82 protein-coding genes, 1 tRNA gene and 1 pseudogene (2 of these 84 only partly in view) are annotated in these 115,343 nt (G+C 56.0%); 47 read left to right on the top strand and 37 right to left on the bottom strand.

Annotated features, from left to right (window positions below):
- From nuoM to Q3V30_RS06755, 3 genes are all read left to right on the top strand, one after another.
- Window positions 1-956: the 3' portion of an NADH-quinone oxidoreductase subunit M gene (gene nuoM / locus Q3V30_RS06745; protein WP_306211602.1), read on the top strand. It extends 565 nt beyond the left edge of the window; only the last 956 of its 1,521 coding nucleotides appear in the window; the start codon falls outside the window, past its left edge; the stop codon is at window positions 954-956.
- 6 nt (window positions 957-962) lie between these two features.
- Window positions 963-2,420, top strand: a complete 1,458-nt coding sequence (nuoN, locus tag Q3V30_RS06750) for an NADH-quinone oxidoreductase subunit NuoN (RefSeq protein WP_306211604.1) — start codon at window positions 963-965, stop codon at window positions 2,418-2,420.
- Between the two features lie 81 nt (window positions 2,421-2,501).
- Window positions 2,502-2,951, top strand: coding sequence for a GNAT family N-acetyltransferase (locus Q3V30_RS06755; RefSeq protein WP_306211606.1), 450 nt, complete (start codon window positions 2,502-2,504; stop codon window positions 2,949-2,951).
- Window positions 2,952-3,043: 92 nt separating this feature from the next.
- Here the strand turns inward: Q3V30_RS06755 and Q3V30_RS06760 are convergent, their stop codons facing one another.
- Window positions 3,044-4,702, bottom strand: coding sequence for a glucan biosynthesis protein D (locus tag Q3V30_RS06760; RefSeq protein WP_306211608.1), 1,659 nt, complete (start codon window positions 4,700-4,702; stop codon window positions 3,044-3,046).
- Window positions 4,703-4,889: 187 nt separating this feature from the next.
- A complete protein-coding gene (locus Q3V30_RS06765) occupies window positions 4,890-5,783 on the bottom strand; it encodes a LysR family transcriptional regulator (protein ID WP_306211610.1) in 894 nt (297 codons plus the stop codon).
- Window positions 5,784-5,901: 118 nt separating this feature from the next.
- Here Q3V30_RS06765 and Q3V30_RS06770 point away from each other — a divergent pair, with 118 nt between their 5' ends.
- From Q3V30_RS06770 to menE, 8 genes are all read left to right on the top strand, one after another.
- Entirely contained in the window at window positions 5,902-6,327 is a 426-nt protein-coding gene (locus tag Q3V30_RS06770) for a VOC family protein (protein WP_306211612.1), read from the top strand.
- 193 nt (window positions 6,328-6,520) lie between these two features.
- Complete coding sequence (gene elaB, locus Q3V30_RS06775) at window positions 6,521-6,832, top strand: stress response protein ElaB (RefSeq protein ID WP_306211615.1); 312 nt, start codon at window positions 6,521-6,523, stop codon at window positions 6,830-6,832.
- Between the two features lie 129 nt (window positions 6,833-6,961).
- Window positions 6,962-8,254, top strand: coding sequence for an isochorismate synthase (locus Q3V30_RS06780; protein ID WP_306211617.1), 1,293 nt, complete (start codon window positions 6,962-6,964; stop codon window positions 8,252-8,254).
- A 50-nt stretch (window positions 8,255-8,304) separates the two neighbouring features.
- Complete coding sequence (gene menD, locus Q3V30_RS06785) at window positions 8,305-10,029, top strand: 2-succinyl-5-enolpyruvyl-6-hydroxy-3-cyclohexene-1-carboxylic-acid synthase (RefSeq protein ID WP_306211619.1); 1,725 nt, start codon at window positions 8,305-8,307, stop codon at window positions 10,027-10,029.
- Window positions 10,026-10,802 carry a 2-succinyl-6-hydroxy-2,4-cyclohexadiene-1-carboxylate synthase gene (menH, locus tag Q3V30_RS06790; protein WP_306211620.1) on the top strand — a complete coding sequence of 259 codons (777 nt, stop codon included), beginning with the start codon at window positions 10,026-10,028 and terminating at the stop codon, window positions 10,800-10,802. The genes menD and menH overlap by 4 nt, the downstream gene beginning before the upstream one ends.
- Window positions 10,799-11,656 (top strand): 1,4-dihydroxy-2-naphthoyl-CoA synthase, encoded by an 858-nt coding sequence (gene menB, locus Q3V30_RS06795; protein ID WP_306211622.1) that lies wholly within the window; start codon window positions 10,799-10,801, stop codon window positions 11,654-11,656. Before menH ends, menB begins: the two co-directional genes overlap by 4 nt.
- Complete coding sequence (menC, locus tag Q3V30_RS06800) at window positions 11,656-12,624, top strand: o-succinylbenzoate synthase (RefSeq protein WP_306211624.1); 969 nt, start codon at window positions 11,656-11,658, stop codon at window positions 12,622-12,624. The genes menB and menC overlap by 1 nt, the downstream gene beginning before the upstream one ends.
- Before the next feature lie 46 nt (window positions 12,625-12,670).
- Window positions 12,671-14,044: an o-succinylbenzoate--CoA ligase gene (gene menE, locus Q3V30_RS06805; protein WP_306211626.1), complete on the top strand. Its 1,374-nt coding sequence runs from the start codon at window positions 12,671-12,673 to the stop codon at window positions 14,042-14,044.
- Window positions 14,045-14,125: 81 nt separating this feature from the next.
- Here the strand turns inward: menE and Q3V30_RS06810 are convergent.
- Window positions 14,126-14,284, bottom strand: a pseudogene (locus tag Q3V30_RS06810) (catalase); the annotation flags it as partial.
- 78 nt (window positions 14,285-14,362) lie between these two features.
- On the opposite strand from Q3V30_RS06810, the gene Q3V30_RS06815 reads away from it, so the two are divergent.
- On the top strand, window positions 14,363-15,559 hold the full coding sequence (locus Q3V30_RS06815; RefSeq protein ID WP_306211628.1) for a nicotinamide mononucleotide deamidase-related protein YfaY: 1,197 nt from the start codon (window positions 14,363-14,365) through the stop codon (window positions 15,557-15,559).
- A gap of 78 nt (window positions 15,560-15,637) precedes the next feature.
- Here Q3V30_RS06815 and yfaE read toward each other — a convergent pair whose 3' ends face one another.
- The 4 genes from yfaE to ubiG all read right to left on the bottom strand — a co-directional run bounded on the left by yfaE (window position 15,638) and on the right by ubiG (window position 20,660).
- Entirely contained in the window at window positions 15,638-15,898 is a 261-nt protein-coding gene (gene yfaE, locus Q3V30_RS06820) for a class I ribonucleotide reductase maintenance protein YfaE (RefSeq protein ID WP_306211630.1), read from the bottom strand.
- A gap of 1 nt (window position 15,899) precedes the next feature.
- On the bottom strand, window positions 15,900-17,030 hold the full coding sequence (gene nrdB, locus Q3V30_RS06825) for a class Ia ribonucleoside-diphosphate reductase subunit beta (RefSeq protein WP_306211632.1): 1,131 nt from the start codon (window positions 17,028-17,030) through the stop codon (window positions 15,900-15,902).
- An 85-nt stretch (window positions 17,031-17,115) separates the two neighbouring features.
- Window positions 17,116-19,401 carry a class 1a ribonucleoside-diphosphate reductase subunit alpha gene (nrdA, locus tag Q3V30_RS06830; protein ID WP_306211634.1) on the bottom strand — a complete coding sequence of 762 codons (2,286 nt, stop codon included), beginning with the start codon at window positions 19,399-19,401 and terminating at the stop codon, window positions 17,116-17,118.
- A 530-nt stretch (window positions 19,402-19,931) separates the two neighbouring features.
- A complete protein-coding gene (gene ubiG / locus Q3V30_RS06835) occupies window positions 19,932-20,660 on the bottom strand; it encodes a bifunctional 2-polyprenyl-6-hydroxyphenol methylase/3-demethylubiquinol 3-O-methyltransferase UbiG (RefSeq protein ID WP_306211636.1) in 729 nt (242 codons plus the stop codon).
- A 191-nt stretch (window positions 20,661-20,851) separates the two neighbouring features.
- Between ubiG and gyrA the strand changes: the two genes are divergently transcribed.
- Both gyrA and rcsC read left to right on the top strand, forming a co-directional pair.
- Window positions 20,852-23,491, top strand: coding sequence for a DNA topoisomerase (ATP-hydrolyzing) subunit A (gene gyrA / locus Q3V30_RS06840; protein ID WP_306211638.1), 2,640 nt, complete (start codon window positions 20,852-20,854; stop codon window positions 23,489-23,491).
- Between the two features lie 141 nt (window positions 23,492-23,632).
- The gene (rcsC, locus tag Q3V30_RS06845; protein ID WP_306211640.1) at window positions 23,633-26,482 is read left to right on the top strand and encodes a two-component system sensor histidine kinase RcsC; all 2,850 of its coding nucleotides are present in this window, start codon (window positions 23,633-23,635) and stop codon (window positions 26,480-26,482) included.
- A 58-nt stretch (window positions 26,483-26,540) separates the two neighbouring features.
- Here rcsC and rcsB read toward each other — a convergent pair whose 3' ends face one another.
- From rcsB to Q3V30_RS06860, 3 genes are read right to left on the bottom strand one after another with little or no spacing between them, the layout of a single operon-like run.
- Window positions 26,541-27,191, bottom strand: a complete 651-nt coding sequence (rcsB, locus tag Q3V30_RS06850; RefSeq protein WP_306211643.1) for a response regulator transcription factor RcsB — start codon at window positions 27,189-27,191, stop codon at window positions 26,541-26,543.
- Window position 27,192: 1 nt separating this feature from the next.
- A complete protein-coding gene (rcsD, locus tag Q3V30_RS06855) occupies window positions 27,193-29,853 on the bottom strand; it encodes a phosphotransferase RcsD (protein ID WP_306211645.1) in 2,661 nt (886 codons plus the stop codon).
- Between the two features lie 20 nt (window positions 29,854-29,873).
- A complete protein-coding gene (locus tag Q3V30_RS06860; RefSeq protein WP_306211647.1) occupies window positions 29,874-31,028 on the bottom strand; it encodes an MFS transporter in 1,155 nt (384 codons plus the stop codon).
- Window positions 31,029-31,832: 804 nt separating this feature from the next.
- Between Q3V30_RS06860 and Q3V30_RS06865 the strand changes: the two genes are divergently transcribed.
- From Q3V30_RS06865 to ompC, 5 genes are all read left to right on the top strand, one after another.
- Window positions 31,833-50,081 (top strand): Ig-like domain-containing protein, encoded by an 18,249-nt coding sequence (locus tag Q3V30_RS06865; protein ID WP_306211649.1) that lies wholly within the window; start codon window positions 31,833-31,835, stop codon window positions 50,079-50,081.
- Window positions 50,082-50,502: 421 nt separating this feature from the next.
- Window positions 50,503-51,855, top strand: a complete 1,353-nt coding sequence (locus tag Q3V30_RS06870; RefSeq protein ID WP_306211651.1) for a TolC family outer membrane protein — start codon at window positions 50,503-50,505, stop codon at window positions 51,853-51,855.
- Window positions 51,856-51,890: 35 nt separating this feature from the next.
- Window positions 51,891-54,044 (top strand): type I secretion system permease/ATPase, encoded by a 2,154-nt coding sequence (locus Q3V30_RS06875; protein WP_306211653.1) that lies wholly within the window; start codon window positions 51,891-51,893, stop codon window positions 54,042-54,044.
- Window positions 54,041-55,210, top strand: coding sequence for a beta-barrel domain-containing protein (locus Q3V30_RS06880; protein ID WP_306211654.1), 1,170 nt, complete (start codon window positions 54,041-54,043; stop codon window positions 55,208-55,210). The genes Q3V30_RS06875 and Q3V30_RS06880 overlap by 4 nt, the downstream gene beginning before the upstream one ends.
- A gap of 594 nt (window positions 55,211-55,804) precedes the next feature.
- On the top strand, window positions 55,805-56,920 hold the full coding sequence (gene ompC, locus Q3V30_RS06885) for a porin OmpC (RefSeq protein WP_306211656.1): 1,116 nt from the start codon (window positions 55,805-55,807) through the stop codon (window positions 56,918-56,920).
- A gap of 75 nt (window positions 56,921-56,995) precedes the next feature.
- Here ompC and Q3V30_RS06890 read toward each other — a convergent pair whose 3' ends face one another.
- A complete protein-coding gene (locus Q3V30_RS06890) occupies window positions 56,996-57,124 on the bottom strand; it encodes a hypothetical protein (protein WP_306211658.1) in 129 nt (42 codons plus the stop codon).
- Window positions 57,125-57,282: 158 nt separating this feature from the next.
- Between Q3V30_RS06890 and apbE the strand changes: the two genes are divergently transcribed.
- The 3 genes from apbE (at window position 57,283) to Q3V30_RS06905 (ending at window position 60,732) form a co-directional block, all read left to right on the top strand.
- Window positions 57,283-58,326, top strand: coding sequence for an FAD:protein FMN transferase ApbE (gene apbE / locus Q3V30_RS06895; protein ID WP_306211660.1), 1,044 nt, complete (start codon window positions 57,283-57,285; stop codon window positions 58,324-58,326).
- Window positions 58,327-58,346: 20 nt separating this feature from the next.
- The gene (gene alkB / locus Q3V30_RS06900) at window positions 58,347-58,991 is read left to right on the top strand and encodes a DNA oxidative demethylase AlkB (protein ID WP_306211662.1); all 645 of its coding nucleotides are present in this window, start codon (window positions 58,347-58,349) and stop codon (window positions 58,989-58,991) included.
- Between the two features lie 88 nt (window positions 58,992-59,079).
- Window positions 59,080-60,732, top strand: a complete 1,653-nt coding sequence (locus Q3V30_RS06905; protein WP_306211664.1) for a multidrug ABC transporter permease/ATP-binding protein — start codon at window positions 59,080-59,082, stop codon at window positions 60,730-60,732.
- A gap of 181 nt (window positions 60,733-60,913) precedes the next feature.
- On the opposite strand, the gene Q3V30_RS06910 is transcribed toward Q3V30_RS06905, so the two are convergent.
- The 6 genes from Q3V30_RS06910 to Q3V30_RS06935 form a co-directional block, all read right to left on the bottom strand.
- The gene (locus Q3V30_RS06910) at window positions 60,914-61,675 is read right to left on the bottom strand and encodes a 4'-phosphopantetheinyl transferase family protein (protein ID WP_306211666.1); all 762 of its coding nucleotides are present in this window, start codon (window positions 61,673-61,675) and stop codon (window positions 60,914-60,916) included.
- A gap of 86 nt (window positions 61,676-61,761) precedes the next feature.
- Window positions 61,762-61,968 carry a hypothetical protein gene (locus Q3V30_RS06915; protein WP_306211668.1) on the bottom strand — a complete coding sequence of 69 codons (207 nt, stop codon included), beginning with the start codon at window positions 61,966-61,968 and terminating at the stop codon, window positions 61,762-61,764.
- Window positions 61,969-62,114: 146 nt separating this feature from the next.
- A complete protein-coding gene (locus Q3V30_RS06920; RefSeq protein WP_306213116.1) occupies window positions 62,115-62,942 on the bottom strand; it encodes a glycosyltransferase family 17 protein in 828 nt (275 codons plus the stop codon).
- 152 nt (window positions 62,943-63,094) lie between these two features.
- A tRNA-Pro gene (locus Q3V30_RS06925) sits at window positions 63,095-63,171 on the bottom strand.
- An 82-nt stretch (window positions 63,172-63,253) separates the two neighbouring features.
- Window positions 63,254-65,005: an LPS biosynthesis-modulating metalloenzyme YejM gene (yejM, locus tag Q3V30_RS06930; protein WP_306211669.1), complete on the bottom strand. Its 1,752-nt coding sequence runs from the start codon at window positions 65,003-65,005 to the stop codon at window positions 63,254-63,256.
- A gap of 21 nt (window positions 65,006-65,026) precedes the next feature.
- Window positions 65,027-65,254: a YejL family protein gene (locus Q3V30_RS06935; protein ID WP_306211671.1), complete on the bottom strand. Its 228-nt coding sequence runs from the start codon at window positions 65,252-65,254 to the stop codon at window positions 65,027-65,029.
- A gap of 156 nt (window positions 65,255-65,410) precedes the next feature.
- On the opposite strand from Q3V30_RS06935, the gene yejK reads away from it, so the two are divergent.
- Window positions 65,411-66,415: a nucleoid-associated protein YejK gene (yejK, locus tag Q3V30_RS06940; RefSeq protein ID WP_306211673.1), complete on the top strand. Its 1,005-nt coding sequence runs from the start codon at window positions 65,411-65,413 to the stop codon at window positions 66,413-66,415.
- A 94-nt stretch (window positions 66,416-66,509) separates the two neighbouring features.
- On the opposite strand, the gene rplY is transcribed toward yejK, so the two are convergent.
- Window positions 66,510-66,794 carry a 50S ribosomal protein L25 gene (rplY, locus tag Q3V30_RS06945; protein WP_306211675.1) on the bottom strand — a complete coding sequence of 95 codons (285 nt, stop codon included), beginning with the start codon at window positions 66,792-66,794 and terminating at the stop codon, window positions 66,510-66,512.
- A 162-nt stretch (window positions 66,795-66,956) separates the two neighbouring features.
- On the opposite strand from rplY, the gene Q3V30_RS06950 reads away from it, so the two are divergent.
- Window positions 66,957-67,331 carry a type II toxin-antitoxin system RelE/ParE family toxin gene (locus tag Q3V30_RS06950; protein ID WP_306211676.1) on the top strand — a complete coding sequence of 125 codons (375 nt, stop codon included), beginning with the start codon at window positions 66,957-66,959 and terminating at the stop codon, window positions 67,329-67,331.
- Complete coding sequence (nadS, locus tag Q3V30_RS06955) at window positions 67,328-67,618, top strand: NadS family protein (RefSeq protein WP_306211678.1); 291 nt, start codon at window positions 67,328-67,330, stop codon at window positions 67,616-67,618. Before Q3V30_RS06950 ends, nadS begins: the two co-directional genes overlap by 4 nt.
- A 58-nt stretch (window positions 67,619-67,676) precedes the next feature.
- Here nadS and radD read toward each other — a convergent pair whose 3' ends face one another.
- Window positions 67,677-69,431, bottom strand: a complete 1,755-nt coding sequence (gene radD, locus Q3V30_RS06960; RefSeq protein WP_306211680.1) for a DNA repair helicase RadD — start codon at window positions 69,429-69,431, stop codon at window positions 67,677-67,679.
- Window positions 69,432-69,616: 185 nt separating this feature from the next.
- Between radD and rsuA the strand changes: the two genes are divergently transcribed.
- The 3 genes from rsuA (at window position 69,617) to Q3V30_RS06975 (ending at window position 72,305) form a co-directional block, all read left to right on the top strand.
- A complete protein-coding gene (gene rsuA, locus Q3V30_RS06965; protein ID WP_306211682.1) occupies window positions 69,617-70,321 on the top strand; it encodes a 16S rRNA pseudouridine(516) synthase RsuA in 705 nt (234 codons plus the stop codon).
- 37 nt (window positions 70,322-70,358) lie between these two features.
- Window positions 70,359-71,558 carry a Bcr/CflA family multidrug efflux MFS transporter gene (locus Q3V30_RS06970; RefSeq protein WP_306211684.1) on the top strand — a complete coding sequence of 400 codons (1,200 nt, stop codon included), beginning with the start codon at window positions 70,359-70,361 and terminating at the stop codon, window positions 71,556-71,558.
- A 405-nt stretch (window positions 71,559-71,963) separates the two neighbouring features.
- Window positions 71,964-72,305: a YejG family protein gene (locus tag Q3V30_RS06975; protein WP_306211686.1), complete on the top strand. Its 342-nt coding sequence runs from the start codon at window positions 71,964-71,966 to the stop codon at window positions 72,303-72,305.
- A 10-nt stretch (window positions 72,306-72,315) separates the two neighbouring features.
- On the opposite strand, the gene yejF is transcribed toward Q3V30_RS06975, so the two are convergent.
- From yejF to Q3V30_RS07010, 7 genes are all read right to left on the bottom strand, one after another.
- Window positions 72,316-73,899, bottom strand: a complete 1,584-nt coding sequence (yejF, locus tag Q3V30_RS06980; protein WP_306211688.1) for a microcin C ABC transporter ATP-binding protein YejF — start codon at window positions 73,897-73,899, stop codon at window positions 72,316-72,318.
- Window positions 73,899-74,924 carry a microcin C ABC transporter permease gene (locus tag Q3V30_RS06985; RefSeq protein WP_306211690.1) on the bottom strand — a complete coding sequence of 342 codons (1,026 nt, stop codon included), beginning with the start codon at window positions 74,922-74,924 and terminating at the stop codon, window positions 73,899-73,901. Before Q3V30_RS06985 ends, yejF begins: the two co-directional genes overlap by 1 nt.
- Window positions 74,924-76,015: a microcin C ABC transporter permease YejB gene (locus tag Q3V30_RS06990; RefSeq protein ID WP_306211692.1), complete on the bottom strand. Its 1,092-nt coding sequence runs from the start codon at window positions 76,013-76,015 to the stop codon at window positions 74,924-74,926. Before Q3V30_RS06990 ends, Q3V30_RS06985 begins: the two co-directional genes overlap by 1 nt.
- Before the next feature lie 10 nt (window positions 76,016-76,025).
- Window positions 76,026-77,834: an extracellular solute-binding protein gene (locus Q3V30_RS06995; RefSeq protein ID WP_306211694.1), complete on the bottom strand. Its 1,809-nt coding sequence runs from the start codon at window positions 77,832-77,834 to the stop codon at window positions 76,026-76,028.
- A 264-nt stretch (window positions 77,835-78,098) separates the two neighbouring features.
- Window positions 78,099-78,674, bottom strand: a complete 576-nt coding sequence (mepS, locus tag Q3V30_RS07000) for a bifunctional murein DD-endopeptidase/murein LD-carboxypeptidase (protein ID WP_306211696.1) — start codon at window positions 78,672-78,674, stop codon at window positions 78,099-78,101.
- A 506-nt stretch (window positions 78,675-79,180) separates the two neighbouring features.
- Window positions 79,181-79,888, bottom strand: a complete 708-nt coding sequence (locus Q3V30_RS07005) for a phosphatase PAP2 family protein (RefSeq protein ID WP_306211698.1) — start codon at window positions 79,886-79,888, stop codon at window positions 79,181-79,183.
- A 40-nt stretch (window positions 79,889-79,928) separates the two neighbouring features.
- A complete protein-coding gene (locus tag Q3V30_RS07010) occupies window positions 79,929-80,915 on the bottom strand; it encodes a CobW family GTP-binding protein (protein ID WP_306211700.1) in 987 nt (328 codons plus the stop codon).
- 154 nt (window positions 80,916-81,069) lie between these two features.
- On the opposite strand from Q3V30_RS07010, the gene Q3V30_RS07015 reads away from it, so the two are divergent.
- Window positions 81,070-81,384, top strand: coding sequence for a hypothetical protein (locus tag Q3V30_RS07015; RefSeq protein ID WP_306211702.1), 315 nt, complete (start codon window positions 81,070-81,072; stop codon window positions 81,382-81,384).
- A gap of 50 nt (window positions 81,385-81,434) precedes the next feature.
- On the opposite strand, the gene yeiP is transcribed toward Q3V30_RS07015, so the two are convergent.
- The gene (gene yeiP / locus Q3V30_RS07020) at window positions 81,435-82,007 is read right to left on the bottom strand and encodes an elongation factor P-like protein YeiP (protein ID WP_306211704.1); all 573 of its coding nucleotides are present in this window, start codon (window positions 82,005-82,007) and stop codon (window positions 81,435-81,437) included.
- A 172-nt stretch (window positions 82,008-82,179) separates the two neighbouring features.
- On the opposite strand from yeiP, the gene Q3V30_RS07025 reads away from it, so the two are divergent.
- The 4 genes from Q3V30_RS07025 to fruA all read left to right on the top strand — a co-directional run bounded on the left by Q3V30_RS07025 (window position 82,180) and on the right by fruA (window position 86,529).
- On the top strand, window positions 82,180-82,434 hold the full coding sequence (locus Q3V30_RS07025) for a YkgJ family cysteine cluster protein (RefSeq protein ID WP_306211706.1): 255 nt from the start codon (window positions 82,180-82,182) through the stop codon (window positions 82,432-82,434).
- 316 nt (window positions 82,435-82,750) lie between these two features.
- Window positions 82,751-83,884, top strand: a complete 1,134-nt coding sequence (gene fruB / locus Q3V30_RS07030; protein ID WP_306211708.1) for a fused PTS fructose transporter subunit IIA/HPr protein — start codon at window positions 82,751-82,753, stop codon at window positions 83,882-83,884.
- On the top strand, window positions 83,881-84,819 hold the full coding sequence (fruK, locus tag Q3V30_RS07035) for a 1-phosphofructokinase (protein WP_306211710.1): 939 nt from the start codon (window positions 83,881-83,883) through the stop codon (window positions 84,817-84,819). Before fruB ends, fruK begins: the two co-directional genes overlap by 4 nt.
- A gap of 15 nt (window positions 84,820-84,834) precedes the next feature.
- Window positions 84,835-86,529, top strand: a complete 1,695-nt coding sequence (gene fruA / locus Q3V30_RS07040) for a PTS fructose transporter subunit IIBC (protein ID WP_306211712.1) — start codon at window positions 84,835-84,837, stop codon at window positions 86,527-86,529.
- A 60-nt stretch (window positions 86,530-86,589) separates the two neighbouring features.
- On the opposite strand, the gene nfo is transcribed toward fruA, so the two are convergent.
- Window positions 86,590-87,432, bottom strand: coding sequence for a deoxyribonuclease IV (gene nfo / locus Q3V30_RS07045; protein WP_306211714.1), 843 nt, complete (start codon window positions 87,430-87,432; stop codon window positions 86,590-86,592).
- Window positions 87,433-87,502: 70 nt separating this feature from the next.
- Window positions 87,503-88,561, bottom strand: coding sequence for a YeiH family putative sulfate export transporter (locus tag Q3V30_RS07050; RefSeq protein WP_306211716.1), 1,059 nt, complete (start codon window positions 88,559-88,561; stop codon window positions 87,503-87,505).
- A 102-nt stretch (window positions 88,562-88,663) separates the two neighbouring features.
- Between Q3V30_RS07050 and Q3V30_RS07055 the strand changes: the two genes are divergently transcribed.
- The 6 genes from Q3V30_RS07055 (at window position 88,664) to cirA (ending at window position 95,840) form a co-directional block, all read left to right on the top strand.
- Window positions 88,664-89,041, top strand: a complete 378-nt coding sequence (locus Q3V30_RS07055) for a YkvA family protein (RefSeq protein WP_306211718.1) — start codon at window positions 88,664-88,666, stop codon at window positions 89,039-89,041.
- A 9-nt stretch (window positions 89,042-89,050) separates the two neighbouring features.
- Window positions 89,051-89,917: a DNA-binding transcriptional regulator YeiE gene (yieE, locus tag Q3V30_RS07060; RefSeq protein ID WP_306211720.1), complete on the top strand. Its 867-nt coding sequence runs from the start codon at window positions 89,051-89,053 to the stop codon at window positions 89,915-89,917.
- A gap of 180 nt (window positions 89,918-90,097) precedes the next feature.
- Window positions 90,098-91,564 carry an amino acid permease gene (locus Q3V30_RS07065; RefSeq protein ID WP_306211722.1) on the top strand — a complete coding sequence of 489 codons (1,467 nt, stop codon included), beginning with the start codon at window positions 90,098-90,100 and terminating at the stop codon, window positions 91,562-91,564.
- 272 nt (window positions 91,565-91,836) lie between these two features.
- Complete coding sequence (locus Q3V30_RS07070) at window positions 91,837-92,919, top strand: FecCD family ABC transporter permease (protein ID WP_306211724.1); 1,083 nt, start codon at window positions 91,837-91,839, stop codon at window positions 92,917-92,919.
- Window positions 92,916-93,704, top strand: coding sequence for an ABC transporter ATP-binding protein (locus Q3V30_RS07075; RefSeq protein WP_306211726.1), 789 nt, complete (start codon window positions 92,916-92,918; stop codon window positions 93,702-93,704). The genes Q3V30_RS07070 and Q3V30_RS07075 overlap by 4 nt, the downstream gene beginning before the upstream one ends.
- A gap of 168 nt (window positions 93,705-93,872) precedes the next feature.
- The gene (cirA, locus tag Q3V30_RS07080) at window positions 93,873-95,840 is read left to right on the top strand and encodes a catecholate siderophore receptor CirA (protein WP_306211728.1); all 1,968 of its coding nucleotides are present in this window, start codon (window positions 93,873-93,875) and stop codon (window positions 95,838-95,840) included.
- A gap of 148 nt (window positions 95,841-95,988) precedes the next feature.
- On the opposite strand, the gene fghA is transcribed toward cirA, so the two are convergent.
- The 3 genes from fghA to ptrR all read right to left on the bottom strand — a co-directional run bounded on the left by fghA (window position 95,989) and on the right by ptrR (window position 98,944).
- Window positions 95,989-96,831, bottom strand: a complete 843-nt coding sequence (fghA, locus tag Q3V30_RS07085) for an S-formylglutathione hydrolase (RefSeq protein WP_306211730.1) — start codon at window positions 96,829-96,831, stop codon at window positions 95,989-95,991.
- Between the two features lie 13 nt (window positions 96,832-96,844).
- Entirely contained in the window at window positions 96,845-97,969 is a 1,125-nt protein-coding gene (locus Q3V30_RS07090) for an S-(hydroxymethyl)glutathione dehydrogenase/class III alcohol dehydrogenase (RefSeq protein ID WP_306211734.1), read from the bottom strand.
- A 99-nt stretch (window positions 97,970-98,068) separates the two neighbouring features.
- A complete protein-coding gene (gene ptrR / locus Q3V30_RS07095; protein ID WP_306211736.1) occupies window positions 98,069-98,944 on the bottom strand; it encodes a putrescine utilization regulator PtrR in 876 nt (291 codons plus the stop codon).
- Window positions 98,945-99,073: 129 nt separating this feature from the next.
- Between ptrR and Q3V30_RS07100 the strand changes: the two genes are divergently transcribed.
- The 7 genes from Q3V30_RS07100 (at window position 99,074) to mglC (ending at window position 107,305) form a co-directional block, all read left to right on the top strand.
- Entirely contained in the window at window positions 99,074-100,210 is a 1,137-nt protein-coding gene (locus tag Q3V30_RS07100; protein WP_306211738.1) for a YbfB/YjiJ family MFS transporter, read from the top strand.
- Window positions 100,211-100,335: 125 nt separating this feature from the next.
- On the top strand, window positions 100,336-101,001 hold the full coding sequence (gene folE, locus Q3V30_RS07105) for a GTP cyclohydrolase I FolE (protein WP_306211739.1): 666 nt from the start codon (window positions 100,336-100,338) through the stop codon (window positions 100,999-101,001).
- Between the two features lie 22 nt (window positions 101,002-101,023).
- On the top strand, window positions 101,024-102,190 hold the full coding sequence (yeiB, locus tag Q3V30_RS07110; protein WP_306211742.1) for a DUF418 domain-containing protein YeiB: 1,167 nt from the start codon (window positions 101,024-101,026) through the stop codon (window positions 102,188-102,190).
- A 151-nt stretch (window positions 102,191-102,341) separates the two neighbouring features.
- Window positions 102,342-103,382 carry an HTH-type transcriptional regulator GalS gene (gene galS / locus Q3V30_RS07115; RefSeq protein ID WP_306211745.1) on the top strand — a complete coding sequence of 347 codons (1,041 nt, stop codon included), beginning with the start codon at window positions 102,342-102,344 and terminating at the stop codon, window positions 103,380-103,382.
- Window positions 103,383-103,691: 309 nt separating this feature from the next.
- On the top strand, window positions 103,692-104,687 hold the full coding sequence (gene mglB, locus Q3V30_RS07120) for a galactose/glucose ABC transporter substrate-binding protein MglB (protein WP_306211748.1): 996 nt from the start codon (window positions 103,692-103,694) through the stop codon (window positions 104,685-104,687).
- Window positions 104,688-104,754: 67 nt separating this feature from the next.
- Entirely contained in the window at window positions 104,755-106,275 is a 1,521-nt protein-coding gene (gene mglA / locus Q3V30_RS07125; protein WP_306211751.1) for a galactose/methyl galactoside ABC transporter ATP-binding protein MglA, read from the top strand.
- 19 nt (window positions 106,276-106,294) lie between these two features.
- Window positions 106,295-107,305 (top strand): galactose/methyl galactoside ABC transporter permease MglC, encoded by a 1,011-nt coding sequence (gene mglC / locus Q3V30_RS07130; protein WP_306211754.1) that lies wholly within the window; start codon window positions 106,295-106,297, stop codon window positions 107,303-107,305.
- A gap of 68 nt (window positions 107,306-107,373) precedes the next feature.
- On the opposite strand, the gene Q3V30_RS07135 is transcribed toward mglC, so the two are convergent.
- Entirely contained in the window at window positions 107,374-109,350 is a 1,977-nt protein-coding gene (locus Q3V30_RS07135) for a glycoside hydrolase family 127 protein (RefSeq protein ID WP_306211756.1), read from the bottom strand.
- 27 nt (window positions 109,351-109,377) lie between these two features.
- The gene (locus Q3V30_RS07140; protein ID WP_306211758.1) at window positions 109,378-110,769 is read right to left on the bottom strand and encodes an MFS transporter; all 1,392 of its coding nucleotides are present in this window, start codon (window positions 110,767-110,769) and stop codon (window positions 109,378-109,380) included.
- 277 nt (window positions 110,770-111,046) lie between these two features.
- Between Q3V30_RS07140 and Q3V30_RS07145 the strand changes: the two genes are divergently transcribed.
- The gene (locus Q3V30_RS07145; protein ID WP_306211760.1) at window positions 111,047-111,862 is read left to right on the top strand and encodes an AraC family transcriptional regulator; all 816 of its coding nucleotides are present in this window, start codon (window positions 111,047-111,049) and stop codon (window positions 111,860-111,862) included.
- Here the strand turns inward: Q3V30_RS07145 and sanA are convergent.
- The 3 genes from sanA to cdd all read right to left on the bottom strand — a co-directional run.
- Window positions 111,859-112,611, bottom strand: a complete 753-nt coding sequence (gene sanA, locus Q3V30_RS07150) for an outer membrane permeability protein SanA (protein WP_306211762.1) — start codon at window positions 112,609-112,611, stop codon at window positions 111,859-111,861. The genes Q3V30_RS07145 and sanA overlap by 4 nt on opposite strands.
- Window positions 112,612-112,772: 161 nt before the next feature.
- The gene (locus tag Q3V30_RS07155; RefSeq protein ID WP_306211764.1) at window positions 112,773-114,470 is read right to left on the bottom strand and encodes an NAD-dependent malic enzyme; all 1,698 of its coding nucleotides are present in this window, start codon (window positions 114,468-114,470) and stop codon (window positions 112,773-112,775) included.
- Between the two features lie 169 nt (window positions 114,471-114,639).
- Window positions 114,640-115,343, bottom strand: partial view of a cytidine deaminase gene (gene cdd / locus Q3V30_RS07160; protein ID WP_306211766.1) — the 3' portion only. The gene runs 181 nt beyond the window's last position; only the last 704 of its 885 coding nucleotides appear in the window; its start codon lies off the right edge, out of view; its stop codon occupies window positions 114,640-114,642.

The raw sequence follows: 115,343 nt of genomic DNA on the forward strand, positions 1-115,343 counted from the left end.
TTCTGGCACTGGTGTTTGTGCACTACAACGCGACGGGCGTCTGGACCTTCAACTATGAAGATCTGTTGAAAACGCCAATGTCGCACACCGTAGAGTACCTGCTGATGCTGGGCTTCTTTATCGCCTTCGCGGTAAAAATGCCTGTGGTGCCGCTGCACGGCTGGCTGCCGGATGCGCACAGCCAGGCGCCAACCGCAGGTTCCGTTGACCTGGCAGGGATCCTGCTGAAGACGGCAGCTTACGGTCTGCTGCGTTTTGCGCTGCCGCTGTTCCCGAACGCCTCTGCGGAGTTTGCGCCCATCGCCATGTGGTTAGGTATCATCGGTATCTTCTACGGCGCGTGGATGGCCTTCTCTCAGTACGATATTAAACGTCTGATCGCCTATACCTCTATCTCACACATGGGCTTTGTGCTGATTGCTATCTACACCGGCAGCCAGCTGGCGTTCCAGGGTGCGGTAGTGCAGATGATTGCACACGGCCTCTCCGCGGCTGCGCTCTTTATCCTGTGTGGTCAGCTTTATGAACGTCTCCATACCCGTGATATGCGTCAGATGGGTGGCCTGTGGTCACGCATCAAATGGTTGCCAGGGCTGTCGCTGTTCTTTGCGGTGGCTAACCTGGGGATGCCGGGAACCGGTAACTTTGTTGGCGAATTCATGATCCTCACCGGCAGTTTCCAGACGGTGCCGGTGATCATTGTTATCGCCACCTTCGGTCTGGTGTTTGCCTCCGTTTACTCGCTGGTCATGATGCAACGCGCTTATTATGGCGCACCAAAATCTGAAACGCCTCTGCGCGGCATGTCCGCTCGTGAGTTCCTGATGATTATGGTGCTGGTGGTTCTGCTGGTGCTGTTGGGGATCTATCCACAGCCGATTCTGGACACCTCACATGCTGCGATGAGTAACATTCAGCAGTGGTATACCGCTTCAATCTCAACTACAAGGCCGTAATTCGCCATGACAATAACTCCTCAACAATTGATCGCGCTTCTGCCGCTGCTGATCGTCGGATTGACGGTGGTAGTTGTGATGCTGTCCATTGCGTGGCGACGCAACCACTTCGTCAATGCCACGCTGGCGGTGATTGGCCTGAACATTGCGCTGGTTTCGCTGTTCTTTGTCGGCCAGGCTGGCCCGATGGACGTCACGCCGCTGCTGCGGGTAGACGGGTACTCTATGCTCTATACCGGGCTGGTGATCCTTGCCAGTCTCGCCACCTGTACGTTTGCCTATCCCTGGCTGGCGGGCTATCCCGATAACCGTGAAGAGTTCTACCTGCTGGTGCTGATTGCCGCAATGGGCGGCATTGTGCTGGCCAGCGCCAACCATCTGGCTTCGCTGTTTATCGGTATTGAGCTGATCTCCCTGCCGCTGTTTGGCCTGGTAGGCTACGCCTTCCAGCAAAAGCGTTCGCTGGAAGCAGCCATCAAATACACCATTATGTCTGCGGTGGCCTCCTCTTTCCTGCTGTTCGGGATGGCGATGGTCTATGCAGATTCCGGTAACCTGAGCTTTGTGGCGCTGGGCAAGAGCCTGAATGATGGGCTTATCCATCAACCGCTGCTGCTGGCCGGTCTAGGTATGATGATTGTGGGTCTGGGCTTCAAGCTGTCGCTGGTGCCTTTCCACCTCTGGACGCCGGATGTCTATCAGGGTGCGCCAGCGCCGGTATCGACCTTCCTGGCGACCGCCAGCAAGATCGCTATCTTCGGCGTGGTGATGCGTCTGTTCCTGTATGCACCGGTAGCAGACAGCGAAGCGGTACGCCTGGTGCTGGCAATCATCGCCGTTGCTTCTATTCTGTTCGGTAACCTGATGGCTATCTCGCAGAGCAACATCAAGCGTCTGCTGGGCTACTCTTCCATTGCTCACCTGGGGTATCTGCTGGTAGCGCTGATTGCTATCCAGACGCATCAGCTGTCGCTGGAAACCGTGGGCGTCTATCTGGCGGGTTACCTGTTCAGCAGCCTCGGTGCGTTCGGCGTGGTCAGCCTGATGTCCAGTCCGTATCGCGGTCCGGATGCAGATTCGCTCTACTCCTACCGTGGCCTCTTCTGGCACCGTCCTATCCTGTCAGCTGTTATGACGGTGATGATGCTGTCGCTGGCCGGTATTCCCATGACGCTGGGCTTTATTGGTAAGTTCTACGTGATTGCCGTCGGTGTGGGTGCGCAGTTGTGGTGGCTGACCGGTGCTGTGGTAGTCGGCAGTGCGATTGGCCTCTATTACTATCTGCGCGTGACGGTGAGTCTCTACCTGAACCCGCCAGAGCTGCTGCAACGTGATACGCCAGCCAACTGGGCATTCACCGCAGGCGGTGTGGTAGTGCTGATCTCCGCAATTCTGGTGCTGCTGCTGGGTATCTATCCTCAGCCGCTGATTTCACTGGTGCAGATGGCTCAGCCGCTGATGTAAGCTACAGAGTATGTGAGAAACGGGCTCACTGGAGCCCGTTTTTTTTGGCTTAAATAAACAGCGACCAGCGGAGCAACGTAAATGGAAGTGTACTGGCAGGATCTGCATCACAGTGACCTCAGCGTCGCGCAGCTTTATCAGATTATGGCCTTGCGCAATGCGGTATTTATTGTCGAGCAAAATTGCCCATATCAGGATCTGGATGGGGCCGATCTGCTGGGTGAAAACCGTCATCTGCTGGCAATTTTTGATCATCAGCTGTTGGCCTATGCGCGGATACTTGCGCCGGAATCGGCGGAGAAACCGGTGAAGATTGGCCGGGTGATTGTTGCAAGCGAAGCGCGAGGATTAAGCCTGGGAAACCGGCTGATGGAACAGGCGATCGCCTGCTGTGAACACTACTGGCCGCAGCACAAAATTTTCCTTTCCGCGCAGGCTCATCTTCAGGAATTCTACGATCGCTTTGGCTTCAGGGTAACCAGCGACATCTACCTTGAGGATAATATTCCCCATGTTGATATGGAAAAATAAAGGTATGCCGCATCGTTTTGCGCTAACAGCCAGCCAGTCTCTGAAAATTTTTGCCATAAAAAAGGCCGCTCATGCGGCCTTTATGTTGTGATTTACCCGGCGGTCATCTGCCGGTCATCAACGTATTTACGTTTGTCTGGCGGCGGCGGGAAGTACTGATAGAGCCACGTTTCGCTCAGCGTTTCATCCCTGGTGCGCAGGAACAGACGCAGATTGACGGGCTCGGTCGAGTCGCTATTTGGATACCAGTCAAACAGGATACGGTAGCCATCAATCGGCTCTACGTAGAGGATCTCAACCTGTTTGATGGTGCCGGAGGTGGTAGTGATCACCGGCTCAATGCCTTTCGGCGCGGCGGCTTTCAGATCGCCGCCCACAAAGTCCACCGCAAAACGGCGCGCCCAGACATCGGGATAGTGTTCACCCGGCGCCCAGCCTTCCGGGAAGCCGCCCATGCCGGTACGGGTGGCATTCACGCGGGATAAGCCGCTGCGAACCGGTGGCAAGCCGCTCCAGTAGAGTTTGTAGCTGAAGCTGTGCTCGCTACCTGCTTTGATCGCCTCTGCCGGACGCCAGAAGCAGACAATATTATCCAGCGTTTCACCGGTGGTTGGGATCTCCATCAGATTGATGGCACCTTTACCCCATTTGCCAACGGGTTCCACCCACAAGCTTGGACGCTTGTTATACCAGCCAATCACATCCTGATAATCCTGGAAGTCATGGTTCAGCTGTAGCATGCCGAAACCGCGAGGATTCTCATCCTGGTAGGCGTTGTAGGTCAGACGCTGAGGATTGTTCAGCGGACGGCAGATCCATTCGCCCACCCCGGTCCACATCGCCAGACGATCGGAGTCGTGAATTTGCGGGTGGATGGTGTCGCACATGCGGCGTTCATTGTTGCCGCAGCTGAACATGGTAGTCATCGGCGCGATGCCGAGCTGATCGATATCTTTGCGGGCATACAGATGGTTTTCCACCTCCATCACCACGCGCTTATCTTCACAATGAATGATGAATTTGAAGGCACCCGTGCAGCTTGCGCCATCCAGCAGCGTATAAACGGTAAAGGTGGTGTCATCAGCCTTGGGCGTTTCGAACCAGAAGGCGGTAAAGTCCGGGAACTCTTCTTTGCCGTTACTGAAGGTATCGATAGCCACGCCGCGTGCAGAGAGGCCGTATTGATAGGTTTCATCCACCGCGCGGAAGTAGCTTGCGCCGAGGAAAGAGACGATATCCCGGCTGGCCAGTTCAGGCTTTTTAAAGGCGCGGAAACCCGCAAAGCCTAAATCCGTTTTGCCTTCCAGCTGTTTGGTGTCCACGTTGGCGTTGTGATAGTTAAACAACTCGGGACGGAAGTGAATTTCACGCGCTTCGCGGCTTGAGGCATCCACGGAGAACATGCGCAGACGACGCTTGAAGCCCATGCCGACGTGGAAGAACTGCACGTCAAGCTCACGGTCAGGAATAGCGTTCCAGAGTGAGTGACTGGCGTCGTACTGAATTTCGTTATACGCCTGCGGCGTCAGGGTGGCCAAAGTTTCTGGCAGCGGAGCTGGCGCGCCACCGTAAGGTTTTTTGGCTAAGTCGGCCGCCATCTGCTTCAGTACGTTAAAATCAAAACGCTTAGCAGAGCCGTCGGCGATATCGGTATCAGCCCAGGCTGCCTGTGCAAACAGCGTTGATAAACCGGACATCCCGCTTACCGTAGCGAAAGCCATTGACGCTTTCATAAACATTCTTCGATTCATGCCAGAAGTCATTCCCTTTGCTGAACGGAGTTCGTAGAGACTATCGTGTAATTACACTCTGCTTTACCCGGATGTGACACAGGTCACAGGGAGTTACGACAGCTTGTGGGTGTGAAAATTCAGTTCAGCAAAAATTTATCAGATAAATCCAACAAAAGCAGTGTATTCCTCTGAAACCGCAGCCATTTCACTCCGCTGCTGGCAGGTGAGGGGAGGGAGCGGCGTGATGACGGAGCCTGTCGGTAATAAACTTATGCAAAGGGGCCTGGCGGTTTGCATGCCGCATCACCACTATCAGTTCGCGATAAAAAGTCAGCCCGGCCAGCGGGATGATGCGTACGTCAGCCGGACGGTCCCGCCAGAGGCCCGCTAACGGCACAAGGGCAACGCCAAGGCGCATCTCGACCATTTTAACGATGGCATCAATTTCATCAATCTCCAGCGCCAGCCGCGGATCCAGCCGCTGCTCACGCAGAAACTGGCTGACCATTCTGCCGCCAAATGACGAGCGGTCATAACGAATAAAGGGAAGCTGGCGGATCAGCTCTACCGCATTATCGCCGTTCACGTCTGGCGGCGTAATCAGCACGTAAGGCTCTTTCTGCAGCGTCTCGGCATAGAGATCTTTCGTCAGAGCGAAACTGGGTTTGATGATCACCGCTAAATCGATATTTCCGGCATCCACCTGCGTCAGCAGGTTAGAGGAGACGCCGGGAATGAGCTTGGTTTCCAGTGCTGGCGCCTGCTGATGCACGCTAACCAGCACAGCAGGCAGTAAGCCGGTTTGTACCGAGGAGATGGCCCCTATCTTTATCGCTCCACGATAGTCCACCAGATTCTCTGGCTGCGCCATGCGTGCAAAAAGCGCCAGCATCTCCTCCGCCATCGGCAGGATACGGGCGCCCTCGGCGTTCAGCGCCACGGCGCGGCCCGAGCGGTCAAACAGCCTGATGCCGAGCGCGTTCTCCAGCGTTCGCATCTGTGCGCTAACGGCAGACTGGGTCAGGCCAGTCTGCTGCCCGGCGGCGGCAAAAGTGCCAAACTGGCTGACGGCAATAAAGGTTCTGATTTCACGCAGCATGGCGACCGATCCCGTAAAAAAATTGTTGATTCATTGTAAAGATATTCGCTTTTCATAAAAAATATTATCGATAAGAATAGAGCAACACCACACTCTTTATCCGCTACCGGAGCACCCAATGGCCCTTAGTCCGTTTCATCTGGCAATACCCGTGCATGACCTCGCCGCTGCGCGCCATTTCTACGGCACCGTATTTAATCTTCCGGAAGGCCGCTCCAGTGAGCAGTGGGTAGATTTCGACTTTTATGGTCATCAGCTGGTGATCCATCAGGCGCCAAAAACCGCCGCCCAGGATGCCGTACATACTAACCATGTTGATGGCCACGGCGTCCCCGTTCCCCATTTCGGGCTGGTGCTGAACTGGGAAGAGTGGGAGCAACTGGCGGCGCGCCTGCGTGATTTCCAGGTCAAATTTGAGATTGAGCCCTATATCCGCTTTAAAGGGCAGGTGGGCGAACAGGCAACGATGTTTTTCTTCGATCCCTGTGGCAACGCGCTGGAGTTTAAGGCCTTTAAGGATATCAGCCGGATGTTTGCGAAATAGCCTAACGCCACTCCCTGTTTCCCCGGGCATCTTTTTTCAAAGACCGCTTCACGGTCGCCGGTCGCCGTGACCGGTTTTTTTTGTTTTAAGGGTTAATGGCTGCATTATCAGGCAATTCCTGGAGAGGTTCGCGGGCAGGCTGGCAAATAGTGTCTATAGTTAAGGGAGAATTTTATTCGCACAAGGAGATGTTATGGCTACAACAAATGCACCTGAAGAGAACCGCCTGGACGACGACCTGGCGCTGCTGACGAAAACACTGGAAGATGTTCTGAAATCCTCCGGCGATCCGGCAGATCAAAAATATCTCGACCTGAAAGCCAAAGCAGAAGCCTCGTTGAACGACGTGAAGTCTCGCGTCAGCAACGCGACCGACACTTATTATGTTCGTGCGAAACAAGTTGCTTACCGGGCCGATGAATACGTACACGAAAAGCCGTGGCAGGGAATTGGCGTTGGCGCCACTCTGGGGCTGGTCGTGGGACTGTTGCTGGCGCGCCGTTAAGGCTCCAGCTAACAGCAACGGGCGTCCTTCGGGGCGCCCGTTGTGCTTGTGGGCGAGTTAGCCCAGATCAAAACAGCGCGTCTGCTCCCCCGGTAAACTGGAAAAACTCTGATCTCTCCGGACGCCGCAATGCCGCTCTCTTCCGCTCTGCTCCAGCTGCAAAGGCAGCTTCAGGCCGTCTCCCCACATCAGCAGGGTTTCCTGCATTTCTCTGCTTCCGCAGTAGCCTTTCCCGAAGGGTTAGCCTGGCTGGCTGCTCAGCGCGTCTGGCCACAATTTTACTGGCAGGCCAGAGAAGGCGACGAAACGCTGATTGCTCTTGGCGAGGTGGTGCGCGCTGAGACGCTGGCTCAGGCTGCCCGGCTGCTTAAAACCCTGCCCGCGGAAGGGTGTCTGGTTGGCGTCAATGAATTTGCCCTGCAACGATGCTGCCTGTTTTTACCCCGCCTGCTGTGGCGCAGAGGCAGGCTGAACCTGTTCCTCGTGGGCGATCTCTATCAGCAGGCGCAGGCGACACTGCATATGCTCTCCATCCTTCAGCCCGCCGTGCCGCTGCCAGCGCTGCCCGCTTGCCCCTCTGCCTGCCACCATTCTCCTGACCAGCAAGGCTGGCATAACAGCGTGGCGCTTGCGCTACAGGCTATCAGCGCAGGCGAGCTGGAAAAAGTGGTGCTGGCCCGCGCCACCGACGTCAGCTTCCCACAGCCCCTTTCCGCCGCTTCTCTGCTTGCAGCCAGCCGTGAGGTCAACCATCACTGTTATCACTTTCTGTTAGCGCTGAGTCCCCGTCAGGCGTTTCTTGGCTCCAGTCCGGAGCGGCTTTATCACCGTCAGGGGCTGGCGCTGAGAACAGAGGCGCTGGCCGGAACCTGCGAAAACAGCGAGGATGCGCTACAGGCGCGTGAGTGGGCCGAAGCGCTGCTTGCCGATGAGAAAAACAGACGTGAGAATGGCCTCGTTGTGGAGGATATCTGCCAGCGATTGCACCCGGTGACCCAGGGGCTGGATGTTGCTCCTGCGCAAATTGTCCGTCTGCGTAAGGTTCAGCATCTTCGTCGTGAAATCCAGGCCAGGTTGCACCAGCCGGATGATGAGCAGATCCTGCAACGGCTGCAGCCCACCGCAGCGGTCGCCGGGCTTCCCCGCCAGGCAGCTTTACGCTTCATTCATCACCATGAACCTTTTCCCCGTAACTGGTATGCCGGTTCTGTGGGCTGGCTGTCAGCCGGAGAAAGTGAATTCTCGGTGGCTTTACGCTCCGCCTGGGTGGAGGAGAACAGCGTGCGTTTCTATGCGGGAGCAGGAATTGTCGCCGGTTCTGAAGCACACCTGGAGTGGCAGGAGATCAACCAGAAAGTTTCCGGGCTGGCAGGCCTTGCCGGAGTGGAAATTGCAAACGGATCCTGCCTCAAATCAAATTGAGCTGTTTGCAGCTCTTTTATACTGGTGCCTGCTTTGATCAGGAGTGGGCTATGTCACACAGTACCTTTAACCGCCGCTGGGCGGAGGTGATACTTGAAGCAGTGACGCGTCATCAGGTGCGCCATGTTTGTATCGCTCCGGGTTCGCGCTCTGCGCCGCTAACGCTTGCCGCTGCCGGTCATGCCCGGCTGGTTTGCCATACCCACTTCGACGAACGCGGGCTGGGCCATCTGGCGCTGGGGCTGGCAAAATCTACCGCAGAGCCGGTGGCCATTATCGTCACCTCTGGCACGGCCGTTGCCAATCTCTATCCCGCGGTCATTGAAGCCCGGCTCACCGGCGAGCGGCTGATTGTACTCAGCGCAGACCGCCCGCCAGAATTGATCGACTGCGGAGCCAATCAGGCCATTGAGCAGGTGGGACTATTTGCCAGCCATGCCGCTACGCTTAATCTCCCGCGCCCGACTGCTGATATTCCTGCCCGCTGGCTGGTCTCAGCCATTGATTCACTGCTAAGCCAGCAGAGATCTGGTGCAGTGCAAATCAATTGTCCCTTTGCCGAACCGCTATATGGCGGCGATCCTGCTGCATATAAGAGCTGGCACGACGAACTGGGGAAATGGTGGCAGGAGGAGCGGCCGTGGCTTGAACACACTTCCGCAACGCAAACGCCGGTCAACAGCGCCTGGCCGGGCTGGCGGCAAAAGCGCGGCGTGGTGATTGCCGGAAAAATGCGGGCGGAAGAGGGGGTGGCGGTGGCCGCGTGGGCAAGCCGTCTGGGCTGGCCGTTGCTTGCCGACGTACAGTCGCAAACCGGCCAGCCGCTGCCTTACGCCTCACGATGGCTCTCCGACTCCCGGGCGGTTAAATGGCTCTCCGCAGCGGAAATTGTGGTGCAGTTTGGCAGCCATCTGGTCGGGAAAGCGATCCTGAACTGGCTGTCGCACTGTCAGCCGGATGAGTACTGGCTGGTGGAGGCGATGCCGGGCAGACGGGATCCCGCGCATCTTCGCGCTCACCGTATCCAGGCTGAGATCTTGCCCTGGCTGGCGGCGCATCCTGCGCTGGATCGGCCTGAGTGGTGTTCTGAACTGCGTTCGCTGGCGGCGGAGTGCGCAGCACCTTGCCAGCCTGCGCTAAGCGAAGTCGGCCTGGCGCAGCGCTTGCCCTCTTTGCTTCCCGAAGGGGGCGTACTGTTTCTCGGTAACAGCCTCACTATCCGGCTGGTGGAGACTTATGCTCAGCTTCCCGCAGGCTATCCGGTGTTTGCCAACCGGGGCGCCAGCGGTATTGATGGACTGATCGCAACCGCAGCGGGCGTGCAGCGCGGCGGCAACAGACCTTTACTGGCGATCGTAGGTGATATATCTGCGCTTTACGATCTCAACAGCCTGGCGCTGCTGCGGCAATGTCCCGGCCCGATAGTGCTGATCGTGGTCAATAACCACGGCGGCCAGATTTTTTCAATGTTACCCACCCCGGAAACGGAGCGGGAACGCTACTTTTCCATGCCGCAGCAGGCCGATTTTTCCGCCGCGGCACAGCTCTTTGGGCTGGATTATTACCGGCCTGATGAGTGGCAGTCGCTGGATAATGCACTGACGCAGGGGTGGCAGGGTGGCGCAACACTGATCGAGTTGCAGGTAGCAGAGGGCGAGGGCGCCCGGAGCCTGGCGCAGGGCTGGCAGGGTGAGGCGCCGTCTGATGAACCGCAGAGAAAGCCTGCTGACGTGACCGGGCCCCCGGCAGCAGCCGGGAAGGCGGAACGGAAATGATTCTGCACGCGCATTGGCAGGGCAGAGATAGCGGAGCCGGGCCGGTGCTGGTCTGGCTGCATGGGCTGCTTGGCGATGCTGAAGAGTGGCGGCAGGTGCAATCCCTGATGGGCAAAAGGCCACAGCTGAGCATCAATTTGCCGGGGCACGGCGGCTCTCAGGCGCAGCTTACAACCGGCTTCGGGGAGCTCTCGTCCGCGCTAAGCAATACGCTCCAGTATCATCGCATCCAGCGCTACTGGCTGATTGGCTATTCGCTTGGCGGACGCCTGGCGATCTACCACGCCTGCCGTCATGCAGGGGCGGGGCTTGCCGGGGTGGTAGTTGAAGGCAGCCACCCCGGTCTTGACTGCCCTGAACAGAGAGCGCTCAGGCTTGAACAGGACAGCCGCTGGGCCAGGCGCTTTTGCGAGCAGCCTCTGCTCCAGACGCTTGAGGCCTGGTATCAGCAGCCGGTCTTCGCCAGCCTCACCACGCATCAGCGCGCCGCGCTTATCCAAAGGCGCCTGCATAATCATCCTGCAGCGGTAGCCGCAATGCTGTTAGCAACCTCTCTGGCAAAGCAGCCTTACCTGGTCCCTGAACTGCACCAACTGACGGTGCCGTTTCACTACTTTTGCGGTGAGCAGGACCGCAAATTTCAACAGCTGGCGGCCCGGGCTTCGCTCCCCTGCGAGCTGATACCCGGCGCAGGCCATAACGCCCACCGCGCCAATCCCTCCGCTTTTGCCCACCAACTGGCGCAGCGGCTTACTTCTGAGGAATCCCGATGATTTATCCCGATCAACAGCTGCTCTTCGCCCCCATTGAATGGCAGGATCCCGGCCAGGTTTTCAGCGATATTCACTACCATAAATCCGCAGACGGCATCGCAAAAATCACCATTAACCGGCCTGAGGTGCGCAACGCTTTCCGGCCGCAGACGGTGAAAGAGATGCTGATTGCGCTGCAGGATGCCCGTCTTGATGAGCAGATTGGGGTGATTATTTTAACCGGGAAGGGCAATGAGGCCTTTTGTGCAGGCGGCGACCAGAAGGTGCGGGGCGACTACGGCGGTTATCAGGATGACTCGGGCGTCCATCACCTGAACGTGCTGGATTTTCAGCGGCAGATCCGCACCTGCCCGAAACCGGTGGTGGCGATGGTAGCGGGCTACGCCGTGGGCGGTGGCCATGTGCTGCATATGCTGTGTGACTTGACCATTGCTGCTGATAATGCGCAGTTTGGTCAGACAGGCCCGAAAGTGGGATCCTTTGACGGTGGATGGGGTGCGGCCTATATGGCGCGCATTGTCGGGCAGAAAAAGGCCCGGGAGATCTGGTTTTTATGCCGGATGTATAGCGCCCCGCAGGCGCTGGAGATGGGGCTGGTCAACGCGGTGGTGCCGCTGGCTGAGCTGGAGCGCGAAACGGTGCGCTGGTGCCGTGAGATGTTGCAGAACAGCCCGATGGCGCTTCGCTGCCTGAAGGCGGCGCTGAACGCGGACTGTGACGGTCAGGCAGGGCTACAGGAGCTGGCGGGCAACGCCACGATGCTGTTCTATATGACCGAAGAGGGGCAGGAAGGCCGCAACGCGTTTAACCAGAAGCGCCCGCCAGACTTCAGCAAATTCAAGCGGAATCCCTGATGCGCGGCGCAGAGGTATTTGCCTGGGAAATCCCCCTTGAAGCAGGTGTGGTTTTACGTGACAGGCGGCTTAAAACCCGTAGCGGCCTGTTGGTCAGGCTGAGCTGCGGAGCCCGGGAAGGGTGGGGGGAAATTGCACCGCTGCCCGGTTTCAGTCAGGAAACAGTGGCAGAAGCCCGGCGGGAAACGGTGACCTGGCTGGCGTCCTGGTGCGCAGGCGGACAGCCGGTTGAGAGTCTTCTGCCCTCGGTAGCCTTTGGCCTGAGCTGCGCGCTGGCAGAGCTTTCAGCCACGTTGCCAGCAGAGGGCAATTACCGCAGCGCGATACTTTGCACGGGCGATCCCGATGAACTGCTCCTGCGCCTGCAACAGCAGGATAACCCGCTGGCGAAACTCAAGGTTGGCCTGTATGAGCCGGTGCGGGATGGCGTGATGGTCAATCTGCTGCTGGAAGCGCTGCCCACTTTAACTCTGCGGCTGGACGCCAACCGCAGCTGGACGCTGGAGAAGGCGCTGAATTTTGCCCGTTTTGTTGCTGTCGATCTGCTTCCCCGCATCGCTTTCCTTGAGGAGCCTTGCCGCAGCCGGGAGGACTCTCTGCGTTTCTCAGCAGAAACAGGGATTGCGCTGGGTTGGGATGAGAGTAGCAGGGAGACGGGGTTCAGGCCGGTGGCCGAAGCGGGCGTCAGGGCTATTATCATCAAGCCGACGCTGACCGGGAGCCTGGCCAGAGTGTGTCAGCTGATCGCTCAGGCGCATGAAGCAGGGCTGCAAGCGGTGATCAGCTCGTCGCTGGAGTCGAGCCTCGGGTTGTCACAGCTGGCGCGGATTGCGCACTGGCTCACGCCGGAGGTGACGCCAGGGCTGGATACGCTTGAGATGATGCAGCATCAGCTGGTGCGCGGCTGGCCAGATTGCCCGCTTCCCGTGCTGGCACCCGACCACCTGGAATGCATATGGCGACAGTGACGCAGCGCCCGGGCCTGCTGCTTCCAGCACGCTGGGTGGGATTTTTATGACAGCGATAACGGAGTGGCCCTGGCGCTACTGGGCAGAGCGCCAGCCTCAGCAGGTTGCCCTGCGCAATGAGCAGGGGGTGCTGAGCTGGGCTGAGCTGGCTGGGCAGGTTGAAGAGCTGGCAGCGGGATTTATGCGGCAGGGCGTTTATCTGGGGTGTGGCGTGGCGCTGAAGGCAAGGAGCAGCCAGCAGGCGCTGCTGGCCTATCTTGCCCTGTTACAATGTGGGGCGCGCGTTTTACCGCTCAACCCTCAACTCCCGGCAGGACAACTCACGGCGCTGCTGCCCGCGCTGAACTGTGAGTTTGCTCTGGCGCTGGAGGGCGAACCCTTGCCGTCGCTGACAGCGCTGACCTTCCGTTCGCTCACATTTCGCGCCAGCTATAGCTGGGATGCGCGCCAGATTGCCACGCTTACGCTGACCTCTGGTTCCAGCGGCCTGCCGAAAGCCGCTGCCCATACTTTCAGCGCACATCTTGCCAGCGCCGCAGGCGTGATAAGCGCGCTGAATTTCACCTCCGCGGAGAGCTGGCTGCTTTCGCTTCCGCTATACCATGTCTCCGGGCAGGGGATCGTCTGGCGCTGGTTGCTGAGTGGTGCCGGGCTGGGGATAGTGGGGCAGAGGCCCCTGCATCAGGCACTGGAAACCTGCACCTTCGCCTCGCTGGTTCCCGCACAGTTATGGCGTCTGCTGCAACGTCCATCGCTGCCCGCCACGCTGCATAGCGTCCTGCTGGGGGGAGCGGCAATTCCGACAGCGTTAACGCAGCAGGCTGAGGTTCGCGGGATCGCCTGCTGGTGCGGTTACGGCATGACGGAAACGGCCTCTACCGTGGCCGCTAAGCGTGCTGACGGGCTTCCGGGAGTGGGGCGGGTGCTGCCGGGGCACAGCATACAGGTAGTGGCAGGTGAGGTTCAGCTGCGTTCCCCCGCGCTGGCCTGCGGCTACTGGCAGCATGGCAATCTGACGGCGTTAAGCGATGCGCAGGGCTGGTTTGCCACCAGGGACAGCGGCGAGATCAAAGAGGGTGAGCTGGTACTGCACGGCCGCCTGGATAACCAGTTTTTCTCAGCAGGTGAGGGGGTACAGCCAGAGTTTGTGGAATCCGTTCTGCTACAGCATCCTGCGGTAACACAGGCTTTTATTGTCCCGCTGGAGGATGTGGAATATGGGCACCGGCCGGTTGCGCTGGTGACAACGCGTGGGGCTCTGACGCTCCCGGCTCTGGCGGAATGGGCCGCGACCCGGCTGACAGGCTTTCAGCGCCCTCAACGCTGGTACACTTTGCCCGATCTGCAGAGCGGCGGTATCAAAATCTCCCGTCAGGCATTAATTAACTGGGTGGCTGAACAGGAAAAAAGACGGCATTAAGCCGCCTTCAGGTATTGCCGCTTCAGCTCAGCGGCAGCCTGCATTATGAAGCTAATTTCCCGTTTTTACTTCAGCTCAGCAAGCGCCCGAGCCTTTAGCGTGCATGCGGCGCTCCAGGATCACTTTCCGATCAAAATGCGCTAACTTTTCCAGAAACCAGACATCCCGCAACAGCATCGGGCCACGGCGGATCGATCTCTGGCAATCTGGCTCTGGCTGTCGCTGCCATCTCTGAAACACTACAGAACGAAAAATGACGTTGTGTTTATCCGGGTCTGTTCATACAGTTAACCGACGCTGCCCGAACCGGAGAACAACATGATAAGAGTGGAAATGCTCGCAACTGGCGATGAAGTCCTGCACGGTCAGATTGTGGATACCAACGCGGCCTGGCTTGCCGGGGTGCTGTTTGAAAATGGTCTGCCGATGACCAGCCGCCAGACCACCGGAGACAATCTTGACGAGCTGGTCACCGTGCTGACCGAGCGCAGTAAAGTGGCCGACGTGCTGATTGTAAACGGGGGGCTGGGGCCGACCAGCGACGATCTCAGCGCGCTGGCGGCAGCTAAAGCGGCAGGCGTAAAACTGGTGATGCATCAGGAATGGCTGGCGAAGATGGAGGCCTTTTTTGCTGAACGGGGCCGGAAAATGGCCGACAGCAACCGCAAGCAGGCTGAAATCCCGGAAGGAGCAGAAATGCTGGATAATCCGGTTGGTACCGCCTGCGGCTTTGCGATGCAGCTGAACCGCTGCTGGATTTTCTTCACTCCCGGCGTACCCTCTGAATATAAAGTGATGGTTGAACAGCAAATTTTGCCGCGCCTGAAAGCGCGTTTTGACCTGCCTGAACCTCCGGTTTGCCTACGGCTGACCACCTTTGGGCGCGGGGAGAGCGATCTTGCCGCCGAGATTGAGCCGCTGCCGCTGCCGGAAGGGGTGGTGATGGGCTATCGCGCCTCGATGCCGATTATCGAACTCAAGCTGAACGGGCCCGCCTCTAAGCTGGTCGAGATGGAGCAGTTCTGGCAGCGGGTGCGCGAAATTGCCGGCGAGAGCACTATTTTTGAAGGGATGGAAGGGCTGCCGACTCAGCTTGCACGCCGCCTGGGCGAAAAACGTTACACGCTTGCGGTAAGCGAGCAGTTTACCGCCGGATTAGTGCAGTGGCAGCTTGCTTCGGCACAGGCGCCGCTGGCGGCGGGTAACGTGCTGCCTGCACAGCAGGAGTCCCTGCAGGCGCTGATCGAGCGCAGCAGGCAGCTTGCCGCCACCTCCGGCGCATCGCTGGCGCTGATGGTGGGCGGTATCTATGATGAGCACCTGAGCTTTGCGTTACATACGCCAGAAGGGAGCTGGGGGCAGCGCGTGAAGTTTAACGTCAACCGTCATGACCTGAAGTCCCGCCAGGATATGGTGGCAATGATGGCGCTGAATATGCTGCGCCGCTGGCTCAACGGTATGGAGGTTTCAACCGGGCACGGCTGGATTGAGGTGGTGGAAACGCTGAAAGACTGAGCCAGAGCTAGCTGAATAAAAAAGCCCCCGTCAGGATCTGACGGGGGCTTTTTTATAGCGATGGGGAGGCAGACAGCGCTACATCTCCAGTTCAATATCACCGTTGGCTTTGCAGCAGCAGGGAAGAATTTCATCATCCTGCACAAAGGCGAGCGGTTTGGCGGCGTAGCTGACTTTACCCTTCAGCAGCCGGGTGCGGCACGAGCCGCAGAAACCTTCCCGACACTGATACTCAACGCAAATCTGATGAGCTTCCAGCGCCTCCAGCAGCGAAAGGTGCTCTTTATCACATTGCAGCTGCGTGCCGGAAGCGCGCAGCAGGATGAGTGACCCGGCCATCTTACAGCTGGAAATCGTCGAAGTCGTTTTCACCCACTTCAGAGTCGATCTGACCCACCAGATAGGAGCTGACCTCAACTTCCTGTGGCGCAACCTGGACGTTGTCAGAAACCAGCCAGGAGTTGATCCACGGGATCGGGTTAGAGCGCGTTTTGAACGGCAGATCCAGCCCCACCGCGTGCATACGAATATTGGTGATGTACTCAATATACTGGCACAGAATATCTTTGTTCAGGCCGATCATCGAGCCGTCGCGGAACAGATATTCTGCCCACTCTTTCTCCTGCTGGGCAGCGAGTACAAACAGGTCATAACACTCCTGACGGCATTCACGGGCAATCTCAGCCATCTCCGGATCGTCTTCACCGCTGCGCAGCAGGTTCAGCATATGCTGAGTCCCGGTCAAATGCAGCGCTTCGTCACGGGCGATCAGCTTGATGATTTTGGCGTTGCCCTCCATCAGCTCGCGCTCGGCGAACGCAAACGAGCAGGCAAAACTGACGTAGAAGCGGATCGCTTCCAGCGCGTTTACGCTCATCAGGCAGACATAGAGCTGCTTTTTCAGGGCACGCAGGCTGACGGTAATGCTTTTGCCGTTTACCTGATGCGTGCCTTCGCCCAGCAGATGCCAGTAGTTGGTCATCTCAATCAGATCGTCGTAGTAGGCAGAGATATCTTTCGCGCGCGACAGGATCTGCTCATTGGTCACGATATCATCGAACACAATCGCCGGATCGTTAACGATGTTACGGATAATGTGGGTATAAGAGCGTGAGTGAATGGTTTCAGAGAAGGCCCAGGTTTCAATCCAGGTTTCCAGCTCCGGGATGGAGATCAGCGGCAGCAGCGCCACGTTCGGGCTACGGCCCTGAATGGAGTCGAGCAGCGTCTGATACTTCAGGTTGCTGATGAAGATGTGCTTTTCATGCTCCGGCAGGCCCTGATAGTCGATGCGATCGCGTGAGACGTCCACCTCTTCCGGGCGCCAGAAGAAGGAGAGCTGCTTTTCAATCAGCTTTTCAAAGATGTCATATTTCTGCTGATCGAAGCGGGCGACGTTGACCGGCTGGCCGAAGAACATCGGTTCATCCAGCTGATTGTTTTTATTTTGCGAAAACGTTGTGTAAGCCATGAATAGTGATCCGTAGAGCGGGCCGCGCAGAGCAGCCCTGACAGATGATTGATGGAGGCGACAGGCGTCGCCCCGCAGTTAACGCTTAAATCTTGCAGGCGCCGCTTTCGCAGCCGTCGTCCTGAATGGACGGCACCATATCTTCCTGCGTATCTTCTGCACCGTCGCGGGTGTTCTGATAGTAGAGCGTTTTAACGCCGAATTTGTAGGCGGTGAGCAGATCTTTCAACAGCTGTTTCATCGGCACGCGACCGTTGGCGAAACGCGTCGGGTCATAGTTGGTGTTCGACGAGATCGCCTGATCGATAAACTTCTGCATCAGGCCAACCAGCTGCAGGTAACCGTCATTATTCGGCATATCCCACAGCAGCTCGTAGCTCTCTTTCAGGCGCTCATATTCCGGCACAACCTGACGCAGAATGCCATCTTTCGACGCTTTGATGCTGATATGGCCGCGTGGCGGCTCGATACCGTTGGTGGCGTTGGAGATCTGCGAAGAGGTCTCAGACGGCATCAGGGCAGAGAGCGTGGAGTTACGCAGACCATGAGTTTTGATCTCTTCGCGCAGCGCTTCCCAGTCCAGGTGCAGCGGCTCGTTGCTGATTGCATCGAGATCTTTCTTATAGGTGTCGATTGGCAGAATGCCCTGCGCATAGGTGGTTTCGTTAAACCACGGGCAGGCACCTTGCTCTTTCGCCAGCTCGTTAGAGGCTTTCAGCAGATAGAACTGAATAGCTTCGAACGTTTTGTGGGTCAGGTTGTTAGCGCTGCCGTCGGAGTAACGAACGCCGTGCTTCGCCAGATAGTAAGCAAAGTTGATCACGCCTATGCCCAGCGTACGACGGCCCATCGCGCCGCGTTTTGCCGCCGGGATTGGGTAATCCTGATAATCCAGCAGCGCATCCAGCGCGCGCACTGCCAGCGTCGCCAGCTCTTCCAGATCGTCCAGGCTCTCAATCGCGCCCAGGTTAAACGCCGACAGCGTACAGAGGGCGATTTCGCCATTCTCGTCGTTGACGTCCATCATCGGCTTGGTTGGCAGCGCAATCTCCAGGCAGAGGTTACTTTGCCGGACCGGCGCGATGGCGGGATCGAACGGGCTGTGGGTATTGCAGTGGTCAACGTTCTGGATATAGATACGGCCGGTAGAGGCGCGCTCCTGCATCATCAGCGAGAAGAGATCCACGGCCTTGACGCGCTGCTTACGGATGCTGTCGTCAGCTTCATATTTGGTGTAGAGACGCTCGAACTCATCCTGATCGGCAAAGAAGGCGTCATACAGGCCCGGGACGTCAGAAGGGCTGAACAGGGTGATCTCCTGACCTTTCAGCAGGCGCTGATACATCAGCTTGTTGATCTGGACGCCGTAGTCCATATGACGAACACGGTTTCCTTCCACGCCACGGTTGTTTTTCAGAACCAGCAGGCTTTCCACTTCCAGGTGCCACATCGGGTAGAACAGCGTAGCTGCACCGCCACGAACGCCGCCCTGCGAGCAGGACTTCACCGCGGTCTGGAAGTGCTTGTAGAAAGGAATACAGCCGGTGTGGAACGCTTCACCGCCACGGATCGGGCTGCCCAACGCACGGATGCGGCCAGCGTTGATGCCGATACCTGCACGCTGTGAAACATACTTCACGATAGCGCTGGAGGTGGCGTTAATGGAATCCAGGCTGTCGCCGCACTCGATCAGCACGCAGGAGCTGAACTGGCGGGTAGGGGTGCGCACGCCGGACATGATTGGCGTAGGCAGCGAGATTTTAAAGGTAGAGATCGCATCATAGAACCGCTTTACGTAGTCCAGACGCGTTTCGCGCGGGTAGCCAGAGAAGAGGCAGGCGGCCACCAGGATATAGAGGAACTGCGCGCTTTCGTAAATATCACCGGTCACGCGGTTCTGCGCCAGGTATTTACCTTCGAGCTGCTTCACCGCAGCGTAAGAGAAGTTCATATCGCGCCAGTGGTCGATATAGCTGTCCATCTCTTCGAACTCTTCCGCGCTGTAATCTTCCAGCAGATGGCTGTCGTACTTGCCCATATCAACCATACGCTTCACCTGATCGTACAGCTTAGGCGGTTCAAACTGACCGTAAGCTTTTTTACGCAGGTGGAAGATTGCCAGGCGTGCCGCCATGTACTGATAGTCAGGCGCATCGCGTGAGATCAGGTCAGCGGCGGACTTGATGATGGTTTCATGGATATCAGAGGTTTTCATCCCTTCGTAGAACTGGATATGAGAGCGCAGCTCTACCTGGGAGACAGAGACGTTGTGCAGCCCTTCTGCAGCCCAGTCCAGCACGCGGTGGATTTTATCGAGGTTGATGCGTTCGGTGCGGCCATCGCGTTTGGTGACAAGCAGACTCTGATTCATGCCGTGTAATATCCTGTCCGTGAGGGTGAAAACAAAAATATCCCCCGCTTATACACAGAATGCCCGGATGTGCGTAACTCTGTGGATAAACACTACATATAGGGGGTAAGGGAATTTTGAATAACAATATGGTGAGTATTCTAGTAATTTCTGCCGGGTTAACAAGGCTTGATTTTCACAAGAAATTGCTGTTCAGGCAGTGGCATTTTTCCTAAGTCCGCGTTTCTCAAGGGCCAGGGGCCATGTCAATAGTTTGATTATTTTTTTAGAAATTTGATCAAGCGCGGGTTTCTTGTTCAGCCCTGGAAAATCGCCCAATTTTTTGCCTGGAAAAAGGGCTGATGGGAAGAGTATTCCTCTGGCTGTAGCGCTGGGGCGTGCTGATTTTCTCCGGCGAGTCTATCCTGGCGCGCTCATGGCTATCTGTCTAAGAGGAAAACGATCTGACATCGGCGGTAGCCCGATGCAGGTTTATGGGAGTAACAGGCAAGCTCCGGCGCAATCCGGGCCTGCCTGATTTGAAGGCAGGATTACGCTTTCAGTGCGTGGGTATGCACCATGTAATTGACGTCCACGCCAGGGGCGAGCTTAAAGCTGTTGGTCAGCGGATTATAGTGCAGGCCAATAATATGACGTTCGCGCAGGGGAGTTTCATCCACCCAGTTCAGCAGTTCAGCCGGACGGATAAACTTTTTGATATCATGCGTGCCACGAGGCACCATGCGCAGCAGATATTCCGCGCCTACAATCGCCATCAGCCAGGCTTTACTGTTGCGGTTAAGGGTTGAGAAAAAGACTTCGCCGCCCGGTTTGACCAGTTTTGCACAGGCATGCACCACTGAACGTGGGTCCGGCACGTGCTCCAGCATCTCCATACAGGTGACGACGTCATACTGACCGGCAAACTGTTCGGCGTGCTCTTCCACGGTTTGCTGTACGTAATCCACCTTCACGCCGCTTTCCAGCGCGTGCAGACGGGCCACTTCTAAAGGCTCCGCGCCCATATCCAGCCCTGTCACCTCAGCACCTTCACGCGCCATGCTTTCGGCAAGAATGCCGCCGCCGCAGCCAACGTCCAGCACTTTTTTACCAAACAGGCCGTTGCTGTGCTGGGCAATATAGCCAAGACGAAGGGGGTTGATACGGTGCAGAGGTTTAAACTCGCCTTCCAGATCCCACCAGCGGGAGGCGACGGCTTCAAACTTGGCAATTTCGTTATGATCCACGTTAGCCGTGGCGGCGGTTTTTTCAGCCTTCATAGGTCTCTCGCTCACTAAAAGTTTACGGGCAGTATACCTGTTTCCTGAGGGGAATGTGCAGCGCCCGGCGTTCCGGTTGTTTAGCGTGCATTAAAGCGCCTAAAAAGACGCTTTCCGTTCACCGCAACAGCTAAAGGTGATATACTTTCGCACCTTTGAATCCGGGTATAATGTAGAGGGATAGCGGCTCCATGAGCGATCTAGCCAGAGAAATCACACCGGTTAATATCGAAGAAGAGTTAAAAAACTCTTACCTCGACTATGCCATGTCGGTCATCGTTGGCCGTGCATTGCCAGATGTTCGCGATGGGCTGAAACCAGTTCACCGTCGAGTGCTTTTTGCCATGAACGTACTGGGCAATGACTGGAACAAACCCTATAAAAAGTCTGCCCGTGTTGTCGGCGACGTTATCGGTAAATACCACCCTCACGGCGATACGGCCGTGTACGACACCATTGTTCGTATGGCGCAGCCGTTCTCGCTGCGCTATATGCTGGTAGACGGTCAGGGTAACTTCGGTTCTGTCGACGGCGACTCCGCCGCCGCCATGCGTTATACCGAAGTGCGCATGTCGAAAATCGCCCATGAACTGCTGGCGGATCTGGAAAAAGAGACCGTCGACTTTGTGCCGAACTATGACGGCACCGAGCAGATCCCGGAAGTGATGCCGACCAAAATCCCTAACCTGCTGATCAACGGCGCTTCGGGGATTGCCGTAGGCATGGCGACCAATATCCCGCCGCATAACCTGACGGAAGTGATCAACGGCTGCCTGGCCTACATTGAAGATGAGAACATCAGCATCGAAGGGCTGATGGAGCACATCCCCGGGCCGGACTTCCCGACAGCGGCGATCATTAACGGTCGTCGTGGGATTGAAGAAGCTTACCGTACCGGTCGCGGAAAGATTTATATCCGCGCCCGCGGCGAAGTAGAAGTCGATGCCAAAACCGGCCGCGAAACGATCATCATTCATGAAATTCCTTATCAGGTGAACAAAGCTCGCCTGATTGAGAAAATGGCTGAACTGGTGAAAGAGAAGCGTCTGGAAGGGATCAGCGCGCTGCGCGATGAGTCCGATAAAGACGGCATGCGCATTGTGATTGAGATCAAGCGTGATGCGGTAGGCGAAGTGGTTCTCAACAACCTCTACTCCCTGACGCAGCTGCAGACCTCTTTCGGCATCAACATGGTTGCCCTGCATCAGGGACAGCCAAAGATCATGCCGCTGAAGGATATTCTGGAAGCGTTTGTGCGTCACCGCCGCGAAGTGGTGACCCGCCGTACCATTTTCGAGCTGCGTAAAGCACGCGATCGCGCCCATATCCTGGAAGCGCTGGCCATTGCACTGGCCAATATCGACCCGATTATCGAGCTGATCCGCCATGCGGCTAACCCAGCCGAAGCGAAAGCGGGCCTGGTAGCGCGCTCGTGGGCATTGGGCAACGTCTCCGAAATGCTGGAGCGTGCCGGTGACAACGCCGCGCGTCCGGAGTGGCTGGAAGATGAGTTCGGTATCCGTGATGGCGAATACTACCTGACCGAGCAGCAGGCACAGGCGATTCTGGATCTGCGCCTGCAGAAACTGACCGGCCTTGAGCATGAAAAGCTGCTGGATGAGTACAAAGAGCTGCTGGAGCAGATCGCTGAGCTGCTGCGCATTCTGGAAAGCTCCGATCGCCTGATGGAAGTGATCCGTGAAGAGCTGGAACTGATCCGCGATCAGTTCGGCGACCAGCGCCGCACCGAAATCACCGCCAACAGCGCGGATATCAACATCGAAGACCTGATCAATCAGGAAGATGTGGTAGTGACCCTCTCTCATCAGGGTTACGTGAAGTATCAGCCTCTGACCGATTACGAAGCACAGCGTCGTGGCGGTAAAGGCAAATCTGCGGCACGTATTAAAGAAGAAGACTTTATTGACCGCCTGCTGGTGGCCAATACCCACGACACCATCCTCTGCTTCTCCAGCCGGGGCCGTCTCTACTGGATGAAGGTCTATCAGCTGCCTGAAGCGAGCCGTGGCGCGCGGGGACGTCCAATCGTCAACCTGCTGCCGCTGGAGGCGAATGAGCGTATTACTGCCATTCTGCCGGTACGTGAGTACGCCGAAGGGTGGAACATCTTTATGGCGACCGCCTGCGGCACCGTGAAGAAAACCGCGCTGACTGAGTTCAGCCGTCCGCGTAGTGCCGGTATCATTGCCGTCAACCTGCGTGATGACGATGAGCTGATCGGCGTGTCGCTGACCAACGGTGGCGACGAGGCGATGCTCTTCTCTGCGGTGGGTAAAGTTGTGCGCTTCGCAGAGACCGCCGTGCGTGCCATGGGCCGTACCGCTTCCGGCGTACGCGGCATCAAGCTGGCAGAAGGGGACCGCGTGGTGTCGCTGATTGTGCCGCGTGATGATGGCGCCATCCTTACCGTGACCCAGAACGGCTACGGTAAACGCACCAGCAACGCCGAGTACCCGACCAAGTCCCGTGCTACTCAGGGCGTTATCTCGATCAAAGTGACCGAGCGTAATGGTCCGGTGATTGGTGCGGTACAGGTTGTCGACAGCGATCAGATTATGATGATCACCGATGCCGGCACGCTGGTTCGTACCCGCGTTTCTGAAGTGAGTGTGGTAGGGCGTAACACCCAGGGTGTTATTCTGATCCGCACCGCAGAAGATGAAAACGTGGTTGGCCTGCAGCGCGTGGCGGAGCCGGTTGCTGAAGAGGAGCTGGATGCTATCGACGGCAGCGTAGCGGAAGGGGATGAGGATATCGCCCCGGAAGTTGAGAATGAAGATGAAGCACCGGAAGGCGATGAAGAGGAATAATCTTCACTGCGTTTAGTGCCTGAGGCCGGTTCGAAAGAACCGGCCTTTTTATTAGCTACGGCTGCGGCCATAACTGGCTTTTTTTACCTGCTGACGGTACTGTATCGGGATCGCCGTCAGCCCCACCGCTAAAGGATTCGCTTGAAATATCTTGTCTCGTTCAGAACCACGTTAAGGATTTCCCGTTACCTTTTCCGGGCGCTGGCACTTATGCTCTGGACGCTCGGCGCGCTGCTGACCACGTTTTATATTATTAATGTGCTGCATGAGAAAGAGTCGCAGGTTCGTCAGGAACTTGGCGCCAACTTCGAGCAGGCGCAGTGGTATGTGCGCCACTCCGCCGATGTCACCCGTGAGCTGAAATATATCGCAGAAAACCGCCTGAATTCGTCAGCTAACGGCCTTGACGTGCTGAACGGCGTTTTTCCCGGCAAGACGGCTTTGCCGCAGTTTTATCCGCTCTATTCAGATTCTGACTGCAGTTCCATGAGTAACACCTGGCGTAGCTCGCTGGAGTCGCTGAGTTATTTCCTGCATTACTGGAAAGAGAACTTTGCCTCCGCCTATGAGCTTAACAGGGTCTTCTTTGTCGGGGGAGAAAGCCTCTGCCTGGCCGATTTCGGCGTGGGCAACGCCTCCGCCAACCGTGAGCGGGCGCTGAAATCGCTGCATGAACGCATTCTGAAATACCGTAACGGTAATGAAGAGGAGCGCAAAAGCAGCCTGGTGTGGATCGCCCCTTCCGGGCAGCCGGGCGTGGGCTATTATTATCTGCTGACGCCGATTTATGTCGCCAGTAAAATGGCGGCGCTGCTGGGTATTGAACAGACCATCCGGCTGGAAGATTTTGTCACGCCGGGCAGTTTCCCCGTTACCGCAACGATTATTGATGCCAACAACCAGCGGCTGATGTCCACCTCCCGTACCGGCGGTGGCATTTCGCTCGACGATCTGCCGGACGATCGCAGCTGGTTCGGCTACGTTAACGGCTACAAGAAGCTGGTGCTGAAGAAAACGCTGATGCCTTCAGAGCTGACGGTAGTCTACTCGGTGGAGACCGATGAGCTGATAGCCAAGCTGAAAGTGCTGATCATCAACGCCATTCTGCTTAACGTGATCAGCGCGATTATTCTGTTTACGCTCGCCTGGCTGTTTGAACGCCGTATGTTTCTGCCTGCAGAGGATAATGCCCACCGGCTGGAAGAGCACGAGCAGTTCAACCGTAAAATCGTCGCTTCCGCCCCGGTAGGGATCTGCATCCTGCGCACCAGCGACGGCACCAATATCCTCAGCAACGAGCTGGCCCACAACTATCTCAGCATGCTGACTCAGGAAGACCGGCAGCGGCTGACCGAGATCATCTGTGGTCAGCAGGTCAATTTTGTCGATGTGCTGACCGGCAGCAACACTAACCTGCAAATCAGCTTTGTGCATTCGCGCTACCGCAACGAGAACGTGGCTATCTGCGTGCTGGTGGATGTCAGCGCCCGCGTGAAGATGGAAGAGTCGTTGCAGGAGATGGCGCACGCCGCCGAACAGGCCAGCCAGTCCAAATCGATGTTCCTGGCCACGGTCAGCCATGAGCTGCGCACGCCTCTCTACGGCATCATCGGTAATCTGGATCTTCTGCAGACCAAATCCCTGCCGCAGGGCGTGGAGTCGCTGGTCACCGCCATGAACAACTCCTCCAGCCTGCTGTTAAAAATCATCAGCGATATTCTCGACTTCTCTAAAATTGAGTCGGAACAGCTGCGCATTGAGCCGCGTGAATTCTCCCCGCGTGAAGTGATCACCCATATTGCTACCAACTATCTGGCGATGGTGGTGAAGAAACGCCTGACGCTGTGGTGCTTTATCGACAGCGAGGTGCCCGTTACCCTGGATGGTGACCCGCTTCGTTTACAGCAGGTCATCTCAAACCTGCTGAACAATGCCATCAAATTCACCCATACCGGCGGCATTATCCTGCAGGTGTACGTGAAGGATGGTTATCTTGCCTTCCGCGTGCGTGATACTGGCGTCGGCATTCCGGCTAAAGAGATCACCCGCCTGTTCGATCCTTTCTTCCAGGTCGGCACTGGCGTTCAGCGTAATTTCCAGGGGACCGGACTGGGTCTGGCGATCTGTGAAAAGCTGATCAATATGATGGATGGCGACATTGAGGTCGATTCCGAACCCGGCATGGGCAGCCAGTTCATCGTTCGTATCCCGCTCTATAACAGTAAAGTCATGACCCCCACGCTGCACGACGGTCTGCAGGGGAAAAAATGCTGGCTGGAATTACGCAACGACGGTCTGGCGAGCTTCCTGGAAAAACTGCTGCAAGAGCATGGCATTAGCGTGCAGCGTTTACAGGAGGGGCAGTGCGGTCCGGAAGATGTGCTGGTGACCGATTACGATTATCCGCTGCAGCAGGCTCTGCGTGCGGTGATCCGCTTTGATGGCAGCCATAACGACGGCCCGCTGGAGCTTTCGGCCGGACGCTGGGTTTACGGCACCACCACGCCTCACGAGCTGCCAGCGCTGCTGGGCAGGATCTTCCGGGTGGAGGTGGCGATGCCGGACGCGTTACCGGGGCTGCCGGAAGCGGAAGAGAAGCGTGCCAGCAATGAAGATATTTTGATTCTGGTGGTGGACGATCATCCTATCAACCGTATGCTGCTTTCCGATCAGTTAGGATCGCTGGGGTATCGGGTGAAGACAGCACAGGATGGGGTTGATGCGCTGAACGTGCTGAGCCGCAACGAGATCGATATCGTGCTGACCGACGTCAACATGCCAAATATGGATGGCTACCGCCTGACTCAGCGCCTGCGTCAGTTAGGGCTGACCTTCCCGGTGGTGGGCGTAACGGCTAACGCGCTGGCCGAAGAGAAGCAGCGCTGCATGGAGGCTGGCATGGATAACTGTCTGTCGAAACCGGTCACTATGGATACGCTGCGGCAGGCGCTGGCGTTTTATGCAGAGCGCGTCAGAAAGGGCAGGGAGTAGCGATTCCGGCATAAAAAAAGGGCGGAACAGAGTCCGCCCTGATGCTGTTTAGTGCTGCTTAGTCTTTATCAACCGGCATACTGCTGACGGAAGAGAGATAGTTCAGCAGCGCAATATCGTTATCCACGCCCAGTTTCATCATTGCTGATTTCTTCTGGCTACTGATGGTTTTGATACTGCGGTTCAGCTTCTTGGCGATCTCCGTTACCAGGAACCCTTCGGCAAACAGACGCAGAACTTCACTCTCTTTTGGAGAAAGACGTTTGTCGCCGTAGCCACCCGCGCTGATTTTCTCCAGCAGTTTTGCCACGCTGTCCGGGGTATATTTTTTGCCTTTCTGCAGAGCAGCCAGCGCTTTTGGCAGATCGGTTGGCGCGCCCTGTTTCAGAACAATCCCTTCAATATCCAGGTCCAGAACCGCGCTCAGGATGGCTGGATTACTGTTCATGGTCAGAACAATGATCGATAAATCGGGATAATGACGCTTGATGTACTTAATCAGCGTAATGCCATCGCCATATTTTTCACCTGGCATCGACAGATCGGTGATTAATACATTGGCATCCAGTTTTGACAGGCTGTTGATTAATGCTGTGGAATCTTCGAACTCACCAACTACGTTGACCCACTCAATTTGTTCGAGAGACTTACGAATACCGAACAAAACAATCGGATGGTCATCGGCAATAATTACGTTCAAGTTGTTCATTTTATTGGTTACCTTGCTGCAGCAGTTTACTGACATAGTGGTCAATATCACTGGTGGTATTTTTAATGTTTGAATCGTCACACTCGGTAATGTGTTGTTCTAACGTTTCACAAAGCTGCTTGCCGGGTGTCAGGTTGAGCATGGCAAACACGCCTTTCAGGCGATGCGCAGTCTGAGCAAGAGAACTCAAGTCCCCTTCCGCCGCCTCATTATACAGTCTCTTTACATCATCTGGTACTGTATCAACAAAGAGCTGATAGTAACCAGGGGCAAAAAGCTTAGCCGTATCCTGATCTTCGAGTGCTTCTTCTTCGTTTTCATCCTGGGCCAGCTGTTGTTCAATAAGCTGCAGCAGAGCATCCTGCATCGCGCTGCTGATATTGAAGTTGACCCGATAGCTGTCGCGGGAAAGCGCGGTAAAGCCCGTTTCGTCATCCGTAAGCAGTAACGACCACGGCGTAAGACGTGTGGGATCGTCGGTGACCAGCACATCATGGTCCTGACCAGAGAAACGTTCATCAGGAGTAATACAGCTCGCTCCCCAGTTTTCCAGCTGGTGCACAACGATTTTTCTCACTTCATCAACGGTGATATCAATCAGTGTGGTCAGGCCTTCCAGCAGCTTCTCTTCCTGCGCATGCTGCTCCTCCTGCGGGGCATGGATCTGAATGCTGTAACGGGTACCGATATCGGGACGCGCCACAATTTCCAGATGACCGCCCAGCTGTTTACAGAGCTGTTTGCAGAGGAAAAAGGCGAGCCCGGAAGCCTGACCAAAGCGATCGTGGCTGGTTTCGCCAAGGAACGGGAAGTCGGTATTGCCCATTTCATCCACCATCAGCCCCGCGCCGGTATCGACAATCTCGATCGCCAGACGATCGGGGCGATCTGCCGGATGGTTTACCTCAATGCTGATCCGTCCCCAGCTGGTGCTGGTGATGGAGTAGTGCAGCAGGGTGGTCAGGATTTTGTAGAGTGCCCGGCGGTCGCCGTAACGGCTTTCGTCGCTGTTCAGCCGGTTACAGACCACCAGCTTCAACCCTTTGCGGCACATCGAAGGCAGCGCTTCTATCACCAGTTCATCCAGCACGCTTTGCAGCATAAAGGAGCCTGACTCCGGTGCCCAGTCATGAGTTTCAAGGCGGTTGAGCAGCACAATATCATCCACCAGCCGGCTCAGCGCCTGGGATTCCTCCAGCGTATCGCTGAGATCGTCTGCCGGATGCGCTTCGCTGAGGGTCTGCAGATGAGCGATCACCTTATCCAGCGGCCTGTTCAGCGCATGACCCAGATTTTGCAACAGCTGCTGACGCGTCTGATGGTTCTTATCCAGCACCTGCTGCGCTTTTTGCAGTTTTTTGTTTACCAGCAGTTCACGATCCTGGTCGCGCATCATAAAGATCTGCGTATTGGGCGAAAGAACGCTGCGGGCGTGGCGGATTTCGTAAACTTCATTATTCACCGTGGCCTGCAGCACGCCCTGATGCTGGTCGGACATATTGATAATTTTTTGCAAATTAAGGTGGGGAAGCAGGTGTTCAGCGATCTTGTTGCTGATAATGGTACGATTATTCGCAAAGTCGTAGACCAGCAGCCCGACCGGCAGACTGCCGACAATCTCTTCATTCAGCACGCGTAACGAGTCCAGCTCGGCACTCTGGTTCTCGCTGGGGCGCAGCGATTGCTGGCGCAGCAGGAACAGTCCGGCCAGCGAGAGCAGCAGCAGTCCCAGGTTCGCCAGCAGCGGCCACATCAGATTGTGCAGCGTATCCATAAACAGCCCGACCAACGGCACGCGGTAAACCAGTTGCAATGGCGTGCTGGTCAGCGAGGCAGCAATTTCAATATTAGGGTTAGCCAGCGTGACCTTTGTACTGTGAGTCTGATCGTCAGGATCGCTCCTCACCGGCGCGCTGTTAGCATCCTGCTTGAGCTGGAAATACTCCAGCGGCATGTTCAGCGGGATCAGATCGTTAATAGGTAAATCAAAGGCCACGACGGTCGCCAGATGGCCAGGCTGGTTAAACGTGGTGCGGACGGTGAAGTAGTGATCGTTCTGCCAGGTGAAACGGCGCAAAGGAGAGAAGCTTTCACGCTCGTCCAGCGCATTTGCCTGCTGCAACATTTCGGCACGGCGCGCCTCAACAATATTGCTGATGGCGCTCTCTTTATAGCGTGTCGCCATATCTTTCAGCGGCAGGGTAGAGACCAGGATCAGGCTGTTATCCTGTCCGTTAAGAAAATACATCGACCAGGTGCTGTTTTCCGCCCCCCAAAGCGTATCCAGATAGTTGGACATCCGCAGCGTCATATCAAGCGTGCTGCTGTCGTGGGAACCAAAAATCAGCGATTCTGTTTTACGCCGTGTCTTCTCAAGATAGTAAACATCCGGACGCAGGCGGGTTTCCTGCAGGCTGTTGGGTGGCGATCCGGCGGCGTTAGCGGCCAGGTTTTCATAAATCTGCCAGGTTGCAAAGCGATAGGTATCGATGCGTTTTTGCATAGCGTGGGCGATATCCGCCAGCGCATAGCGCTTGTCGGTCAGCCAGGCGTTCACCGCATTGTGGATCATAAATCCTGACGCCAGTAGCAGCACCAGAATAAACATCACAAAAAAGCGTGTGACATTGCCTGATGTCAGAGGAAATTTGTATGGCAACATAGCGTAGCGTGGGACCCCAGTTAACGTGTAATCAGCCGGGCGCTTGCGGCCACGGCTAACAGCAGTACGGCAATGGCCGAAAAGGCCGTCGCAAGGCTGTACCACTGAGAGATAAATCCGATGAGAGCCGGACCTGCCAGAATACCCGCATAACCAATCGTTGTCATGGAAGAAATTGCCAGATTTACCGGCATGGTTTTCTGATTTCCTGCTGCGCTGAACATAATAGGGACGGCGTTAGAGGCGCCGAAGCCTACCAGCACAAAACCCGCCAGCGTAACCACAACGTTTGGCACAAATACGGCCAGTAAAAGTCCGAGTGAGGCGCAGAGCGTGCCGCAGAAAAGCGTCAGAAAACGGCCAAAGTAATTGACGATGCGATCGCCAGTCAGCCTGCCCACCGTCATCGCCACGGAGAAGAGCGCATAGCCCAGACCCGCGTGAGAATGCGCTAAGTCGCGTGTCTGGGTCAGGAACAGGGCGCCCCAGTCCAGCACTGCTCCTTCTGTCAGGAAGAGGATAAAGCACAAAACGCCGAGAAACAGCACCCATCCGCGCGGCATCACAAAGAGCGGCGCATCAGGCTGATGCACCCGGTCGCTCAGCAAATGGCGCTGACAGGAGAGATAGATAGCAATAATGAGCAGGCCGATCGCGCTAACCGCCTGCAGCGGAGAGAGCCCGAAAGCGAGTCCGGCGCTGACTGCGCCTGCGCCTGCAATGCCGCCAACGCTAAAGAAACCGTGAAAGCCGGACATCATCGCCCGTTCAGAGGCCTTTTCCACCTCCACCGCCTGAATATTCATCGCCACATCGACGAGACCGATCGAGGCACCAAAAACCATCAGCGCCAGAGCCAGGGTAACGGGCGTGGAGAGGGTCGCCAGCAACGGCAAAGCGACCAGAATAAAGAGGCTGCCCAACGTCATGACGCGCTTACAGCCAAAGCGACCTGCCAGCATACCGGTTAGCGGCATCGCTACCAGCGAGCCCAGCCCAAGAAACAGCAGCAGCGTACCCAGCGCGCCATCGCTTAGCTGGGCACGATCTTTAGCGTAAGGAACCAGCGGCGCCCAGGCGGCCATGCCGATTCCGGCAATAAAGAAGATGGCACGCGTAGCGTGTTGCGTGGCTACCGCGCTGGCCTTTGCGGGTCGAGCATCCAGTGTCGTCATGATATCCGTTTAAAATCTTCCGTAAGGAGCGCTTCTTTTTACCACAAGAACTTTGTTTAAAGAAGATTGCTCATGCTTGTGAGGTTGTGGCTCACGGCTCACGCCAGTGAGGCCATGGCCTGACAATTGTTAACCCATAAAAATAGCACTGTTAACAGGATTTGTCGCTTCAGGGCTACTTTCCAGATAACTCCGGAAAAAACGGTGAAATAGCTCGCCTTAACTCAAATCATTGGTATAGGGTGAAAAATCGTCATTCTTTCCCTTTCAGGGCCATCCGCGCTGAATGAAAAATAACCAAAGTGAGGTTGAACAACTTGTGCTGTTTATCACGAATTTACAGCAAATTCTGGCCCGGCAGCGCTGCCTTTTTAGCCATAAATGGTCAGTTCAGGAGGTATAAAAAGAGAAAGCTTGCAAAATGCATAAGAAATTTCCTCGCTTTAAATCAAATCCTTATCTTCGATACTCAATCATTATTTAGCTTTTATAACTATCGGAACTTATTAAAGAGTTGCATGTTTGATTAAATATTTTTATCTTTCAGATAAGTATTCATCAAGTGAGGCTGCTGGTTCTTTCTTACTATGGGTAAGGAAAAGCTAGAAAAAATAGCGAGTCAGCAGATCCGATTGCCCTGAGCAATCTCTTTCGCTCCCCGTGGGGGCGGTTATGCACCAGGTAAAAATCAGCCCGCTCTCGGTGGCTGGTTATCCCTTGCTTTGCGTCTGAATGTAAAGGTTTTCTTTATCTTCGTGCGCGAAACACATAATGATAATTTTTTGGTGCATATAGAGGTTACCCATGGCACAGCTCAATGATGGACGCGTTGAAATTGTTTCGCGCGATGATGGAACAATCCTGTCACAGGCTAATGCGGGCACGTCTCATAACGTCCTGCTGAACCAGCCCAGCGTAGTAAAAATGCATGGCACGCGTGACATGGTGACCGGCTTTGAACGCCAGGGTAATGACCTGATCCTGCACATGCGCGACGGCAACGTCGTTCGCTACCAGCAATTCTTCTTTGATGATGTTGACGGTGACCACAGTGAGCTGGTGTTTGACGATGGGGTCAACCCGCCTGAACATGCCCTGTTCCCGGTAACCACTGAGTTTGCCGATGCGCAGACGGCAATGGTCATTACTCCCGAATATGAATCACTTGGCTCGATTGAACCCTTATTGCTGGCAGATACCGGCGCTTCCACCGGCGTTATTACCGCAGCAGGTATCGGTGCGCTTGGTCTTGCGGGCCTTGCCGTAGGAGCGGTAGCTGGCGGAGGAGGTGGCGGCGGCGGCGGGGGTAATGATGGGGGCAACGCTGGCGGTGGGGATGGTACCCCAGGCGGCGGCGATGGGGACGGCGGCGACGGGGATGGCGGAGGAACTACGCCCTTAACCCCAACTATCAGCGTTAATGCGTTCACCGGGGATAATCTCCTGACGCAGGCGGAAAAGGGCAGTAACCAGACGCTGAACGGCACGACCACCAATGCTGAAGTCGGCAGCACCGTGACCATTGTTTTGAACGGCAAAACCTACACCACAACCGTCGGGGCTAACGGCAGCTGGAGCGTCTCTGTTCCGGCGGCCGATCTGGCTACCTTGCCTGCCGGTAATAATACCATTCGCGTGAGCGTGACAAACGGGGACGGCAACACTGCAACCTCAAACGAAGTGATCAACGTTCAGGCTGACATTACTCAACCTGGTACGCCTGCGATTACTATCGGGACTTTTGCGGGTGATGACATCCTGGACGGTGCTGAGAAACAAACTTCCCTGACGCTCAGCGGCACCACCACCAACGTTCAGCAGGGACAAGTCGTTACCGTGACGCTGGGCGGCCAGAGCTATAGTGCGACGGTAGCCGCTAACGGCAGCTGGAGCATTACCGTACCGGCAACGGCTTTGCAGGGGCTTGAGGATGGCACCAACACCATTACCGCACGGGTAAGCAATACCGCCGGAACGGCCGCCACAGCCACGCACACTTTCGATGTCCAGCCTGTTTCAGTCGGCAGTATCAGTATCAGCCCCCTCAGCGGCGACGGTCAGCTTAATGCTACCGAATCACAGTCTCCGCTGACCATCTCTGGCTTTGCCACGGGTGTGCCTGCCGGAACCCTGCTTAGCGTGACGCTGGGTGGCAAGGTCTACAGCGCCACGGTCGGCGCAAACGGCAGCTGGACCGCAACCGTGCCTGCCGCCGATCTGCAACAGCTGCCTCAGGGGTCAAATCTGGTAACAGCCACCGTTACGCTTGCTGATGGCACCGTGATCCAAAACAGCTCTGCCGTTGCGCTTAACGTACAGACTACGGCACCCAACGCTACCATTGACGTACCGTTTGGTGACGGCGTACTCAGCGGCAATGAAGCTAACAGCGGACAGACGCTGACCGGTAACACCGGGACAACGGGCGCAGGGCAAACCGTTAGGGTTACCGTAGGTGGAACGGAATATACCGGAACGGTTAACACAGACGGCAGCTGGAGCGTGAGCCTGCCACCTGCCGGACTACAGAATTTGCCGCAGGGCAGTAATAATATCACCGTGGTGGTAACGGATTCGGCAGGTAACGCTGCCACCTCTACCACTCCAGTGAACGTTATTACTGCACCGCCTGCTCTGACCGTGTCGCTCTCTGACAGCCTGTTAAATCAGAATGATGTTAATGAGCCTCTGACCATTAATGGCACCAGCAACGGCAGCCAAAGCATCACCGTCACCTTAAACGGCGTCACTTACACCACTGCCGTTAATGCTAACGGCACCTGGAGCGTTAATGTTCCAGCCTCTGACCTGCAGAGCATTACCGATGGCAATTACACCGTTACGGTAACCTCGACCGATGCCCTGGGTAACAGCACCACCTCTTCAGCGGCACAACTGGCTGTGGATACCACCGCTCCGGTAGTCTCCGTTGAAACCGTCTCCGGTAATGGCTATGTAGATGCCAGTGAGAAAGGCTCTCCTGTTGTGTTCACCGGCCAGACCGAGGCGGGAAGTACCGTTATCGTCCGGCTGGATACGCTGGATCCCATGCAGAGTATCAACCTGCCTGCGACCGTGGACCCGGTTACCGGCCGTTGGACCGCCACCCTGAGCGGCGATCAGCTGGCCGCAATCACCGATGGCAGCTATACCGTGACGGTCGTTGCGACTGATGCGGCGGGCAACAGTTCACAGGATTACACCAACGTTACCTTCATCACCGAACCTGCCAATCTGCCAGCCATCACGGTTAACCCGCTGACCGGCGACAATGTGCTGAACGGCGCGGAAGTGGCGCAGACGCAGTTCCTGACCGGCACCACACTACGCGTGCAGGTTGGCAGTGAAGTGACGCTGACGCTGGCGGATGGCACGACCTACAGTGGCCTGGTTCAGCCTGGCGGGGAGTGGCGTATTGAACTGCCCGCTGAGGTACTGGGCGGGTTGGCTAACGGTGCACAAAACTACACCGTGGTGGTGCAGGACATCACGGGCAACAGCGGTCAGGCCACGGGCACCTTTACGGTCGATGTGGTAGCCAATACCGGTTCGCTCAATATTAATCCTGTCAGCGGTGATAACGCCCTGAACGCCACTGAGGCGCAGTCCGATCTGCTGATCAACGGAACCAGCCTGGGCGTGACGGCAGCAACGCCGCTGACGGTCACTTTCAACGGCGTGACCTATAACACTACCGTTGGCCCGGACGGAACCTGGAGCGTAACCGTTCCTTCCTCCGCGCTCACTGGCCTCGGGAATAACAGCTACGCCGTAACCGTTTCTACCACGGGAACGGACGGGGCCACGGTGACCTCTTCCAGCGATCTGCAGGTGCGAACCACCTTCCCGGACAACATTGTTGTTAATGCGCCCTTTGGCGACAACATCCTCAGCGCAGAGGAAACAGCCGCGCCGCAGACCCTGTCAGGTTCCTCTGGCGTTGCCTATGCCGATCAGGTGGTGACGGTGACGATTGGCGGCGTGGATTATAACGCTACCGTGAACACCTCTTCAGGGGCATGGACGCTGACGCTGCTGCCTGAACAGCTGCAGGCCCTGCAGGAAGGCACCTCCAACGTAACCGTGACGGTAAGCGATTCGCTGGGGAACAGCGTAAGCTCCACTTCACCGTTCGTGGTGGACACCACGCCTCCCGTCCTTGCCGTCGCTGGGGTGGGGGATAACAGCGGCGCGGTTAATAATGATACCCAGAATCAGCCGCTGATTGTCAGCGGGACAGCAGAAGCGAACAGCTTAATCAGGCTGGAACTGGATGGCGTGACGGTGCTGACCGCCGCTGATGCTGACGGCAACTGGAGCGCTGCCGTTTCACCTGCCGTGCTGCAGGCGCTGCCGGATGGAAAATATGATTTGAGCGTGACCGCCACGGATGCAGGCGGCAACCAGACCACCACGTTCACGCCGATCCGCAAAGATACGATTGCGCCTGATGTTACCTTATCGCCGGTTTCCGGCGACGGCTATCTTAACGCGGTTGAGCATGGCGCAGCCCTGACGCTGACCGGTACGGCGGAGCAGGGATCGTCCGTGGTAGTCACGCTGAATGGCGCAGGTTATCCCACTACCGTAGATGCTGACGGCAACTGGAGCGTAACGGTACCTGCAGGAGCAGTAACGGCGCTGGCCGACGGCACCTATAACGTCAGCGTGCAGGCGACCGATGCAGCGGGTAACAGCGGCACCACCACGCTTCCGCTGGTGGTGGTCGCCAGTGCAGCAGACCTGCCAACGATTAGCGTTGCGCCGTTTACCGGTGACAACATCCTGGATGGCGCAGAGAAAGGGCTTTCACAGCTGCTGACCGGCACCACCACTAACGTGCAGGCTGGTCAACTGGTTACTGTCACGATGAATGGTGCCCAGTACTCCGGAGCGGTACAGGCTGACGGTAGCTGGAGCGCAGTGATCCCGGCTACAGCATTTTATCAGCTGGCAAACGGCACGCAGAGCTACACCGTGAACGTCAGTGATGTGGCGGGCAACCCGGCTTCCGCCACCGGCAGCTATACCGTTAACAGCGATTTCAGCGCTATTGCCATCGGTATCATCAGTGACGACAACATGCTTAATGCCGTTGAAGCGCAAAATGACCTGGTGATCCAGGGGAACAGCCGATTTGTGGCGTTCGGCGCCAGGATCCTGGTCCGCTTTAACAACGCTAATTATGAAACAACCACCAATTCTGACGGGAGCTGGAGCGTAACTGTGCCAGCCGCAGCGCTCAGTAACGTGCAGAACGGCGACATTACGGTGACGGCAACCGCCACGGATCGGGATGGTAATGTCATCACTACCACCCACAGCCTTACCGCTAACATTGATCCAAACTTTACCGTCACGGTGAATACGCCATTTAACGACGGCACGCTTAACGGGACAGAATCTCTTACCGATCAGACCCTGACCGGTAGCACTGGCGTGGAGGGCGTGGGGCAGAGCGTGAGCCTGGTACTGGGTGGCATTACTTACACCGGCACGGTGGATGCCAACGGCAACTGGTCCGTGGCGATACCGAATGCGGTGCTGCAAGCCCTGCCACAGGGAAGTAACGCTTATAACGTCACCGTAACGGATGGCTCCGGGAACAGCACTTCTCTTGGCAGCACCTTTACCGTGGACACGGTGGCACCAACCTTGACTGTGGATGCCATTTCCGAGGATAACCGGCTTAACATTACCGAACATGGCGAGGCTCTGACGCTTTCAGGAAGCGGCGCGGAAGGGGATCGGATCAGCCTGACTCTGAATAATGTCACCTATATGGCGACAACAGGAGCAGGTGGCAGCTGGAGTATTGAGGTCCCTGCGCAAGCCGTACAGGCTTTGAGTGAAGGGCTTAATCAGGTGCAGGTTGTCTCTACAGACGTAGCAGGCAACGTGAGCAGCACCATCAGAACGCTGGAGGTGGATCTCACTCCTCCGCCAGTCACTATTGATCCTGTCTCTGGCGATGGCTACCTCAATCTGGCAGAAAGTACCCAGCCGCTGGTGCTGACCGGCACGGGAGAGATCGGCAACACCATTACCGTGGAGCTGAATGACCGCACTTACACCACTACGGTAGGGGCAGATGGTCAGTGGATGCTTACTCTGCCTGCTACCGTGGTGGAAGCGTTTGTCAACGGCGTGCAGCCTTTCACCGTCACCGCCAGTGATGCTGCAGGAAATCTCACTCCCCTTAGCTCGCAGGTGGTGGTCGATAAAGCGCCGCCGTCCATCGTGGTTTCCAACGTCACCAGCAACAACATCGTGGATGCGTCAGAGCAGCAGTCAGAGCAGATCATCAGCGGCACCTCGACCAATGTGGAAGCCGGGCAGACGCTGACGCTGACAATTGGCGGTACTGAGTACACCACGACCATTCTCTCCGGCGGCAGCTGGCAGGTCACCGTGCCTGCGGGCGCACTGGGCAGCCTCGGTGACGGACCACAATCGCTGACGGCAACCACCACCGATCTGGCAGGAAACAGCAGTACCACTACCAAAACCTTCACTGTAGACAGCACCGCGAGCAGCATCTCTGTTGAACCTCTCAGCACCGATGGCTATCTCAATGCTGCGGAAGCGGGGCAGGATTTGGTGGTCAATGGTTTTACTACTAACGTGGCAGAAAACAGTACGGTCACCTTCACCCTTAACGGCATCGCCTATACCGGTTTAGTGCAGGCCAACGGAAGCTGGTCAGTCACCATTCCGGCTGTAAACCTGGGCGATCTCGGCGATGGCCGGCAGACAGCCACGGTCAGCGTAACGGCTGAAAGCGGTCTCACCGTGACCAACCAGGCCTCGCTGACGGTTCTGGCCGATCCCACGCTGAGTCCTACCCTGACACAGCCATTTACCGACGGCATCCTGACCAATGCCGAAGCAGGCGTACAGCAGACGCTAACCGGTACAACGGGTCAAACCGGCAACGGTCAGACCGTTACGGTTAACATTGGCGGAACGGATTATAGCGCAACGGTAAACAGCTCTGGCATCTGGTCGCTGCCGCTTTCCCCAGACGTTCTTCAGGCGCTGCCGCAGGGCAGCTCAACGGTAACGGTTAACGTCACCGACATTGCAGGCAATACCGCCGCCCTTACGCCGCCAACCAGCATCACCGTGGCGTCAACGCTACCGACATTGACGCTGGGCGATGTGGCGGGGGGCGACAATATTATCAATGCGGATGAGCAGGGCGGCGGACTGGCACTAAGCGGTACCGTTACCCCTGGCGATACGGTAAGCGTAACGCTTAACGGCACCCGTTATGAGGCCAGCGTAGCCGGGGATGGTAGCTGGAGCCTGCTGATTCCGGCAGAGATTGTCGGTCAACTGGCGGAGGGTGCACAGGCACTGAGCATCACCGCGACCGATGCTTTTGGCAATACTACGGCGCAAACCGTGCCGTTGAGCGTGGATACCGCTGCACCGCTCTTCACCGTAAATCCGATTGCCGGTGATGACATTATTGACCGGATTGAGCAGAGCCAGCCGCTGCAAATCACCGGGACAGGTACGCTTGGCGACAGCGTATCGGTCACGCTGGGCGGGCAAACTTACACCACCACAGTTGGCAACAACGGACAGTGGAGCGTTACCGTTCCGGCAACCACGCTGGGTAATCTCACAGAAGGTGATAACACCGTTTCCGTGGTGGTCACCAACCCGGCAGGTAACAGCGATACCAGCGATACCACGGTCGCACTTCAGACATTCGTTGACCCTACCGTTATTGTGAACACTGTAGCGGGTGACGATCTAATCAATGCTGCGGAGGCGCAGCAGGGTCTTACCGTGACCGGAAGCGTAGGGGATGCGACTACCATAGTCACGGTGACCTTAAATGGCGTTGATTATCCGGCAACCGTAGGGGCTGATGGTCTCTGGAGCGCCACTATTCCTGCCAACGTGGTGACTGCGCTGGCGGATGGCAATTATACGCTCTCGGTAACCGGCACGCCTGTCGCAGGCCCTGCCGTTACCGTTCAGCACCCTGTCACTCTGGATACCACCGCACCAGCGCTGACTATTGCCGTCATTGCCGGCGACGGCCAGTTGAATGGTACGGAACAGGGAGAGCCTTTGGCTATCTCTGGCACTGGTGAGGCGGGCGATAGCGTGCGTGTCTCACTGAACGGCACGACTTATCAGGCTACCGTTGACGGTAACGGCAACTGGACGGTTAACGTGCCAGCCGCTGCCGTAGGTGACCTGACTAATGGCACCTATCCTGTCACCGTAACGGTGGCGGATGCCGCAGGTAATACCACCACTCGCGACAGCAGCCTGATTGTCGATCTTTCGGCACCAGCGCTTAGCGTGGATCCGATTGCCGGGGAGGGCGTGCTCAACGCGGCTGAGCAGCAGCTGCCTCTGACCGTTAGCGGCACAGGGGAAAATGGCGCTGCGATCGCCGTGACTTTCCAGGGCACAGAGTACACCACCACCGTGGGGGCGAATGGGCAGTGGACGCTGGCTATTCCGGCGGACGCGCTGACCGGGCTGACCAACGGCAATTACACCCTGAACGTAGTGGCAACCGATCTGGCGGGCAACAGCACCACGCAATCGGCACCGCTTACCGTAGTGGTGACCTCGCCAACGCTGACGTTAAATGATTTTGCCGGCAATAATGTGCTGGATGGCGCAGAACAGCAGGTCGATCAGCTGCTTAGTGGCACCACCACCAATGTGCAGGCGGGACAATTTGTCACCGTAACGTTAAATGACGTTAACTATAGCGGCGTGGTTCTGGCGAGCGGTGCCTGGAGCGTCAGCATTCCTGCAGCGGCACTGGCTGAGCTGGCGGATGGCGGCCAGAGTTACAGCGTAACGGTCGGCGATACCGCCGGAAATCCTGTTACCGTTAACGGCAATTTTACGGTCAATACAACGCTGAGCGCGCTGGCGGTTGATCCCGTCAGCGGCGACGGCTATCTGAACCTGACGGAAGCGGGCTCCGACCTTACCTTAAGCGGCTCTTCGTTCAACGTGCCGGAAAACAGCGAACTTACGGTGACGCTGAATCAGGTTAATTACCCCGCCATCGTAGGGGCTGATGGGCGCTGGAGCGTCAGCGTGCCTTCAGCCGCTCTGCTGGCTCTGCCCGATGGCCCGTTAACAGTTACGGTAACCGGCAGCGATGCTGCGGGCAATGCAGTAACCAGCAGTGCCAGCCTGATTGTTGCCGTTACCGATCTGCCCGCTTTGACCACCGATCAACCCTTCGCTGACGGCACCTTAAATGCGGCGGAAGCGGGCGTGGCGCAGACCTTAACCGGTACCACGGGCGTTACCGGCGACGGACAGATCGTCAGCGTAGTGATCAATGGCACCACCTATACCGGCAGCGTGGACGGCGACGGCAACTGGAGCGTTAGCGTGCCGGCCAGCGTCCTGCAGGCGCTGCCACAGGGAGACACCATCGCCACGGTTAACATCAGCGATGCGGCAGGAAACAGTACCACAGGCGACCTCACGCTGAACGTGGATACGCTACCGCCTGCGGTAGATGTGGCTGCGCTGGCGGGTGACAACATCCTGAATGCGGCGGAACAGGGCGCGGCGCTGCCGGTTACCGGAACGGGTGACGCCAATGCCACAGTAGTGGTGACGCTGAATGGAAGGGATTACACCACCACCGTTGGCGATAACGGCCAGTGGAGCGTGACGGTTCCCCAGACCGATCTCGCCACGCTGACCAACGGCACTTACACAGTGAGTATCACCGCTACCGATGCGGCAGGAAACAGTACGTCAATCGATCGCCCACTGGCGGTCAAAGTTGATGCGGCGTCGCTGCCAACGCTGACGATTAATAGCTTCGCCGGAAATGACATCCTTGATGGCGCAGAGCAGCAAACCGCGCAGACGCTCAGCGGCTCAACCACCAATGTGGAAGCAGGGCAGACAATCACCCTGACGCTAAATGGTGAGGTCTACACCACGCTGGTTCCGGCCAGCGGAGCCTGGAGCATCAGCCTGCCTGCAGCCGATTTAGCCGCGCTGAATGATGGCACCGCCACGCTTAACGTGGCGGTGAGTGATGTGGCGGGCAATCCGACCTCGGCCAGTCGCGAGATCACCGTGAACAGCGCAGCATCCGGCATCAGCCTCGATCCGCTGAGCGGTGACGGTTATCTCAACGCCACCGAGGCGCTTGACGATCTGATTGTCTCCGGCACCACGCTCAACGTTGCGCAGGGCAGTACGGTCACCGTGGCCTTTAATGGCCAGACGTTTACCGCTCTGGTGGGCGCTACCGGCCTCTGGAACGCCATCATTCCCGCCTCAGCACTGGCAGGCATCCCGGATGGCACCGTCACGCTGAGCGCCAGCGTGGTGGATAATACCGGTACGACTCTTACCGGCCGGGGAGCGCTTAGCGTTCACGTCAGCGCTCTGCCGCTGGCAACGGCGGATATACCTTTTGCGGATGGCGTGCTGAACGGTACGGAAGCTCAGGCGACGCAAACGTTAAGCGGCACCACTGGCGTAACGGGCGATGGTCAGACGGTGGCGATCGTCTTAGGCGGCATAACCTATAACGGCACCGTCGATGCCAACGGCAACTGGAGTGTGGATCTGCCAGCCGCCGCGCTTCAGGCGCTGCCGCAGAACGATTCAACGCTGCCTGTCACCGTGACCGATGCAGCCGGAAACAGTAATACGCTCGCTATTCCTCTCTTTGTGGATACCGTTGCGCCAACGCTGACGCTGAACCCGATCGCCGGGAATGATGTGGTCAATACCGGGGAAGCCGCCGGGGAGATCACCGTCAGCGGCAGCAGCACCGGTGCTCAGCAAGGGCAGCTCGTTACTGTGGCCGTTAACGGGCAGAGCTATACCACGGCTGTGGATGCTGACGGCAACTGGACGCTGCAGCTGCCGGCTGGTCTGCTTGCACAGGCTGTGGATGGCACTTATCCGCTCACCGTCAGCCTGAGTGATGCCGCAGGCAACAGCGCGACCGAAACGGTCCAGTTGACGGTAGCGACCGAACAGTTGCAGCCGACTATCACCACGCCGTTCGGTGATGGTTATCTGAACGGTAATGAAGCAGCAGCCACGCAAACCCTCAGCGGCACCACGGGCGCCACCGGGGCGGGTCAGAGCGTAGTGGTGAATATTGGCGGGCAGGATTATCCCGCCACCGTCGATGCTAACGGCAACTGGTCGCTACCGGTCGCCAGTACAGCTCTGCAGGCTCTGGGACAGGGCGCACAAACGCTGGTGGTTACCGCTACGGATGCGCAGGGGAATACGGGCGAAATCAGCACCACAGTCACCGTGGATACAGTTTCGCCAACGCTGACGCTGACGCCAGTTGCCGGGGACAACATCATTAACGCTGCCGAAATTCTGCAGCCTGTTTCCATCAGCGGTACGGCGTCAGTCAGCGAAGCGGGTCAGCAGATAAGCATCAGCTTTAACGGCCAGACATATCAGCAGACCGTGCAGAGCGATGGCAGCTGGCGGCTGGATCTGCCTTCCAGCGTGACGCAAACGCTGGCAGATGGCAGTTATCCGGTCACCGTCACGCTGACGGACAGCGCGGGCAACATTACTACGGATACGCTGACCGTAACGGTAAATGCTTCACTGGCAAACCTGCCCACTATCACCGTGGCTGCGGTAGCCGGGGATGACTACATCAACGCGCTGGAAAGTCGTGCCGATGTGACCGTGTCGGGGAGCACCACTAACGTCGCTGCAGGGCAGACGGTAACCCTTACCCTGAACGATGTTACCTACACCGCCGTTGTTCAGGCGGACGGCAGCTGGAGCGCCGTGGTGCCTGCCGCCAACGTTGGCGCGCTTGCCGACGGGGCGCAAACCCTGACGGCATCTGTAGCGGATACCGCCGGCAATCCTGCCAGCACCACGCATCAGGTTACCGTGATTGCTCAGGCGGCCGATCTGCCTGTCATCACTGTTGATCCGGTGACCAGCGATGGTGCAGTTAATTTTCAGGAGTCGCGTAGCGACCTGCAGATCACCGGAACCAGCCAGAATATCGCGGCGGGTGATAACATCACGGTCAGCCTCAACGGGGCTGACTATACCGCGACGGTAGACGCCAACGGCAACTGGACAGCCACCGTTCCGGCGGCGGCTGTCCAGGCACTGGATCAGGGAGCCAACAGCCTCACGGCCAGCGGCAGCGACGTTGCGGGCAACCCCGCTTCCGCTACTGAAAGCTTCAGCGTGGACACCACTTCGCCACTCCTCACGGTGGCGTTAGGTGCGGGCGCAGATGGCATTCTGAACCTGGCGGAAGCGTTGAACGGGCTGCTGGTTAGCGGTACTTCTGAAGCCAATACCACCGTCAACGTCACGCTCAACGACAAAACCTATACCGCAACTGTTGGCACTGGCGGAACGTGGAGCCTGACTGTCCCCTCTGGCGACCTGCTGCTGTTGCCTGACGGTCAGGCGCAGGTGGGCGTCTCTGTCACCGATACCGCGGGCAATATTAACTCTGAGGTGGTGAATTTAGGCGTGGCTGTCAACACGCTTCCTGTTCTTACGCTGGCCACGCCTTTTGTCGATGGGCTGCTGAATGCGGCAGAATCCGCGGCGGAGCAGGTTGTTAGCGGAACGGCGACCAATCTCACCGCAGGCACTGCGGTGCAGGTTACGGTGGGTACGGTCAGCGTCACCGGCACCGTACTGGCCGATGGTACCTGGAGCGCCACCTTCCCGGCAGGCGCGCTTGCCGCTCTGGCTGACGGCGCGTTGCAGGTTTCTGTCACTGCGGCTGATGCGGCAGGAAACCCGGCCAGCGTGAGCGGCAGCGTGGAGATCCTGCAAAATATAACCCCTGATGCGGCCATCGCCACGCCGTTTGTGGATGGCGCGCTTAATGCCGCTGAAGCAGGGGTGGATCAGATCATTCGTGGCACCACCGGTATCACCGGAGCGGGCCAGATCGTGACGGTGACTATTGATGGTGAGCCTGTCACGGCAACCGTGGGCACCAACGGTAACTGGAGCGCCACGCTGACGCCAGCGTTGGCAGCAACGCTTGGTAACGGCACCCACACGATTGATGTGACGGTAACGGATCGGGCGGGCAACAGCAGTTCAGATTCGCTTGATTTCAACGCTATTGTTACCGGGCTGCCTGCACCGACGCTGGTCACGCCATTTACGGATGGCACGCTGAACGCTGCGGAAGCGGCTGTAGATGGCGCGCTGACTGGCGTCACCGGTATTATCGGGGCGCAGACCGTCAGCGTTAACGTCAACGGCACGGTTTATCAGGCCGCGGTAAATGAGACGACCGGAAGCTGGAGTCTGGCCCTGCCATCCTCTCTATTGGTCACCCTGCCGGATGGCAACTGGCCGATTACGGTCACGGCCACAGACAGCGTGGGCAACGCTGGCACCGCCAGCGGCAGCCTGCTGGTAGTGGTACAGAATGTGCCAGACGTCAGTATCAACCTGCCGTTTGCTGATGGACTGCTGAGTATTGCTGAAGCCGCTGCTGCTGCGGGACAGGCGCTCAGCGGAACAACCGGCAAAATTGGCGCAGGCCAGCTTGTTAACGTCACCATCAGCGGCTTTAACGGTGACGCGGCGGTGCCGGCAACGGTTGATGCCAGCGGCAACTGGTCGCTGAACCTGACGCCAGCCCAGCTTCAGGCGCTGGCAAACGGCAGCCATACGGTTTCCGTTACGGCCACAGACAGCGCAGGCAACAGCGATACGGTGACTTCCGGCTTTACCGCCTTGCTCACTGCCCCGGATCCCACCATTAATACGTTGTTTGGCGACGGCTTCCTGAATATTGCCGAAGCTGCCGGCGCGTTAACGCTGACCGGAACCACGGGCGCTGTAGGGGCGAATCAGGGCGTACAGCTGAGGATCGACCTGGCCGGGGTGACCTATACCGGCACGGTCGATGCAACGGGTAGCTGGTCAGTGACGCTGCCGGCGGGCGCGCTTTCGGGTCTGGCTTCCGGTACGCACAGCGTCAACGTGACGGTGACGGATCCGGCAGGCAATACCACCACGGAAGGGCTGAACTTTACCGCCGCGCTGAGCGCACCGGTACCCACCCTGAACACGCCGTTTGTTGACAGCTTCCTGAACGGCACAGAACTTGCGGCAGGCGCAGCGCTCACCGGGAGCACCGGCGTGACCGGCGCGGGACAAACCGTTCAGGTGACGATTGGGGGTAACAATTTCAATGCTACCGTCGCCACCAACGGAAGCTGGACGCTTGATCTTACCCCCGCTCAGTTGACTGGTTTGGGAGAGGGGGTAAAAGCCGTCTCTGTGGTCGCTTCCGATGTGGCTGGCAACAGTGCCACCATAGCTGGCAGCTTTACTGTGGACACGGTTGCGCCAACCATTACCCTGCAGCCGTTTACCGGCGACAATACGTTGACCTACGTAGAAAGCCTCACGGCCCAGACGTTGAGCGGCACCACAACTGGTGCCAGCGCAGGCCAGTTGGTTACCGTGACCTTAGGCACCTCAACGCTGACCGGCGTGGTGCAGGCGGACGGTAGCTGGACGGTAAACGTTACGCCAGCGGCGATGACGGCGCTGGCAGCTGGCAGCAACGCGGCAACCATCAGCGTCTCCGTAGCGGACGTGGCGGGGAACATCGGCACGGCCAGTGCTAACGTCGCTATTGATCTGACGCCTCCGGAAACGCCGCTGCTTACGCTTGCTCCGGTGTCCGATGACAACATTGTCAACAGCACGGACGGGACGACGCTGACGGTGGGCGGAACCTTTGCCAACCTGCCAGGCGCGGCGGGGGCAGTAACGGGTGATATTACTGTACGTGTTGACGGCGTGGTTGTGGGCACTTATTCCATTACCACCGCGAGTGGCAACTGGACAGTGACGATCCCTGATACCGCGGCGACGCTGGCGGATGGAACGCACACTGTAACCGCAACGCTGGTCAGTAACGGGACGGCCGACCTCACCTCCAGTGAGCTGGTTGTGGTCGACCGCGTGGTGCCTGTGCTGACAATCAACGCCTTTGCTGGCGACAATATCCTGAACGGCAGCGAAATCACCCTGGCGCAGATCCTCACCGGTACCGCTTCAGAAAGTGAAGTTGGCAGGGCGGTTACGGTGACGCTGGATGGTAAAACCTATACCGGCATCGTACAGGCCGGTGGGACCTGGACTGTTACCGTACCGTCGGGAGATTTGCAGGCTTTAACCAATGAAGGACACACTATTACTGCCAGCCTCAGCGATGCGGCAGGCAACGTGACCACGGTAACACTCCCGATAACGGTAGATACTGGCGCGCCGCTGCTGCAGGTTAATGCGCTGGTAGAAGATAATGTGCTGAATGCCACCGACATTCTCACCACCAGGCTGGTGACCGGGACCGCCTCGGGAGCAGAGGGCCAGACCATCGGCCTCTACCTGGGAGACAGTTCGCCAATCGCCACTGCGGTAGTGCAGGCCGACGGTACCTTCTCTATTGCTCTGTCGCCAGAGGTGCTGGGCAGCCTGACCGACGGTACGCTGGTCTTTGGCCTGCGCGTCAGCGATCCTTCCGGCAACCAGACCGATGCCACGCTGACGGTCAATAAAGTGGTGAACGCGGCGCTGAATTTTGTCACTGATTCCCTCACCATCTTTGGCGATGGCTTCCTGAATGCGGCAGATACCGCCGTTGCGCAGACGATTTCCGGGGTAGTGAACTCAGCGGGGATCGGAGCGACTGTTGCTCTGACTCTGGGCCAGACAACCCTGACCGCGAATGTGAATCAGGATGGGACATTTGCGCTGGTAGTCCCGCCAAGCCTGTTGGGAGCATTACAGCCTGGCGACACCACGCTTAACCTCGTCCTGACTGATGCGGCCGGAAATAGCCGTACCCTGGGTGAAACCGTCACCACCATTCTTGATAACCCAGTCATCGGCGCGCTGACTAATCTCTTTGGCGACAACAATCTGCTGAACATCGCAGAATCCACCGTCGCGCAGACCATTGGCGGCACCATCGATGGCGTCACCGGTTCCCGGGTCACCGTGACGCTGGGGTCGAAATCGTACCAGACCACCCTGCGGGCAGGGGGAGAGTGGAATGTCACCATTCCTGCGCTGGATTTGGCCGCCCTGACCCAGGGTAACCTTTCACTTGGCGTCACGGTAGTCGATCCGGCGGGCAATACCGCCTCCACCTCAACCACGGTAGGCATCTTTACTGCCCAGCCAACCATCAGTCTGAGCTCCATCTTTGGCGACGGCATTCTGAATATTGCCGATGCGTTAACTAACCAGACCATCAGCGGCGTAGTAAACAACGTCGCAGCAGGCACGATTATCCGGCTGACCGTAGGGACATCAGAAGTGAATGCCGCCGTAGGGGCAAACGGCGCCTTCACCGCTACTCTGACCCCGGATATTCTCGGGACGCTGAGCAGCGGTAATCTCACCGTGGGTGCCAGCCTGACCGACGCGGCTGGGAACACCGCCAGCACTTCGCTGGGCGCCGTGGTCAAACTTACCGCCCCCACGGTTTCTGTCAGCCCGCTGTTTGGCGATGGCTTACTGAACCTGGCGGATGCAGTGCTGGGCCAGACCATCGGGGGCACGGTTACCAATGCGGGTGCCGGTGCTCGCGTGGTGGTGACCATTGGCACCACGCAGTTTGTCACCACTACTCTGGCGGACGGCACCTTCAGCCTGGCGCTTTCTCCGGCCATTCTTCAGGGGCTGAGCGACGGTAATCTCAACGTGGGCGTCAGCGTAACGGACAGCGCCGGCAACACTACCAGCACCTCGGCAACCGCGCTGGTGGGCCTGCAGCTACCAACCATCACCCTGAACCCGCTGTTTGGTGATGGCGTGCTGAGTCTGGTGGAGTCGCTGGTTACTCAGACCATCAGCGGTACGGTGGGCGGAAACGCAGCCGTTGGCTCGACGGTGGCTATCAATATCGGTAACACCACAGTGACCGCAACGGTAGGGCAAAACGGTACCTTCAGTGCCCAGGTAGCACCAGATATTCTGGGCACGCTGCTGGACGGCAATCTTACCGTCGGCGTGCGGGTAACGGATGCCGTAGGTAACGTCTCCAGCACCAGCGCAGGGCTGAGAGTAGGTATCCATACCACGCCAACGCTGACGCTGAACACCGTCTTTGGCGATGGAGTGCTTAGCGCAGCCGACCTGACCACCGCGCAAACCATCAGCGGCAGCTCGGCCAATCTGCCAGCGGGGAGCACGGTAACCGTCAGCCTGAGCGGCAGGAGCTATACCACTACCGTCGGCAGTACGGGGGCCTGGAGCCTGAGCGTGCCGAGAGCGGATCTTGCCGCGCTGGCGAACGGTACGCTGGCAGTCAACGTCTCCGCAACCGATGCCTATGGCAATGCCGCCACCAGCAGCGGCTCGGTAAGCGTTATTGCCCAGACGCCGCCAACGGTGACTATCTCCAGCGTGTTTGGCGATGGCCTGCTCAGCGCATCGGATGCGCTGAGTGCGCAAACCATTACCGGTACCTCTACCAATGCCGAAGGATCAACCATCACCGTTCGCGTTGGTACCGCCACGCTGACCACGACCGTCGCTGCCAACGGGACCTGGACAGTGTCGGTTCCGGCCGCCACGCTGGCTGCATTGCCGGATGGCACGGATGCCGTTACCGCCACGCTGACCAATGCGGCGGGCAACAGCGGCACGGCCAATACCACGGTACTGGTCGGTACGCATACTCTGCCGACGGTGACGGTGACCAACTCAACTGTGTTTGGCGGTGACCACTATCTTAACCTTAGCGAAGCCAACGTAGCGGAAACAATTAGCGGCACCGCAACCAATGCGGCAGGCAGAGCGGTGACGGTTAACGTGGCGGGCAACATCTACACCACCACGGTGGGCGCGAACGGCGCATGGAGCGTTACCGTCCCTTCTGCCGCGTTGAAAGGCATCGCCGATGGCAGTCACACCGTGACGGTCTCCGTGACGGATGCGGTAGGAAACGTCTCTACCGCCAGCAATACTTTTACGGCGGTGACGCATAATCTGCCTGCGATCGGCGTGGATCCGGTGCTGAGTCTGGTCAGCGTGCTGGTGACCGGGCTGACCATCTCCGGGGGAACGCTCAATCTGGCGCAGGGAACCCGGATGAACGTTACGCTGGGCGGCCAGACGCAGCAGGCCACCACGGATGCGCTGGGTCGTTACAGCGTGAAGTTCACCGGAGGACTGCTGACCGCACTCAGCCTGAACAGCATCGTAACGGTAACGGCGGTGGATGCGGCGGGTAACCCGGCATCAACCAGCAACACGCTGCTGCTTGGTTCGGTGCTGCCTGTTGCCAGCTCTTCCGTTGCCGCAGCTTCAGTGCTGATGGCAGTAGCGGCGGATGATTCCGCCACCGTGGCAGCGGCTTCTACGAACACAACTAACAGTGAGGAGAGCACTACCCCTGTTGTGCACGCCTTAACTGTTGATTCAACGCTGGTAACAGGCAACGATATCAGCAGCACCGATACCGGCACCACTGCTGTTTCAGCCAGCGACACTACAACTGTCACTGCAGCGACTGCCGTGGCAGACGACAGCGCCTATACCATTGGCGGCGTGGTTATCACCCTGGCGGATGGGCATACAGTGGAAGGTTCGTCGGTGACAGGCAGCAGCGGCAACGACACGGTAACGGTGAATTCGCTGGACTTTACCCACATCGATGGCGGTGCAGGTACGGATACGCTGGTGCTGAATGGTGAGCACATGACTCTGGATCTTACCTCGCTGGGGCTGAAAGTTGAGCACATCGAAATCATCGACCTGGGTAAAGCCGGTACCAACAGCGTGAAGCTGGATCTCAACGAAGCGCTGAACATTACCGACAGTCAGGCCAGCGATCTGATGATTAAAGGGGTGCTGGGCGACCAGGTCATGCTGGCTAACGGCGATGGTGGGATCTGGGCAACAGCAGGGCAGCGTACAGTGGATGGACAGACATTTGACGTTTACCACAACTCGGCGCTCTCTTCCGGCAATACGCTGGGCGACGTGCTGGTGCAGCATAATCTGCAGGTTCACGTGGTGTAACAAAGACTTTCCCTGCACGGGAGGTGAAATTCTCGTGCAGGCAGTATAAAGTTAAGAGGAGATTAACTGTTTGAGCAGTAGAGCAGGCGTTTACAATAATCAGACAAGACGCCTGGCACGTAAGCGTTGCGTAAAGAATGACCACTATAACTAATATATGAAAGGTGCCTCACGGGGCACCTTTCCCTGTATGAGGGGGTCTCCCCTCGTTTTTATGCCAGTCGACAGGGCAGAAATATTAACCCTTTCGTCTGTTGCGGATTACGCTGTAATCCCTTGAACACCGGGTCTGGCTCAGTTCCCTCTTCGGCGCTGGCTTATCCGTGCCTGTGGAAAATAAGATGATCTTATCTTTATCGGCATGACTTTACCTTTTTCTCCGGTGTACAAGGGAATTTCGATGGTCTATTCAGGCAGTAAGATGAAGAAAGTGTGGCTCTCATGCTGTATAGGGGGGCTTTGCTTCTCTCTGACACAGCCCGCAATGGCGGCGAAAGAGCCAAAAGCGGAGTTTAACTGGCGAGCGGCACCAGGCGAAGAGCAGGTCTCCACCCTTACCCTGCGCGATGCCATTCTTCGCGCCTTTGCACGTAACCCCAAAATTTCCCAGGCTGCCGCGCAGATTCATGTCGGTGAAGCCGATCTGGATGCCGCTGAAAGCGCCTGGTATCCGCAAATCTCCCTGCAGGCTTCCGGCGGGCGTTCGCACCAGACCGACTCGTCGGGAAGTCTGAACAATAATGGTTCTGGCGGTATCACCTTAAGCCAGCTTCTGTATGACTTTGGCCGCACCGGCGGCGCAATCGATGAGCAGCATAAGCTCTCGGACGCCTATCGCTATGCGCTCTACGACACCATGACTACCGTGGCGCAGGATACCTTACGGGCCTATCTGGAGGTAAAGCGCTATCGGGCGCTGGTGGAGGCCGCAGGCAATAACGTGGCCTCGCTGCAGCGCGTGCGTGATATTGCAAAACTGCGTGCGGACGCCGGTTTAAGCTCGCAGTCTGACGTGCTGCAGGCAGAAACCCGCATCGCGGGGATGCACGCCACGCTGGAGCAGTATCGCGCCCAGGCCCGCTCTGCTCAGGCGCAGCTTACCGTGCTCACCGGCGTGGTCTCCAGCGAGTTGCCGGAGCTGCCGCAGTCCCTGCTGAACCAGCAGATTACCCTGGACAAAATCGCCTACGAAAAAAGCGCCGCCGTGCGCAGTGCGCAGGCCAAACAGGAAGCGGCGCTGGAGCGGGTCCGCCAGGCGCAGTCTAATCACTGGCCCACCATCAGAGTCCAGGCTGGCCGGACCCGCTATGAAAACGACAGCCGCTCCTACTGGGATGATGAACTGCAGCTGCAGGTAGAAGCGCCGCTCTATCAGGGCGGGCTGGTCAATGCCAAAACCCGGGCAGCGGAGGGGGACCGGGAAGCCGCGGAAGCCGCCATTCAGCAGTCGAAACTCGATATTAATCAGCATGCTTCTACTGCCTATGCCGATATGATTGGCGCGCAGCAGCGCCAGACGGCGGGAGAGGCGCAGCTTGGCAGTGCCGACCACACCCGTTCGGTCTATGCCGATGAATACAAACTGAACAAGCGTAGCCTCAACGACCTGTTGAGCGTGGAACAGGATGTGTTTCAGGCTGACAGCAGCCGCCTGATGGCGCTCTATGATGGCTGGGACGCCACGGTCCGTTATGCCGCAGCGGTGGATAACCTGCTGGATATCATGGGAATCGATCGCGAAGCCACCAGTGGGCAAACCCTCCCGTCACTGTGACGCCAGGCGCACACGCAACTATTTAAGGCAGTACTATGAACAAACAGACCGCAACCACCGACAACTGGATCGACGCCATGCTGCGCGTAGCGGCGCGCTTTGGCAAGCCGGCGGATGGCTCCACCTTGCGCCAGCAGATGCGCTGGTTTGAGCATCTTGCACCCGAGCAGCAGCTTGAAAGGCTGGCTGGCCTGCTGGGGCTGCATATGACCATGATGCCGCGCGGCAAGATCCGCTGGCGGCAGGAGGTTACGCCGGTGATCCTGATCATGGAGAATGGCAATGTGGTAGTGGTGGAGAACATCGATGCTGAAGGAAAAGCGCGTTACTGGCTTAGCGACGGCGGCGATGTGGTCCGTGAAAGCGAGCTGGCGCTGCTGCTGGCGCAATGTCAGGAGCAGGTCGGCATTGTTGGCGTGGCGGCGCGTGGGCGTGATGCGCGTATTGACGAGTTCGTTAAGCCATACAAAAAGCACTGGTTCTGGGAGAACTTCCGCGGCATGGGAAGGAAGATCATGGAGATCTCTCTCGCCTCGGTGGTGGGGAACGTGCTGGCGCTGGCGGGAATTTTATTCTCCATGCAGATCTATGACCGGGTGATCCCGGCGCAGTCTGAACCCACGCTCTGGGTGCTCTTCTCCGGGGTATTGATCGCTGCGGTAATGGAATATCTTATCCGGTTGATGCGCACCCAGGTTTCCGACCTGATGGGAAAACGCATCGACCTCAAAGTCTCATCCATGCTTTTCGCCCGTGCGATGAATATTCGTAACGAGGCGCGGCCAAAATCAACCGGTTCTTTTATCTCACAGCTGCGTGAAATCGATCAGGTGCGTGAACTGCTGACTTCGACCACCGTCGGTGCCGCAGCCGATATGCCTTTTGTGATCCTGTTCCTGTTTATCATGGCTTTTATTGGCGGCCCGCTGGTGATTATACCGCTGCTGGCGATCCCACTGATCGTCATTCCCGGCCTGCTGGTGCAGATCCCGATGGCTAAGCTGGCGAAAGAGGGATTGCGTGAGGGGGCGCTGCGTAACGCGGTGCTGGTGGAAACGATTGAGGGCATTGAAGATATTAAATCGCTGCAGGCGGAACCCTATTTCCAGCGTCAGTGGGAACAGACTCATGAAGTGAGTGCAGCAGTGGGCATGCAGCAGCGTCTGTGGGGAGCACGTCTCACCGGCTGGGCTTCCACGGTTCAGCAGTTGACCTACGCCAGCATGCTGGTGTTTGGGGTCTATCTGGTGCTGGGCGGGGATATCACCACCGGTACGCTGGTGGCGAGCAGTATGCTCTCTTCCCGCACTATTGCACCACTGATGCAGCTGACCATGGTGTTCTCCCGCTGGCAGCATGCCAAAAGCGCTATGACCGGGCTGGATGAGCTGTTGAAAAAGCCGCTGGATCAGGTTGAAGAGGGTGAGATGGCGCACTGCCCGACGCTGACCGGACATTATGATCTGAAAGGCGTGCAGTACAGCTATGACGAAGAGAACGTGAAAAATGTGATCACCATCGGCCAGTTGCAGATCAAGCCGGGCGAACGCATCGCTATTCTTGGCAAAGTGGGGGCCGGGAAATCGACATTGTTGCGGCTGCTGGCCGGACAGGCGATGGCGACCCAGGGCAAAGTGATTGTGGATGGCGTGGATATTCGCCGCATTGACCCGGTAGATCTCCGGCGCCAGCTGGGCTGGTTATCGCAGGACTCGCGGCTCTTTTTCGGCACGCTGCGGCAAAATCTGATGCTGGGTAATCCCCATGCCAGCGAACAGGAGATGCTGCACGCGCTGCGTATCAGCGGCGCGCTCAGTCTGGTGCAGCAGGATGCTGCCAGCCTGGACCGCATTATCAATGAAGGGGGGCGTGGCCTCTCCGGCGGCCAGCGTCAGATGGTGATGCTCAGCCGGATGATCCTGCGTCAGCCGCAGGTGGTGCTGATGGATGAGCCTACCGCCTCAATGGATGAGCAGCTGGAGGAGCACGTCATCCGCCAGATGCAGGGATGGCTTTCCGGACGCACGCTGGTGCTGGTGACGCATCGTCCCGCGCTGCTGAAGCTGGTGGAGAGGATCGTGGTAATGGATAACGGCCGCATTATTGCCGATGGCCCGAGAGATGAGATCATCCGCAGCGCCACGGCGCAGACAGCGAAACAAGGCGTCGCGCGGGGGGATGCAGCATGAGCCTGATTATGGTGGACCGCAACCTTAAACGGAGCGAAAAAAAGACCTCGGCGATCATCTGGCTCTGTACGGCCGCGCTGGTGATTTTCTTTGTCTGGGCACATTTCGCCATTCTGGATGAGGTCACGGTCGGCACCGGTAAGGTTACCCCCTCCAGCCGTGCGCAGGTGATTGAAAGCCTGGATGGCGGAATTGTCGATCAGCTTAACGTGCATGAAGGGAATATTGTCGAGAAAGGGCAGGTGCTGGCCAGGCTCGATCCTACGCGGTTTCAGTCGAACTTTGGTGAAGCCGCTTCCAAAGCCCGCACGCTTCGCGCCTCTGCTGAGCGGCTGCGGGCCGAGCTGACGGGCGCCCCGTTGGCCTTCAGCGCCGAGACCCTTAAGGAGCCGGAGCTGGTGGCACGGGAAACGCAGCTTTATCAGTCCCGTCGTCGCAACCTTTCAGAGACGGTCAGCAACCTGGAGCAGTCAAAGAAACTGGTGCAGGACGAATTACGCATGACCGCACCGCTGGTAGCCAAAGGGGCGGCAGGGGAGGTGGAGGTGATCCGCCTTCGCCGTCAGGTCAGCGATCTGCAGGGAAAAATTGACGAAGCAAAAAATGATTATGCGGTGCGCGCGCGTGAAGAGCAGGTGAAGAACAATGCCGATCTGGATGCACAGCTGCAGGTAGTGACCGGTAAAGAGGATCAGCTGACCCGCGCCACTATCTACTCGCCGGTGCGCGGCATCGTAAAGGATATTCAGGTTACAACCGTGGGCGGCGTGTTACAGCCCGGCGGCAAACTGATGGAGATCGTGCCGCTGGAAGATCAGCTACTGATTGAAACACGCCTTAACCCACGAGATATCGCCTATATCAGGCCGGGGCTGCCCGCCACGGTGAAGGTCACCGCTTACGACTCCTCCATCTATGGCGACTTGCCAGGCGAAGTGGAAACCGTCTCGCCGGATACGCTTCAGGATGAGGTAAAACGCGATCAGTACTACTACCGTGTTTACGTCCGTACACAAAAAGCGGAGTTGACCAACAAAGCGGGGAGGACATTCCCTATCGTGCCGGGAATGGTGGCCAATGTGGAGATTAAAACGGGTCAAAAATCGGTGATGGATTATCTGATTAAGCCGCTGAATAAAGTTAAAGAATCGATGAGAGAACGCTAGAAATATAACGCCACTGAATAGTCCAGTAATGTTACTTTCTGATATTAATTAACATGACTTTGAGTGGCGTTATTCATTATTAATTTGTGCTGAAAGAGGGAGGAAAAACGCTGCGAGGAAGGGTTATTATGTGGGGGTGATTATCTTTACTTTAATTGACGTTAAGCGGGAAAAAAGGATAAAAAAATGCCGAACACAAGGTTCGGCGGGAAATAGGGTAAAACATCACATTCGGGGTGAATGAAGGTAATACTTAAACAAAATGATGATAGCGGGATCATTGTATAACCTGATGACCATATTTTTTTATCATTCAGTGCTCAGCAGCACTCTTATGCCTAACCCTATGAATTACAGGAACAAGGTATTTTTATGACGTTAAGTGCTATATTTTTTATCAATACGTGCTGATGAAAAGTTCCCCAAAAGTTACATTTGGCAATATATATTTTACACTCTGAAACCCATTCGGAAATTTAGTATCATTTTCTTTATAGATTATTACTCCTGCCGCACTAACATGGCTCTGCCGGCTGAATTTTCGACGTTCAGCACGCAGTGGCAAAATAAGGCACATAACTAGAGGGTAATAAAATGAAACTTCGAGTTCTCTCCCTGATGGTCCCAGCGATGCTGATCGCCGGTTCAGCAGGTGCGGCAGAGATCTATAACAAAGATGGCAACAAGCTTGACCTCTTTGGCAAAGTAGACGGCCTGCACTATTTTTCCGATAACGACGGTTCTGACGGCGATCAGTCCTATGTTCGCTTTGGTTTTAAAGGCGAAACCCAGATCAGCAACGAGCTGACCGGCTACGGTCAGTGGGAATACCAGGCCGCACTGAATAACGCTGAGACTCAAGGCACCGCTAACAGCTATACCCGCGTAGGTTTTGCCGGTCTGAAATTTGGCGATGCCGGATCGCTGGATTATGGTCGTAACTATGGCGTGGCGTATGACATCGGCGCATGGACTGACGTCCTGCCTGAATTCGGTGGTGATACCTATGGCGCAGACAACTTTATGTTCCAGCGCTCTAATGGTGTGGCAACCTACCGTAACAATAACTTCTTTGGTCTGGTCGATGGCCTGAACTTTGCGATTCAGTATCAGGGCAAAAACGACAGTGCAACCGAACTGGGCGGACGTGATGTTCTGGCTGGCAACGGCGATGGATGGGGTCTCTCCACCACTTACGATCTGGGCGAAGGATTCGGTATCGGTGCGGCAATGTTCAGCTCCGATCGTACCAACGAACAGAACGGCGGCGCAGCGGGTACCGACACCATTCTGGGTCGCGGCGATAAAGCTACCGCTTATACCGGCGGTCTGAAATATGACGCTAACAACATCTACCTGGCTGCCATGTACACCCGCTCGCAAAACGCTACCCGTTTTGGTGCCAGCAATGCGACTACCTACGGCTATGCTAACACCGCAGATAACTGGGAACTGGTTGCTCAGTATCAGTTCGACTTCGGTCTGCGTCCATCCCTGGCCTTCGTCAGCTCTCGCGGCAGCGACATTGAAGGTTACGGCTCGCAGAACCTGAAAAAATATGTTGATGTGGGGGCGACCTACTACTTCAACAAAAACATGTCCACCTATGTTGATTACCAAATCAACCTGCTGGATGACAACAACTTTACCGACGCTACCGGCATCAACACTGATGACGTTGTGGCGCTGGGTCTGGTTTACCAGTTCTGAGTTGTCAGGGAGCGCAGGCCGCTGCGCTCCCTTGTTTTACTGCCGTTCCCTTCTGACTTCCTGTCGTTTTTTTCGCTAGTTATTTGTCCGATGATGCCGGTAACGTGGACGAAAGAGCTGTTTGGTATGCGTCTGCTTGTAATGCTTATAGCCTGAAAAGATAATCAGCCCCAGGCTCACGGCAAGGAGGAGGTAATAGATCATAGGATCTCCTTTGAAATCACTTATTGGCAGCCTTTCCGGCATGCGTTCACCACGTATCCTGATGAGCAACCGGGATAAGATCAAGCGGGTTTTTCCGCGGATAACTGCCTGAAATAGCTCCTTTCGGACCAAAATTTACTACAGGTTGATTGCGTTTAATGAAGAAGATTTGGCTGTATTCTATTGCTACGGCAGCATTTATTATGCTTTCAGGGTGTGACGATCATAACCAGAGTCGCGACCATTCCGCGCTGGTTTTAGAAGGACGCACAATGGGAACATTCTGGCGGATTAGCCTGGCAAACGTCGCCCCGGAGCGCAAAGTTAGCCTGCAAAAAGCGGTACAGCAGCAGTTAGATGAAGACGATCGTCAGCTCTCGACGTGGAAAAAAGAGTCCGTGCTGTCACGCTTTAATCAGTATCGCGGCAGTGAACCTCAGCCGGTCAGCGATAACATGGCTGATATCGTTACCCTCTCTCTGCGCATTGGCAAGATGACCGACGGGGCGATGAACATTACCGTGGGTCCGCTGGTGAATTTATGGGGGTTCGGCCCTGAAAAGCAGCCGGTCAGAACGCCGGACCAGGCAGAGATCGACGCCGCTAAGGCGCTGACAGGGCTACAGCATCTCCGCGTTATTCAGCGTGCCGATGGAGCCTACCTGCAGAAGGACTTGCCCGATCTCTATGTTGACCTCTCTACGATGGGAGAAGGGTTCGCCACTGACCACCTTGCCAGACTGATGGAGGAGGAGGGGATTACTGATTACCTCGTCTCCGTGGGCGGTGCGGTGCTGACGCGCGGCAAAAACGCGCAGGGTCAGCCCTGGAAGGTAGCGATTCAAAAGCCCACGGATAAAGAGAACGCCGTGCAGGCAGTGGTCGATCTGCAGGGGCACGGCATCAGTACCTCCGGCAGCTATCGCAACTATTATGAACTGGATGGTAAACGCCTTTCGCATGTGATCGATCCGGCGACGGGGCGCCCCATTCAGCATAAACTGGTTTCTGCCACGGTGATCGCCACCACGGCGCTGGAAGCGGATGGCTGGGATACCGGACTGATGGTGCTGGGCGAAGAGAAAGCCAAAGCGCTGGCGCTGCGTGAACATCTGGCGGTCTATCTGATTCAGAAGCAGGAGGACGGCTTTACCACATGGATGTCGCCGCAGTTTAAAGCCTTTATTCTGCCGCAACAGTAAGCAACAGCGGAGGAGTTATCATGCTGGATTTGTTTAGTGAAGAAGCACCGTGGGCCGAGCCTCTGGCGGATGGCGCAGTGATCCTGCGGCGGCGTGCCCGGGATGAAGCCGAAGCGCTGATGAAGCTGGTGGAAGAGGTTTCCGCTCAGAACCCGTTTCATCACCGCATCACCCCCGGTGGCCACCGCATGTCGGTGGCGATGACCAACTGCGGCGATTTCGGCTGGTCCACGGACTCAAGAGGCTACCAGTACAGCGAACGCGACAACCTCAGCGGCCGCCGCTGGCCTGAGATGCCGGACCCTTTTCGTCTTCTTGCCAGAGCCTGTGCGGAAGCGGCGGGCTTCCCGCAATTTTCGCCCGATGCCTGCCTGATCAATCGCTATGAGCCAGGCGCCAGACTCACGCTGCATCAGGATAAAGATGAACAGGATCTGAAGCAGCCGATCGTTTCCGTCTCGCTCGGGCTGCCGGCGGTTTTCCAGTTTGGCGGTTTTGACCGCAGCGATGCCACCCAGCGGGTGCTGCTGGAGCATGGCGATGTGGTGGTCTGGGGCGGCCCCTCGCGGCTCAGGTTCCACGGCATTCTGCCGCTTAAGCCCGGTATTCATCCTGTGACCGGCGCTTTCCGCTTTAACCTGACCTTCCGGCGCGCTTTTCGCTAGCGGAAAAGGGAGCAGATGAGAATTATAATTGATATCGTCTGGCGACTCATTAAACTGCACACTGCCTTGTTCTTACCTGGATGGTGTCATGGAGTTGCTTCGCGTGGTTTACCGGCAATATCGCTGGCCTTTTGTTTTCGTTATTGTTCTCAGCCTGCTTAGTGCGGCGCTTGGCATCGGGCTGATCGCTTTTATCAACCGCGAGCTGATTGTGGCCCTGAACTCCTCAGTCTGGGTACTGCCTGAATTCCTGGGACTGCTGCTGCTGTTGATGGCCGTGACGCTTGCTTCTCAGCTTGCCCTGACGCTGCTTGGACACCATTTTGTTTATCGTCTGCGCGGTGAATTTATCAAACGTATTCTCGATACCCAGGTCGAGCGTATCGAGCAAATTGGCAGCGCACAGCTGCTGGCCGGACTGACCAGCGACGTGCGCAACATCACCATCGCTTTTGTCCGTCTGCCCGAGCTGATTCAGGGAATTATCCTTACCCTGGGCGCAGCGGCCTACCTCGCCTGGCTATCGCCGGAAATGCTGTTTATCACCGCCGTCTGGGTGGCGATTACCATTACTGGCGGCTGGCTGCTGGTGGCAAAGGTCTACCGTCATATGGCCAGGCTGCGTGAAATCGAGGACCACCTCTATACGGACTACCAGACCATTATTGAAGGGCGGAAAGAGCTGGCCCTTAACCGCCAGCGCGCTCATCTCATCTATGAAACGGTTTATCAGGAAGATGCCCGCAGCTACCGGCACCATATTGTGCGCGCCGATACTTTCCATCTCAGCGCGGTAAACTGGTCAAATATCATGATGCTGGGCGCAATTGGCCTGGTGTTCTATATGGCCAACGGCCTCGGCTGGGCGAATACCGCCGTCGCGGCGACCTATTCACTGACGCTGCTGTTCCTGCGTACACCCCTGCTCTCAGCCGTGGGAGCACTGCCTACGCTGCTCACTGCTCAGGTAGCGTTTGATAAGCTAAACACCTTCCAGCTGACGGCGTACCAGCCACAGTTCAGCGTTCCTCCCGTCAGCAAAAACTGGCAGACGCTGGAGCTACGCAATCTTGTTTTTCATTATGGCGATCGCGGTTTTGCCGTCGGGCCGGTCAACATGACGCTGAAGCGCGGAGAGCTGGTTTTCCTGATTGGTGGCAACGGTAGCGGAAAATCGACGCTGGCGATGCTGCTCACCGGGCTTTACCAGCCGGTATCCGGGCAGATCCTGCTGGATGGCGAAGTAATAGAAGCCGCAAATCTTGAGAGCTACCGCAGCCTGTTTTCAGCCGTGTTTACTGATGTGCATCTTTTCGACCGGTTAATCGACAACAAAGGGGAAGCCGCCGATCCGGCTAAAGTGCAACTCTGGCTTGAACGCCTGAAAATGCAGGACAAAATCAAGCTGGAAGGCAACAAGGTGCTTAATCTTAAGCTGTCGAAAGGGCAGAGCAAGCGGCTGGCCCTGCTGCTGGCTACCGCTGAACAGCGCGACATTTTGCTGCTGGATGAGTGGGCGGCTGACCAGGATCCTCACTTCCGCCGTATCTTCTATCGTGAACTGCTGCCGTGGCTGCAGGAGATGGGGAAAACGGTCTTTGCCATCAGCCATGACGATCACTATTTCCTGCATGCTGACCGCCTGCTGGAGATGCGTGAAGGGAAGCTGAGCGAACTGACCGGGGAAGAGCGGGAGCTGGCTACCCTGGATGCGGTGAAACGCACAGACGTTGTAATGTAACCGCGGCATCAACAAGGGTTAGTGCCGTAATCTTGTGCTGAAGCAGGATAATAACCGCCTTGCGATGCCGCAGGGCGAAGGATATCGCCGCTGAGACGCAGCCTGGCGTATGCCTTTCTCAGAGTATCTCAACGATCCACCAGCGTATCGCCGCTGGGGTACAGACTGGCGTTTCTCTGCCTCAGAGTACCTCAACGATCCAGGTGAGAATGCGGGTGGAGGTTCTCTCAACCCGCCCGGTAAATTCTCTGCCTGCCGGAAAGTCGCTGGAGTGCGAAGTTGTTAACCGCAGCACCACTTTCTCTGCCTGCGGCGAGCAGAACACGATTTCTGCCTCGCTGAAGCTCATGAATTTTCTGAGCCTGGGATAGAGCGCTTTATAAAGACTCTCTTTCAGCGAAAAGGCCAGGGTCAGCGCATCGGGGAAGGGCAGACCGCACTCAAGCAATCTCTGTTTTTCCCTCTGCGTGATAATATTCTCCTGCATCGCTTCTGCCGTCTCTGCCCGCATCACCTCTTCACTGTCTACCCCTAACAGTTTGCCGCTCTCCGTTTCAGCCAGCAGCAGCGCTATTTTCTGCGTGCTGTGTGAGAGCGAGCCGGAGAAGCCCGCTGGCCAGACCGGCGCTCTCTCCGCATCGTTGGTGAGAATCCAGGGATCGGCTCCCAGGCGGCAGAGCGCGTGACGTACCAGCGCTCTGCTGGCAAGATATTCTGCACGGCGTTTCCTGACCGCCTTATTCAAATGCAGCGGGAGAGGCAACCGCAGAGTAGTAAAGAGCCGTTCATCAAAACAGGTGAGATCGTAGTCGGCCTGAATAAGGCAGACATCAGGATGATCGGCGGGGGAGAGAAAGGTCACGTTAGTGAGGAAACCGCCAGAATCTTCGAGCGCTAAGGGTTTCAGCGACAGAACACAAGGGACACTCTGGGAATGCAGCAAACTCTGGATGGGCACCGGACACCTAACCTGCTTATCGTAGTAAAACGTAATTTAAGCAGGTTAGATTGATGAGAGCAAAAATGAGATCAGTCGTTAGAGGGGATGGCAAAGTTTTTCAGTGAAACCACGAAATGTTCGTTACCGCGAGAAATTTTAGCGCCACGATCGCACCAGTGGCTGGCCAGCCGGAAAAAATCGTCGCTGTCGATGTCATACGCCAGTTCTACTTTACTGATACCGGAGTGCAGCATTTCATCCGCATCCTTGAAATTCTTTGCTTTAATTATCGCCATTTTCAGTCACCGGGTAGGTTGGTGTAGTGTTGCCAGAAAAGTGTAGCGACAGCGTATGTTAGTTTCGTGACAGTTTTGTTGCAGCAGGGAAGAATGAGACTTTCGCCACGTTTTAATAGGGTAAGGATCACATTTTTATACCAGATTCAGGCCCTTATGAACGGTTTGAAGAGAGCCTGATGCTCTACTAAATAGCGTGGAAAGGAGTAGATATCCAGGATTTGGACCTGCAATTTTCGCTCCCGACCCCAAATATCTTCAGCCTGCTCGATCACTTTTGTTATGTGTTCAGGATTATTAAATTCAGGTAAGTCATATTCAGTGTGTGAAATGGATGACATTTTCTCGGCAATGCGTTGTGGCGTCATGATCCACGAGAAGTGCCATCCACCCTCAGCAATGATGGCCGTATTCCATTTTAACCATTGCCATTTCAACCAGTTGCGCTTAATTGATGAGCGTTTCGTATTCCGAAGTTCCTCCGGCTTACCACCAAAAAACCCCACTAAATTTCTGTAAGTGATAGCCTTGGGTAACGTACATTTACGAGGTGAACCATCGGTATTAAAGACCTGAAGGTTAAACTGATAGTTATAGAAATTTTGATGAATGATAGTGCAGAGCTTGTTCTTCTGGATGGTGGCAATGATCACAGGATCAAAAATCTCATCCACATCAGAGACGAGAATAATGTCGTCCTGCTCTGCGGAAACGAGGCCATTCATAATCGCATTTCGCGTATCAGCTTCGTTTTGCCAGGCATCCTGGTGAGGGGGGTGATCGAAGACCACATAGATGATCTTATCTTCGAATTGCCTGAATTTCTCCAGATCAAAATTCAATCGCTTCGGTTTACCTGTAAAGGTGTGGGTTGACTCAACGATAACGAACTTGTCTACCACGTCAGACAAGGTGTGTAAACGAAGGTCCAGAAGCATCTCTTCGTCGTAATATAAAAAACAGTCGTAAATCAACTTAAGCCCCATCTGTCACATTTAAGTTACTGATGGTTATTATTGTGAATATGAGAATAGAAATAATGATCCTGATGCTAAATATCATAAAAAACAAAAAAACCGCAATTCGAGAGAATGTGCGGGTTTAATGAAAACATCATAAAATTAATTGGTCGGCACGAGAGGATTTGAACCTCCGACCCCTGACACCCCATGACAGTGCGCTACCAGGCTGCGCTACGTGCCGACGCGTGAGCTAATAGTACGCAAAACGCGGTCGATTGCAAGAGGCTAACACGTTGACTGCTATGAATTTAAGCAATTGCCAGTCAGTCAGCGATAAAGCGCTTCTCTTCTGTCAGCACCTGCAGCAGCAATGCAAGCTGCGGCTTGTGATCCTTCAGGCGGTTGCCATTTTCATCCCAGGCGGTATAGCTGCCGCTGTTATCCAGCACCAGCGTGACCGTTGGCGTGGTGATCACCAACTGATGATCGGTACTGCTGGCGACCCAGTTATGACGTCGCTGGGCGGCGAAGAGATCTTCACCCTGTGAATAGTCCGCCGCAGGTGTGCTGACGTGCAGCAGGCGCTGCATCAGCGTGGTCATAATGTCCTGATGATCGGTCAGCTTACGCACCTGCTGTGCTGGCGTATCAGGCCAGTGCACAATCAGCGGCACCTGCAGATTTGCCCGGTTGCCCAGGCTGCTGTCGCCATCCAGCGCAACACCATGCTCTGCGGTGATAACCACCACCGTTTTTTCCATCAGCCCTTTTTCCTGCAGCGTGGTCAGCACATCCTGAATCTGCTTATCCACATCTGCGGCGGTGCGGGCGTAACGGCGGGAGATATTTTTACCAGCCCCTTCTTTGATCTCATTCCCACCGAGTGAAAGGTAGGAGAACCAGGGTGAGCTTTGCGACTTCTGACTCTCCAGCCAGCGTTGCCACTGGGCTGTGGTCTGGGCGTTGCTCTGCGTCTGGGATGGCGGCAGTGAGAAGTCCGCTAACAGTGCCTGACGATAGAGCGGTGAGGCAAAACCATCAGAGGCAAAGAGGCCAAACTGATAGCCCTGCTTGCCAAGAGAGTCAATCAGCGCAGAAGGAACTCTGGAGGAGAGTACGCCATCCATATAGCTTGGCGAGATGCCATAAAACAGGCCAAACAAGCCGCTGTCTGCCCGGCTACCGGCGCTGAAATGCTGGGTAAAGCTGACGTTCTGCTGAGCAAACTGCGCCAGGTGAGGCAGCGATTTCGCCAGCGTGCTCTGGTTCAGGCCATCAACGGTGATAATCAGTAAATTGTTGCGCGTCCCGCCGTCCCGGAACGTTATCTCATTCAGCGGGTAGGCGACAGAGACCGCTTCAGGATTACCCTGTTCGACCAGCCGGCGCTGATATTCCTGCGCATCCAGCAGGCCGTGACGCTCCAGGAAGCGGCGGGCGGTCATCGGATAGGAGAGCGGCAGGTTAGAACGCTGCATGGTAATCGGACGATAGAAGTTCGCATCCGCCCAGATATAGAGCAGATGGCTGGTGAAAAAGGCGGTAATAAACAGGATAGCGAGCGGTTTACCGAAGTTGCGCCTGTTCAGACTGCGAAGCTTCTGCCAGCTCCAGGTAGCAAACAGCATCTCCACCAGAAAAATGGCGGGCACGCTGATAAACATCAGCTGCCAGTCACGCGCCATCTCCGTCTGATCCGGGTTCACCACCAGCTGCCACACCACTGGATTGAGATGCAGGTGGAAGCGGTTGAACACCGCGCTGTCTACCAAAATCAGCGTCAACCCTGCGGTGGCGATAATGGCAGAAAGGAAGCGCAGCAGCCGCTGCGACATCACCACAAAGGTGAGCGGAAAGATAATCAGCAGGTAAGCGGCAAAAACGATAAAGCTGAAATGGCCTGTCCAACTGGTAAAGGCGTAAATGCGCCCGGCCAGCGAGGCCGGCCAGTCAGAAACAAACAGGTAGCGGCTGCCCAGCACAAAAGCCAGGATGATATTAAAGAGGGCAAACCAGTGCCCCCAGCTAATCATCTGGGAGACTTTTTCACGGTAGCGCTGCCGATTTGTTACCATAACAGGGTCAGGATCATCAAATTAATGGGCTTTATCGTCACGCACGGAAGCCTTAAGCGCTTCAGCGAATGAGTGCGCCAGCGAGTGCCGTTGCGCCGGCGCTACGCTGGTATTCAGCAAATTGGTCACCATATTTCCCAGTACCATCAGGGAAAGGTCGGTGGGGGCCTTGTCTTTTTCAAGCACATGGGCCAGTTCTGCGAGGAGTTTCTCCACGCGGTCGTCACTGTAGCGAGATGATTGTGGCATAACGTCGAATTTATTGAGTATTAAAGGGCGGCATCTTACCGTAAAACCGCGATTTTTTCTGCACTTTTATCGATCGCAACAGGTTAATGTTGCTGGCAGTTGATCGCAGGAAGACTCGGTGATTGAATACGCGCTAAATCTTAAGGAGAGTCTACCATGAGTCTGGATATTGAGCAGAGTGCCCTGCACCAGTTGATCAAGCGCGATGAGCAGTCGCTTGAGCTGGTGCTGCGCGAAACGCTGCTGCCTGCCAATGCGCCCGTCACCGCGATGATGGAAGAGCTGCACCGCGTTTACAGCGCTAAAAGCAAGGCTTATGGCCTGTTTAATGAAGGGAGTGAACTGGCGGATGCGCTGCGCAACTGCCGTAAAGGGGAAGATGACTTCCTGGCGTTCAGCCGCGCCGCAACGGGACGTTTGCGCGATGAGCTGGCGAAATATCCCTTTGCCGAAGGCGGTGTTGTGCTGTTCGGTCACTACCGTTATCTGGCGGTGGAGTATTTGCTGATTGCGGTGCTGAACAGCCAGAACAGTATGCGTGTTAACGAAGAACTGGATATCAGCAGCACGCATTATCTCGATATCAACCACGCCGATATTGTGGCGCGTATCGATCTCACCGAATGGGAAACTAATCCGGAATCGACCCGCTATCTGACTTTCCTGCGTGGCCGGGTAGGGCGTAAAGTTGCCGATTTCTTTATGGATTTCCTTGGCGCCAGCGTTGGCCTGGATACTAAAGCCCAGAATCGGGGGCTGCTGCAGGCCGTTGACGATTACTGTTCAGAAGCGAGCCTTGATAAAAACGAGCGGCAGAACTATCGCCAGCAGGTCTACAGCTACTGCAATGAACAGCTGCAGTCCGGCGAAGAGATTGAGCTGGAGGGGTTATCCAAAGAGCTGGCTCCGCTGGGAGAAAAAACGTTTCAGGCCTTTACGCAGGAGCAGGGCTACGAGCTGGAAGAGAGCTTTCCTGCCGACCGCAGCACGCTGCGCCAGCTGACCAAATTTGCCGGAAGCGGCGGCGGGCTGACGCTAAACTTTGACGCGCTGCTGCTGGGGGAACGCATTTTCTGGGATCCCGCAACCGATACGCTGACCATCAAAGGTACGCCACCTAATCTGCGCGACCAGCTGCAACGCCGCAGCAGCGGGAAGTGAAGAGCGGGCGCGCTGCCTGCAGTTATTTGCCGGATTGAAGCCAAAAAAAAACGCCGCATAAGCGGCGTTTCTTTCACAAAAACCCGGTCGGCAATTAAGCGCGAACGAAGTCGATGTGGTGCAGTTTTGGCTTGAACGGGTGACGCTGAACAGCCTGCACTTTTACTTTCTCTTCTTTGCCGTTTACAACCAGAGTCAGAACTTCAGTGTAGAAACCCGGTTTTGCCTGGGTGTTCATTACTGAGTCGTGATCCAGTTCGATGGCTACAGCTGCTTCTTTGCCGCCATAAATGATGGCCGGGAATTTGTTAGCTGTACGCAGGCGGCGGCTCGCACCCTTGCCCTGCTCTTTACGTTCTTCTGCATTGATAGTGAACATTGTTCAATCTCTTTATCGGATTATCCTGCTACAGGCGACCCAGCAGCAGGTTGGAGTGTTCAACTTTTGCTTCAGCAAAAGCGGGGCGCATTATAGCCCAGGTTACGCGCCGCGGGCAATGGATTAAAATGGCTGCTTAAATCGCTCATTGTAACTCGTACCATGTACGAGTATGATTGGCTTACGCCCGTTAAGGATGAGGGGAGTAAATTGTTACACTTCATAGAAACACCTCTGTTTGAGCGGCTAATCAATGAGCTGCTGACATATGATGATTACCAGAAATTTCAGGCTTACCTGCTTTCAGATCCTGTCGCTGGGGCAACGATTTCTCATACTGGCGGGTGCCGTAAACTTCGCTGGGCCTTGCCGGCGAAAGGAAAAAGTGGGGGGATAAGGGTTATTTACTACTACTTAGTAAGCAGGGGTGAGATCTATTTACTCTATGCCTATCCTAAATCAGAACAGGAAAATTTGACCGATAAACAGAAAGCCGTCATGAAGCATTTTGCGCAACAAATTGAGGCCGGAAAATGAAAGATGAAATGTTTAGTGAGTTAATTGAAAGCATGCAGCAGGCTGTGAGCATTCGTCGTGGTGAAATGGAACCTGCCCGTGTTACTTCTTATCCTGTTCCTGACGTAAAGGCGATACGTACGCATTCAGGGATGAAACAGGAAGAATTTGCTCAGGCAGTAGGGGTATCTACTTCTCTCGTGCAGAGCTGGGAACAAAATAAAAGAATTCCCAGCGGGGCAAGTTTAAAAATGTTACGTGTTATAGAGAAGCATCCAGATATGCTGGAACTGTTTATGCAAGCGTAAACCCCCAGGGTTCTACAGAGGCCATTTTTATTACGCTTGATAAAATAAGAGAGCTGAATCAGCGCAGTTCGTTGGCGCGACGGTAGCGGCCCTGGTAATCGAACATTTTTTCCCGTATCTGCCAGTAATGGCGCTGCTTGCGGGCGACCACAAAATCGGGCTGGCGTAGCAGCGGTTGCAGAGCAACAATATCCGCCGCGTTTTTCCAACCCAGCGGCACGCCGGGCGCGCGTTGATGCGGACGTAAGAAGATCTGCTCAAAGGCGGTACGTTGTGCAGGGGTGCTGAGCCGGAAGCGTTCGCTCACTTCAGTCGCTTCTTCATCATAGTAACGCGCTTTCAGCCACTCGCCTTTCTCATCCTGGCCGCACTCCAGCACCATGGCCGCACAGCGCAGAACCAGCGCATCCTTGAGTTTTAGCGCCGCCTTCAGCATATCGTCCGGGTCCACCAGCACCGCGTCGCACTCATGACAGCGCCGCGCCGCAATATCATTTTCAGCATTACAGTGCGGGCAACTTTTGAAGCGGAAGCGGAAGTCGCACTGCTCCCTTTCACCTTCATCATCTTCCAGCACGCCCTGACAGCGGCGGCCAAAATGTTCAATAATGGTGCCGTCCGCGGTCGTTTTCCCCCAGAAGGTATTGGCGAACCCGCAGGCGGGACAGAAAACCTGCACCGGTTTGTTATCGCTTTTCCCTTTAGGAGAGCCGACTTCAGGGGTGAAAATATCGTGCGGATTACCGGCATAGTCGAGGATCAGGCAGTCGTTTTTTCCCGGCGAAAGGCGCAAACCTCGCCCGACGATCTGCTGATAAAGGCTGACCGATTCAGTAGGACGAAGAATGGCGATCAAATCGACGTGGGGCGCATCAAACCCGGTAGTTAATACCGCCACGTTGACCATATAGCGGATCTCTCGCGCCTTAAATGCGGTAATCAACGCATCCCTTTCTGCTCCCGGCGTTCCTGCGCTGATCAGGGCTTTACTGCCAGGCAACAGGCCAAGCACTTCCCTGGCGTGATCAACCGTTGACGCAAAGATCATGACGCCCTCGCGATCCTGTGCGAACTCGACAATCTGCTGAACGATATGCGGGGTAATACGCTGCTGTTGCTTCAGCTCACGGTTGAGGTCCGCCTCGCTGAACAGGCCATTTTCATTGGCGGTCAGACGGCTGAAGTCATACTGTACTACCGGCATGTCGAGCCTTTCCGGGGGAACCAGAAAACCGTGCTTAATCATATAGCGCAGCGGCAGTTCATAGATACAGTCCCGAAACAGCGCCCGCTCGTCACCTCTGACCATACCGTGATAATGGAACTGATAAATCCAGCCTTTACCCAGACGGTAGGGGGTGGCAGTCAGGCCCAGCAGACGCAGTTGGGGGTTGCTCTGGCGTAAATGGGCGAGGATTTGCTGGTACTGGCTATCATCGGCATCGCTGATACGGTGACATTCATCCACGATCAGCAGCGTAAACTCGCCATCAAACTGCGCCAGATTGCGTGCAACGGACTGGACGCTGCCGAAGACCACCTTGCTACGGCTCTCTTTACGCTGCAAACCGGCGGCGAAGATATCCGCCTCCAGCCCGTAAGCCTGATATTTGCTGTGATTCTGCGCCACCAGCTCTTTGACATGAGCCAGCACCAGCACCCGTCCGCGGGCCAGCCGGGCCAGCTCGGCAATCACCAGGCTTTTGCCCGCGCCGGTAGGCAGCACGATGACGGCGGGCTGGTGGGAGCGACGAAAGTAGCTGAGCGTGGCATCAACCGCTTCCTGCTGATAGGGACGTAGCGTAAATGACATGAGTAGGCAATCTGCGAGCAAAACCGCATTATGCCATGAAAGCAGAATTCGTGCGCTTCACCCTCTGTGCCTGAGCGCTAACTCCCTATATACTGTGAGTTCATTTCGAGACTCTCTCTCTCTAAACGTGCCCGTTACAGGTGCGTCGGTTTTCATTTTCAACTCAAACAGGCAGTGCAGATTTAATGCGACTTGATAAATTTTTATCTCAGCAACTGGAAGTCAGCCGGGCGATTGCTCTTCGTGAGCTGCGGGCTCGTAAAGTCACCGTTGATGGGGAAGTGGTCAGGGAAGGCGCCTTTAAGCTGAAACCTGACAACCAGGTTGAGTACGACGGCAATCCTCTGCATCTGCAGTTTGGTCCCCGCTACTTTATGCTGAACAAACCTCAGGGCTATGTCTGTTCTACAGAGGATCCCGATCATCCTACCGTGCTCTTTTTCCTGGAAGAGCCTACCGCCTATAAACTGCACGCCGCAGGGCGGTTGGATATCGACACCACCGGCCTGGTGCTGATGACCGACGACGGTCAATGGTCCCACCGCATTACCTCGCCACGTCATCATTGTGAAAAAACGTACCTGGTCACGCTGGAGTCTCCGGTCGCAGAGGATACGGCAGAGAAATTTACCGCCGGGGTGCAGCTGCATAACGAGAAAGATCTGACCAAACCGGCCACTCTGGAAGTGATTAGCGAGAATCAGGTGCGCCTGACCATCAGCGAAGGGCGCTATCACCAGGTGAAGCGGATGTTTGCCGCCGTGGGTAACCACGTGGTGGCTCTGCATCGTGAACGGATCGGCACTATTGTGCTGGACGAAGAGATGGAGCCGGGTGAATACCGTGCGCTGACGGCGGAAGAGATCGCCAGCGTGGTCGTTCCCCGTTAGTGGCAGACTAATACTTAGGAAGTGAGGAGCAATGAGGGTGCGCAAGGACAAGAACTCATCAGTGGGACTGGTGGTGATCCTCGGCCTGTTGGCCATGTTAATGCCGTTATCGATTGATATGTATCTGCCTGCGCTACCGCAAATTGCCCGCGAGTTCGGCGTGTCGGCAGGCAGCGTGCAGATGACGCTGAACCTCTACATTCTGGGGTTTGCGCTGGGCCAGCTGGTGTACGGTCCTCTTGCTGACAGCTTTGGCCGCAAGCCGGTGATTGCCGTGGGAACGCTGGTATTTGCCGTGGCTGCCGCAGCCTGCGCGATGTCGCAAACCATCGATCAGCTGATCTTTATGCGCCTGCTGCACGGCCTGTCGGCAGCGGCGGGCAGCGTGGTGATCAGTGCGCTGATGCGTGACAGCTACTCGAAAGAGGAGTTTTCACGCATGATGTCCTTTGTGATGCTGGTTACCACCATTGCGCCGCTGCTGGCGCCGATAGTGGGCGGTTGGCTGCTGCTGCTCTGGAGCTGGCACGCCATTTTCTGGGCCATTTCCGGCGCGGCCGTGGTCACTACGGTGCTGGTGGTCACCCAGATCAAAGAGACGCTGCCCCGCGACAAGCGGCAGAAGTTTCACCTGCGCACCACGCTGGGCAATTTCCTCTCCCTGTTCCGCCACAAGCGGGTCTTCAGCTACATGCTGGCCAGCGGCTTCTCCTTTGCCGGGCTCTTCTCCTTCCTGAATGCCGGGCCGTTTGTTTACATTGAACTGAACCATATCAGCCCGCAGGACTTTGGTTACTACTTTGCGCTTAACGTGGTGTTTTTGTTCCTGATGACGCTGCTTAACAGTCGCTCAGTTCGCCGCTTCGGCCCGCTGGCGATGTTCCGTTTCGGTCTGCTGATACAGTTCACCATGGGCGTCTGGATGGTGATCGTCAGCGCCTTCAATCTTGGATTCCTGCCGCTGGTGTTTGGCGTGGCGATGTTTATCGGCTGCGTGGCCATGGTCTCATCGAATGCGATGGCAGTGATCCTGGAAGAGTTTCCGCATATGGCGGGCACCGCCTCCTCGCTGGCCGGTACGCTGCGGTTTGGCGTCGGCGCGCTGGTCGGCGCGCTGCTCTCCACGCTGTCGTTTAACAGCGCATGGCCAATGGTAGGGTCGATATTTATCTGCTCGACCTTCTCTATTTTGCTGTTTATCTACGCCACGCGCCCGCGTAAAGCAGCCTCACCCTGAGTGACTTTGTGCGCCTGGCGGTTCAGGCGCACAACGTTTTCCACTGTGGCAAAACTTCTTTCTGCAATTTTGCCTTCAACGTTTCTTCTCTGCCTTCCTCTCTTCATATCCATAACTCCCCTCTGCTTACTTCAACCATTTGTCCGGGATGTTCTGCCATGAATAACCCTCAGCAAAAGTATTGTTATTTATTTGTAAAAATAACCGATGGAAAAGTTACCGTCTTGCAACAAATCAGTTGTTATTCCGCCCCTGACGCGGTAAATATAACGTTAAAATGAGAGATACTTCTCAAAATCAGCCCTGTAAGAGAGGGAAGAACAAAGTCATTACGGGTCCTGATGATGCTGATAAAAGCAGGTTTGCGTAGCTGAAGAGGGACCGATACCGGTCTGGGGAGTTTGGGTGAATACGTTACAACATTCTGTGGTACATCGTTTACCGCAAAGCTACCGATGGGGAGCGGGACCCGCTGGCAGCAGCGTCGAACCGCTGGTGATAAATAACCTCTCTGCCGATGACGATCTGATTGGCCTTACGCTGCTCAGCCATGAGGGCGACCAGGCATGGGAGATCATGGGCATGATCCAGGATGCGCTGGCGGAAATTCAGATTGAGTGTGCCGTAGTGGAGTGCGCAGGCGAACCCTGCCTGTTTGTGACTCGTCAGGATGAGAGTGCGACTACCTGTCGGCTGAAAAACTTTGGGGTGGGCATCGCCGAACCCTTTCAGGATGCTTCTGCCTGACCTTATCTGGTCAGGCAAGAGAGAGTAGCTGCCGGGTATATTCTGCTCGGGGCGCAGCAAACAACGCTTCACACTCACCTTGTTCCACCACTTCTCCCTCCCGCAGCACCACCACCTGATGGCATAGCGAACGCACCACCTTCAAATCATGGCTGATAAAAATGTAGGCCAGGCGATGAGTTTGCTGAAGCTTCAGCAACAGCGCCAGGATCTGCTTCTGTACCGAGCGGTCAAGGGAAGAGGTTGGTTCATCCAGAATAATCAGCTGGGGTTGCAGAATAAGCGCGCGGGCAATGGCGATGCGCTGACGCTGTCCGCCCGAAAACTCAGCCGGATAACGGTGCCGGGTATCCGCATCAAGACCGACCTCCTGCATCGCCTCTTTCACTTTCGCCTCACGCGCTGCCGCATCCAGACTGGGATGATGCACCTGCAGACCTTCAGCGATAATCTGCAGCACGCTCAGCCGGGGATTCAGCGAAGAATTAGGATCCTGGAAAACAACCTGCACCTGACGGCGAACCGGCAACATTTTGCGGCGGTCCCACAGGTGCAGCGGCTGGTCACGAAACCAGATTTCACCTTCTGAGGCAATCAGCCGCAGCAACGCCAGGCCGGTGGTGCTTTTCCCGGAACCGGACTCGCCGACCAGACCCAGACTTTCCCCTGGCCGCAGCGTAAAGCTCAGCGATTTCAGCGCATGATGGTAACCGCCGATCCGCCGCAGAAATCCCTGTTTCAGGGGAAAGGCGACCCGAAGATCTTTAACCTGCAGCAAAGGCGGCGCTTCGCTGTCTGCCGGGGCAGGGCGCCCTTCGGGTTCAGCATTAAGCAGCGCCTGCGTGTAGGCGTGAGCAGGCGCACTGAACAGCTTCGCGGTGATATTGCTCTCCACCGCCTGGCCGTTCCGCATAACTACCACGCTGTCAGCCAGTTGACGCACGATATTGAGATTATGGGTGATAAACAGCAGCCCCATATTCATCTCCTGCTTTAACTCTTTCAGCAGCGTCAAAATTTGTGCCTGCACGGTCACGTCCAGCGCCGTGGTGGGTTCGTCGGCGATCAGCAGTTCAGGCTGAGTCAGCAGCGCCATCGCAATCATCACGCGCTGACGCTCGCCGCCGGAAAGCTGATGCGGGAAATCCTTCAGGCGTCTGGCGGCCTGACGGATCCCTACCCGATCCAGGCAGGTCAGCATCTCTGCCCGGGCCGCCTCTTTACGCATGCCCCGATGCAGCGACAGCACTTCATAGAGCTGCTTTTCGATGCTGTGCAGCGGATTAAGCGACACCATCGGCTCCTGAAAGATCATCGCCATGCGGTTACCGCGCAGGCCGCGTAGCGTTTGTTCATTCGCTTGCAGAACATCCTGACCGGAAAACAGGATCTTGCCCTGTGGATAGTTAACAGGCGGCGAGGGCAACAACCGCATCATCGACAGCGCCGTGACGCTTTTCCCGGAACCGGACTCTCCTACCAGCGCCAGAGTTTCACCGGCATCAACAGAAAGCGACAGATCGTTGACTACCAGACGCTCCACGTCGCCCTGACGAAAGGCGATGCTCAGATTATTTACGCTCAGCAATGCCATCAGTACACCTTACTGGGATCAAAGGCGTCACGAACCGCTTCGCCGATAAAAATGAGCAGCGACAGCAGGATCGCCAGTGAGAAGAAGGCGGTGATCCCCAGCCAGGGCGCCTGCAGGTTATTTTTCCCCTGCAGCAGGAGTTCGCCTAATGAAGGCGACCCCAGCGGCAACCCGAAGCCGAGGAAATCGAGCGAGGTCAGGGTGGTGATTGAACCGCATAAAATAAACGGCAGGTAGGTCAGGGTGGCAACCATGGCGTTGGGCAGCATATGACGGGACATAATCTTACTGTCGCTGACGCCAAGCGCCTGCGCCGCACGAATATAGTCGAAGTTGCGGGTACGCAGGAATTCAGCTCTGACCACGCCCACCAGCTGCATCCAGCCAAAAGCGACCGTGATCGCCAGCAGCCACCAGAAACCGGGCTGGATAACGCTCGACAGCAGAATGATCAAAAACAGGGTCGGCATGCCGGACCAGACTTCAATAAATCGCTGGCCCCAGAGATCCACCCTGCCGCCGTAATAGCCCTGCGAGGCGCCGACCACAATGCCGATCAGGCTTGAGGCCAGCGTCAGCATCAGGCCAAAAATCAGCGAAATACGCGTACCGTATAGAATACGCGCCAGCACATCGCCGCCGTTGGCATCGGTGCCCAGCCAGTTCTGGGTCGAAGGAGGGGAAGGGAAGGGGACCGCGGTGGCAAAATTGATCGTGCCATCACCAAAGCGCACAGGCGCCCAGATTGCCCAGCCCTCTTTATCCAGGCGCGATTTCAGCCAGGGATCCTGATAATCCGCCGCCGTGGCTAAAGCGCCGCCGAAGTCGGTTTCATCGTAATCCACCAGCAGTGGAAAATAGGTGCGGTCGTGATAGTGCACCAGCAGCGGCTTGTCGTTGGCTATCAGCTCGGCACCCAGGCAGAGCAGAAACAGAACGGCAAAAATCCAGAGCGACCAGTAACCACGGCGGTTATGGCGGAATCGGGCCCAGCGCGCCTGATTAACGGGGCTTAAGCGGCTCATCAGCGTCCCTCAAAATCGATGCGCGGATCGACCAGCGTATAGGTGATATCGCTCAGGATATTCAGCAGCAGGCCAATCAGCGTGAAAATATAGAGCGTGCCAAACATCACCGGATAATCGCGCTGGATGGTGGCGTCATAGCCCAGCAGTCCCAGGCCGTTCAGGGAGAACATCACCTCTATCAGCAGCGAACCGGTAAAAAACATGCTGATAAAGGTTGCCGGGAAGCCGGCAATCACCAGCAGCATGGCGTTGCGGAACACATGGCGATAGAGGATTTTTTTCTCATCCAGCCCTTTGGCGCGGGCGGTCACCACGTACTGTTTGCGGATCTCATCCATAAATGAGTTTTTAGTCAGCATAGTGAGCGTGGCGAAGCCGCCCACCACCGTGGCGATAACCGGCAGAGTGATATGCCACAGATAATCGGTAATTTTGCCGTACCAGGGCAGGGAGTCGAACTGGGCAGAGACCAGCCCTCGCAACGGGAACCAGTCCAGATAACTGCCGCCGGCAAACAGCACAATCAGCAGAATACCAAACAGGAAAGAGGGGATGGCATAGCCGGTAATAATCAGCGAGCTGCTCCAGATATCAAAGGCGCTGCCGTTACGCACCGCTTTTTTAATGCCCAGCGGAATTGAAACCAGATAGATTATCAGCGTACTCCACAGCCCCAGCGTCACGGAAACCGGCAGGCTCTCTTTAATCAGCTGAATAACCGAGCTGCTGCGAAACAGGCTGTCACCAAAATCAAAGCGCAGGTAGTTCCACAGCATGGTGAAGTAACGTTCATGCAGCGGCTTGTCAAAGCCGTAGCGTTTAGTGATCTCTGCAATGACTTCAGGATCCAGCCCGCGGGAACCGCGATACTGGCTGTCAGCCGGGCTGGCGTTGAGCCTGGTGCGCGCCTGCGCTTCACCGCCGCTCCCTCCGCCCGGCATTCCGGTGGTTTGCCCAAACTCGATATTGGCGAGCGCCTGGTCAACTGGCCCGCCTGGCGCTATCTGCACAATAAAGAAGTTAATGGTGATGATCGCCCACAGGGTGGGGATCACCAGCAGCACTCTGCGAAGTAAATAGGCGCCCAAGCTCCTCTCCTTAACGACGTTGGGCCGGCAGTCGCGCGGCTTTATTCACATCATACCACCAGCTGTCGAAGCCCAGAGAATAATCAGGGCGCGTACCAGGCATGGAAAACTTGTTCCAGTAGGCATAGCGGTTCGTGGCGTTGTACCACATCGGGATCATGTAGTAATTCCAGGTCAACACGCGATCCAGCGCCCTGCCAAGAGGCAGGAGGGCAGCCTTATCGCCCTGATGCTGGTTGATTTTGGCAATCAGTTCGTCCAGTACCTGGCTCTTCACATGCGGGCGGTTATAGCTGGAGTCAATAAAGGCAGAGGCCCAGTAAATCTGCAGATTGCTGTCCGGGAAGGGCATAGCAGGGTAGGGGGAGGGCAGCATATCAAAGTCGCTTTTGCGCAGCCGTGCCAGATATTGCGAGCTGTCGACCTGGCGAATAGTCAGGGTGATCCCCAACCGGCTGAGGTTATGCTGGAACGGCAGCACCCACTGATCGTTGCCGCCGCTGCGCAGCAGCAGCTCAAAAACGAAAGGCTTGCCGGTTTTGACGTTGGTCAGCCGGTGATTTTTCAGCTCCCAGCCCGCCTGTTTCAGCAGCGCCAGTGCCTTCAGCATATTGTCCCGATCATAGCCGCTGCCGTCGGTATGGGAAGGCTGATAGATCTGCGAAAAGACCTCATCAGGAATTTTTCCTTTCAGCGGCCCCAACAGCTCAAGCTCCTGCGCGTCGGGATAGCCCGTGGCGGCATACTCGGTGTTCTGAAAATAGCTGCGTGTGCGCTTATAGGCATGGTAAAACAGCGCTTTATTCATCCACTCAAAGTCAAAGCTCAGGGAGAGGGCTTCCCTGACACGCCGATCGCTGAACTGCGGTTTCTGCACGTTAAACGCCAGCCAGGTGGAGTTGGTGGCCACCTCATTCGGCTGCTCCTCTTTGCTGATAAAGTGATTATCAAAATTTTTGCCGCGATACTGTGTGGCCCATTTCTTGGCCGAGCCTTCGGTACGGAAGTCAAACGCACCAGCCTTAAAGGCTTCAAAGGCTACGTTGTCATCCAGGTAATAGTCATAGCGCAGCGTATCAAAATTAAAGCGCCCTTTATTGACCGGCAAATCGGCAGCCCAGTAATCCTTAACCCGCGTATAGGTGATGTACTGACCCACTTTATAAGAGGCGACCCGGTAAGGGCCACTGGAGAGGGGCGGCTTTGCCAGCGGCTCCCCAAGGTCATGATCCTTCCAGAACTTTTCCGGAAAGACCGGCGTGGAGAGCAGAGAGAGCATTTTGTCACGGTTACTCTCCGGCAGCTCAAACCGCACCGTCAGGCGTGAAATCGCTTTTGCCGTCACGCCCTTATAGAAAACGCGATATTGCGGCACCCCTTCCGTCATAAATTTATGGAAGGTGAAGGCGACATCTTCTGCGGTGATGGCGGAACCATCATGGAAACGCGCCCGGGGATTCAGGGTGACCTCAATCCAGCGGCTGCTGTCAGGATAACGGGCAAATTCAGCTATCAGGGGATAATAGCTGCCCGTTTCATCATCGGAAGTAGTGAACAGCGGATCGTAGAGCGTATCCGTGCCCGCGCCAGGATTCCCGCGCGTGGCAAACCGGTTAAAGTTGTCATAGGTACCGATAGCGGAGAGGGTAATGCTTCCGCCCTTTGGGGCGGCGGGATTGGCATAATCATAGTGGGTAAACTGAGTAGCGTATTTAGGTTCACCAAGCTGCGCGAAGGCATAACTCTCATTGATATTTTCAGCGCGGGCAGCAAGCGTAAACAGGCTGAAAAGTAAAAATGTAAACCAGCGCAAGATCATGGTGTTAATCAGCTCCCGGAAAGACAGATGCCGCAAGGTTAGCAGCAGCGCAACAGGCGAAGCAACGGCAAACCGCGGCTCTTTACGCTTCCAGACACTCGCCCCGGAAGAAAGATCGCGCGTAAGCGCTAAAACAGGCCGTCGCTGCGGTTCCGCACGGAGCGGCGGCAGACATCGGCTTCTCAGTGACGGCCGACGGCTAAAAAAAAACGCTGCCAAAGCAGCGTTTATTATCTCGTTTTCGCAGACTTCAGGGATCTGAAATCAGCTCGGCGTGTGGCTCAGCACCCGGCGCGCTTCGCGGTAACGCTTCTTCCAGTAGCTGTCGTTCAGACTTGAGATCATAACGCCACTGCTGGTAGAAGCGTGAACAAAGTTATCGTTGCCGAGGTAGATGCCGACATGCCGACCGGTAGAACCGGCGCGGAACAGAACGATATCACCCGGACGTAACTTGCCACGGTTAATGCTTTTTCCGGAGTCTTCCTGCTCATAGGTCGAACGGGGAAGATCTAAACCAAACTGCTCACGGAAGGTGGTCTGTACAAATGCCGAACAATCAATGCCGCGTTTGCTGGTACCGCCGAGACGGTAACGAACGCCTTTCCAGTCCGCATACTGATCCATCAGACGGGATTTAATATCCACGTTCTGGACCATCTGTTCGAATTCATCCTGAGACGCTTGAAGTAAAAAGCCATTCTGGCCTTTAACTGCATGAGTATCAGTTTGTGCATTATTGCTGGTATTCGTCGAGCTACATGCTGATAAAACTGTCGCTAATGCGATTGCGGGCAACACCCGCCAGATATATCTCAGTATTGGTTGAGACTTGACCATTATGTTTGTGATCCCTTGAGGTCCTTAACGACGAGGTCGTTAGAAAAGTTGCGAAACGAAACGAGATTAATTAGCGCGACAGGGTAAGACAATTCCTGAAACGCAGAAGTGTGCAGGGAAGCACATTTTTTAGCGTAAATCCTGGAAATGGTCTACTGAAGTAGCCTAACTGAAAGTGAGGTTACCCGATTACAAGCCCCATAGCGAGGGGTTTGAGCGACTTTTTTATAGGTTTTTTTGATATGAAACAGGAATCTATTAATGCGCGCATTTTATCGGCAATCATGGAGAAAACTTGAGGGAATAATGGAACGAAGTGCGCAAAAAACAGGCGGAGCCGGAAAAATGAGATTAATCACGCTGGACAATAGCGTTTAGTCACCATATTTGCGGGGGCGGTAACCATAACCAAAACTTCTCTGTGCCGTTTAGTAAGGAGACTAATAATAAGGGCGATAAATAAAAAACTGATTAATCAGCCTCTTTTTTATCGCCCCGAATCGATATTACTTAGCGGGTTTATATTTGCCCGGCAGGTGACGATAGAGCGCATTAACCAGGTAATCGCTAAGCGGGGTCAGTAAGCACCAGCTCATGCCCACCAGCACCACTGAGAGTGAACCCACGACCACATCAGTAAACCAGTGTGCGCCGATCATAATACGTGGTGAAGCGAATACAATCACAATGGCTACCGCAATCATAAAGGCGCGGCGCGTAAAATAACGCAGCATAAAGCAGGCAAATATCATTAGCATCATGCCGTGGTCTCCCGGGAAGCTGTCTGATGAAGCATCTTTAGCGGGGATCCCGGTTAATTTCGTGACGTGATTAACGTCCGGGAAAAATTTGGTCGGGCTGGGATGGGAGACCGGGATCAAATGCCCCAGCTGGTTCAGCCCCACGGCACAAATTAACATTGCAATGCCAACAGCCAGTAATCTGCGGCGGCCTGGGGCTGTTTCACGCCGCCAGAAATGCAGATATAAGCCGCCCATCGCCAGTAATGAAACGCCGTCAAAGGCGCGGAAGTTGGTAATAGCCAGCAGCCAGAGCAGCGGCTTATTGGTCAGCAGCCGGTCGTTAAACCAGTAAAAGATATTTTTATCCAGCTGGAACCAGAAACCGTGGTTAACCGGCAGATACCAGGAAAAGAAAAGCGCAAATCCCAGTACATTGAGTACCAGGATGGTCAGTAAACGGTTAGTGGTCATTTCGGGTTAAGGATAAATTAAGAAATAGTAATGGCGCAGATTATACCTCAGGAGTTAAACGAAGTTTCAACAAAGAACTTTGCAAGCTGTTCCAGTCCGCTTCCGCTTCATGGATCATTTCAATACGGCTGTCCGGCGGCGAAGAGGGGCGGGTTTCAATATGAAAGTCTTCGCCCTGACGGTTAACGCTGACCAGTCCCTCCTTAATACGCATTACCCCCTTTACGCGGGTAACGGGCGCAAGACGGACCCATTCGAGCAGGCCAATGGTGTCAAACACGGTCTCATCATCAAAAATCCAGCCGCAGGCATGGTAGCCCTGACCCTGATTTAGCGATCGCCGCCAGCGTGTTCCCGAAGTCAATGACAGAGCAGCCAGCCCGGAAGGGGGCGCTGCGTGTGCATGATGATGCTGCGCCTGGGGTAACGTGCGCAGATTCAGGCGCGGCTGCGCCAGCACCCTCTGCTCTATTTTGCCAAAGCTGACCGGGATCACCGGCCGTTGCAGCGCATCGTTACTCTGCCACTGCGCCAGGGCTGTTCTGTCCTCCGCCTGCCAGCGATCTTCTTTATTAGCTACGATGATATCGGCTGCGGCCAGCTGATCGCGGAAATTTTCATTCGCCACGACGCGGGAATCGGCAAACTGGCGGGGATCCAATACGCAGAGAGAGGCATCCAGGGTCAGCCATGGGCGATAGACCTCTGCCGAAAGCATATCCAGAATCTGCTTAGGATGACCCAGACCGGTGGGTTCAATCAGCAGGCGGTCAGGTTTAGCCTGCTTCAGCAGCATATTAAGCCCAACCTGCATCGGCAGACCGTTGACGCAGCACATGCAGCCGCCGGGGATCTCTTTCAGAATGGCGCCGCTTTCTGCCAGCAGCGCACCGTCGATACCGACCTCACCAAATTCATTCACCAGCACCGCCCAGCGTTCATTCTCTGGTTTATTAGCCAGCAGGTGCAGCAGGGTGGTGGTCTTACCGCTGCCCAAAAAGCCGGTAATCAGGTTTACACGGGTCATTTATCTCTCCTGTAACGACGATCGCTTATCAAGTTTTGCTGTTTTTGGCCGATTTCATATCTGTTGCTACAGATGAAATCGCTGTGGTTTATGTTCAGGATGTTTGCTGCCAGACATCTATGCTTATCAGACAACAAACGCGATAGTGAGGGTTATGATGAAAAGCATTCAACCGGCTTTAATAATTATGCTTCTGGCTACGGGAACAAGCCATGCACTGGCACAGGAGAGGGCTACAGAAAATAGTTCTGGCAACCTTCAGTTCCAGGGTGCAGTGATGGAAACCAGTTGTACAACGGATATGCAGCAGAATCGGGTCATGACATCCTGTTTTCGGGAGGGAAAAAATCAGATGATAAGCGCTCCCGTTTCGGCCCTTCAGCATTTGCCACCGGCGATAGGTAGCTCTGAGCTGCGCTGGCTGGACAGCACTCACCAGCGGGCGATCCTGACGCAGAATTATAATTAAACGTTATAACATAACATGTAAGGCGATGCACAGCGCACCGCCTTACAACGTTATTCGGCACGTCCCATATAGCGACGCTCGGGAATATGAATGCGGATTTTATCGCCGTTGCTCAGATACTCCGGAACCTGAATCACCAGTCCGGTGCTCATTTTAGCCGGTTTGGTGCGGGCGCTGGCTGATGCCCCTTTGATCCCTGGGGTGGTTTCCACAATTTCCATGTCCACCGTTTGCGGCAACTCAAGCGCCAGAATCTGCCCCTCCATGGTTAATACCTGAATGCCGGGAATGCCGCCTTCGGGCAGAAACAGCAGCTCCTCTTCAATCTGCTCGCCTTTAAAGACATAGGGCGTGTAATCCTCATCATCCATAAAGACGTATTCGTCGCCATCGATATAAGAGAAGGTTACCTGACGACGGCTCAGAGAGATGGTGTCGATGATTTCGTCGCCCTTAAAGCGCTCTTCAACTTTAAGCCCGGTACGGATATCGGTGAAGCGCATTTTATACAGGGTCGACGCACCACGTGCGCTGGGGCTCTGCACATCAATATCTTTGACTAACAGCAGCTTACCGTTATGGCTTACCGCCATCCCTTTTTTAATTTCGTTGGCTCTTGGCATTCTGAACTCTCGATAATTGGGCTGTGAAAATTTCTCGCGACAACTTACTCCGGCTCACCCCTTCAGGCAAGTAGCAGACCAGAAAGGAGAGGGTGAAATTGTGCCTCACTAAAGGATAGCCTTCGCCGCATGCGCCTGCTATTGTCGCGCTTTCAACGCCGGGGAATCTTTGATGAAGTGCCGTGACGCCTGTGGGGCTTGTTGTACTGCGCCTTCCATCTCTTCACCCATTCCCGGCATGCCCAACGGCAAACCTGCCAACACGCCCTGCGTTCAGCTTAATGATCAGCAGCGCTGTAAAATCTTCACCTCGCCGCTGCGGCCTGCGGTTTGCGCGGGCCTGAAACCCACGGCTGAAATGTGCCATAGCAGCCGTCAGGAGGCGATGGTCTGGCTTCTGGATCTGGAGCAGCAAACCGCGCCCTGATTAAATTTCCCCGCGCCCAGCCTGCATTTATCACCCGGACACCTCTCTGTTTTATTCCGTCCCGCCAACTGACTCGCTTTCAGCAGCCGTCAGCAAACGCAGCGGCAGCCTGCTGCTTTTCGAAAAAAGGTCAGCAAAATGTGCGTGGCATCAAAAATCTGCTACGCCGTTGACGGTAAAACTTGCCAGCCGTTGGTGAACAGGACCACACTCCTTGAAACGTTTCAGCGGTGTCTGTTCAGCTTGTTGCTTCAACAGCCAGCGCTTTTTTTCTCATAATAGCTGAAACGATTCAGATTCAGCAGAGAGGAGAACTATGTTCCAGCTAGCATTAGATGCCATCCATCCTGGCGCCACCGCCGGGAATAAAGAAGAGGCTATCCGCCAGGTTGCCGCTGCGCTGACATCAGCCGGCAATGTGGGGGAAGGGTACGTCAACGGGATGCTTGCCCGTGAGCAGCAAACTTCCACCTATCTGGGCAATGGTATTGCCATTCCTCACGGCACCACCGACACCCGCGATCTGGTTTTGCAGACCGGCGTGCAGGTATTCCAGTTCCCACAGGGCATTGCCTGGGGCGAAGATCAGACCGCGTATGTGGTCATCGGTATCGCGGCTAAGTCAGACGAGCATCTTGCGCTGCTACGTCAGCTTACTCATGTGCTGAGTGATGACAGCGTGGCTGAAGAGCTGAAAACCACCGATTCCGCAGAAACGTTGCGCAGCCTGCTGATGGGTGAAAAGCAGGGTGCTGAATTTAAATTTGATACTTCGCTGATCGCCACAGAGGTGGCCGCCAGCGATTTAATGACGCTACAGGCACTGAATGCGGGTCGTCTGCAGCAGGCTGGCGCCGTTGACGCCCGCTTTGTCAGCAGCGTGATCTCAGGCAAGCCGCTGAATCTGGGGCAGGGCATCTGGCTGAGCGACAGCACCGAAGGCAACCTCGGCAGCGCCATTGCCATCAGCCGTGCGGCTGAAGCCTTTGATGTAGCGGGGGAAAAGGCTGCGCTGCTGCTGACCGTAGCGGTAACGGACGATCGGCCAATGAGCGTGCTGAACTACCTCAGCGACCTGCTGATTCAGCAGAAAGCTGAACGCCTGCTGAAGGCGGATGCGGCGGGCATTCTCGCGCTGCTGACCAGCGAAGTCTCTGAACAGGCAGACGTGCTCACTGAAGAGTTTACTATCCGTAACGAGCACGGGTTGCATGCCCGTCCGGGTACGGCGCTGGTTACGGTTATCAAACAGTTTAACTGTGACGTTACCGTGACCAATCTTGACGGCAGCGGTAAACCGGCCAACGGACGCAGCCTGATGAAAGTGGTGGCGCTGGGCGTGAAGAAAGGCCATCGCCTGCGCTTCACCGCCAGTGGTGAAGATGCCCGCGCGGCGCTGGATGCCATTGGTGAAGCTATCTCCGCTGGCCTGGGCGAGGGGGCAGCATGAGCAGACGCGTTGCTACCATCACGCTGAATCCCGCCTATGACCTGGTGGGTTACACGCCAGAAATCGAGCGCGGTGAAGTCAACCTGGTAAAAACCACCGGCCTGCATGCAGCCGGCAAAGGGATTAACGTGGCCAAAGTCCTGAAGGATTTGGGCATTGATGTCACCGTGGGTGGTTTTTTGGGGAAAGAGAATCAGGATGGCTTCCAGCATCTGTTCAGCGAGCTGGGGATTGCTAACCGCTTCCAGGTCGTGGAAGGCCGTACCCGCATCAACGTGAAGCTTACTGAAAAAGATGGCGACGTCACCGACCTTAATTTCTCTGGCTTTGACGTGACGCCGCAGGACTGGGAACGTTTCACCACCGATTCGCTGACCTGGCTTGGCCAGTTTGACATGGTCTGCGTCAGCGGCAGCCTGCCGGCAGGCGTGGAGCCGGATGCCTTCACCGACTGGATGAAAGCGCTACGCACCCACTGCCCGTGCATCATTTTTGACAGCAGCCGTGAAGCGCTGGTCGCCGGACTCAAGGCGGCCCCCTGGCTGGTAAAACCGAACCGCCGCGAGCTGGAAATCTGGGCTGGCCGTAAGCTGCCAGATTTGCAGGACGTGATTGAGGCAGCGCATGCGCTGCGGGAGCAGGGCATTGCCCACGTGGTTATCTCACTCGGTGCAGAAGGCGCGCTGTGGGTGAATGCTTCAGGCGAATGGATCGCCAAACCACCCGCTTGTGAAGTGGTCAGCACGGTAGGTGCCGGGGATTCTATGGTTGGCGGGCTGATCTATGGCCTGCTGATGCGTGAATCCAGCGAGCACACGCTGCGTCTGGCTACGGCTGTTGCGGCGATGGCCGTCAGCCAGAGCAACGTGGGCGTAACCGATCGTACCCAGTTGGCCGCGATGATGGCGCGCGTCGACCTACAACCTTTTAACTGACAGCAGGAGAGCATAATGAAAACGCTGCTGATAATTGATTCTTCGCTGGGGCTGGCTACCGGCTATCTGGCAAAAAATATCACAACGGCCGCGGCGGCCAGTAAAGGCGTGACGCTGACCGATAACCTGGCCGAAGCAGACCAGATCATTGTCGCCGGTAAACACGTTCCTGACGACGCTTCGCTTGAGGGGAAAGCCATTTATCTGGCCGATATCGAACAGCTACTGCGTCAGCCCGATGCAGTACTGGCGAAAGCGCAGACGGAGGCAAAACCCTGGCATGCGCCTGCGGTAGCGGCAACGGCAACGGCCGCTGTGGCAGAGAACAGACCAAAACGCATCGTTGCTATCACCGCCTGCCCAACCGGCGTGGCGCATACCTTTATGGCGGCTGAGGCCATCGACACCGAAGCGAAAAAACGCGGCTGGTGGGTGAAGGTAGAAACCCGCGGCTCTGTGGGCGCAGGCAATGCCATTACCCCTGAAGAGGTGGCCGAAGCCGATCTGGTTATCGTGGCGGCAGATATCGAAGTGGATCTGGCGAAATTTGCCGGAAAACCGATGTACCGCACTTCAACCGGTCTGGCGCTGAAAAAGACGGCGCAGGAGCTGGATAAAGCGGTAGCGGAAGCACGGGTTTATCAGCCTAAAGGCGGCAGCCAGGCTTCTCAGAGTGATGACAGGAAAGAGAGTGCCGGTGCTTATCGTCACCTGTTGACCGGCGTTTCTTATATGTTGCCGATGGTGGTTGCGGGCGGCCTGAGTATCGCGCTCTCCTTCGCGTTCGGCATCACCGCGTTTAAAGAGCAGGGTACGCTGGCGGCTGCATTGATGCAGATCGGCGGCGGAAGCGCCTTTGCCCTGATGGTTCCTGTGCTGGCAGGCTTTATCGCCTTTTCCATCGCTGACCGTCCGGGCCTGACGCCTGGCCTGATTGGCGGGATGATCGCCACCAGCATCAACGCCGGATTCCTTGGCGGGATTATCGCTGGCTTTATAGCCGGTTACGCTGCGAAATTTATCAGCAGCAAGCTCAAGCTGCCGCAGAGTATGGAAGCGTTAAAACCGATCCTGGTTATTCCGCTGGTCGCCAGCCTGATCACCGGTTTGCTGATGATCTACGTGGTGGGTACGCCGATTGCCAAAATCATGGAGGGGCTGACTCACTGGCTGGCTAATATGGGTACCGCTAACGCCGTGCTGCTGGGCGCAATCCTCGGCGGCATGATGTGTACCGATATGGGTGGCCCGGTGAACAAGGTGGCCTATGCCTTTGGGGTAGGCTTGCTGAGTTCCCAGACCTACGCACCGATGGCGGCCATCATGGCAGCCGGGATGGTGCCGCCGCTGGCGATGGGCCTGGCGACGCTGCTTGCCCGTAAGAAATTCAATAAAGGTCAGCAGGAAGGAGGCAAAGCGGCGCTGGTTCTGGGCCTGTGCTTTATCTCTGAGGGAGCCATCCCGTTTGCTGCCCGTGACCCGATGCGCGTCCTGCCTTGCTGCATTATCGGCGGCGCGCTGACCGGCGCTATTTCCATGGCGGTAGGGGCTAAACTGATGGCGCCTCACGGCGGGCTGTTCGTGCTGCTGATCCCTGGCGCAATCACGCCGGTGGTGGGCTACCTGATTGCCATCATCGCCGGTACGGTGGTGGCGGGTCTATCCTACGCGGTGCTGAAACGCCCGGAGGCGGAATTAGCGAAAGCCTGATTTCCTGCAGGCAATAAAAAAGCGCGGGCGACCGCGCTTTTTTTATGCTGTAAGCCAGCTTCAGTTCTGTTCAGACTTCAGCCAGGCAATCTCATCTTTCCAGATATCGGGGTTCACGGTTTCCAGAATCAGCGGGATGCCATCAAACCGCTCATCTTTCATCATCCAGCTAAACACGGTTTTCCCTATTTTGCCTTCACCGAGGCTGTGATGACGGTCAACGCGGCTGGCAAAGTCGCTTTTTGCATCGTTCAGATGCATGCCACGCAGATACTCAAAACCCACCACGCGCCCGAACTCGGCAAACGTCTTCACGCACTCTTCTTCGGTTCTTAAGTCATAGCCGCCAGCAAAGGTGTGACAGGTATCGATACAGACGCCCACGCGCGACTTATCTTCCACGCCATCAATAATGGCGGCCAGATGTTCAAAGCGAAAACCGAGGTTGGTGCCCTGGCCCGCGGTATTCTCAATAACCGCAGTGACGCCCTGAGTTTTGTCGAGTGCGATATTAACCGACTCGGCAATGCGCTTCAGGCAGGCCTCTTCGTCAATCTGGTGCAGGTGGCTGCCAGGGTGGAAGTTCAGCAACGACAGGCCTAGCTGCTCACAGCGCTGAAGCTCATCCACAAACGCTGCGCGGGATTTCTCCAGCGCCTCGGCGACCGGGTGCCCCAGGTTAATCAGAAAACTGTCGTGGGGCAGGATTTGAGCAGAGCTGTAGTGATACTTTTCGCAGGCCGAACGAAAGGCGGAGATGACTTCATCAGTCAGCGGCGCTGCCCGCCACTGGCGCTGGTTTTTGGTAAACAGCGCAAATGCAGTAGCTTCGAGTTCATGTGCGCGAAGCACCGCCTGATCCACGCCGCCGGCTGCGCTGACGTGGGCACCGATATATTTCATGCCTTATCTCCTGTTAAAGTGCCTGCATGCAAGAGGCGAGCGGGCAATGATAACCGGAAACGGCATCAAGTCATGACAACAAATGCTGGATCCCAAGGTTAATCGCGCCGCCGCCAGCGATCAGCCAGATAAACAGAGCCAGTCCCAGCAGCAATGGTTTAAGCCCGGCCCGTTTCAGGGCGCTGATTTGGGTGGTCAGACCCAGCGCAGCCATTGCCGTAGCCAGTACAATGTTATCCAGTTGATTCAATGTATTAACCACAGGAAGAGACAGCAGGTGCAGCGAATTGACCATTGCAACGGCGATAAAGAGCAGCGCAAACCAGGGGAAGCGTAAGGTGCCGGATGCCGCTGAGCCGCCCGGCGCCTGCTGACGTACTCTGGCGCTGAGCAGCAGCAGGAACGGGGCAAGCAGCATCACTCGCAGCATTTTGGCGATCACTGCCGCATTTTCCGTTTCCGGACTGACGGCATGCCCGGCGGCCACCACCTGCGCGACCTCATGCATTGTTGAGCCGGTGAAAATACCCCAGCTGGTCAGCGTTACGCTGCTGAACAGCGCTGAGGCCAGCGGATAGAGCAGGGGGTAGATAAAAATCGCCAGCGTGCCGAAAATCACCACGGTCGCGATGGCCACCGCTACTTTAGACGCGTCTGCCTTGATGACGGGTTCGGTAGCCAGAATGGCGGCGGCACCGCAGATGCTGCTACCGGCGCCGATTAACCAGACGGTATCGCGGTCCAGGCCAAAGACACGGCGGCCAAGCCAGCACGCCAGCAGAAACGTGGAACTCAGCGTCAGGAGATCGATCACCACGCCGCTGACGCCAACGTCGGCGATTTGCTGAAATGTCAGCCTGAAGCCATAGAGCACGACGCCCAGGCGTAGCAGCTGCTGTTTCGCCAGCACCACGCCAGGATCGCAGCGGTTGGCAAAGCGGGAATAAAAGGTATTGCCAGCCAGGATACCGGCCACGATAGCCAGCGTCAGGGCGCCCAGCCCCAGCGCAGAGATAGCCGGCAGGGTGCTGAGCCAGCTTGCGCCTGCGGCTAAAACCAGAGAAAGCAGCAGACCCGCAGCATAGCGAGCGGGCCGATGTTGCAGATGCGGAAGAGTCAGTGTGATCATGGCAAGCTCCTTTTCAATACCCAGAGCATGGAGAAAAGTAGCTTAAAAGTGAAATTGATTATATATTTATAATTAACCAGAATAAGTGATAAGGGGCGGGGCGTGTTTGGAGCACTGAAAAGATGGGCAAGGTTAATCAAAAAGGATGTGCTGACGTTATGGTTCGCCTGCCGCGATCCGCGTACGCCGCTCTGGCTTAAAGTGCTGGCCGGTGCGCTGGTTGCCTACGCGTTCAGCCCGATCGATTTGATCCCCGACTTTATTCCCATCATCGGGCTACTGGACGATGCGATCATTGTCCCGCTTGGGGTGATGCTGCTGCTGCGCCTGCTGCCAAAAGAGGTCAAAAAGAGCAGTCAGGCCAGGGCGGAAATCCAGCGAGCGAAAGGCAAAAAAATCACCAGTTGGTTCGGCATGGCGGTGATAGTGGCAATCTGGATTGCCGTAACTGTTTACCTCATTCATCGCTACAGCGCATAGGGAACCGCCATGCATATCACATTAAGGCAGCTTGAGGTCTTTGCGGAGGTGCTGAAAAGCGGCTCGACCACCCAGGCTTCGCAGGTCCTCTCGCTTTCCCAGTCTGCGGTCAGCGCCGCGCTGGCCGATCTGGAAAGCCAGCTCAGCGTGCAGCTTTTTGACCGCGTCGGCAAGAGGCTGGTGGTCAATGAGCACGGTCGTCTGCTCTATCCCCGCACGGTAGCGCTGCTGGAGCAGGCAACGGAAATTGAACAGCTGTTCCGTGAAGATAACGGCGCGCTGCGCGTCTATGCCAGCAGCACTATCGGCAACTATCTGCTGCCCGGTATGCTGGCCGGCTGGCGTAAGGATTACCCTGAACTGCCGCTGGAACTCAGCGTGGGCAACAGCATGGACGCCATTACTGCCGTGGCGGATTTTCGGGTGGACATTGGGCTGATTGAGGGGCCGTGCCATATGCCCGATATTCTCAGTGAACCCTGGCTGGAGGATGAGCTGGTGGTGTTTGCTGCGCCTGATGCAGAGATCTTCACCCGGCCCGTAACGCTGGAAACGCTGGCTGCCGCCTCCTGGATCCTGCGTGAGCACGGCTCAGGTACGCGTGAAATCGTCGACTACCTGCTGCTTTCACATCTGCCGCAGTTCCGGCTGGCGCTGGAGCTGGGTAATTCCGAGGCGATCAAACATGCTGTCCGCCACGGCATGGGGATCAGCTGTCTTTCCCGGCGGGTGATAGCGGAGCAGCTTGCCGTAGGCACGCTGAAAGAGGTGGTTGTACCGCTGCCTAAACTCAAACGGACCCTCTACCGCATCCATCACCGGCAGAAGCATCTGTCGAAATCCCTGCTGCGTTTCTTAAGCTACTGCACCGAGTAGCCTTGCTCCCGGCCTCTCTTTTACGGGCCGGGGGAAGTGCCCCTGGCAGGGGTAAAAAGACTCAAACTAATAATTTTGCGCCGATCATGAACCTATCTTATAACGGCGCGGAATCACTATGCGTGTCGGGTCAGTTTGCTACAATCGCGCCTCATTTTTACCAGGACGTAGCATTTCAAGATGGTTCAGGACACAAAAACAACACAACAACCTGCGCTGCGGCGTGAGTTAAAGGCGCGTCACCTGACGATGATCGCCATTGGCGGCTCCATTGGAACCGGTTTATTCGTGGCCTCTGGTGCCACTATTTCTCAGGCCGGCCCCGGTGGCGCGCTGCTCTCTTATGCCCTGATCGGCCTGATGGTTTACTTTCTGATGACCAGCCTTGGTGAGCTGGCGGCGTTTATGCCGGTTTCAGGGTCGTTTTCCACCTACGGCGCTAACTATGTGGAAGAGGGCTTCGGCTTCGCGCTGGGCTGGAACTACTGGTACAACTGGGCTGTGACCATTGCGGTGGATCTGGTGGCTTCGCAACTGGTGATGACCTACTGGTTCCCGGATACGCCGGGTTGGATCTGGAGCGCGCTGTTCCTCTGCATCATCTTCCTGCTGAACTACATCTCCGTGAAGGGATTTGGCGAAGCGGAATACTGGTTCTCGCTGATCAAAGTGGTCACGGTGATCATCTTTATTGCGGTAGGCGTGCTGATGATTACCGGCATCCTGCGGGGTGGGGAAGCCGCAGGCTGGCAGAACTGGCAGATTGGCGATGCGCCGTTCTCGGGCGGTTTCTCGGCGATGATTGGCGTGGCGATGATTGTTGGCTTCTCCTTCCAGGGTACCGAGCTGATAGGCATTGCCGCCGGTGAATCTGAGGACCCGGCGAAGAATATCCCCCGCGCGGTTCGTCAGGTGTTCTGGCGTATCCTGCTGTTCTATGTCTTTGCGATTCTGGTGATCAGCCTGATCATCCCTTACACCGACCCGAGCCTGTTACGTAACGACGTGACTGATATCAGCGTCAGCCCGTTCACGCTGGTGTTTAAGCATGCTGGCCTGCTCTCTGCGGCGGCAGTGATGAATGCGGTGATCCTGACGGCGGTACTCTCTGCGGGTAACTCAGGCATGTATGCATCGACGCGGATGCTGTTTACCCTGGCCCGTGAAGGCAAAGCGCCACGCATTTTTGGCAAGCTCTCTAAGGGCGGCGTACCCCGTAATGCGCTGTATGCCACAACGGTGGTGGCAGGGCTTTGCTTCCTGACCTCAATGTTTGGCAACCAGACCGTCTATTTATGGCTGCTGAACACTTCGGGCATGACCGGGTTTATCGCCTGGCTGGGTATCGCCATCAGCCACTATCGTTTCCGCAGGGGATACGTTGCTCAGGGGCTGGATCTGGCTGACCTGCCATACCGTTCCGGCTTCTTCCCGCTGGGGCCAGTTTTCGCCTTTGTTCTCTGCCTGATCATTACCTTAGGGCAGAATTATCAGGCTTTCCTGTCGGATACCATTGACTGGTACGGCGTGGCCGCCACCTATATCGGTATCCCGCTGTTCCTGATTATCTGGTTCGGCTACAGGCTGACTAAAAAATCCCGCTTTGTGAAATACAGCGAGATGGAATTCCCGAAATTTGAAAAGTAGCCTTCGGGGCAAAGGAGTAAGTAAGGCGCGGATCCCGCGCCTTTTTTCGTCTGTAAGCTGATGTTACAAATATTATTGATAACTATTATCATTTGCTTTATTGTTACCGCCGTCACTTTTCCTCTCTGTCCCGCCCCGGCTCTCCTTGCTCTGGCGCGTCGTGCAGGGAAGAAAGAGCGCGATGAGAGGGGAATCGTTACCCTTAAAGGCATAAGTGTTACAACTTTCCCTTTATCATCGCGGCTGGATCCAAGTCACTACAGGTATTGAGAATGAGTGTAACCCACGACCCCGTACAGTACGCCGGAAGGCAGCCCGCTGAAGGCGTGATGGGCCGTTACCATCATATGTTACGTCACCGTCTGCTGATGATGAGCGGGCTGGTGCTGGCTATCCTCGCTTCGCTGGTGCTCGATTTCACCCTTGGCCCCTCCGGCTTATCGCTGGAAGCGCTGTGGCACACGCTGCTTTCCCCGGAGTCAGTGGATGCGGGCACGCGGGTGATTGTCTGGGAGATCCGCCTCCCTTACGCGCTGATGGCGGTGGTGGTCGGGCTGGCGCTTGGCCTGGCCGGCGCTGAAATGCAAACCATCCTGAATAATCCGCTCGCCAGCCCGTTTACGCTCGGCGTCTCTTCTGCCGCTGCCTTTGGCGCTGCGCTGGCTATCGTGCTGGGTATTGGTCTTCCTGGTATTCCTGACCAGTGGTTCATCTCTGCTAACGCCTTTGTCTTTGCCCTGTTTGCGGCCCTGATGCTGGATGGCGTCACGCGCTGGACGCGGGTGGCGACTTCGGGCGTAGTGCTGTTCGGTATTGCGCTGGTCTTCACCTTTAACGCGCTGGTCTCAATGATGCAGTTTATCGCCAGCGAAGATACGCTTCAGGGGCTGGTGTTCTGGACCATGGGCAGCCTGGCCCGTGCCTCCTGGGAGAAACTGGGCGTACTGACGCTTGCTCTGATCATTCTTGTGCCGTTCTCAATGATGAGCTCCTGGAAACTTACGGCGCTGCGTCTCGGCGAAGATCGGGCAGTGAGTTTCGGCATTGATGTGCGCCGTCTTCGCCTCGGTACGCTGCTGCGCATCAGTATCCTTTCGGCGCTGGCGGTGGCGTTTGTCGGCCCGATTGGCTTTATTGGCCTGGTGGCGCCCCATATTGCCCGCATGATTTTTGGTGAAGATCACCGTTTCTATCTGCCAGCCAGCGCGCTGACCGGTGCGCTGGTGCTGTCGATGGCGTCCGTGGTGTCGAAAAACCTGATCCCTGGCGTGATCATTCCCGTTGGCATCGTGACCTCGCTGGTGGGCGTGCCGTTCTTCCTGAGTATTATTCTGCGCCATCGGGGGAGTGTGTGATGGAAGGCTTACGTATCAGCGGCTTCCACGCCGGTTATCCTAAACGTAAAATTATCAGCGATCTCAACGTGCCGCTGCTGCCCCGCGGTAAAATTACCGTGCTGCTGGGGCCAAACGGCTGCGGTAAATCCACGCTGTTGCGCTCGCTGGCTGGACTCAACAGCGCTGAAGGCGAGGTCTGGCTGAACGGCACGGAGCTGATGTCTCAGCCTTTTGCGCGCCGGGCGGAAAAAGTGGTTTATCTGCCGCAGTCGCTGCCCGCGGGCGTCCATCTCCACGTGCTGGAGTCGATCATTGTCGCCCAGCGCGCCTCGGGTGGACGCAGCAGCGCAGCCAGCGAAGCGGAAGTCATGGCGGTACTCGACCAGCTTGGTATTTCGCATCTGGCTTTGAGCTATCTCGATCAGCTCTCCGGCGGTCAGAAACAGCTGGTGGGTCTGGCGCAGTCGTTAATTCGTCGGCCTGAACTGTTATTACTGGATGAACCACTCAGCGCGCTCGATTTAAATTACCAGTTCCACGTAATGGATTTGGTTCGCCGGGAAACGCAAAAGCGCAATATTATTACGGTGGTGGTGGTGCACGATATTAATATCGCGCTGCGCCATGGCGAACATATATTAATGTTGCAGAACGGTGAATTAATTGCCGATGGCTTACCGGAAGAGGTGATTACCCCGGCAAGCCTGGCGCGAGTTTATGGCGTGAAGGGCCGCATAGAGCGCTGCACGCAGGGTACGCCGCAGGTGCTGATCGATGGTCTGGTGACTGAACCCACGTTTTAATTGTCCGGCAAGGCAACCTATAAAGGGCGACCCAAAGTCGCCCGGATAATAACGTAAATCTAAAAACCGGAAGATACCGGGAATTTTAAGCAGAGTGAACTCTGCTTATCAGGTGTGAGCAAAAGGTATTGATGACACTTATTCTATATGCGCCTCATGGAGAAAAGCATGTTCAGGTTGAATCCCGTTGTACGCTGCGGGCTGTGCGCGTCCGCGCTGGCCTTTACCTTTCCCGTTTCCGCCGTTGAGTCAGAAGAGAGAGATGACACGCTGGTGGTGACGGCTTCGGCCACAGAAGTTAACCTTAAAGACGCGCCTGCCAGTATCAGCGTGATCACGGCTGAAGATATCAAACGAAAACCCGTTCAGAACCTCAAAGATCTGCTGCGCGATGTGCCTGGCGTGCAGCTGACCAATGAAGGGGATAACCGTAAAGGCGTCAGCCTGCGCGGTCTGGACAGCAGCTATACGCTGATCCTGATTGATGGCAAGCGCGTGAACTCGCGCAACGCCGTATTTCGCCATAACGACTTCGATCTGAACTGGATCCCGGCGGATGCCATTGAGCGCATTGAGGTGGTACGCGGCCCGATGTCCTCCCTTTACGGCTCCGACGCGCTGGGCGGCGTGGTTAATATCATCACCCGCAAAGTTGGCAAGGCCTGGCACGGGACGCTGAGTGCCGACACCACGGTTCAGGAGCATCGCGATCGCGGCGACAGCTATAACGGTAATTTCTTCACCAGCGGGCCGTTAATCGACGATCTGCTCGGGGTTAAAGTATATGGCAGCCTGGGCAAGCGTGAAAAAGACAGCCAGCAGGCCTCTGCCACATCAGAGAGTGGCCTTAGCCCGCGTATTGAAGGCTACACCACCCGCGACGGTAACGTGGAGTTCTCGCTTACGCCAACCGCGGATCAGGATATGACGTTCGGCTACGGCTTCGATCGCCAGGATCGCGATTCCGACTCGCTGGATAAAAACCGCCTTGAACGCCAGAACTACTCCGTTGGCCACAACGGCCGCTGGGAGTGGGGCAATACCGAACTGCGTTTTTACGGCGATCGGGTGGATAACTACACCAGCGGGCAGAACATCATTGCTAAAAACAACTCGCTGGATGGCAAGCTGATCCTGCCGCTGGCCGATATCAGTCAGCTGCTGACGTTTGGCGGTGAAGTGCGTCACGACAAGCTGGAAGATCCGGTTAACCTCTCCGGCAGCGGTTCTACTTCCGCCAGCCAGTACGCGCTGTTTGTGGAAGATGAATGGCGAATTTTTGACGCGCTGGCGCTCACTACCGGCGTACGCATGGACGATCACCAGACCTATGGCGATCACTGGAGCCCGCGTGCTTATCTGGTCTACAGCGCGACCGATACCGTTACGGTAAAAGGGGGCTGGGCCAACGCCTTTAAGGCGCCTTCGCTGTTACAGCTCAGCCCGGAGTGGCAAACCAACTCCTGCCGGGGCAGCTGTGCCGTTGTCGGCAGCCCGGATTTGAAACCGGAAACCAGTGAAAGCTTTGAGCTGGGCATTTATTACGCCGGTGATGAAGGCTGGCTGGATGGCGTGACCGGTAGCGTCACCGCTTTCCAGAACAACGTTGATGATATGATCTCCATCTCCCGCACCGCTTCAACTTCTCTCGCACCGGGCTACAGCAACTTTGTTGGCTTTGATGAGAGTGGCAAACCTGTTTTCCGTTATTACAACGTCAATAAGGCGCGCATCACCGGCGTGGAAACGGAAGTGAAAATCCCGTTTAACGATGTCTGGAAGCTGACGCTGAACTACACCTATACCGACGGGCGCGATTTAAGCGAGGGCGGCAACAAGCCGCTGCAGGAGCTGCCGTTACACACCGCCAACGGCACGCTGGACTGGAAGCCGATGCAGGAGTGGACGTTTTATCTGCAGGCCAACTACTCCGGCCAGCGCCGTACGCTGAATGACGACGGCGTCACCCCTGGCGGCTATATGCTGTGGAACAGCGGCGCATCGTGGCAGGCTACTAAGGCTGTGAAGCTGCGGGCAGGGGTGCTGAATCTGGCAGATAAGGATCTCAGCCGCGACAGCTACAGCTATAACGAGGATGGCCGCCGTTATTTTGCGGCGGTGGACTATACATTCTGATCCGCTAAGGATTTTCAGCAACAAAAAGCCGGGGCAGTGATTGCCCCGGCTTTTTTGATTTTATCGGAAGGTTCTGCGAAGCCAGGTGACAGTTTGCGACTTCGTAATGACGTTTCTGCCTGAGTCTACCCGACCGACAGCGCCAGCCTTAAGCCAGAAGGTGCTGCGCATGGAAGCGCAGGTGATCTTCGACAAAGCTGGCGATAAAGAAATAGCTGTGGTCGTAACCCGGCTGAATACGCACGGTCAGCGGGAAGCCTTTCTCCTGAGCAATCTTCTCCAGTCTTTCCGGATGCAGCTGATCGGCCAGGAACTGATCGCTGTCACCCTGATCGATCAGCATCGGCAGCGCGGTGGCCGCCTGCTGCATCAGCCAGCAGCTGTCATAGTCACGCCACGCCTGGCACTCTTCACCCAGATAGGCGCTGAAGGCTTTTTGTCCCCACGGCACTTCCGCCGGGTTAACAATGGGCGCAAAGGCAGAGGCGGAGTTGAACTTCTCCGGGTTGCGCAGTGCCAGCATAATGGCGCCGTGTCCGCCCATCGAATGCCCCATAATGGCCTGACGATCGCTGACGTTGAAGTTACTGGCGATCAGCGCAGGCAGCTCCTCGTTCAGATAATCGTACATGCGATAATGGTCGCTCCAGGGCGCCTGCGTGGCGTTCAGGTAAAAACCTGCTCCCTGGCCCAAATCGTAGCCTTCATCATTCGCCACATTCTCGCCGCGTGGGCTGGTATCGGGCATCACCAGCACGATCCCCAGCTCTGCGGCCAGCCGCTGTGCGCCTGACTTGGTAGAGAAGTTCTCATCGGTGCAGGTCAGCCCCGCAAGGAAAAACAGCACCGGCGGCGGCGCATCGCTCTTTGGCCCCGGCAGGAATATGCTGAAGGTCATCGGACAGTTCAGTGCGGTTGACGGATGGCGGTAGCGCTGCTGCCAGCCGCCAAACAGTCGGTGTTCTTCAAGTAACTCCAGAGTAGATGGCATCGATCCTCCCGATCTATTTTTTGAAATGTATAACGGAACGGATCGACTTGCCTTCATGCATCAGCTCAAAGGCGTCGTTGATCTCATTCAGCGACAGGTTATGGGTAATAAAGTCGTTAAGCTGGAATTCGCCATCCAGATATTGCTGAACAATACCCGGCAGCTGCGAGCGGCCCTTCACGCCGCCGAAAGCGGAGCCGCGCCAGACGCGGCCGGTCACCAGCTGGAACGGACGGGTGGCGATCTCTTCACCGGCACCGGCGACGCCAATAATCACCGACTCGCCCCAGCCTTTGTGGCAGCATTCCAGCGCGGAACGCATAACGTTGACGTTACCGATGCACTCAAAGGAGAAGTCCACGCCGCCGTCGGTCATCTCCACTATCACTTCCTGAATCGGCTTGTCGTAATCTTTCGGGTTAATCAGATCGGTGGCGCCCAGTTTGCTCGCCAGATCAAATTTGCTGGTATTGAGGTCGATGCCGATGATGCGACCCGCCTTGGCCATTTTGGCACCAATGATCGCCGAGAGGCCGATGCCGCCCAGGCCGAAGATGGCCACGGTATCGCCTTCTTTTACCTTTGCGGTGTTCATCACGGCGCCCATGCCGGTAGTGACGCCGCAGCCCAGCAGGCACACCTCTTCCAGCGGCGCCTCTTTACTGATTTTCGCCAGCGAGATTTCCGGTATCACGGTGTATTCAGAGAAGGTTGAGGTCCCCATATAGTGGAAAATGGGTTTGCCATCCTTAAAGAAGCGCGTGGTGCCGTCGGGCATTAACCCTTTGCCCTGCGTGGCGCGGATCGCCTGACAGAGGTTGGTTTTACCCGACAGGCAGAATTTACACTTACCGCATTCCGGCGTGTAGAGCGGAATGACATGGTCGCCCACCGCTACGCTGGTCACGCCTTCGCCAATGGCTTCTACCACGCCGCCGCCTTCATGTCCCAGGATAGCCGGGAACACCCCTTCGGGATCTTTACCGGACAGGGTATAGGCATCGGTATGGCAAACGCCGGTGGCGACGATGCGCACCAGCACTTCACCTTTCTGCGGCGGCATTAAATCCACCTCTTCGATGGAAAGCGGTTCACCCGCAGCCCAGGCAACCGCTGCGCGAGTTTTTATCATTTGCATGAGTTATGTCTCCATTTAATGGTGTTCCGGCTACTCTACCTGATTTTAAAAACAGTACGATTAATCAGTATGGACGAATATTTACCCGGTTAAACGTTATCAGCAGGCGGTAGCGTCCGCCTGTTCAATAATCAGCTGTTTCAGCGCTTCCACATTTGGGGTGAAGGCGTCCCGCCGCCAGAGCAGCCAGGTGGACGCTTCGCGCACCTCTTCAGGAAGGGAGTGACGCTGAATGCGATCTTTGGCTGGCATCTGATCCAGCACGGAGGCTGGCAGCAAAGCCAGCCCGGCCCCGCTGGCCACACAGGCGAGCATGGCGTGATAGGACTGTATCTCCATAAATGTGCCCGGCTGGACGCCCGCGCTGCGGAACCAGCTTTCAAACCGCAGGCGATAAGAGCAGCTGGGACGGAAGGCAAACAGCGTCTCGCCGGAGGCGTCCGCAGGGCAATCGATCGGCGAATGGGTGAGGCTTGAGATCAAGACCATCTGTTCACGAAAGGCCAGACAGCTGTTAAGTTCATCCACGAGGATCGGGCCATCGGCAAGCGCTGCCGCCAGCGTTCCTTCACGCACGCGCGCTATTATCTCGCCAGAGGTACCGGTAATCAGCGACAGCGCTACCGAAGAGTAACGCTGATGATAAGCCGCCAGCAGGGAGGGCAGGCGGGTGGCGGCGGTACTCTCCATCGAACCCAGCGCAAACGGCCCGGCGGGGGCGCCGCTGTGGGTCATACTCATCGCCTCTTCACTTAGCGAAAGAATGCGCCGGGCATAAGTGAGAAAATTATGGCCCATTGGCGAAAGGCGCAGCCGTTGCTTCTCACGGATAAAGAGATCGGTACCCAGCTCCTGTTCAAGCTGGCGCAGACGCGTAGTGAGATTGGACGGCACGCGGTGCAACAGCTCCGCGGCGCGTGCCAGCGAACCCGTTTCGGCCACTGAACAGAACATTTTAAGCTGGGTCAGATCCATAATTTCTCATTACGTAAACAACTTGCTGATAATTATTCACTTTCCGTGAGTTTAGCCATCAGGCAGGATACTGGCAACAGATTGTCGGCAATGAGGCCGTTTTCAACCAATAAAGGGTAAGGAGTGGTCATGGCTTTTCGCGTAGCACTGAGCGCGTTTTTGTCACTGGTGGTGGCGATGGGGATCGGGCGATTCGCCTTTACGCCCCAGGTACCTTTAATGATTGGCGAACATCAGCTCTCGCTGACCAGTGCGGCGGTGGTCGCTGCCTTCAACTATCTGGGCTATCTCTGCGGCTCCTGGAATGCGATGCGGGCGACGCAGCAGGTGGAGCTGCGCCTGAAAGTGGGCGTCTGGGGGGCGGTGATCCTGACCCTGCTCTCTGCCTGCGTGACCGGGCCGTGGCTGCACGGCATTATTCGCTTCTTTATTGGCTGGGCCAGCGGCTGGGCAATGGTATTGATTGCCGCCTGGAGCAATGAACAGTTGCACAGGCTGGGACGCCCCGGTCTGAGCGCGGCGGTGTTTGCCGGGCCGGGTACCGGGATTTTCCTGAGCGGCATGCTGGCAGTGGCGCTGCATTCGCATAATGTTAACGCCTCCTGGGCCTGGTTTGCCTATGGCGTACTGGCGCTGATGCTGGTGGGACTGATTGCCCGCAACCTTCCGCGCAAAGGAGAGCTGCATCGTCCGGAAACTGCTCCCGAGCCGCTGGTACTGACGGCCGGATTGAAAAAGCTGGTCTGGAGCTATGCGCTGGCTGGATTCGGCTACATCCTTCCCGCCACCTTTCTGTCGCAAATGGCGGCCTCCCGCTTTCCCGACAGCCCTGTTGCGCAGTACGTCTGGCCGATCTTTGGCGGTTCAGCCGTGCTGGGGATTGGGTTGGGCATTCTTACCCGTCAGTATGGCAAAGCCAATACGCGGCTGGCGATAGCTTTATGGGCGCAGGCCGTCGGCGTATTTTGTGCTGATATCCTGCCCGGCATCAGCGGGTTAGCGATTGGTGCGGCGCTGGTTGGCGGCGGCTTCCTCTGCGTGGTGCAGCTCTCCCTGCAATATGGCCGGGAGATGGCGCCGCGGCATACGCGCTATCTGGCGGGCCTGCTTACCACCGTCTATGCGGTAGGGCAGCTGGTGGGGCCGCTGCTGTCGGCGATCTCCACCGCGCTGACGCACCAGCTGGAGCCTGCGCTCTATGTAGCTGGCGCAGGGCTCGCGATCGCCGGGGCGCTGGTCTGGCGGCGCGATCCGGCGGCTGAATGAAACTGTTTCACGGCGGTTTAAATTGATTCACTGGATTAACGTCGCAATGTGTACCAAAATACCGCCTCAGAATTTATGCCGGCCCTGTACGGAGCCGGAGTTTCACCTGCTGGAGAAGAATCACCATGGCTGCGTTAAGTCAGGAAGCCGCACTCGTTCACCAGGCGCTGTTAGCCCGTGGACTGGAAACCCCGTTACGCTCACCTGCGCGTGAAATGGATGACGAAACCCGTAAACGCCTGATTGCCGGCCATATGACCGAAATCATGCAGTTGCTGAATCTGGATCTGCAAGATGACAGTCTGGCAGAGACCCCGCATCGCATCGCCAAGATGTATGTGAACGAAGTATTTTCGGGCCTGGATTATGCTAATTTCCCGAAAATTACCGTTATTCAGAACAAAATGAAGGTCGATGAGATGGTCACCGTGCGCGATATCACGCTGACCAGCACCTGTGAACACCATTTTGTAATCATTGATGGTAAGGCAACCGTAGCCTACATTCCGAAAGACACGGTGATTGGCCTCTCTAAAATCAACCGCATCGTGCAGTTCTTCTCCTCGCGTCCGCAGGTTCAGGAACGTCTGACCCAGCAGATCCTGGTGGCACTGCAAACGCTGCTCGGCACCACCAACGTGGCGGTCTCTATTGACGCTGTGCACTACTGCGTGAAGGCTCGCGGGATCCGTGATGCCACCAGTGCCACCACCACCACCTCGCTGGGCGGCTTGTTCAAGTCCAGCCAGAATACCCGCCAGGAATTTTTACGCGCGGTGCGTCACAGCTAGTCACTGCTAACAGGAACCCCTGATGCCACGGATTCATACGCTCGATTTTATTCGCGGCCTGGCCATTCTGGGGATCCTGTTACTCAATATCGTGGCCTTCGGGCTCCCTTCTGCTGCCTATCTTAATCCTGCCTGGCAGGGAAATTTTCCCGCCACCAGCGAAGCGCTGACCTGGGCGGCGATGGATCTGTTTGCTCAGGTCAAATTCCTCAGCCTCTTTGCGCTATTATTTGGCGCCAGCCTGCAGTTACTGCTGCCGCGTGGCAAACGCTGGCTCCAGTCCCGTCTCTGCTGGCTGATGCTTATTGGTCTGCTTCATAATCTCCTGTTCTGGGATGGCGATATTCTGCTGGATTACGGTCTGGTAGGGCTGGTGGTCTGGCGGATGATCCGCGATGTGCCCACCTCCCGGCAGCTGCTGAATACCGGCGTGATGCTCTACGTTGTTGGTACGGCGGTGCTGATTATTCTTGGCATGGGCACCAGCCCCGAGCCGAACAGCTCCTGGCTGCCCGGCATTGCCAACGTTCAGTATGAAACGTTCTGGCACACGCAGGGCGGCTGGCAGGCGATTCAGGGAAGGCTGGACCGCTTCTCCTCTGCATTGATGGCGCTGGCGGCGCAGTATGGCTGGCAGTTGGCGGGGTTGATGATGGTGGGCGGTGCGTTAATGCGTAACGGCTGGCTGCAGGGAGAGCGCAGCCTGAGCCACTATCGCCGGACGGCGCTGATCCTGATCTCCCTGGCCTGGCTCATTCAGTTACCCGCTATTTATCTGCAATGGCAGACCGGCTGGGCGTTTCGCTGGGCGGCCTTCTTCCTGCAGGTGCCGCGTGAGCTGGCTGCACCGCTACAGGCCGTCGGCTATGCTGCACTCTGCTACGGCTTCTGGCCGACGCTTGCCCGGCTGCGCCTCGTTCACGTTATCAGCTGCGTGGGGCGCATGGCGCTGAGCAACTATCTGCTGCAGACGCTGATCTGCACCACGCTGTTTGACCGCTTTGGGCTGTTTAACAAGCTGGACCGTCTGCAACTGCTCGCGCTGGTGCCTGCTGTCTGGGCGGTCAATATGCTGGTTTCCGTGCTGTGGCTGCACCATTTCCGTCAGGGCCCGCTGGAAGCACTCTGGCGCAAGCTTACCCAGCTCACCGGCGGTAAACCGCTGGAAAAAAGTGCTGCCGGAGAATGACGCAGCTCACAAAGGTTGCAGAATTGTATGTAACCGTTTTCATCGTTGTGACGAGATTCACGTAGCCCGCGGCCAACCCCTGCCAGAATAGCCCCCAGAACAGTGTCTCAGGAAGGGCTATGCAAATTCTAAACTTCTCAGGTAATCGCCTATGATTACCATCCGTGATGTGGCCCGCGAGGCGGGCGTGTCGGTAGCTACGGTATCACGCGTGCTGAATAACAGCGCCGCCGTAACGCCTGAGACCCGTGACATGGTTCTGCAAATTGTGGAAGGGCTGGGGTACCGGCCCAATGCCAACGCCCAGGCGCTGGCGACGCAGATTAGCGATACCATCGGCGTGGTGGTGATGGATGTCTCCGATCCTTTCTTTGGTGCGTTGGTGAAAGCGGTGGATACCGTTGCACAACGCATGCAAAAACATGTGCTTATCAACAATTCTTATCATCAGGCTGACAAAGAGCGCCATGCAATTGAGGTGCTGATCCGTCAGCGCTGTAACGCGCTGGTGGTCCATGCCAAGGCGCTGCCCGATGCCGAACTCTGTTCGCTGATGGATCAGGTGCCAGGAATGGTGCTGATTAACCGTACCATTCCTGGCTATGCGCATCGTTGCGTCTGTCTGGATAACGTCAGCGGCGCGCTGATGGCGACGCGGATGCTGCAGCAGCAGGGGCACCAGCGCATTGGCTATCTGGGATCCAGTCATCCTATCGAGGATGTGAATCAGCGCCGGGAAGGGTGGCAGCAGGCGCTGGAGGAGCAGGGAGCCACGCCTCCCGAGAGCTGGATTGCCAGCGCGGAGCCCGATATGCAGGGTGGCGAAGCGGCAATGGTGGAGCTGCTGGGGCGTAATCTTCATCTTACGGCAGTATTCACCTACAACGACAGCATGGCTGCAGGCGCGCTGGCGGCGTTGAAAGATAACGGCATTGCGGTGCCACAGCATTTGTCTGTAGTGGGCTTTGACGATATCCCCATCTCCAGGTATACCGATCCGCAACTCACTACTGTCCGCTATCCGATTGTTTCTATGGCAAAACTCGCCACTGAGCTGGCGCTGAAGGGCGCGGCTGGCGAACTGGATCTCAACGCCCAGCACTGCTTTATGCCGACGCTGGTACGCCGCCATTCCGTGGCGATCCGGCAAAATGTGGCGCCGATCACTAACTCAAGCGATTCAGCGGTGTAACCGTTTTCAATTTGTGAGTGTATTCACAGTTAATTAACATCAGCTTCTCTATGATGACAGCAACTTGCAGGGGTTGAAACATTATGTAACGTCGCCGGGTCCCTTTATACCGGCCGCTACGCGCTCTGTGAAACAGTTCATTACACAGCATTCTGGAAGTTTCACCATACAGGGAGGTTGGGTTCTTTTAACAAATAAACGGCCTCAGTTAATGTTTTTATAACATTATGCCGGGCCTGAAAATAACCGTTTTGCCAGCTCATAAGAGCAAAGCGGTGAGTAAGACCCTACATAAAAACCGGAGATACCATGAATAAGAAGGCTTTCACCCTCACTGCCCTGGTTGCCAGCATGATGTTTGGTGCAACAGCTCACGCTGCCGACACCCGTATCGGCGTGACCATCTACAAATACGATGACAACTTTATGTCCGTCGTGCGCAAAGACATTGAGAAAGAGGCGAAAAACAGCAGTGGCGTTCAGCTGCTGATGAACGACTCACAGAACAGCCAGTCTACCCAGAACGATCAGATCGACGTGCTGGTGGCAAAAGGCGTGAAGGCGCTGGCCATTAACCTGGTTGACCCGGCTGCGGCTGCGGTGGTGATCAGTAAAGCCAAATCCAACGACATTCCTATCGTGTTCTTCAATAAAGAGCCAACGGCGAAAGCGCTCGCCAGCTATGACAAAGCTTATTACGTCGGCACTGATTCTAAAGAGTCTGGCGTGAAGCAGGGCGAGCTGATTGAAAAACACTGGAAATCGACGCCGGCCTGGGATCTGAACAAAGATGGCGTGATCCAGTTTGTGCTGCTGAAAGGCGAGCCGGGTCATCCGGATGCTGAAGCGCGTACTAAATATGTTATCGACACGCTGACCAAAGACGGCTTGAAAACTCAGCAGCTGCATCTTGATACCGCTATGTGGGATACCGCCCAGGCGAAAGACAAGATGGATGCCTGGTTATCTGGCCCGAACGGCAACAAAATCGAAGTGGTTATCGCCAACAACGATGCGATGGCGATGGGTGCGGTAGAAGCGCTGAAAGCGCACAACAAATCTGCTGTGCCGGTGTTTGGTGTGGATGCCCTGCCAGAAGCGCTGGCGATGGTGAAATCTGGCGCAATGGCCGGCACCGTGCTGAACGATGCGGAAAACCAGGCCAGAGCTACCTTCCAGATGGCGAAAAACCTGGCAGATGGCAAACCGGCTACCGAAGGCACCAACTACAAGCTTGACGGCAAAGTCGTGCGCGTAGCTTACGTACCGGTTGATAAAGAGAATCTGTCTCAGTTCACAAAATAAGCCTTACCTGTACCAGGCTGGCTGACGCGCCAGCCTGGTTTCTCGCCACATTATGCCGGGTAGAATTATGGGCAGTGATAAAGTGCAAACACAGCGCGAATATCTACTGGAAATGACCGATGTCAGCAAGTCATTTCCTGGGGTTAAAGCACTGGATAACGTGAATTTAAAAATTCGCCCTCATTCTGTTCACGCCCTGATGGGTGAGAACGGAGCAGGGAAGTCGACCTTATTAAAATGCTTATTTGGCATTTACAGTAAAGATTCGGGGAGCATTCTTTTTCAGGGCAAAGAGATCGATTTTAAGAGTTCCAAAGAGGCGCTGGAAAACGGCGTGTCGATGGTTCACCAGGAATTAAACCTGGTACTGCAGCGCACGGTCATGGATAACATGTGGCTGGGACGTTACCCGCGCAAAGGATTCTTTGTTGATCACGATAAAATGTATCGTGATACAAAAGCTATTTTTGATGAACTGGATATTGATATTGATCCGCGGGACAAGGTAATTACGCTCTCTGTTTCGCAGATGCAGATGGTGGAAATTGCCAAAGCTTTTTCGTATGACGCTAAAATCGTTATTATGGATGAGCCTACGTCGTCATTAACGGAAAAAGAGGTGAATCACTTATTCACCATTATCCGTAAGCTGAAAGATCGCGGCTGCGGCATTGTCTATATTTCTCATAAAATGGAAGAGATTTTCCAGCTTTGTGATGAGATCACCATCCTGCGCGACGGCCAGTGGATCGCCACTCAGCCGCTCGAAGGGCTGGATATGGATAAGATCATCGCCATGATGGTTGGACGCTCGCTGAACCAGCGTTTCCCGGATAAAACCAACGTGCCCGGTGAAACTATTCTGGAAGTGCGTAACCTGACCTCTCTGCGTCAGCCCTCCATTCGGGATATCTCCTTTGACCTGCGTAAGGGTGAGATCCTGGGCGTGGCGGGGCTGGTAGGGGCGAAGCGTACGGATATCGTGGAAACTCTGTTCGGCATCCGCGAGAAGTCTGGCGGCACCATTAAGCTACACGGCAAAAAAATTAATAACCATAGCGCTAACGAAGCGATCAACCACGGCTTTGCTCTGGTGACCGAAGAGCGTCGCGCTACCGGTATTTATGCGTTTCTGGATATCGGCTTTAACTCGCTGATCTCCAATATCCGTAAATACAAAAACAGTATTGGCCTGCTGGATAACAGCCGGATGAAGAGCGACACGCAGTGGGTCATTGACTCAATGCGGGTAAAAACGCCGGGGCATCACACCTCCATCGGTTCGCTCTCTGGTGGGAACCAGCAAAAAGTCATTATTGGTCGCTGGCTGTTAACGCAGCCGGAAATATTAATGCTGGACGAACCCACCCGCGGAATTGATGTCGGGGCGAAGTTTGAGATCTATCAGCTAATTTCAGAGCTGGCGAAGAAGGATAAAGGCATCATTATTATCTCTTCTGAAATGCCAGAACTCTTAGGCATTACCGACAGGATTTTGGTAATGAGTAACGGCATGGTTGCGGGCATAGTAGAAACAAAATCGACAACGCAAAACGAAATATTACGTTTAGCATCGTTGCACCTTTAATAGGGTAAGGGCTGTTACCATGAAAGCAGTGAATAAGAAAAGTGCGCTCACCTGGTTAAAAGAGGGCGGGATATACGTTGTGTTGCTGGTGCTGCTGGCAATCATTATCTTCCAGGATCCAACATTCTTAAGTTTAATGAACCTGAGTAACATTCTTACCCAGTCATCCGTGCGTATTATTATCGCGCTGGGCGTGGCGGGGCTGATTGTCACCCAGGGTACTGACCTCTCAGCGGGCCGTCAGGTTGGCCTGGCTGCGGTTGTCGCCGCCACGCTGTTACAGGCGATGGATAATGCCAACAAAGTGTTCCCACACATGGACACGGTGCCGATCCCACTGGTGATCCTGGCGGTGTGCATCATTGGTGGCATCATTGGTCTGGTGAACGGCCTGATTATCGCCTATCTGAAAGTGACGCCGTTTATCACCACGCTGGGCACGATGATCATTGTTTACGGTATTAACTCGCTCTATTACGACTACGTGGGCGCGTCACCGATTGCAGGCTTTGACGAGAAGTTTTCGACATTTGCCCAAGGCTTTATTCGCTTTGGCGACTTCAAGCTCTCTTACATCACCTTCTATGCAGCTATCGCGGTATTCTTTGTCTGGATTCTGTGGAACAAAACCCGCTTTGGTAAAAACATTTTTGCTATCGGTGGTAACCCGGAAGCGGCGCGTGTATCAGGCGTGAACGTCAACTTCAACCTGATCCTGATCTATGCGCTCTCTGGTGTTTTCTACGCCTTTGGCGGGATGCTGGAAGCGGGGCGTATCGGTTCGGCAACCAACAACCTCGGCTTTATGTATGAGCTTGACGCCATTGCGGCCTGCGTAGTGGGCGGCGTATCCTTTGCTGGCGGCGTGGGTACGGTAGCGGGCGTGGTAACGGGCGTGCTGATCTTCACCGTTATCAACTACGGCCTGACCTATATCGGCGTTAACCCTTACTGGCAGTACATCATCAAGGGCGGCATCATCATCTTCGCCGTGGCGCTGGACTCCCTGAAGTACGCACGTAAGAAATAATGGCTTAAGCATATAAAAAGGTCAGGCAGCATTTGCTCCCTGACCTTTTTTTATGTTCGTTTTATCATTCAGGCTTCGTTAATCCAGACACGCATTTCACCTTCCCCCCGATTTGCCCAGCTGAAGTAAGGCACGAACGTCAACGTCTGAGCCGTCAGCCTGGCGGGGGCCGGATTATAACTATAAAGAGGCTGATGTAACGCGTCTGCTGAATCTTCCCGCAAGCCATCAACCTGCAGCAGGGTTTTACCTTTGAACAGTCCGGTTCCTGCAAGTGTACGGAATTCGGCTGCCGCCGGAATGTGCAGGTTATGCAATGCATCACCGTTATCCGCCTCTTCAAGGCAGTACACCAGCGGGCCACGCTGGACAGCCACTTTGCCCGCTACATGGCGCAGCAGCGGGTTGCCTTTCACCCGGGTGACCTGCATCGGTAACGTCAGCGTAAGGCGATCGCCATCCTGCCACTCCCGATCCACTCGAACATAGCCGTTTTGTTGCCGCTTACCGATCTCAAGCGGCGTGCCATTAAGCGTCAGCTCTGGCATGGCGCACCAGTCCGGCAGGCGCAGGCCAAGCGTGGCTCTGAGCGGCTGGTTACAGGCGATATCAACCAGTACGGTTCCCTGCCAAGGATAGCCGCCACTCTGTTTTATCTTCAGTGTATGGCCGCCAACGCTGGTTTCGACATCGCTCCCCACATACAGGTTGATGTCCAGCCCGTCAGCACGGCGCGCGTAAATGTAATGGCCGAGAGAGGCAAGCAGGCGCGAAATATTGGGAGGGCAACAGGCACAGCCGAACCAGCGCTGGCGAACCGGTTTAACATGATCGTAAATGTGGTTAAAGCGGATACTTTCAGGATGCACTTCCAGCGGATTAACGTAGAAGAAGTGTTTGCCATCCAGCGCCATACCCGCCAGCACAGTGTTATACAGCGCGCGTTCCATCACGTCGGCATAGCGGCTGTCGGCCTCCAGCTGCAACATGCGATTAGCGAACATTATCAGGCCAATTGAAGCACAGGTTTCGGTATACGCGGTGTCGTTAGGCAGATCATAATCGCAGCTAAATGCTTCACCACTACTCTGGGAACCTATGGCACCAGTGACATAGAGCTGCTTCTGAGCCATGTTTTCCCACAGCCGCTGACAAATCTCGCGCTTCTCCTGATCCTGTGTAATCCTTGCCAGATGGGCAACGCCTGCATAGAGGTAGACAAATCGTACGGCGTGGCCAATTGCCGTTTCCTGTAGCGCTACCGGCAAATGCGCCTGGCTGTAGGCTTTATCTTTCACCATCCACGCCGGGCCGTATGTGTTCCAGTAGGACGTCTCGCCTCGTTTTGCATATTCGATATCGTAGTAATGCGGGTTCGTGCCGCGCGCATCAACAAACCAGCGCGTCAGTTCAAGGTAGCGTTGGGTACCGGTGGCTTCGTAAAGGCGCATTAAAGCTAGTTCGATTTCTGGATGACCGGGATAGCCCTGAAGCTGGTGCTCTTCCGGGCCAAAAACCGTGGCAATGTGATCGGCAAGTCTGGAAACAATATCCAGCAGACGGGTTTTTCCGGTGGCTTGTGCATAAGCCACACCAGCCTCTATCAGGTGGCCCGCGCAGTAAAGCTCATGGCATTCTGCCAGATTCGTCCAGCGATCTTTCGGCGCTTTGACCGTGAAATAGGTGTTCAGGTAACCATCTGGTTGCTGCACTTCGCCAACCAGTTCAATGACTTCGTCGGCAGTTTTTTCCAGCTCCGCGTCCGGGTTTTTTGCTAAAAGATAAGCGACCGCCTCCAGCCACTTCGCCACATCGCTATCCTGAAAAACCATGCCGTAGAACTCGCCATCTTCCTTACCTGCCGCCAAACGGAAATTGGCAATGGCGTGACTCGGTTCGGCATCGTCAACCTTATCGTTCAGCGCTAGCCACTGATAGGGCACCACGACGTCTTTTACCAGCCGCTGATATTCCAGCCAAAAGCTATCGGTCAGGGTGATGTTCTGTAGCGGTATTTCGGGTTGCTTGGGTAATGAATGGGGCACGGGACCTCCTCAATGAGTGCAAAGAATTTATAACTTGCGCGCCAGATCCTGTGAGATCTTCGCCAGCAAAGGGGTGTTCAGCTTGCAGAAATACAGGCAGGCAGCCAGCAAGATATGCAGTACCGCAGGCAGCAATGTTTCAAAAAGCGTGATGTCGGTCAGTGTGGCAGGCGTCTGGTGTTCCGGGCCAGCCTGATAGGCCACCAGCACAAACACGATACTGATGATCCCGGCGCTCGACGCCCAGGCAAGCTTGATGAAAAACAGATTGAAGGCGAAATTGATGCCGGATGAGCGGATGCCGTTTTTCCAGAAGCCATAATCATCGGCAAACGCCATCAGTGAAAAGTGCAGGGGGAGAGTGAAACCCAAGATTACGCAATGTACAAAGATCAGCCCCAGCCACAGCGACTGAAATTGTTCGCCGGTAGGTACAAACCACAGCGCTACGGAAAAGGCTGCCAGCAGTAGATTGGTGATCAGGTAAAGCCGCACGCTGTCAATTTTCTTGTTCAGCTGATTCACTACTATGGCGCCCAGGATCGAGGCCAGCGTCACCATGCCAAAAAACATGGAGGCATAACTGGCACTTCCTTTCAGCACATAGGTGATGAAATACATATAACCGCCGCCGCGCAAGTTGAACACGTTGATCAGCAGGAAAGACATCAGCAACATCAGCAGCAGCTGATCGTTTCTGGCCATGCCGCGCAGGTGATCCCGAATGCTGAATTTGCCGAGCAGATCCAGCGGTATGCGTTCCCGGACGGTGAAGAAGCACCAGAGGAATAGCACTACCGCCAGCGTGCAGACCAGGGCAACGCCCCTCTGGTAACCAAGGATCAGATTGCCCTTACCAAACAGCTCAACAAACCATGGCAAACCGACCGAAACCAGAAAGCCCGCCGCACCACACAGTACAAAACGCCAGGCCTGGCAGGACATCACCTCGCGGTGGCTGGTGGTCATGGTATTAATCAGGGCGCAGTAGGGCACGTTGATCGCCGTATAGCCTATCGACAGCATAAAATAAGTGACAAATGCCCATACGACTTTCGCGTCGCCACCCAAGTCAGGTACGGTAAAGGTCAGGACACCTGCAACCCCGATGGGCAAGGCGGCCCAGAGTTGCCACGGACGGAAACGACCCCAGCGGCTTTGGGTCCGGTCGGCCACCAGACCCATTAACGGATCGGAAACAGCATCAATCACCCGCAGCGTAATAAATAGGGTACCGACCAGAGCAGGCGTCAATCCAAAAATATCGGTATAGAAAAAAGTCAGGAAATTGGCAATCAGGCAGGTAATAATTGTGCCGCCAGCATCACCCAGACCGTAACCTATTTTCTCGCTAGCGGTAACAGGCGCGGTCAAATCATCGTCCTGTACGGCGACACTCTGTAAAGAGTCCGTTTGCATCTGATATTTCCTTACGCATGTAAAAGCTCTAAGAAATGAACGGCACTGTGCCACGGGTAATGAAATGCAGAATTATTTCCGGCCAGGAATAATAAGCTTTCCAATAATCTGGCATGCCTTTCACGGCGCAACAAGGGAACAAACAGGCAGTAAAGCGGGACAATTCCGACCTACTGATTAATATGTGAAGCAGATCAAACCCTGCGGCTTTTCTGGCCTTATCAGGATGCCGCTGTGCTAGCGTAAGGCGTCAGAAGTGGAATCGGGAAGGTGAAGTATGCTTTCGTTATCGGTCAGTTATCCCCTGAAAGTGCAGAATGGCGGGCTTTTTATTTCCCGTGGCGTCGGCACGCATCCGACCAGAGTGCTCAGCTCCTGTGAATTAATTTATGTGGTCAGCGGCTCGCTGAGCCTACAGGAAGAAAATAGGGTGTTTAAGCTGAACAAGGGCGAAAGTTTACTTTTGTTTCCCAATCGAAAGCATCATGGTATTTCAGTGTTTGAAGAGAAATTAAAATTTTACTGGTTACACTTCGATATTTTAAATAGTCAGCAGGAAAATCCATCATTTCAGTTAACTGTTCACCAGCATAATAAAGTAAAAGATCAGGAGCGGGTGATGACTTTATTTCGCCTGTTTTTAAATGAGCAGGAACGCCGGGAAGAGAATCCATCGCTGGAATTATTGCTGATTTTATTATTACAAGAAATAGCGCGGACTGGCCCGGAGCAGGATCCGGCTAACGGACCGGGGGCCGCACTCGCCTGGAAAGCCAGGGAGCTGATCGCTACCCACTATCACCGGCCAGCAGGCGCAGCAGAGTTAGCGCAACGGCTGCACTGCAACGCTGATTATCTGGGAAGGGTTTATCGGCGGATGTTCAGCATGACGCTGACAGAAGCGCTGCACCAGCAACGTATCACCGCAGCGGAGAAGATGATGCTGACGGATACCTGTAGCCTGGCTGAAGTGGCAAAATCTTGCGGGTTTACGGATGTGGCCTACTTCAGACGCGTGTTTCGTAAGCTGCGTGGTACTACGCCAGCCGCCTGGAAGAAGCGCTACTGTCGCGAGCACATCAATGCTGATTAAGGCGTTGCCGACGTTTTCTCCGGCTTCTGCGCCTGCTCCAGCTTTTGCTGCAATTCGAGCAGCTGCTCTGGCGTGACGGCAGGATAGCTCTGAGCATCGTCAGGGACCTCGTGACGGGCTGGAATAGGCACCATCGGCCCCAGGAAGTGCGGCTCACGCTTCATCAGGTAGAGGTCAGCCAGCGCGCCGAGCCGCGCGCCCACTTCTCTGACCCGGATATTCAGCATGTTTTTAGGCGAAGGCACCGCATAACACTGGGCCTGAATGCCCATATGCAGCGCGATAAACAGCGCGCGCTCGCAGTGGAAACGCTGCGTGATGATGATGAAATCGTTGGTATCAAAAACCTTGCGCGTCCGCACTATCGAATCCAGCGTACGAAAACCGGCATAATCAAGCACGATATCGGCAGGATCCACCCCGGCGGCAATCAGATCGCGACGCATGGTCATGGGTTCGTTATAGCTCTGCAGCGCATTGTCGCCGCTCAGCAGCAGATAGTTCACCTTGCCGCTGTTATAGGCATTCAGCGCGCCCTGCATACGGTAGAGGTAATACTGATTAATCACGCCGGTGCGATAATATTTCGCAGTCCCCAGCACCACCCCTACCTGACGATGCGGCAATGATTTCAGATTGTCATAGACAAAGGGAGCGGTTTTAAGGCTTATCCAGCGATCCAGGCCGAGCGCGGTCATCACCATCAGCGTTAAGATGATAATCAGACCATATATCAAGCGTTTTACCATGCCGGAGAGCGCTCAGACTTGCTAAAAAAGGGTGAAACAAGGCTACTTGAGCTGGCGGGGTGAAGCAAGTGACAGCGTGCCGGTTGCTGGGTTTTCGCACGATAAACCGGCAGGAAAATCTCAGGATGAGAGCCGGGTGCGGTTTGCACCCGGCTTTACCGTCAGATAGAGGTTCTGCGGTAGTTACGGTACTGCGGCAGCCAGAAGTTGGCAGAGATAGATTTAGAGAGCACATCTTCAGAGGTGACCACCGCCACGCCAGCGAGCTGTGCAGCTTTGCCGACGGCCATAGCAATCACTTTCGAGACGCCCTGAATATCTTTTACTTCCGGCAGCACCGGGCCTTCGCCGTCGTTGACCAGCGGCGAGCAGTCAGCCAGCGCGCGGCTGGCCGCCATCAGCATGCTGTCGGTGATGCGGGTGGCGCCAGAAGCGATCACGCCCAGCCCGATGCCCGGGAAGATGTAAGAGTTGTTGCACTGCGCGATAGGGTAGACTTTTTCCTTCCACATTACCGGTGAGAAGGGGCTGCCGGTAGCGACCAGCGCCGCGCCGTCAGTCCATGCCATGATGTCCTGCGGCGTAGCTTCAACGCGCGAGGTAGGGTTAGAGAGCGGCATCACGATAGGACGCGCGCAGTGTTTATGCATCTCGCGAATGATCTCTTCGCTGAACAGGCCTGGCTGGCCGGAGACGCCAATCAGAATATCCGGACGGGCGTTTCGCACCACATCCAGCAGCGAAATAGAGTCTGAACCGCTCTGCCAGTCAGCCAGATTTTCGCTTTTCTGTACCAGCCTGCTCTGGAAGTTAAGCAGGTTTGGCAGCTTGTCGGTCAGCAGGCCGAAGCGATCGACCATAAAGACGCGTGCGCGCGCTTCATCATCGCTCAGTCCTTCAGACTTCATCTGGGCGACGATCTGCTCAGCGATACCACAACCCGCTGAACCAGCGCCGAGGAACACGACTTTCTGCTCGCTCATTTTGCTGCCGGCGGCACGGCTGGCGGCAATCAGCGTACCCAGCGTCACCGCTGCGGTGCCCTGGATATCATCATTAAAGCAGCACACTTCATCACGATAGCGTTCAAGGATCGGCATCGCGTTTTTCTGCGCAAAGTCTTCAAATTGCAGCACGACGTTTGGCCAGCGGCTCTTCACGGCCAGGATAAATTCGTGCACGAAGTTATCGTACTCTTCGCCGGTAATACGCGGATGACGCCAGCCCATGTAAAGCGGATCGTTCAGCAGCTGTTGGTTATTGGTGCCAACATCCAGCACGATTGGCAACGTATAGGCTGGACTGATGCCGCCACAGGCGGTATAGAGCGACAGTTTGCCGATGGGAATACCCATGCCGCCGATCCCCTGGTCACCCAGGCCCAGAATACGCTCGCCGTCGGTGACGACAATCACCTTCACGTTCTGTTTGGTGGCGTTTTGCAGCATATCTTCAATGTTGCCGCGGTTCGGATAGGAGATGAATACGCCACGGGCACGACGGTAAATTTCTGAGAAGTGCTCGCAGGCTGCGCCGACGGTGGGCGTATAGATAATGGGCATCATCTCTTCAAGATGATTATCCAGCAGGCGGTAGAACAGGGTTTCGTTGGTGTCCTGGATATTGCGCAGGTAGACGTGTTTATCGTTATCGTTTTTGAAATCCTGGAACTGACGCCAGGCGCGTTTAGCCTGCTCTTCAATCGTCTCTACCGTTTCTGGCAGCAGCCCACGCAGGTTAAATTCATTACGCTCTTCAACAGAGAAGGCGCTGCCCTTATTTAACAGGGGGAATTCCAGCAAAATAGGGCCAGCATAAGGGATATAGAGCGGTCGTTTACTTTCGTATTCGAGTTCCATGTAATCAATACTCATTCGGATCGTGACGTTGTGCGCCAATCCTAAAATATTTAGTCTGAAAGTACAGCTTTTGTTAACGGGAGTTAACAAAAGGAGCGATTTTTATTCAGATTTTGCGGGGGGACGCAGGCGAAGCCTGCATCATACCGTCGGAAGACTAAGGGGCGGTTCAGTCCAGAGGAATGGTAGTGACATTGGCACAGCCCAGCGCCTGCAGCGTTGCCTGCGTGGCCTGTCGCTGGATCACTTTGGCATCCGGCGCCTCTGCCAGCACGGCGCGCTGGATCTGCAACACGTCATGCCCTGCGAGGCTGAGCAAATTCAGCGCGGCCTGTAGCGGCGGCAGGCTGGGGTTAAAGGCGGCGTTTTCCGCATAGCGACCGGCAAAAATCGTCCCATCGGCGGCCTGTAACGCCACGCCGCTCCAGGCCTGCGTATAAGGCGCATGGCTCCGGCTGGCAGCCTCAAGCGCGGCCTGAGCCAGCGGATCGCCTTTAATCACTAAACCGTGATCAACCTTATCCATCAGTAGCGTTTCGATAGCCAGATCGCGGGGGCCGAAAGCGTCCGGCAGATAATCCGCCAGCGTGGCAGGCTCACGGCCGGGCAGATTGATGCCAAGCGCTGTGCCGCTGTTCAGTTCATTCATAAACTGACGGCAGTGGCCGCATGGCGTGTAATTCACGGTAATCGCCTCCAGCGACTTCTCGCCGCGCAGCCAGGCATGGGTAACCGCGCTCTGCTCTGCATGGACAGTTTGCTGCATGGTGGCGCCAGTGAACTCCATATTTGCGCCAAAATAGAGATGTCCGCTGCTGCCCCGGGCCACTGCCCCCACATTAAAATTCGACAGCGGCGCTACGGCGCAGGCCG

The organism is Erwinia pyri (genome assembly GCF_030758455.1).
Classification (GTDB): Bacteria; Pseudomonadota; Gammaproteobacteria; order Enterobacterales; family Enterobacteriaceae; genus Erwinia; species Erwinia pyri.

Coding starts and splice junctions, on each gene's coding strand:
- rcsD (WP_306211645.1), bottom strand. CDS start 29,853: ATGTTGCCATACAAATTTCCTCTGACATCAGGCAATGTCACACGCTTT.
- Q3V30_RS06870 (WP_306211651.1), top strand. CDS start 50,503: ATGAAGAAAGTGTGGCTCTCATGCTGTATAGGGGGGCTTTGCTTCTCT.
- Q3V30_RS06880 (WP_306211654.1), top strand. CDS start 54,041: ATGAGCCTGATTATGGTGGACCGCAACCTTAAACGGAGCGAAAAAAAG.
- rcsB (WP_306211643.1), bottom strand. CDS start 27,191: ATGAACAACTTGAACGTAATTATTGCCGATGACCATCCGATTGTTTTG.
- mepS (WP_306211696.1), bottom strand. CDS start 78,674: ATGGTCAAGTCTCAACCAATACTGAGATATATCTGGCGGGTGTTGCCC.
- Q3V30_RS06755 (WP_306211606.1), top strand. CDS start 2,502: ATGGAAGTGTACTGGCAGGATCTGCATCACAGTGACCTCAGCGTCGCG.
- mglB (WP_306211748.1), top strand. CDS start 103,692: ATGAATAAGAAGGCTTTCACCCTCACTGCCCTGGTTGCCAGCATGATG.
- ubiG (WP_306211636.1), bottom strand. CDS start 20,660: ATGAAGGCTGAAAAAACCGCCGCCACGGCTAACGTGGATCATAACGAA.
- Q3V30_RS07015 (WP_306211702.1), top strand. CDS start 81,070: ATGATGAAAAGCATTCAACCGGCTTTAATAATTATGCTTCTGGCTACG.
- nadS (WP_306211678.1), top strand. CDS start 67,328: ATGAAAGATGAAATGTTTAGTGAGTTAATTGAAAGCATGCAGCAGGCT.
- Q3V30_RS06765 (WP_306211610.1), bottom strand. CDS start 5,783: ATGCTGCGTGAAATCAGAACCTTTATTGCCGTCAGCCAGTTTGGCACT.
- elaB (WP_306211615.1), top strand. CDS start 6,521: ATGGCTACAACAAATGCACCTGAAGAGAACCGCCTGGACGACGACCTG.
- menB (WP_306211622.1), top strand. CDS start 10,799: ATGATTTATCCCGATCAACAGCTGCTCTTCGCCCCCATTGAATGGCAG.
- Q3V30_RS07025 (WP_306211706.1), top strand. CDS start 82,180: ATGAAGTGCCGTGACGCCTGTGGGGCTTGTTGTACTGCGCCTTCCATC.
- Q3V30_RS06770 (WP_306211612.1), top strand. CDS start 5,902: ATGGCCCTTAGTCCGTTTCATCTGGCAATACCCGTGCATGACCTCGCC.
- fghA (WP_306211730.1), bottom strand. CDS start 96,831: ATGCCATCTACTCTGGAGTTACTTGAAGAACACCGACTGTTTGGCGGC.
- yejK (WP_306211673.1), top strand. CDS start 65,411: ATGAGTCTGGATATTGAGCAGAGTGCCCTGCACCAGTTGATCAAGCGC.
- Q3V30_RS07140 (WP_306211758.1), bottom strand. CDS start 110,769: ATGCAAACGGACTCTTTACAGAGTGTCGCCGTACAGGACGATGATTTG.
- mglA (WP_306211751.1), top strand. CDS start 104,755: ATGGGCAGTGATAAAGTGCAAACACAGCGCGAATATCTACTGGAAATG.
- Q3V30_RS07050 (WP_306211716.1), bottom strand. CDS start 88,561: ATGATCACACTGACTCTTCCGCATCTGCAACATCGGCCCGCTCGCTAT.
- alkB (WP_306211662.1), top strand. CDS start 58,347: ATGCTGGATTTGTTTAGTGAAGAAGCACCGTGGGCCGAGCCTCTGGCG.
- Q3V30_RS07005 (WP_306211698.1), bottom strand. CDS start 79,888: ATGACCACTAACCGTTTACTGACCATCCTGGTACTCAATGTACTGGGA.
- Q3V30_RS06760 (WP_306211608.1), bottom strand. CDS start 4,702: ATGAATCGAAGAATGTTTATGAAAGCGTCAATGGCTTTCGCTACGGTA.
- rsuA (WP_306211682.1), top strand. CDS start 69,617: ATGCGACTTGATAAATTTTTATCTCAGCAACTGGAAGTCAGCCGGGCG.
- Q3V30_RS06950 (WP_306211676.1), top strand. CDS start 66,957: ATGTACGAGTATGATTGGCTTACGCCCGTTAAGGATGAGGGGAGTAAA.
- Q3V30_RS06875 (WP_306211653.1), top strand. CDS start 51,891: ATGAACAAACAGACCGCAACCACCGACAACTGGATCGACGCCATGCTG.
- Q3V30_RS06935 (WP_306211671.1), bottom strand. CDS start 65,254: ATGCCACAATCATCTCGCTACAGTGACGACCGCGTGGAGAAACTCCTC.
- Q3V30_RS06915 (WP_306211668.1), bottom strand. CDS start 61,968: ATGGCGATAATTAAAGCAAAGAATTTCAAGGATGCGGATGAAATGCTG.
- yfaE (WP_306211630.1), bottom strand. CDS start 15,898: ATGGCCGGGTCACTCATCCTGCTGCGCGCTTCCGGCACGCAGCTGCAA.
- menC (WP_306211624.1), top strand. CDS start 11,656: ATGCGCGGCGCAGAGGTATTTGCCTGGGAAATCCCCCTTGAAGCAGGT.
- Q3V30_RS07090 (WP_306211734.1), bottom strand. CDS start 97,969: ATGCAAATGATAAAAACTCGCGCAGCGGTTGCCTGGGCTGCGGGTGAA.
- Q3V30_RS07065 (WP_306211722.1), top strand. CDS start 90,098: ATGGTTCAGGACACAAAAACAACACAACAACCTGCGCTGCGGCGTGAG.
- Q3V30_RS07155 (WP_306211764.1), bottom strand. CDS start 114,470: ATGGAACTCGAATACGAAAGTAAACGACCGCTCTATATCCCTTATGCT.
- sanA (WP_306211762.1), bottom strand. CDS start 112,611: ATGGTAAAACGCTTGATATATGGTCTGATTATCATCTTAACGCTGATG.
- Q3V30_RS07145 (WP_306211760.1), top strand. CDS start 111,047: ATGCTTTCGTTATCGGTCAGTTATCCCCTGAAAGTGCAGAATGGCGGG.
- yieE (WP_306211720.1), top strand. CDS start 89,051: ATGCATATCACATTAAGGCAGCTTGAGGTCTTTGCGGAGGTGCTGAAA.
- nrdB (WP_306211632.1), bottom strand. CDS start 17,030: ATGGCTTACACAACGTTTTCGCAAAATAAAAACAATCAGCTGGATGAA.
- menE (WP_306211626.1), top strand. CDS start 12,671: ATGACAGCGATAACGGAGTGGCCCTGGCGCTACTGGGCAGAGCGCCAG.
- Q3V30_RS06905 (WP_306211664.1), top strand. CDS start 59,080: ATGGAGTTGCTTCGCGTGGTTTACCGGCAATATCGCTGGCCTTTTGTT.
- ompC (WP_306211656.1), top strand. CDS start 55,805: ATGAAACTTCGAGTTCTCTCCCTGATGGTCCCAGCGATGCTGATCGCC.
- fruK (WP_306211710.1), top strand. CDS start 83,881: ATGAGCAGACGCGTTGCTACCATCACGCTGAATCCCGCCTATGACCTG.
- galS (WP_306211745.1), top strand. CDS start 102,342: ATGATTACCATCCGTGATGTGGCCCGCGAGGCGGGCGTGTCGGTAGCT.
- Q3V30_RS06995 (WP_306211694.1), bottom strand. CDS start 77,834: ATGATCTTGCGCTGGTTTACATTTTTACTTTTCAGCCTGTTTACGCTT.
- menH (WP_306211620.1), top strand. CDS start 10,026: ATGATTCTGCACGCGCATTGGCAGGGCAGAGATAGCGGAGCCGGGCCG.
- yejF (WP_306211688.1), bottom strand. CDS start 73,899: ATGGCATTGCTGAGCGTAAATAATCTGAGCATCGCCTTTCGTCAGGGC.
- Q3V30_RS07070 (WP_306211724.1), top strand. CDS start 91,837: ATGAGTGTAACCCACGACCCCGTACAGTACGCCGGAAGGCAGCCCGCT.
- Q3V30_RS06780 (WP_306211617.1), top strand. CDS start 6,962: ATGCCGCTCTCTTCCGCTCTGCTCCAGCTGCAAAGGCAGCTTCAGGCC.
- Q3V30_RS07010 (WP_306211700.1), bottom strand. CDS start 80,915: ATGACCCGTGTAAACCTGATTACCGGCTTTTTGGGCAGCGGTAAGACC.
- Q3V30_RS06865 (WP_306211649.1), top strand. CDS start 31,833: ATGGCACAGCTCAATGATGGACGCGTTGAAATTGTTTCGCGCGATGAT.
- cirA (WP_306211728.1), top strand. CDS start 93,873: ATGTTCAGGTTGAATCCCGTTGTACGCTGCGGGCTGTGCGCGTCCGCG.
- fruB (WP_306211708.1), top strand. CDS start 82,751: ATGTTCCAGCTAGCATTAGATGCCATCCATCCTGGCGCCACCGCCGGG.
- nuoN (WP_306211604.1), top strand. CDS start 963: ATGACAATAACTCCTCAACAATTGATCGCGCTTCTGCCGCTGCTGATC.
- Q3V30_RS07100 (WP_306211738.1), top strand. CDS start 99,074: ATGGCTTTTCGCGTAGCACTGAGCGCGTTTTTGTCACTGGTGGTGGCG.
- yejM (WP_306211669.1), bottom strand. CDS start 65,005: ATGGTAACAAATCGGCAGCGCTACCGTGAAAAAGTCTCCCAGATGATT.
- fruA (WP_306211712.1), top strand. CDS start 84,835: ATGAAAACGCTGCTGATAATTGATTCTTCGCTGGGGCTGGCTACCGGC.
- nrdA (WP_306211634.1), bottom strand. CDS start 19,401: ATGAATCAGAGTCTGCTTGTCACCAAACGCGATGGCCGCACCGAACGC.
- apbE (WP_306211660.1), top strand. CDS start 57,283: ATGAAGAAGATTTGGCTGTATTCTATTGCTACGGCAGCATTTATTATG.
- radD (WP_306211680.1), bottom strand. CDS start 69,431: ATGTCATTTACGCTACGTCCCTATCAGCAGGAAGCGGTTGATGCCACG.
- folE (WP_306211739.1), top strand. CDS start 100,336: ATGGCTGCGTTAAGTCAGGAAGCCGCACTCGTTCACCAGGCGCTGTTA.
- Q3V30_RS06815 (WP_306211628.1), top strand. CDS start 14,363: ATGATAAGAGTGGAAATGCTCGCAACTGGCGATGAAGTCCTGCACGGT.
- yeiP (WP_306211704.1), bottom strand. CDS start 82,007: ATGCCAAGAGCCAACGAAATTAAAAAAGGGATGGCGGTAAGCCATAAC.
- yeiB (WP_306211742.1), top strand. CDS start 101,024: ATGCCACGGATTCATACGCTCGATTTTATTCGCGGCCTGGCCATTCTG.
- Q3V30_RS06985 (WP_306211690.1), bottom strand. CDS start 74,924: ATGAGCCGCTTAAGCCCCGTTAATCAGGCGCGCTGGGCCCGATTCCGC.
- ptrR (WP_306211736.1), bottom strand. CDS start 98,944: ATGGATCTGACCCAGCTTAAAATGTTCTGTTCAGTGGCCGAAACGGGT.
- mglC (WP_306211754.1), top strand. CDS start 106,295: ATGAAAGCAGTGAATAAGAAAAGTGCGCTCACCTGGTTAAAAGAGGGC.
- Q3V30_RS06860 (WP_306211647.1), bottom strand. CDS start 31,028: ATGACGACACTGGATGCTCGACCCGCAAAGGCCAGCGCGGTAGCCACG.
- menD (WP_306211619.1), top strand. CDS start 8,305: ATGTCACACAGTACCTTTAACCGCCGCTGGGCGGAGGTGATACTTGAA.
- gyrA (WP_306211638.1), top strand. CDS start 20,852: ATGAGCGATCTAGCCAGAGAAATCACACCGGTTAATATCGAAGAAGAG.
- Q3V30_RS06890 (WP_306211658.1), bottom strand. CDS start 57,124: ATGATCTATTACCTCCTCCTTGCCGTGAGCCTGGGGCTGATTATCTTT.
- nfo (WP_306211714.1), bottom strand. CDS start 87,432: ATGAAATATATCGGTGCCCACGTCAGCGCAGCCGGCGGCGTGGATCAG.
- rplY (WP_306211675.1), bottom strand. CDS start 66,794: ATGTTCACTATCAATGCAGAAGAACGTAAAGAGCAGGGCAAGGGTGCG.